79 protein-coding genes, 1 tRNA gene and 2 pseudogenes (1 of these 82 running past the window's edge) are annotated in these 115,343 nt (G+C 45.6%); 48 read left to right on the top strand and 34 right to left on the bottom strand.

Features of this window, described 5'->3' with window-relative positions; all coding sequences use genetic code 11:
- From H8A87_RS13225 to H8A87_RS13125, 21 genes are all read left to right on the top strand, one after another.
- Positions 1 to 429, top strand: partial view of a phage tail sheath family protein gene (locus H8A87_RS13225; protein ID WP_198690416.1) — the 3' end only. It extends 639 nt beyond the left edge of the window; only the last 429 of its 1,068 coding nucleotides appear in the window; the start codon falls outside the window, past its left edge; the stop codon is at positions 427 to 429.
- A gap of 25 nt (positions 430 to 454) precedes the next feature.
- Entirely contained in the window at positions 455 to 1,888 is a 1,434-nt protein-coding gene (locus H8A87_RS13220) for a phage tail sheath family protein (RefSeq protein WP_198690415.1), read from the top strand.
- A gap of 65 nt (positions 1,889 to 1,953) precedes the next feature.
- Positions 1,954 to 3,207 (top strand): phage tail sheath C-terminal domain-containing protein, encoded by a 1,254-nt coding sequence (locus tag H8A87_RS13215; RefSeq protein WP_198690414.1) that lies wholly within the window; start codon positions 1,954 to 1,956, stop codon positions 3,205 to 3,207.
- Between the two features lie 15 nt (positions 3,208 to 3,222).
- On the top strand, positions 3,223 to 3,681 hold the full coding sequence (locus tag H8A87_RS13210; RefSeq protein ID WP_041983025.1) for a phage tail protein: 459 nt from the start codon (positions 3,223 to 3,225) through the stop codon (positions 3,679 to 3,681).
- Positions 3,678 to 3,875, top strand: coding sequence for a DUF5908 family protein (locus H8A87_RS13205; protein WP_198690413.1), 198 nt, complete (start codon positions 3,678 to 3,680; stop codon positions 3,873 to 3,875). Before H8A87_RS13210 ends, H8A87_RS13205 begins: the two co-directional genes overlap by 4 nt.
- The gene (locus tag H8A87_RS13200; RefSeq protein WP_198690412.1) at positions 3,872 to 4,561 is read left to right on the top strand and encodes a CIS tube protein; all 690 of its coding nucleotides are present in this window, start codon (positions 3,872 to 3,874) and stop codon (positions 4,559 to 4,561) included. Before H8A87_RS13205 ends, H8A87_RS13200 begins: the two co-directional genes overlap by 4 nt.
- The gene (locus tag H8A87_RS13195) at positions 4,558 to 6,174 is read left to right on the top strand and encodes a phage baseplate assembly protein V (protein ID WP_198690411.1); all 1,617 of its coding nucleotides are present in this window, start codon (positions 4,558 to 4,560) and stop codon (positions 6,172 to 6,174) included. Before H8A87_RS13200 ends, H8A87_RS13195 begins: the two co-directional genes overlap by 4 nt.
- Before the next feature lie 10 nt (positions 6,175 to 6,184).
- Complete coding sequence (locus H8A87_RS13190; protein WP_198690410.1) at positions 6,185 to 6,607, top strand: GPW/gp25 family protein; 423 nt, start codon at positions 6,185 to 6,187, stop codon at positions 6,605 to 6,607.
- On the top strand, positions 6,604 to 7,029 hold the full coding sequence (locus H8A87_RS13185) for a hypothetical protein (RefSeq protein WP_198690409.1): 426 nt from the start codon (positions 6,604 to 6,606) through the stop codon (positions 7,027 to 7,029). The genes H8A87_RS13190 and H8A87_RS13185 overlap by 4 nt, the downstream gene beginning before the upstream one ends.
- Before the next feature lie 83 nt (positions 7,030 to 7,112).
- Positions 7,113 to 9,305 carry a baseplate J/gp47 family protein gene (locus H8A87_RS13180; RefSeq protein ID WP_198690408.1) on the top strand — a complete coding sequence of 731 codons (2,193 nt, stop codon included), beginning with the start codon at positions 7,113 to 7,115 and terminating at the stop codon, positions 9,303 to 9,305.
- Positions 9,298 to 12,204, top strand: a complete 2,907-nt coding sequence (locus H8A87_RS13175; protein WP_198690407.1) for a hypothetical protein — start codon at positions 9,298 to 9,300, stop codon at positions 12,202 to 12,204. The genes H8A87_RS13180 and H8A87_RS13175 overlap by 8 nt, the downstream gene beginning before the upstream one ends.
- 55 nt (positions 12,205 to 12,259) lie before the next feature.
- Positions 12,260 to 13,528, top strand: coding sequence for a tail fiber protein (locus tag H8A87_RS13170; protein ID WP_198690406.1), 1,269 nt, complete (start codon positions 12,260 to 12,262; stop codon positions 13,526 to 13,528).
- Between the two features lie 70 nt (positions 13,529 to 13,598).
- A complete protein-coding gene (locus H8A87_RS13165; protein ID WP_198690405.1) occupies positions 13,599 to 15,194 on the top strand; it encodes a contractile injection system tape measure protein in 1,596 nt (531 codons plus the stop codon).
- A 36-nt stretch (positions 15,195 to 15,230) separates the two neighbouring features.
- A complete protein-coding gene (locus H8A87_RS13160) occupies positions 15,231 to 17,318 on the top strand; it encodes an ATP-binding protein (RefSeq protein ID WP_198690404.1) in 2,088 nt (695 codons plus the stop codon).
- 83 nt (positions 17,319 to 17,401) lie between these two features.
- Positions 17,402 to 18,277, top strand: coding sequence for a DUF4255 domain-containing protein (locus H8A87_RS13155; protein ID WP_198690403.1), 876 nt, complete (start codon positions 17,402 to 17,404; stop codon positions 18,275 to 18,277).
- A 61-nt stretch (positions 18,278 to 18,338) separates the two neighbouring features.
- Entirely contained in the window at positions 18,339 to 18,908 is a 570-nt protein-coding gene (locus H8A87_RS13150) for a DUF4765 family protein (protein WP_198690402.1), read from the top strand.
- A gap of 88 nt (positions 18,909 to 18,996) precedes the next feature.
- Entirely contained in the window at positions 18,997 to 20,007 is a 1,011-nt protein-coding gene (locus tag H8A87_RS13145) for an Insecticial toxin (protein ID WP_198690401.1), read from the top strand.
- Positions 20,008 to 20,567: 560 nt separating this feature from the next.
- Positions 20,568 to 20,864 carry a helix-turn-helix domain-containing protein gene (locus H8A87_RS13140; protein WP_198690400.1) on the top strand — a complete coding sequence of 99 codons (297 nt, stop codon included), beginning with the start codon at positions 20,568 to 20,570 and terminating at the stop codon, positions 20,862 to 20,864.
- 257 nt (positions 20,865 to 21,121) lie between these two features.
- On the top strand, positions 21,122 to 21,325 hold the full coding sequence (locus H8A87_RS13135; RefSeq protein WP_198690399.1) for a hypothetical protein: 204 nt from the start codon (positions 21,122 to 21,124) through the stop codon (positions 21,323 to 21,325).
- Between the two features lie 36 nt (positions 21,326 to 21,361).
- Complete coding sequence (locus H8A87_RS13130) at positions 21,362 to 22,228, top strand: YwqJ-related putative deaminase (RefSeq protein WP_198690398.1); 867 nt, start codon at positions 21,362 to 21,364, stop codon at positions 22,226 to 22,228.
- A 455-nt stretch (positions 22,229 to 22,683) separates the two neighbouring features.
- A complete protein-coding gene (locus H8A87_RS13125) occupies positions 22,684 to 24,357 on the top strand; it encodes a condensation domain-containing protein (protein WP_198690397.1) in 1,674 nt (557 codons plus the stop codon).
- Between the two features lie 110 nt (positions 24,358 to 24,467).
- On the opposite strand, the gene H8A87_RS13120 is transcribed toward H8A87_RS13125, so the two are convergent.
- The 11 genes from H8A87_RS13120 to hpaR all read right to left on the bottom strand — a co-directional run bounded on the left by H8A87_RS13120 (position 24,468) and on the right by hpaR (position 53,624).
- On the bottom strand, positions 24,468 to 25,235 hold the full coding sequence (locus tag H8A87_RS13120; RefSeq protein ID WP_198690396.1) for an SDR family oxidoreductase: 768 nt from the start codon (positions 25,233 to 25,235) through the stop codon (positions 24,468 to 24,470).
- A 162-nt stretch (positions 25,236 to 25,397) separates the two neighbouring features.
- A complete protein-coding gene (locus H8A87_RS13115) occupies positions 25,398 to 27,146 on the bottom strand; it encodes an ABC transporter ATP-binding protein (RefSeq protein ID WP_198690395.1) in 1,749 nt (582 codons plus the stop codon).
- The gene (locus H8A87_RS13110; RefSeq protein ID WP_198690448.1) at positions 27,139 to 28,836 is read right to left on the bottom strand and encodes an ABC transporter ATP-binding protein; all 1,698 of its coding nucleotides are present in this window, start codon (positions 28,834 to 28,836) and stop codon (positions 27,139 to 27,141) included. The genes H8A87_RS13115 and H8A87_RS13110 overlap by 8 nt, the downstream gene beginning before the upstream one ends.
- Positions 28,837 to 28,925: 89 nt before the next feature.
- Positions 28,926 to 30,194: an MFS transporter gene (locus H8A87_RS13105; protein ID WP_198690394.1), complete on the bottom strand. Its 1,269-nt coding sequence runs from the start codon at positions 30,192 to 30,194 to the stop codon at positions 28,926 to 28,928.
- A gap of 40 nt (positions 30,195 to 30,234) precedes the next feature.
- Positions 30,235 to 30,978, bottom strand: a complete 744-nt coding sequence (locus H8A87_RS13100; protein WP_198690393.1) for a thioesterase II family protein — start codon at positions 30,976 to 30,978, stop codon at positions 30,235 to 30,237.
- Between the two features lie 5 nt (positions 30,979 to 30,983).
- Positions 30,984 to 32,183, bottom strand: a complete 1,200-nt coding sequence (locus H8A87_RS13095; RefSeq protein ID WP_198690392.1) for a Gfo/Idh/MocA family oxidoreductase — start codon at positions 32,181 to 32,183, stop codon at positions 30,984 to 30,986.
- Complete coding sequence (locus H8A87_RS13090) at positions 32,180 to 33,274, bottom strand: saccharopine dehydrogenase NADP-binding domain-containing protein (RefSeq protein ID WP_198690391.1); 1,095 nt, start codon at positions 33,272 to 33,274, stop codon at positions 32,180 to 32,182. Before H8A87_RS13090 ends, H8A87_RS13095 begins: the two co-directional genes overlap by 4 nt.
- The gene (locus tag H8A87_RS13085; RefSeq protein ID WP_198690390.1) at positions 33,271 to 38,730 is read right to left on the bottom strand and encodes a non-ribosomal peptide synthetase; all 5,460 of its coding nucleotides are present in this window, start codon (positions 38,728 to 38,730) and stop codon (positions 33,271 to 33,273) included. Before H8A87_RS13085 ends, H8A87_RS13090 begins: the two co-directional genes overlap by 4 nt.
- Entirely contained in the window at positions 38,727 to 50,129 is an 11,403-nt protein-coding gene (locus H8A87_RS13080; RefSeq protein WP_198690389.1) for a non-ribosomal peptide synthetase, read from the bottom strand. The genes H8A87_RS13085 and H8A87_RS13080 overlap by 4 nt, the downstream gene beginning before the upstream one ends.
- 211 nt (positions 50,130 to 50,340) lie before the next feature.
- Positions 50,341 to 52,407, bottom strand: a complete 2,067-nt coding sequence (locus tag H8A87_RS13075; protein WP_198690388.1) for a TonB-dependent receptor — start codon at positions 52,405 to 52,407, stop codon at positions 50,341 to 50,343.
- 767 nt (positions 52,408 to 53,174) lie between these two features.
- Positions 53,175 to 53,624, bottom strand: coding sequence for a homoprotocatechuate degradation operon regulator HpaR (gene hpaR / locus H8A87_RS13070; protein WP_198690387.1), 450 nt, complete (start codon positions 53,622 to 53,624; stop codon positions 53,175 to 53,177).
- A gap of 407 nt (positions 53,625 to 54,031) precedes the next feature.
- Here hpaR and H8A87_RS13065 point away from each other — a divergent pair, with 407 nt between their 5' ends.
- The 16 genes from H8A87_RS13065 (at position 54,032) to dtpB (ending at position 70,191) form a co-directional block, all read left to right on the top strand.
- The gene (locus H8A87_RS13065; protein WP_198690386.1) at positions 54,032 to 54,664 is read left to right on the top strand and encodes a fumarylacetoacetate hydrolase family protein; all 633 of its coding nucleotides are present in this window, start codon (positions 54,032 to 54,034) and stop codon (positions 54,662 to 54,664) included.
- Complete coding sequence (locus H8A87_RS13060) at positions 54,661 to 55,425, top strand: fumarylacetoacetate hydrolase family protein (RefSeq protein WP_198690385.1); 765 nt, start codon at positions 54,661 to 54,663, stop codon at positions 55,423 to 55,425. Before H8A87_RS13065 ends, H8A87_RS13060 begins: the two co-directional genes overlap by 4 nt.
- On the top strand, positions 55,422 to 56,888 hold the full coding sequence (hpaE, locus tag H8A87_RS13055; RefSeq protein WP_198690384.1) for a 5-carboxymethyl-2-hydroxymuconate semialdehyde dehydrogenase: 1,467 nt from the start codon (positions 55,422 to 55,424) through the stop codon (positions 56,886 to 56,888). Before H8A87_RS13060 ends, hpaE begins: the two co-directional genes overlap by 4 nt.
- Positions 56,889 to 56,939: 51 nt before the next feature.
- Positions 56,940 to 57,812, top strand: a complete 873-nt coding sequence (gene hpaD, locus H8A87_RS13050; RefSeq protein WP_198690383.1) for a 3,4-dihydroxyphenylacetate 2,3-dioxygenase — start codon at positions 56,940 to 56,942, stop codon at positions 57,810 to 57,812.
- An 82-nt stretch (positions 57,813 to 57,894) separates the two neighbouring features.
- Positions 57,895 to 58,284: a 5-carboxymethyl-2-hydroxymuconate Delta-isomerase gene (locus H8A87_RS13045; protein ID WP_198690382.1), complete on the top strand. Its 390-nt coding sequence runs from the start codon at positions 57,895 to 57,897 to the stop codon at positions 58,282 to 58,284.
- A gap of 61 nt (positions 58,285 to 58,345) precedes the next feature.
- On the top strand, positions 58,346 to 59,818 hold the full coding sequence (locus H8A87_RS13040; protein WP_198690381.1) for an NAD-dependent succinate-semialdehyde dehydrogenase: 1,473 nt from the start codon (positions 58,346 to 58,348) through the stop codon (positions 59,816 to 59,818).
- Between the two features lie 6 nt (positions 59,819 to 59,824).
- The gene (gene hpaH, locus H8A87_RS13035) at positions 59,825 to 60,628 is read left to right on the top strand and encodes a 2-oxo-hept-4-ene-1,7-dioate hydratase (RefSeq protein ID WP_198690380.1); all 804 of its coding nucleotides are present in this window, start codon (positions 59,825 to 59,827) and stop codon (positions 60,626 to 60,628) included.
- A gap of 19 nt (positions 60,629 to 60,647) precedes the next feature.
- Positions 60,648 to 61,454, top strand: a complete 807-nt coding sequence (gene hpaI, locus H8A87_RS13030) for a 4-hydroxy-2-oxoheptanedioate aldolase (protein WP_198690379.1) — start codon at positions 60,648 to 60,650, stop codon at positions 61,452 to 61,454.
- A 151-nt stretch (positions 61,455 to 61,605) separates the two neighbouring features.
- Positions 61,606 to 62,988 (top strand): 4-hydroxyphenylacetate permease, encoded by a 1,383-nt coding sequence (hpaX, locus tag H8A87_RS13025; RefSeq protein ID WP_198690378.1) that lies wholly within the window; start codon positions 61,606 to 61,608, stop codon positions 62,986 to 62,988.
- A 24-nt stretch (positions 62,989 to 63,012) separates the two neighbouring features.
- A complete protein-coding gene (hpaA, locus tag H8A87_RS13020; RefSeq protein WP_198690377.1) occupies positions 63,013 to 63,906 on the top strand; it encodes a 4-hydroxyphenylacetate catabolism regulatory protein HpaA in 894 nt (297 codons plus the stop codon).
- A 27-nt stretch (positions 63,907 to 63,933) separates the two neighbouring features.
- Positions 63,934 to 64,491, top strand: a complete 558-nt coding sequence (locus H8A87_RS13015) for a hypothetical protein (RefSeq protein WP_198690376.1) — start codon at positions 63,934 to 63,936, stop codon at positions 64,489 to 64,491.
- Between the two features lie 88 nt (positions 64,492 to 64,579).
- Positions 64,580 to 65,143: a hypothetical protein gene (locus H8A87_RS13010; protein WP_198690375.1), complete on the top strand. Its 564-nt coding sequence runs from the start codon at positions 64,580 to 64,582 to the stop codon at positions 65,141 to 65,143.
- Positions 65,144 to 65,169: 26 nt separating this feature from the next.
- The gene (locus H8A87_RS13005; protein ID WP_198690374.1) at positions 65,170 to 65,745 is read left to right on the top strand and encodes a hypothetical protein; all 576 of its coding nucleotides are present in this window, start codon (positions 65,170 to 65,172) and stop codon (positions 65,743 to 65,745) included.
- Positions 65,746 to 65,995: 250 nt separating this feature from the next.
- Positions 65,996 to 67,558, top strand: coding sequence for a 4-hydroxyphenylacetate 3-monooxygenase, oxygenase component (gene hpaB, locus H8A87_RS13000; protein WP_198690373.1), 1,563 nt, complete (start codon positions 65,996 to 65,998; stop codon positions 67,556 to 67,558).
- A 21-nt stretch (positions 67,559 to 67,579) separates the two neighbouring features.
- Entirely contained in the window at positions 67,580 to 68,098 is a 519-nt protein-coding gene (hpaC, locus tag H8A87_RS12995) for a 4-hydroxyphenylacetate 3-monooxygenase, reductase component (protein ID WP_198690372.1), read from the top strand.
- Positions 68,099 to 68,724: 626 nt separating this feature from the next.
- A complete protein-coding gene (gene dtpB, locus H8A87_RS12990; RefSeq protein ID WP_198690371.1) occupies positions 68,725 to 70,191 on the top strand; it encodes a dipeptide/tripeptide permease DtpB in 1,467 nt (488 codons plus the stop codon).
- A 174-nt stretch (positions 70,192 to 70,365) separates the two neighbouring features.
- Here dtpB and H8A87_RS12985 read toward each other — a convergent pair whose 3' ends face one another.
- Genes H8A87_RS12985 through H8A87_RS12965 form a run of 5 tightly spaced genes read right to left on the bottom strand, consistent with a single transcriptional unit; the run spans position 70,366 to position 74,847 of the window.
- Positions 70,366 to 71,178, bottom strand: a complete 813-nt coding sequence (locus H8A87_RS12985; protein WP_198690370.1) for an inositol monophosphatase family protein — start codon at positions 71,176 to 71,178, stop codon at positions 70,366 to 70,368.
- The gene (locus H8A87_RS12980; protein WP_198690369.1) at positions 71,162 to 71,989 is read right to left on the bottom strand and encodes an EamA family transporter; all 828 of its coding nucleotides are present in this window, start codon (positions 71,987 to 71,989) and stop codon (positions 71,162 to 71,164) included. The genes H8A87_RS12985 and H8A87_RS12980 overlap by 17 nt, the downstream gene beginning before the upstream one ends.
- Positions 71,989 to 72,540 (bottom strand): NUDIX hydrolase, encoded by a 552-nt coding sequence (locus H8A87_RS12975; protein ID WP_198690368.1) that lies wholly within the window; start codon positions 72,538 to 72,540, stop codon positions 71,989 to 71,991. Before H8A87_RS12975 ends, H8A87_RS12980 begins: the two co-directional genes overlap by 1 nt.
- 25 nt (positions 72,541 to 72,565) lie before the next feature.
- On the bottom strand, positions 72,566 to 73,783 hold the full coding sequence (locus H8A87_RS12970; protein ID WP_198690367.1) for an aminotransferase class III-fold pyridoxal phosphate-dependent enzyme: 1,218 nt from the start codon (positions 73,781 to 73,783) through the stop codon (positions 72,566 to 72,568).
- Positions 73,784 to 73,800: 17 nt separating this feature from the next.
- Positions 73,801 to 74,847 carry a TauD/TfdA family dioxygenase gene (locus tag H8A87_RS12965; protein ID WP_198690366.1) on the bottom strand — a complete coding sequence of 349 codons (1,047 nt, stop codon included), beginning with the start codon at positions 74,845 to 74,847 and terminating at the stop codon, positions 73,801 to 73,803.
- A 793-nt stretch (positions 74,848 to 75,640) separates the two neighbouring features.
- On the opposite strand from H8A87_RS12965, the gene H8A87_RS12960 reads away from it, so the two are divergent.
- Positions 75,641 to 75,811 (top strand): hypothetical protein, encoded by a 171-nt coding sequence (locus tag H8A87_RS12960; protein ID WP_198690365.1) that lies wholly within the window; start codon positions 75,641 to 75,643, stop codon positions 75,809 to 75,811.
- Positions 75,812 to 75,892: 81 nt separating this feature from the next.
- On the opposite strand, the gene fbaA is transcribed toward H8A87_RS12960, so the two are convergent.
- The 4 genes from fbaA to tkt all read right to left on the bottom strand — a co-directional run bounded on the left by fbaA (position 75,893) and on the right by tkt (position 81,584).
- On the bottom strand, positions 75,893 to 76,969 hold the full coding sequence (fbaA, locus tag H8A87_RS12955) for a class II fructose-bisphosphate aldolase (RefSeq protein ID WP_198690364.1): 1,077 nt from the start codon (positions 76,967 to 76,969) through the stop codon (positions 75,893 to 75,895).
- Positions 76,970 to 77,041: 72 nt separating this feature from the next.
- Positions 77,042 to 78,208 carry a phosphoglycerate kinase gene (pgk, locus tag H8A87_RS12950; RefSeq protein ID WP_198690363.1) on the bottom strand — a complete coding sequence of 389 codons (1,167 nt, stop codon included), beginning with the start codon at positions 78,206 to 78,208 and terminating at the stop codon, positions 77,042 to 77,044.
- Positions 78,209 to 78,282: 74 nt separating this feature from the next.
- Positions 78,283 to 79,302 carry an erythrose-4-phosphate dehydrogenase gene (epd, locus tag H8A87_RS12945; RefSeq protein ID WP_198690362.1) on the bottom strand — a complete coding sequence of 340 codons (1,020 nt, stop codon included), beginning with the start codon at positions 79,300 to 79,302 and terminating at the stop codon, positions 78,283 to 78,285.
- A gap of 287 nt (positions 79,303 to 79,589) precedes the next feature.
- Positions 79,590 to 81,584 carry a transketolase gene (gene tkt / locus H8A87_RS12940; RefSeq protein WP_198690361.1) on the bottom strand — a complete coding sequence of 665 codons (1,995 nt, stop codon included), beginning with the start codon at positions 81,582 to 81,584 and terminating at the stop codon, positions 79,590 to 79,592.
- Between the two features lie 470 nt (positions 81,585 to 82,054).
- Between tkt and H8A87_RS12935 the strand changes: the two genes are divergently transcribed.
- Positions 82,055 to 82,600, top strand: a complete 546-nt coding sequence (locus tag H8A87_RS12935; RefSeq protein WP_232370234.1) for a GNAT family N-acetyltransferase — start codon at positions 82,055 to 82,057, stop codon at positions 82,598 to 82,600.
- Positions 82,601 to 82,663: 63 nt separating this feature from the next.
- Here the strand turns inward: H8A87_RS12935 and H8A87_RS12930 are convergent.
- Positions 82,664 to 82,740: transfer RNA gene (locus H8A87_RS12930), tRNA-Asp, on the bottom strand.
- 138 nt (positions 82,741 to 82,878) lie between these two features.
- Entirely contained in the window at positions 82,879 to 83,628 is a 750-nt protein-coding gene (gene dnaQ / locus H8A87_RS12925) for a DNA polymerase III subunit epsilon (RefSeq protein WP_198690360.1), read from the bottom strand.
- Between dnaQ and rnhA the strand changes: the two are divergent.
- Positions 83,576 to 84,162 (top strand): annotated as a pseudogene (gene rnhA, locus H8A87_RS12920) (ribonuclease HI). The gene dnaQ and the pseudogene rnhA sit on opposite strands and share 53 nt — an antisense overlap.
- An 8-nt stretch (positions 84,163 to 84,170) precedes the next feature.
- Here the strand turns inward: rnhA and H8A87_RS12915 are convergent.
- Complete coding sequence (locus H8A87_RS12915; protein WP_198690358.1) at positions 84,171 to 84,887, bottom strand: class I SAM-dependent methyltransferase; 717 nt, start codon at positions 84,885 to 84,887, stop codon at positions 84,171 to 84,173.
- A 51-nt stretch (positions 84,888 to 84,938) separates the two neighbouring features.
- On the opposite strand from H8A87_RS12915, the gene gloB reads away from it, so the two are divergent.
- The 3 genes from gloB to H8A87_RS12900 all read left to right on the top strand — a co-directional run bounded on the left by gloB (position 84,939) and on the right by H8A87_RS12900 (position 88,103).
- Positions 84,939 to 85,694: a hydroxyacylglutathione hydrolase gene (gloB, locus tag H8A87_RS12910; protein ID WP_198690357.1), complete on the top strand. Its 756-nt coding sequence runs from the start codon at positions 84,939 to 84,941 to the stop codon at positions 85,692 to 85,694.
- 72 nt (positions 85,695 to 85,766) lie between these two features.
- The gene (mltD, locus tag H8A87_RS12905) at positions 85,767 to 87,098 is read left to right on the top strand and encodes a murein transglycosylase D (RefSeq protein WP_198690356.1); all 1,332 of its coding nucleotides are present in this window, start codon (positions 85,767 to 85,769) and stop codon (positions 87,096 to 87,098) included.
- Positions 87,099 to 87,563: 465 nt separating this feature from the next.
- Entirely contained in the window at positions 87,564 to 88,103 is a 540-nt protein-coding gene (locus tag H8A87_RS12900) for a MepB family protein (RefSeq protein WP_198690355.1), read from the top strand.
- 327 nt (positions 88,104 to 88,430) lie between these two features.
- Here H8A87_RS12900 and H8A87_RS12895 read toward each other — a convergent pair whose 3' ends face one another.
- The 11 genes from H8A87_RS12895 to H8A87_RS12845 form a co-directional block, all read right to left on the bottom strand.
- Positions 88,431 to 88,925: a hypothetical protein gene (locus tag H8A87_RS12895; protein WP_232370233.1), complete on the bottom strand. Its 495-nt coding sequence runs from the start codon at positions 88,923 to 88,925 to the stop codon at positions 88,431 to 88,433.
- Between the two features lie 12 nt (positions 88,926 to 88,937).
- A complete protein-coding gene (locus H8A87_RS12890) occupies positions 88,938 to 89,645 on the bottom strand; it encodes a coiled-coil domain-containing protein (RefSeq protein WP_198690354.1) in 708 nt (235 codons plus the stop codon).
- Between the two features lie 40 nt (positions 89,646 to 89,685).
- Positions 89,686 to 91,245, bottom strand: a complete 1,560-nt coding sequence (locus H8A87_RS12885) for an SUMF1/EgtB/PvdO family nonheme iron enzyme (RefSeq protein WP_332460368.1) — start codon at positions 91,243 to 91,245, stop codon at positions 89,686 to 89,688.
- A complete protein-coding gene (locus H8A87_RS12880) occupies positions 91,235 to 92,506 on the bottom strand; it encodes an ABC transporter permease (RefSeq protein ID WP_332460367.1) in 1,272 nt (423 codons plus the stop codon). Before H8A87_RS12880 ends, H8A87_RS12885 begins: the two co-directional genes overlap by 11 nt.
- A complete protein-coding gene (locus tag H8A87_RS12875; protein ID WP_232370232.1) occupies positions 92,487 to 93,185 on the bottom strand; it encodes an ABC transporter ATP-binding protein in 699 nt (232 codons plus the stop codon). The genes H8A87_RS12880 and H8A87_RS12875 overlap by 20 nt, the downstream gene beginning before the upstream one ends.
- Positions 93,182 to 95,227, bottom strand: a complete 2,046-nt coding sequence (locus H8A87_RS12870; RefSeq protein ID WP_408646918.1) for a vWA domain-containing protein — start codon at positions 95,225 to 95,227, stop codon at positions 93,182 to 93,184. The genes H8A87_RS12875 and H8A87_RS12870 overlap by 4 nt, the downstream gene beginning before the upstream one ends.
- A 46-nt stretch (positions 95,228 to 95,273) precedes the next feature.
- Positions 95,274 to 96,290, bottom strand: a complete 1,017-nt coding sequence (locus tag H8A87_RS12865; RefSeq protein WP_198690352.1) for a hypothetical protein — start codon at positions 96,288 to 96,290, stop codon at positions 95,274 to 95,276.
- 6 nt (positions 96,291 to 96,296) lie between these two features.
- Entirely contained in the window at positions 96,297 to 98,978 is a 2,682-nt protein-coding gene (locus tag H8A87_RS12860) for a putative virulence factor (RefSeq protein WP_198690351.1), read from the bottom strand.
- The gene (locus tag H8A87_RS12855) at positions 98,978 to 102,010 is read right to left on the bottom strand and encodes a virulence factor SrfB (RefSeq protein ID WP_198690350.1); all 3,033 of its coding nucleotides are present in this window, start codon (positions 102,008 to 102,010) and stop codon (positions 98,978 to 98,980) included. Before H8A87_RS12855 ends, H8A87_RS12860 begins: the two co-directional genes overlap by 1 nt.
- Before the next feature lie 4 nt (positions 102,011 to 102,014).
- Positions 102,015 to 103,532 (bottom strand): SrfA family protein, encoded by a 1,518-nt coding sequence (locus H8A87_RS12850; RefSeq protein WP_332460366.1) that lies wholly within the window; start codon positions 103,530 to 103,532, stop codon positions 102,015 to 102,017.
- Between the two features lie 263 nt (positions 103,533 to 103,795).
- Positions 103,796 to 105,211, bottom strand: a complete 1,416-nt coding sequence (locus H8A87_RS12845) for a VWA domain-containing protein (protein ID WP_232370230.1) — start codon at positions 105,209 to 105,211, stop codon at positions 103,796 to 103,798.
- Positions 105,212 to 105,828: 617 nt separating this feature from the next.
- Between H8A87_RS12845 and H8A87_RS12840 the strand changes: the two are divergent.
- The 5 genes and pseudogenes from H8A87_RS12840 to H8A87_RS12820 form a co-directional block, all read left to right on the top strand.
- Positions 105,829 to 106,734, top strand: a pseudogene (locus H8A87_RS12840) (site-specific integrase); the annotation flags it as partial.
- Positions 106,735 to 107,468: 734 nt separating this feature from the next.
- Positions 107,469 to 109,655: a type VI secretion system Vgr family protein gene (gene tssI, locus H8A87_RS12835; RefSeq protein ID WP_198690349.1), complete on the top strand. Its 2,187-nt coding sequence runs from the start codon at positions 107,469 to 107,471 to the stop codon at positions 109,653 to 109,655.
- A 15-nt stretch (positions 109,656 to 109,670) separates the two neighbouring features.
- Positions 109,671 to 110,888, top strand: a complete 1,218-nt coding sequence (locus tag H8A87_RS12830; RefSeq protein WP_198690348.1) for a DUF2169 family type VI secretion system accessory protein — start codon at positions 109,671 to 109,673, stop codon at positions 110,886 to 110,888.
- Positions 110,881 to 111,237, top strand: coding sequence for a DUF4150 domain-containing protein (locus H8A87_RS12825; RefSeq protein ID WP_198690347.1), 357 nt, complete (start codon positions 110,881 to 110,883; stop codon positions 111,235 to 111,237). The genes H8A87_RS12830 and H8A87_RS12825 overlap by 8 nt, the downstream gene beginning before the upstream one ends.
- Positions 111,238 to 111,249: 12 nt before the next feature.
- The coding region (locus H8A87_RS12820) for a DUF6531 domain-containing protein (RefSeq protein ID WP_232370229.1) at positions 111,250 to 115,343 on the top strand (4,094 nt) is incomplete at its 3' end.

Below are 115,343 nucleotides of genomic sequence, written 5' to 3'. Positions count from 1 at the left end.
GGCAAATATAACTCTGGCCGTGCCATCAATATGATTCGAAATTTCAGCAATACCGGTGCCACCGTTTGGGGAGCCAGAACGCTGGAAGATAGTGACAATTGGCGCTATGTCCCTGTGCGTCGCCTGTTTAATACCGTCGAGCGGGATGTTAAGCGCGCCATGAGTTTTGCCATGTTTGAACCGAACAGCCAGCCGACCTGGGAACGCGTCAGGGCGGCAATCAGCAATTATCTTCATAGCCTGTGGCAACAAGGGGGATTGGCAGGTAGCAAAGAAGAAGAGGCCTATTTCGTGCAGATTGGCAAGGGCGTTACGATGACGCCAGAACAGATTAATCAAGGGCAGATGATTGTAAAAGTCGGCCTGGCTGCTGTTCGACCTGCGGAATTTATCATTCTCCAGTTTACGCAAGATGTAGAACAGCGTTAATCACATTGATTGATGAGGAATTATCATGCCAGCTAATCTAAAAGCGCCCGGCGTTTATATTGAAGAAGAGGCTTCCCTTGCGTTGTCTGTCAGCAACAGCGCAACTGCCGTACCTGTTTTTATCGGTAAATTTACCCCGAAAGTAGCGGATTCAACCCAGGTCTGTACCCGTATCAGCAATTGGCTTGAATTTACTTCCGCTTTTTCTCTGGCACCAATGACCGAGATTGCCATTAAATCGGATATTGAGCCTGCTTCCAGCGGTGAAGTAAAAAAAGAAGAAGTTGAAAAAGAAAAAACTGAGAAAAAAGAGACGGAAGCCCAAGAAACGCCCAAAGCCAAAGCTGTTTCTGCCACCGAAGATCCAAAAAAATGGCTCCACAATATTGAGAGAATCAATCAATCTCCAGCCGTAGAAGCTTTGAAGCTCTATTTCCAAAATGGCGGCGGGGCTTGTTATATCTACCTATTAAACGATATTAATGACGATTTGGCTCTGGCTGCCATTCCCGAATTGATTGAACAAAAAGGGGATATTACTCTGCTGGTTTGCCCAGAAGAAAAGCAGGATTATAAAAACAAAATCTACAGTGCAGTCAGCCCTCTGTTGAATAGTGATAACAAAAAAGTGGGCTATTTCCTGATTGCAGATAGCCTTGATGGTGAATCGGTGTCTGGTATGGGAAATAGCACTAAGATCGCCGCCTATTATCCTCAGTTGGAAACAAACCTGAAATTCTCCACCTTGCCCGACGATCAGGACGTTGTTATCAGTGGTTATGAGAATGAATCAGGTAAGGACAAGCTGAAGACTCTGGATAAACTTAGGGAAACAGATCAAGCGCTGGCGCAGGAAATTGATATCAGATTGCAAGAGATACAAAAAGATAGTCTCACCCTTTCACCCAGTGCTGCTATTGCAGGAATTTATTGCCAAACTGATAACCAGCGTGGCGTCTGGAAAGCCCCCGCCAACGTTGCACTCAGCGGAATCAAAGGCCTGACTGATAAAGTCGATGACGAACGGCAAGGCACCATGAATGATAAGGGCATCAATGTTATCCGTTCATTTACCGGCCGTGGCTTGATGGTTTGGGGAGCTCGTACTTATGCCCAGGACGGTGATATCAACTGGCGTTACATTCCCGTCCGTCGTCTGTTCAATTCCGTTGAACGCGATATCCGTCAGGCACTGCGGGCCGTGTTATTTGAAACCAATAATCAACCTACCTGGATGCACGCCAAGGCCGCCGTTGACCAATATCTTTATGCCCTTTGGCAAAAAAATGCCCTGATGGGGGATCGCCCGGAAGAAGCTTACTTTGTCCATATTGGTCAGGATATCACTATGTCTGATGCTGATATCAAACAAGGCAAAATGATCATGCAAGTCGGTCTGGCCGCAGTACGACCGGCTGAATTTATCGTTCTGCAATTTACGCAGGATGTCGCTCAGTAATCTCCATGATTAAACACAGGCGCTGTATTAACAGTGCCTATCTAACCACTTTGGAGGAGATGATGATGGAAAGAATTCAACCGGGCGTGACCTTAACAGAAAGTATCATCACCACGGGTCAGCAAGAGATACCCAGCGCAGTGCCCGTATTTATTGGCTATACCGCCCATAATCCACAGCGACTAAAACGACAGCAAGCAGAAACCGCGGTTCGTATCGACAATCTGGCGGAATATAACCAGCTATTTGGTGACGATCATCTGATGGCGTTGGCCGTCAGGCACTATTTCGATAATGGCGGGCAACGGGCTTTTGTGTTACCGCTGCAAGGCAATATGCCCTCAGCAAACATGACCCAAGCGGAAGCCAACAACCTGATAGCCGCATTAAGCTCTGACGCGGTGAAAGAAGCCATTGGTGGGGAAACACAAATTACCCTGATTTTGGCACCGGATATCGCCCGACTGAATGACAGTGTGATTGATGATCAATACACTTTAGTCAATTTGTGGTCTGAAGGTTGGAAGACTCTGCTGCAACTGAGCCAGATCCGCGCCAATCTTTTTGCACTGCTGGACGCAGCGGATGAGGTTGAACAGGCTCACCAATGTCTGAGGGATTTATCATCAGAATATCGCCAATGGGGAGCCGCCTATTGGCCTCGTCTGGAAACCACTTATCAGGACGTATCCAACCAAGATATATCCAGTAAAAACATATCCGGCAAGAAAGGTATCGTGCTCTCCCCCACCGCCGCTATCGCAGCAATTATCCAGCGCACAGATAGCGAAACCGGCGTGTGGAAAGCGCCGGCCAATATTGCCCTGTCTCAGGTTATCCGGCCGGTTAGATCCTATTTTCAGGGGAGTGTACTGTTTAACACCAATGGTACTTCTCTCAATGTGATCCGCAGTTTCCCCGGCAAAGGCATACGCGTATGGGGATGCCGCACGCTGGAAAACACAAACAACACACCGTGGCGTTACCTGCAAACCCGTCGTCTGGTTTCTTATGTCACCGTACATCTGGCGCAATTGGCCCGTATGTACATCTTTGAACCCAATAACGAACTGACATGGATGAAATGCAAGGGACAAAGTTACAACTGGTTACGGCAATTGTGGTTACAGGGTGGCTTGTACGGCTCACGGGAAGATGAGGCATTTACCGTGCTGTTAGGGGTCAATGAGACGATGACCGAAGAGGATATCCGGGACGGGAAAATGATCATGAAAGTCGCCCTGGCCGTATTGTCTCCCGCTGAATTTATCGAGATCAGTTTGGTCTTTGATACCCAAACGGGAGCGCTTTTGTCTTAAGAAGGAAAGAGCACAATGAACGATTATTACACCCCCGTGGTATCCCACCGTTTTATGGCGAGTTTTATTTTTAATGGCATTCCCGATCCGCTGGATATCCGCTTTCAGCGCATTTCCGGCCTGAGTCGGGAGCTTCAGGTGACCCAGCACAGTCAGGGCGGCGAAAACGCCCGCAATAACTATCTGGCCGAGAAGATCCAACACGGCACATTAACGCTGGAACGCGGCGTGATGACGGTTTCCCCTTTGACCTGGATGTTTGACCGCGTATTGCGCGGAGAAAAAATCGCCTATGCAGATGTGGTGATTATGCTGTTAAACGAAAATTCACTGCCCGTATCCAGTTGGACACTGAGCAATGCCTTACCGGTACGCTGGCAAACCGGTGACTTTGACGCGAACAGCAACGCCATCTTGGTAAATACCCTTGAGCTGCGCTATCAGGATATGTGCTGGCTGGGAGTCAAAGTATGACAGTAGAAATCAGAGAATTAATCATTCAGGCAAAAGTGGTGTCATCAGCACCAATACTACCAACACAAGCGACTGAATCAGATCGGCAAGGCCATTCGTTGATTCAGGAAAGTCTGGATGAAGCAACCTTGATCGAAAAAATTAAACGCGAAGTGCTGGCCGCATTACGCGATGAGGAAGGGTGGCGTCCATGAGTCTGATTGAACGTGGTTTAGCGAAGCTGACCATTAATGCTTATAAAGACAGGGAAGGAAAAATACGGGCAGGCACCGTGCAAGCCATGTATAACCCCGATTCCCTGCAACTGGATTATCAAACGGATTATCAACAATCCCAAGCCATTAATAGCGAGAAACAAAGCAGTATTTATGTACAGGCCAAGCCCGCAGGATTATCCCTTGAGCTGATTTTTGATGCCACGATGCCGGGTAACAAAACCCCCGTTGAAGTTCAGCTAATGCAACTCAAACAACTGTGCAGCGTGGATGCCACCAGTAATGAAACGCGATTCCTGCAAATTAAATGGGGCAAAATGCGTTGGGAAAATCGCGGTTATTTTGCTGGCAGGGCGAAAGGCCTGTCTGTGAATTACACCTTGTTTGATCGTGATGCCACTCCCTTACGGGCGCGGGTCATCCTGACACTGGTGGCGGATGAAAGTCTGGTCTTGCAGGAGACAGAACAAAACCTGAAATCGCCGGCGAAAATCGCCTTACGGGTACAAGATGGCGTATCGCTGGCGCTGATGGCAGCCGGTACGGCATCAACGCTATCCGGCGGCGTCGATTATTTGACACTGGCCTGGCAAAACGGTCTGGATAACCTCAATGGGTTCGTACCGGGTGAAATATTACAGGCCACCAAAGGAGACGCACCATGAGCCATCAACTGAAAATTATTGCAGATGGCAAGGTACTGTCCCTTTTGGCTGTCGTCGATGTGGATACCTATTACCGCGTTAACAGCATCCCTTCGGCAACGCTGAAAATCAGCCTGCCGGACAGGCCACTTTCCTCTTTCAGCCAGACAGATGTACAGGCTGAACTGGCCCATTGTCAGGTAGGAAAAACCCTGCGTCTGGAAGTGACTGATGGCGGCAGAAAATCGGTGCTGTTTAACGGCCTGATTACCCGTAACACGTTGAAGATCAAAAATAAGCAATTATTGCTCACGTTGCTCGTCAAGCATCGCTTGCAACTGATGGTGGATACCCAACATTCACAACTGTTTAAGGACAGCAACGAAAAATCGATCTTAAACACCCTATTGAGTCAGGCTGACATCAAGGCTCACGTTGAACGGATAGCCGCGTTAGATCAAAAACATGAGCAGATGGTGCAATTTCGCTGTTCAGATTGGCGTTTTCTGCTGTGTCGGCTATCGGCAACCGGCGTGTGGTTGCTACCTACGATAGAAGGCGTTCGGCTTGTCCACCCTGAATCTCTGAAATCCAATGCAACCTATACCCTGAAAAGCCGGGGGGATGAGAAAAAAGATATCGTCGTCAAAGATGCAAGCTGGCAGTTTGACAATCATCTTAACCCCGCTTCGCTGGAAGTCAGTGGCTGGGATATCAGTAAACAACAGGAATTGTCAGGCGGCCGCTACGGCAGTGTTGCCGTGGGGAAAGCCGCACTCTCCCCTGACAGGCTGGCATCTTTGAATAAAGAAAGTTGGGACATTCGCTACAGCAGCCCGTTAACCACTCAAGAAAGTGGCTATCTGGCACAGGGACTATTGCTGAATCAACGCATTTCTGGTGTCACAGGCGAATTCCTGCTTAAAGGCGATGGACGTTATCAGTTAGGAGACAACATTCAATTGACGGGATTTGGTTCACAACTGGATGGTACAGCCAGCATTACTGCGGTGCGCCATCGTTTTAACCGGCAAATTGATTGGGAAACCACCTTAAGCATGGGCTTACAACAGGAATATCTGCCAGTGTTACCCGATGCCCCCGAACTGCATATTGCGACGGTCGCGAAGTATCAGCAGGACAAAGCAGCCTTGAACCGCATTCCGATTATTCTGCCGGTGCTGAATCGCCCGAATGAATTTCTGTGGGCAAGACTAGGGAAACCTTACGCCAGCCACGAAAGCGGTTTCTGTTTTTACCCGGAACCCGGTGACGAAGTGATTGTCGGCTTTTTTGAAAATGATCCACGTTATCCGGTGATTCTGGGTGCAATGCACAACCCGAAAAATAAAGCACCTTTAGAACCCACCCAAGATAATCAGGAAAAAGTCTTGGTGGTTAAACAAGGTGAAAACCAACAACAAATTGTCATCAATGGCAAAGAGAAAATAATCCGAATCAATGCGGGAGAAAATCAAATCACGCTCCAGCAGGATAAAGATATTTCTCTGTCAACGAAAAAAGAATTAACACTGAAAGCGCAGACAATGAATGCCCAAATGGATAAATCGCTCAATATGTCTGGCAAAAACAGTGTTGAAATCAAAGGTGCGAAAATTAATCTTACCCAGTGAAAGGTGAACAATGGAAAACCAAATACTGACACAACTCTATGGTCGTGGCTGGGCTTTTCCTCCCGCCTTTTCCCTTGAAAAGGGGGTGGAAATGGCGGAGGGGGCGGAAGATGTGCGCCAGAGTTTGCACGTTCTGTTCAGCACAGAGCCGGGGGAACGCCTGATGCGCGAAAATTATGGCTGCGGATTAAATGATTTTATGTTTGAAAATATCCGCAACGAACTGTTTGCTGAAATTGAATCCCATATCCATGACAGCGTATTGCGTTATGAATCACGGGCGGATATTACGGATATCCAGGTTCGTCAGTCGACAAATAGCAAGAATACCTTGCAAGTGCAGGTGATGTATCGTCTGCGGGGAAGCGATATCAATCAGCAAATTCAGGGAACATTGGCACTGAGTGAAGGTCGGGTGATGGAGGTGGTATGAGTGAGGCTATTGTGACAGACGGAGACATGCTCCAGTTTGATCCCAACTTTGGAAATCGACAGGTGACGGTTCCCAACCCGGGTAAGATCAGCGGTAAAGGACATGCGCAGGTAAACGGCAAGAAAGTCTGCATTCTGGGGGATGAGAAACAGGTCAGGGTTTCTGCAACCTATATCACAGCAACGCATACAACACCGGGAACCGGCACCATTACCATCAGTGCGTTGGATGCCAGCCAGCAAGCTTTTCAATGTACCAGTGGCGCGGCCTTAATTATCAAGGGGCAGAAGTTTACGGCCATGTTTACGCCTGAATCACCAGCCATGAATAATACCGTGAACCCGCCACAACCGGATGTTCCGGCTCCTTCATTCGGCAAAGGCAGTTTTATCACTCAACAAAATTTTGCCACCGTGAATTAAGGCCTTGGCTGAAAAAATCGAAATTAAACAGTGTGAATAATCCTTTATTCACAGAGGAATCTCTGTGCCACACAGGTGATATTATGGAATCAACTGAGTTAAATAATAAATTGTCAGACTTGGTGCCGATGAGCGATTTTAAATTAGATAATCGAGCCAGTTTGCAATTACTCCAATATATTGAAAAGTACGCCCAAGTAATTCCCTTTAATCAGGACGGTAAGCATTGGAATGACTTTTTCTTTATGGCGAATAATACGCCAGAGAAACTGGCCGAATTATATCAAGGGGAAATCGAAGCCAATGGAGAATTATTACCTCATCAGGCTTTTCTATTGGCCGTATTGAGATTATTGGAAACCCCAATATCCTTATTAAATACCTTACCTGCGGCGCATCGTAATCTTTATTATCGGGCGCTTTTGGGGCTGTCCCCCCGTCCGGCGCAATCCGATCAAGTTGCCTTATCGGTGGAACTGAATTCAACCGTGACAGAGCAACTGATCACTAAAGGTACCCTGTTCGAAGCGGGACAAGATGAACAAGGCAATGCCTTGCAATATGCGCTGGATGCCAGTTTGTTGGCGAACCGGGGCTATATCAGTGATTTGTACTGGTTACGGAATAAAGAACAACAGCAATGGATGACCGCTGCTCCCTGGGATTCACAAGCACAGTTATCATTGCCATCTGGCGGGATACGGTTATTCAGTGAAACGGATCAGGATAAATCTGTGCTGGGCGGAGTGTTGATCAGCTCTGCGCAGTTGGCGATGGAGGAAGGAACAAGAAAGATAACTGTTACCTTTGAGAAAGACATGGATAGCCAAAATCTGGTGGCACAAATCAGTAGTGGCAATCAATGGCTGGCCTTAACGTTAACTGCCGGGGGAAATAAAAAAGAAGTCATACTGACGCTTTCAGAAAAAGAACCGGCAATCAGTGCCCCAGAAGATCTGGATAACCTTGTTTTCGCCCAGCCGGTACTCAGGCTACAGAACAAAGACAGCCAAGCACTGCCTGCGGTGACAGAACTCAAAGTGCAAGAAAAAGCCGTAAATAAAGCCTCGTTCGAAACGTATCACCTAACCCCCTTTGGTTATCGCCATGAGATTGAGCCATTGGCAAAAAATCCCGCTTTATATCTTGGTATCACTGACATCGAACCGGGACAAACCCTGTCGCTATATTGGAAATTGAAATCACCGCAGCAACCCGAAAAAGTTTCCTGGTATTACCTGAACCAAAAGAACCAATGGACTGCATTGGATGCGTGGGTCAATGATAAAACCGAACATCTGTATCAAGATGGCACCTGGCAGGTTGTACTGCCCGCTGACGCGTCCAATCAGGCAACAACAATGCCAACGGGACGCTATTGGTTAAAGGCAGTCGTGACCATCCCTACACACGAAGGCTCATGGGGGAAAAACCCTTGGTTATGCGGCCTGATCTATAATGCCCTGACAGCAACATTGGTGAATGCCGATAGCATCAGTCACAGCCATTTCTTAACGCCATTACCGGCAGGCACTATTCAGCGTCCGGTTGAACCCATCATTGTCGTGGCTTCAATCAGCCAGCCTTGGGCGTCATGGAATGGACGTGTACCGGAAACCGACAGCGCTTTTTTTGAACGGGGAGCCCAACACCTGTCCCACCGTAACCGGGCCTTAACCTGGGGCAATATGGCGACACTGTTAAAAGAGCATTATGTCAGCATTTTTGATGTTAAGTACCCCGACAATGATGAACTCACCCGAGTACCGGCATTGAAGGAACAAAAGCTGACAATCATCCCCGCCAACCGATATAACGACAGCGATGATCCTTTGCGTCCGGTGCTAAACCCGGCACGTCTGCAAGGAATGACAGAATGGTTACAGCAAAAAGGCTCTCCCTGGGCTGAGATTAAGATCAACAATCCCCAATATGTTGATGTGAACATTAATTACACGGTGGTTTTTAAGCCGGATGTTAACAACGATTTTGGCTATCGCCAGCTACGACAACAACTCAGTGAGGCGTATATGCCCTGGAGCGTCGATGAGCAGCGACCCGTTATGTTGAATAACAGCATTAACTATTACCAGTTACTGGCGACCATTCAACAGCAGCCGCTGGTTGAGCGGGTCACATGTCTGACGTTGCGCCGGTCGGATGAGGCTAAAGGCAGTGATATCACCACATCGGTGGAAGCCAAAGATAATGAGGTGCTGATTTTAGTCTGGGAAGCAGACAATAAGCTGCAATGCCGAGGAAATAACGATGAATAATCAAGATGCACTGTTTCACAAAGTGAAAGACGATATTCACTTTGATACCTTGCTGGAACAGGCTCATCAGGTGGTTGAGCAACAGGCCGGAAAACAGTGGAGCGATACAGCGGAACACGACCCCGGAGTTACCTTTCTGGAAGGACTCAGCTACGGTGTATCAGATTTGGCTTACCGCCATACCCTTCCCCTGAAAGATTTGCTGACTCCTGTACCAGAAAAACAGGATAAGGATGGAGGGATTTTCCCCGCAGACTTTGGTCCCCATAAAACGCTGACTTGTGGGCCAATCACTACCGATGATTATCGAAAAGCATTACTGGATTTGCATAGCAGTGACTGTGACAAAAAAACTATGGACTGTGAAAGGAAAACTACTCCACAGGATAAAGACGATTTTCTGTTCCGTAACGTGCAATTGGTACGTGAGCCGGAAAAGCAAGGCTATACCTATTGGTATGATGCAACCAAAAGGGAATATAGTTTTGTCAGTCATGAAGGAGCAAAAGAGTTTACACTGCGGGGAAATTACTGGCTCTATCTGGAACCGACCCGTTGTACGCAGGAGAACCTGACAGCAGCTACCCAGCAATTGACAGACTTTTTGACCCAAAACCGCAATATTGGGGAGTCAGTCAGTCAGATTATCTGGTCAAAACCGGTTGATTTCCCGCTATTATTGGATATCGAACTGGATGACGATGTACAGGATATCGCTGGTATTTTTGCTGCCGTCTATAGCACCGCAGAGCAGTATCTGATGCCTGAGGCACAGCGTTACCACACTGAAACGCTGCAAGATGCCGGAATGCGCAATGATGAAATCTTTGAAGGGCCACAATTACAACATGGCTGGATCCCTGAATTGCCGACAGCCCGTGACTATACCAAACGGATCATCCTCAATCTTAGCCGGCTGGTTAATAAACTGCTTGAGATTAAAGGTGTTCAGAGTGTCAATCGCCTTCGGTTGGATGAAGGTTTTGATAAAAACCTGATTGAGTCGGTTGAAGGGGATACCTGGTCGTGGTCAATTAAAGAAGGCTACTATCCTCGCCTGTGGGGCCAAGATCCGATCCATCAATTGGCACAACCTGATGGCCCGCTCAGGATGATCGCCAAAGGCGGGATCAGTGTCACGGTTGATGAACAACAAATTCGGGACAGTTTGCCCAATCCTCTCCTGATTCAGAATAAACCCGTGATATTACCTTACGGTCGGCATCGCAATGTGGATCGTTATTATCCCGTCAGCGATACGCTGCCCGCTTGCTATGAGTTACAACAACCCTTGTCTGAGAGTGAACATGCCCAACGCTTGTTGTCACTTCATCAGTTTATGCTGCCATTTGAACAACTGCTGGCTTGCGGCTGTCAGCAAATTGCCATGCTGCCACAGTTGTTGGCTTTTCAGCGTGAGGGATATGAAGTCTGGGGCGATCAATGGCCGTTTAAACCAGGTTCTGTCAATGATGAAGCCCATCAGGATTACGCTCCGGCATTAAAGGCACTGTTAAAACAGATAGCGCACGATAGCGATCACGAACTGGATATCGTCAATTATCTGCTTGGGTACTTTGGCACCCAGAGGGCACCGCGTACCTTTACCGTCGACATTAATGATTTTCGCGTCGTGCAACAGGGCTATCTGGCTCAACAACCGACATTAACTTATCACCGTGCCAATATTCGTATTGATCAGGTTTCGTCGCTACAAAAACGCATTGCTGCCCGCATGGGGCTAGGCGGGGAGCTATTTAAACCGGAACCTGACCTGAGGCAACTGCCTTTTTATCTGGTGGAGCATCGGGCATTGCTGCCAATCAAGCCCAATAGCCAGTTTGATATAGAGCAGAAGCCGGACTTGGTAACAGAGGAGAAAAAGAGCCAGACTGATCAGCATTATCTGGTGATTAAGCAAGCCGGTATTAATGGCAAGCTGAGACAGGGGCAAGTGATAAATTTAATCCTCTATGAAGGTGAACAGGGCAACATCCAATTTACAGTGCGTGGTCAGATGATAGTCAAAGCCGAGGGGGATCAATTTTGGCTGGACATAGGTAATAGCGCTCAACTGGAATACAATCTGGAACGGGTAATGACCGCCGCCAAAGCAAAAAAACTGTTCTGGCAAAACGGCGTGGTCTGGATGGAAGATATGAACTACCGTCTGGCCTACGATAGAGATCAATCCCTGAATGGCAAACCATTGCCTGACAACCAGCGGTGCCTGACCCGTACAGCGCAAACTCCCTTCCCGTCCCTGATTGCGGTAGGTAATGAAATTACCCTGACCAAACATTTAGGGATAGTCGGTGTCACACAGGAATATCCTGATGACTCAGAAAAATTGTATGCCAAAGTTGTCAGCTTTGATCGCATCAAGGGTACCTTGATTATTGAACGTCAGGATAGTTCGAAATTGACATTCCCTGCTCCGGAAGAAGCATGGCGTTACAATTGGCATTTTTCAGGTGAAGAGTATGAAAAAACCGATCGTTTTTCATTTGTTATCAGCGTGGTGGTAAACAGTGATTTAATTAAAGTTCCCGGTGTTGATCCCTATAAATTAGAAGAGTGGGTAAAAGAAACCATTCTTACCGAATTCCCGGCCCATATTTCCATGATTATTCATTGGATGGATCGGGAAGCGTTTTTAAATTTCGGCACGACTTACCAACGTTGGCAAAATAACGGAGCACCACTGGGTGATTCTGCCTATTCGATTCTGGAAAGCCTGACATTGGGTAAATTGCCTTCCTCTTTAAAAGGAATAGGAACAATGCGAATTGCTACACCGCACCAAAGAGAGGAAGTTGTCGGTAAAAATAACGATCAGTGGAATACCGATAAGATAAACCAGAATGAATTGTTCTATGTTCCTAAAGAGAACGAGTAAGAAAAAATATCTACCAATCACAATTTTAAATTAAATATAGTTTATGGGGTTAACCGTGAAAGAAATTCGTTATTCTGCAAAAAGACAAGTTCAACAAACTTTATCTAATGAAAAAGGTGTTGGGCCTGAAACTGATAAATTAAAAGATAAATTTAAAGACGGCAGTATTCCTTTACAAACTGATTTCGATCAATTAATTGATATTGCAGATGTTGGACGCAAAGCAACTGGACAAGCTCCCAATCAAAATGGCCCGGCAAAAGGAATGCGTTTGGACGAAGATGGGCTTTTACAGTTAAAATTAAATGAGAAATATGACAAGAAAGACTATAGCCCGTTAATGTTGCATGACGAGGTGTTAGTAGTTGATTTAGGTAGTGGTTTGGAAAATAAAATAAATGGTATTTGTGTCGGTCAGGGGGATGGCATTACCGTTAACACGAATAGCATTTCTGCCAAAGCCGCGGCCAATAAAGGGTTGGTTGTTAATACTGATGGTATAGCCCTAAAAGAATTAGGAAATGGAGTACAATTTAATAAGGATGGTGGATTAGAGATTAAATCCACTGACAAAAGCATCGGTGTTGATAGTTCAGGCGTAAAAGTAAGGCTTGGCTGGGGAATTAAGCTTGGAGATGGTCTGGATGTTAAAGTTAAAGAGGCTGGTGGCCTTATCAATGATTCAGCGGGTGTGTATGTTAAGACGGGAAATGGCATCAAAGTAGATAACAGTGGGATCGGCATCGATCCTAACACTGTATTGCCAAAAGGTATGATTATGATGTTTTCAGGCTCGACAATACCACAAGGCTGGGCATTATGTGATGGAGACAATGACACACCAAACTTAATTGATCGATTTATTTTAGGTGGAAAAATCAATGATATAAACTCTAAAAACAGTGCTACATTATCAGGTTCAGGTAGCAATAAGCAGTGTAATAAATATAGTGATAATAAAGTAGTTTCTGTTAATGTTAAAATAAAATTTACTGCATTAACTGTGTCCCAGATGCCTAAACATGAACATTCTGGAGGAATGCCTTATTATAATAGTACAGGGTTTAGAAATGGTTATTATTTAACAGGTGAAGATAGTTATCAGATTGATAACAGATTAGAAAATGGTTATATGTCAAACAATGCCTTCGTTCCAAGATCTTTAATTTCTTATACCCTGAATAACCCATACTATCCTTATACTTCCTCTAGGGGGGAAGGAAAAGGACACTCACATGAGGCTGACGCTAAAGCTAACCCGCATAATCATATAACAGATGTTATCCCACCTTACTATATTTTAGCATTTATTATGAAGTTATAATTTTTTAACAATGGGCGTTAATATTTTTCGCCCATTAACTCCAATGATGGAATGTAAAGCGACTACTATTGTGAAAAAAGATCACAAAATAAATTCCAATAGTGTGATTGGTAAATTATCAATCGTACTTGAAATAGAAAAGTGTTATGGTGATAAAATATTTGAAAAATGCTCTAACTCATTCAAATTAAAATTACGTGATTTGATTAATGGAAAAGTGGAAAAATTAAAAACCAAGAACTATAATTATTTATTGGAAAAATTAATTTTTGATCTTGGAGAGATAAATTTCGAAAATTTTGAGCGAGAATTTATTGGGCGATTAGAAAGGGAGCTAGAAAACAAAACCCATGAACTAAAACAAAACTTAAAAAAGAAAACTGATATCAACTTATCAAATTCAGGAAAAATCAAATCTGTAAGTAAGATCCCACCAATATCTCAATGTAATTTAATCACATCCAATAAGTTAGATTTAGAAAAATCTGCATTAGAGTATATTAATAATTATTTAAAACATGGAATCTGGAAATTACCGATTTCATGGAAACATATAGAAAATGTTGAATTCAGCTCTTGGCTAATAGAAAATATTAGTCTTAAACCACAACAATGGCTACCTATATTAGCCAAACACTGCTTACAACCTGCGGGGCTAAGTCGCTTAATTCAGATCTGTCAGCCAGACGTTCTTAGTATGCTTTGTCAGTTATTTACTAAAACAACAACATCCGAATTTGTTGATTCGCAAGCGCAGGCAATCACAGATACAAAAGTAACACCCAAAAAACTGAGTTTAGCTGCCGAACATTATCTTCAGCATCAAATGAAAACTATAAACGCTACACAGTCGGAGAAAAGAATATTACAAAATCAAGATAACCTGATATCTGTAAAAAATGCCGCAGCAAATAGCAAAAATCCACCAGATATTTTGAGAGCCAATACACGGATTGAAACAACACAGACGTTTTCACAACAGCCTGCGCAAACCTATTCTAAGATAGCTCCCGCACAATGGGATTGTGGCCTGATTAAAAATACTGGAGAACAAAACCCTGCAACTTTACAAAACAGGGAGCAACACAGGAAATTACTGAAATCGGCTTCATCAACGCAAATATCATCCATACAATCGGGTAATAGGATCCAAACTCCATCGGCACAGTCCATTTTACCCATCAGTAATGCCGGTTGCATGATTTTATGGCCATTATTGCCAACATTTTTCCGTACCTTTGATTTATTGGATACAAACCGATTTATCAGCCTTGAAGCGCAAAGAGAGGCCGTCTGTTTACTTGATTGGCTGATTTGGGCCGAAGAGGAAATACCTGCATGGCGGCTGACACTCAATAAAGTGCTCTGTGGCCTCCCCATAAATGACAACGCGCTATGGCGTTCACCAGAACCAGGACAGCGAGCGGCCATCAACCAATGGCTGGAAAAAAACCTTATACAACTTCCGGCCTGGAAAAAAATGGGCGCAAGCGATGTGCGTCACTTATTTCTGCAACGGTCCGGGGAGTTGAGTGAATTGAACGGTGTAACAAACATTCATATCCAACCCGAAGTTTACGATGCACTGATAAGCAAATGGCCGTGGCCAATGAATATAGCGAGTTTTAGCTGGTTGAAACACCCCATCACCATCACGTGGTTATAACCCTCGATTACAATCATTTAGTTTGAGTAATAATTTATGAATACAGCACCTGTTTTCTCTGATTTATTTAAGCAAAATAGTGACCCTGATCTGGCATTTTTATTTAGCCAACTGGAACGTATCGATCTGGTTCTTCAATACCATTTTCATTGCATATCAGGTCAGCGAAGTGACCTCTTTGATGAGTTCCTGCTAAGCGAAGAAGATGTTATAGACAGACTGGATAATCCACAGGGTAAACCTCACTGGCTCAACGATGATTGTCTGGCAATACCGCAAACCGTCACGCCCGTGGCATCCCGATTAACTGACCTGATTACACGTTTTGAACTGACTGATTTTGAAAGAGATGTTTTGCTGCTGGGTTTGCTGCCCCATTTCGATAGCCGCTATTATCAACTGTTTGCGCTGATTCAGGGAGAACAACAATCCCGACTTCCCTCTTTTGCGCTGGCGCTGGAATTATTTTGCCGCTCAATGCCGGAAAAACAGGCACAGCAGGCCAGTTTTCTGCACCGATCCCCCTTGATTGGCTGCCAGCTATTATCTATTGATAGCCGCCAAAAAACATTATCTTGGCTCCAGACATCCTTTATCACTGACAGCGGCGTATATCATTTTTTACTTGGACATCACTATATTACGCCTGCTTTAGAACATTGTGCTGAGTGGATAACGCCCACAGAAATTGGCAGTTATCCCGCAGGCTTAAAACAAGAACTGGGTAACGTATTGTTATCTGATCACGATGATATTCGGCCTATTATTTTGTTACGGGGCATGGCGGGCAGTGCCAGAGCCTATGCGATTGCCAATATGATGGCATCAGAACAGCGGCAAACGCTGTTAGTGGATATGGCTAAACTGGCTGATAACGATGATAATACCCTGTTCTCCCAAATAAAGCCTATTTTGCGGGAGACTCGTATACGTGGTGCCTGTTTATTGTTGCGAAATTTTTGCTTATTTGCAGAACAGAATAAACAGCTACTGGATTCCCTATCAGCCTTATTGAATCAACCTGAATTGAGGGTTATTTGTCTGGTCGAACCCTATTCACCGTTAGTATGGCTGAAAAAGATATCGACATTACTGATCGAAATGCCTGTTTTTACCTCGGTGGAAAAAGCCAGATTATTGACGGCCCGCTTACCCAATAACTGTTCAAATGATATTGATGTCATCGCCTTAAGCCAACGTTACGCGTTTAATCCCGAAACCCTGCCATTGATTTTGCAAGAGGCCCAACTTTACCAACAGCAGCGAGCCCCCTTAGATATCTTGCAGCAATGCGATATCCGCAAGGCTCTCAATTTACGGGCACAGCAAAATTTTGGTCAATTGGCACAGAGAATTACCCCAAAACGTTCATTAAACGATTTATTGGTCTCCGATGAAATTGCCCAGCAGATACAAGAAATATTCACGGCCATTAAGTATCGGGAACAAGTCTTGGCGGGAGGGTTTAAAGATAAGATTGGTTATGGTACCGGTATCAGTGCCCTGTTTTATGGTGATTCCGGCACCGGAAAAACGATGGCGGCAGAAGTGATTGCGAATTACATTGGTGTTGACTTAATTAAAGTGGATTTATCCACCGTCGTGAATAAATATATCGGCGAAACCGAAAAAAACTTATCCCGTATTTTCGATTTGGCCGAGCAGGATGCCGGTGTTTTATTCTTTGATGAAGCGGATGCCCTGTTTGGTAAACGCAGCGAAACCAAAAATGCGCAAGACAGACATGCCAATATTGAAGTCTCTTATTTACTGCAACGGCTGGAAAATTTTCCGGGGCTAGTCATTTTATCCACCAATAACCGCAGCCATTTGGACAGCGCTTTTAATCGACGTTTTACTTTTATTACCCGCTTTACTTACCCGGATGAAGTCATCCGTAAGAAAATGTGGCAGGAAATCTGGCCTGAAAATATAAAAATCGCCCAAGATGTAGATTTCGATAAATTAGCGCAACGAACAAGTGTGACAGGGGCGAATATTCGCAATATTGCTTTACTGTCTTCATTTTTTGCCGCAGAAAATAGTCATAACGAAGTCAGCAATGAAAATATTGAAATGGCATTGGAACGCGAATTAGCCAAAATGGGACGATTAACTTTTTAAAATTCATAGCAATAAAAACACCTAAATATTAAATACACTGATTACTTAATCGTTATCACAATAATAAATTAAGAGGATTCTTTATGTTAAAAACGCAAACCATTATTGATGTCAATAAAGCAATGGAAGAAATGCTGGAAAAATGTCTGTGTAAAAAAATTGCGATTCGTTTTGACTTACCTGAATTGGATACAGTGCAATCTGATGCGATGGTGAGTGTCTTTCTTTATGATATCCATGAAGATTTACAGCTTCGAACAGCAGAATCCAGAGTGTTTAATGCCTCTTCGGGGCGATTATTACCGGGTTGGGTCAACATTAAATGCAATTACCTGATTACCTACTGGGAATCGACCAAACCCGCAACGGATGCCAGCAGCCCTGATAGCCAACACGATAATCAGGCAATAAAAGTCATGTCACAAGTCTTGAACGCCTTAATTAATAACCGCCAATTAACGGGAATTCCCGGTGCCTATACACAGGTTGTACCACCGAAAGAAAGTTTAAACAGCTTAGGGAATTTCTGGCAATCACTGGGGAATCGTCCACGACTCTCTCTGAATTACTCAGTAACAGTACCAATTAGCCTCACCGATGCTGAAGATAATGCAACTCCGGTAAGCACCGTTTCTTCTACCGTGGAACAAACCGCATCACTCAGTCAGGAAACGATTAGCCATGCTTTGCGGGAATTACTGATTACAGAATTAGGTGGTGGAGAAAATATTCGATTAGCACTAAGCAAAGTAGAAATATTCACATCACCAACCAATATAGCTCAAAATAGTCAGACAAAAATGAGTATATCACTGTCTATATCAGGTATTACTCGACAAGAACATCTAACAGAAATTAATAATATTTTTGATCATTGGGTAACCAGCAAGGAAGTTATTACTACTATTGATGGTTGTAGCATCAGTGTTGAAAATATAGATAAAAATAATCTTATTTGAATTTAAATAATTTCTTATCAAAGATAATAAATACCTTCATTAACCACATAAAGGAATCATTATGCCTATATATAAAACCCCAGAAGAAAACCAATGGATAGAAAAAAATACAAAAAAACTTTTAGCGTATAATCAACTAACCAAAGACGATGATGATTACGATTCAGATGAAGATGAAGATGGACCACTGCCAGATGAAATTATTTCCGGACAATTTAAAGTACTGGAATATCAAAAAGTGGCTAGATATATTAAAGAAGCCATCAACCCAGAGGAACCTTTTATTTTATATCGTGGAGTCAGTAGTAAAACACTTTTAAATATGTGTGCCAATCATAGTGCAGGAGGAGAGCCACGCAATGAAAACACGCCCGCTCCCTCAAGAACAGCGGCTCGCCAGCAAGTAGGAAAAGGAGCATATTTGCCGGAGTTCTCGGTAGACAGTAGTGTATTTGATCGTTTCTCAAGAAATAGATATGGCATAGTTGTTAAAATAAAAGCTAAATATTTATCTTTAGGCAGTGAAAGCGAATCTGGTTTTATCGCAAATAAAAATGCACCGATTGAAGTTCTGGAAAAATATGACAGAACCTTTGGAAAAGAAGAAAAATCCTTACCCAATGCATCGTAAATCCCATATCTGTAAAGACTCTATTTATGTTAAATATTCATAAAACCCTCAGATAAAATCTGAGACCATAATTAAGGATATAATAAATATGCCAAGACATTCTGATTACCAGATAAAACCTAAACAGAGAAATCACAATATCCATGAAGCATCTTCATCGTCTCATTTCTCTGATGAAACGATTACACTTCCACATCATTCGTTTAATAGCGATCTTATTCGTCAACAAGTTAAGAGAGAATTTATTTGGCAAGGCCATATGGACGCAATTGAAAAAGCATCCAAAATCGGTAATTTTGCCGTCAGTTTTCGGGCCGCGGGTGCGCCAACACTTAGAGCCTTAAGCAAAGGTGCCGCAGCCAAGGGGCATGATATTCTGGAAAAAACCATCAAACCCGGTTCTATCAACAAAGCTTATCCCAAAGATCAAGCGCCTGATGTGATAAGGAAAGTACAGGCGGCGGGTATTGAAGGCTATGTCGGCCACTGGAATAAAGAGACCGGACAGCTTCAAGGTGTCTATATGAGTCGCGATCACGGGCTATCAGATGGACAGGTCAATGGAAAAATTTATCCCATAGATTTAGACAATCTCGAAACCAGCCTTTCGGCCTTGAAAGAAAAAAAGAACTGGGCCGCACTCCCTTTCACCGGTGACTATGATATGCATGACATGATTAGTTTCACAGGACAACCCCATTCAGTGCCATCCGCTTCATCAGAAGAAAAAAGAATCATCGATCTCATTAATCAATATATCGCCAAATCTGACATAAACCGGCCATTTAACAAGATAGAACATAATGTTATCAGGCATGGGCCTCAGGTAAGCTACCCTGCTTTTGCGATGGATCAAGAAAAAGAAGAGATAAAAAAGCACGGGGGAATTGTTAAAGCCGTTGCTGAACCTGGCGAATTTCCTGTTGCCATTGTCAGCAAAGGCAAATGGACAATTGCCAACAACATTAATGAACTCAATCAGTTTTATAATAGTATTGGTGCAAAAATGAAAGTCAGCTGGAAACCAGATGCAGACAATCCCGGATTCGTTTCCAATTCACAAAAACCGGGCATGGCCAATTTTAACCGGAAAAGATAAAAACAATTTCCGTGTGATCAAAGTCGTATTCAAAACACCGTTTCACACAAAATATTTTACGGACTCATTCAACTATCAGGCTGACCTTCAAAATAAATTGTTAATTTGGACAATGTCAAATGACATCTTTAAGAGACATTGTCCATTTTATTTGAGCATTCTTAATCTTCTATATATTTTATCTTTCATAATTTCCGCTTTTTTGACTAAAAATTGGAATCCATTAGGTATATATCAACATTAATCAGCGATATAAATAAACTCATAGATATTTAAATTAAACTTATAATTAATTATCTAAATTCATTATTCATATTTAACACTTTATTATTATTCCATTAATTTTTATTATTTTAATTACCGTTTTTATTTATGTATTAATTTACACAGACAATTGTTGACAAATGCTAATGTTTATATATGATTATTGCATAATTAATGATTTCACTATGATGAGTTACTACATCAAATCATGCATTTAAAATAAAAAATGTAACAAGCTTATTAATAATTTTATAATGCCAGTGAATAAACCCTATTGCATTTTAAAAGGAGTTCAGGTGTTTATTTCTAAAGAATTAGCAAATTTTATTGTTGTAGCTAAAAATAAATCAATAAATAAGGCAACAAAGGAGCTTTTTATCACACAGTCGCCAATTAGCCGAAGCTTAAAAAAACTGGAGTTCTCATTGGGTGTAAAACTCTTTGTCAGAAAAAGTCAAGGATTAGTCTTAACGGAAGAAGGAGAGTGTCTATACAATAAAGTTTTTTCAATTTATGAGCAGCTGAAGAATATCGAAAATGATTACAAAAGTCATAAATCCCCTTATCATACAATTTATCAAAAAGACATATAATGCTTTAATATATACCCTATAACTTTAAATCCATTAGGTATAGTTTTTAATTAATATTATTATTCTGCTGATACGTTATGGATAAAGAAAATAAAAGTAACTATACAGATGAATGAAGGGTTATCCATTCTGCTGAACTTACTCTCTTTTTACAATCTATAACTTTCATAAAAAACCATTTTTTGATCTAATTTATTATAAAGCAATATAAATTATTTTACCATTCATTATAAAATGAAAAAATAGTAGGAACACACATGCCAAAAGTTTCATTCTTTGATGATAAAGATATTAGTTCAAAGAGCAAATTTCCTTGTAATGTTCATTCAGAAACAGGAGAACATTCGAATAATTTTAATGAATTTTCTAAGAGAAATAAAAATAGTCTTGGTCAACCTACGAGAGGATGCTTAAGTCTTAATCCAGAATCAAGACATATAAAACAGAAAAATCAGCCATAGATACAGATATAAAAGATATATTTTCAGGAGAAAAATATGACATACAGTTATGACAACAAAATGATTTATAGAAAAAAGCAAGAATCGAATACAGCATTGGAAGCTTTGCATCTCGATACACCTGATACAGCGGAAGTTTCTGCTGCCTATCAGCGTCGGTTGTCTGGCGAAATGAAGGGATTCCAGAAGCGAACGAACTCAATGACAAACAAACATTCCCAAAATGTATTAAAAAAATTTGCTGCTCATGCTGGCTACTTAGGTAACGATATCTATCATGATGGGTTTGTTAACTTTAAAGACAACAACCAAAACTTAGCCCCCGGAAAATTGTTCCCCAGTGTGGTGCTGCTACCTCGGAAAACTATTCCAATCAGCACACCAGAAGGGGTAGCTTATGAAAACAAACTTAGCAATAACATATTACGTGCACTTAGCGATAACATGGCAAATGAATATCGGGTAACAAATACTCCGGCCTTTATTAAAGGGTTACGGAATATGTATGAAAAAAATGGGCAAACGCTGCACCCGATGACTCAACGCTTGGTTGAAGAGCATATCGCACATAACAATAACATCCTGCCGACGATGGCTGGCATTGCGGGTCTACATGCCGAAGTACAGGCGTTGAACAAGGTATTTATTAAATCAGATCAGGACGCTGGCGAATCTTCCGATCCCCTCAATCCGGCGCGTTATGCCAAGGCAATGCTTCAATCATCAATTTTCACCAAACGGTTGACCACGGCAAATGCAGGACAAGACTTCCCGGCTTGTCACAACTGTTCGGGTATCATCCAATCACCCGCTAATGTGATTACGGGAACAGTTGACAGTGCAGGCAGCAATTTTTCTGTGCAGCACGCGAAACGCAATCGTTCCCAGTCACTGAGTGAATAAATGATATCCTTTGTGATCCCGGACAATTTTTTGTTTGTACTCATGTGAACGAAGAGCCTGTCCCATTAGGCTCTTAATATTTTATAAATGCTGCATTATTTAAATTAATATTTATTTGCTTTCGATCTACAGGTATCTTTCTCTGAACAAATAGTTTAAGACTGAAATAACCATCCAGATGAATATAATCACTACAAATCAATACACCCCCCAAATCACTCCCCTTCCACCAAACAGAATAGTCAAAGTGTCAGAGTATGAAATGCCATACCCTCATGATATTTAATATCATGAGGGTATTTATTACAAATGTGATTGTTTACATAATTAACTTCATCATTCTAATTGATTGAAATAATTTTGTTTCTATCTAACGAAATTACTGGCTGAATATGCTTTAAAAGCAGACAGAATGCCATATTAAATATAATTTAAAATTACAACGGAGTATCCGTGTGGATAATATTCTAACTTCTCCATTTACTCATTTCTTTTGGAAAGAGTGGTTCCTTGAACCTAATTCATCTAATTATAATATTGTTATCGAGCAAACCATTAAGGGCAATCTGGATGAAGGTAAATTAAAATGGGCTCTACAGGAATTTATCAATCTTTATCCTTTGTTTAAATATCGGATTGAAGAAGAAAATGAAGAGTTATATTGGAAGTTTGGCTCAGATAGCATTAATTTTATGCACCTTCCTGATAATGAAGAACAATTAAATCTGTTTGCCTTGCAGCCATTTGATCTGAAAAAAGGGCCACTGATTCGATTTGGATTGATCAAACAGGCGGAACAACAATTTCAACTATTCATTGTACTGCACCATATCATAGCCGACGGACAGGGCGCAGAAGAGTTCTATCAAAACATATCAGATCTGTACAATCAACGTCCCCTGCGTCATTCCCCCATGACGTTGGAACAAGTGTCAGAAAAATTTGAACAAGATCGCCAGCAATTAAAAGTATTGAGCGAATATAACCCCAAACAGTACTGGAAAAAATGTCTGTCGGATGTGACCACAAGTAATCCATTACCCTATTTGTCTGAACAAGCGATAGGTAAGCCTGAATTGCCTAATGAATTTCGTTTCAACCTATCATTAGAAGATTGGAAGGATCTTACACGCTCCTTGCATCCCTGTAAGCCGTTCCTTGTATTCAAAACGTTGTGGGCTACATTAGTTGCCCAATATACTCAAAACGGTATAGCTCACCTCAACTACCCTATTGCGATAGCGGGCGGTGCATCTCTTTCACTGGGTGCTCAAATCAATGCGATCGTTTTTCCTCTGCGTTTGAATGACACGGACAGTTTTAATTCCCTCTATCAATCTACGTTAAACCATAGCGCATCATTGAAGGCAAAGTCTGACCTACGTTTTTCAAATTTGCCGATCTTTCAGGCTGTCCCTGGCAATCTTGTAAATCAATTGAATGTCAGCATCAATCAGGCTACGTTCAAGGATATCTGTCTGGAGTTAGACGGTTGTGAAGTCAATGACGGGCACCATTTCAATAATGATTTAGCTGTTGCAGAGTGGATACTGGAATATCATCTGGAAAAGGATCATTGGGCTTTCCGCATCCGTTATCAACCCGATCTTTTCCATTCAGAGCAAATTAGGACTTTGGGTGAGCAATTCCAACAATTGTTGGTTAATGCCCTGACCCATCCCGAAACCCCTATCTGGCAGCTTCCTTTCCTAACACCCAGCCAGACGACGACATTATTGAAATATGGTAATCAACAACAATTAGGTGACACGAAATCAGAACAGCACAACAGTCAATCGGCTGATTTGATACGGGAATATTATCTACAAGCAACCGGACAATCACCAACCGCGGCTATACCAGGCGTTCAAGCCTATGTGTTGAATGAACGGTTACAGTTGGTGCCGATGGGGGTAAGTGGTGAACTTTATCTCTCCGGGCCAGAACTGAACAACGGACATTGGGGGCAACCAGCATTAACGACAAAGGGTCTTCTTGCCAATCCGTTTGCTCAACATGCCAATGATCAGTGGCTCTACCGCACTGGCGAGCAAGTACGCTGGCTGCCAAATGGGGAGTTGGAATATTTGAACGCAAAGCTCTTCAAGTCAATGAGAGAAGCGAGTTAAGCTGACTGCCAGTGAAATAATAACGTGATCGCGATGTTCATCAGACATACTGATCACGCCAAATCATTACTGCACCAAGCGGCACAATGACCGCTGATTATTACCACTGATTAGTCAAAATCCTGAAAAGTCGGGCCTTGGAAGTAAACGGCTTTAATGTAGCAACTACGAGGCTGGGTGATAACAAACCGCAGGGTTTCCCACACAGAACGGCCGTTAAGCATTTGCTCTCCCATTTTTTTATGGTCATCCAGCACTTCATCAAATCCATTGATTTGAAAATCAGGTGGATAAAGCCCGGTCACACGAATATTTTCTTTACTTAAGTGATGGGCTAAGTTCTGACTAAAACCACTCATGGCATGTTTGACGGCAAAAAATGCCGGATGAGCGACGGATTCAGTAAATTGAGGAATGCCACAAACTGACACCATTGCGACGATATCGGCACCTTGTGATTGGCGCAGGCTCGGCAATAACGCTTTGGTCAGCAGGATAGAACCTGTTATGCCTGAATTCACGGTGCTAACGATATCGGCATCGCTGTCATTTTCTCCCAAATGCCCTTCCAGCCATTGGGCGGCACTCAAGATCAGGATATCGATAGGCTGCTTGTCTTGCAGTAATTGATTGGCAAAATGACTAACGGATTGAACATCACTCATATCACATAGGTAGCCTCGTGCTACCCCACCTTCGCTGCGAATAATGTCACATGTGGCTTCAGCTCTGGCTGATTGGCGGGCACAGAGATCAACATGTGCGCCTTCACGTGCCAACCAGACTGAGACCGCTTGTCCAAAATCACGGCCTCCGCCTGTGACCACGACTCGCTTACCTTTCAATTTACTCAATCCGTTAACGTCATTGAACACCATGTTGGCTTTCCTTATATCAGTTATACTTTTCAACTTTAAAGTTGGATGAGAAACCGTCGTACTGAATAAACCACCATTCAGGAAAGCCAATCATACTTAAAAATTTTTACTATTTTTATCTTATTGAGCTGACACTTTGACCGTGCTTCAAACGCCATCGCATCACTGATTAATCCCCCAATTCCGGGCCTGCTGCTGCAATTGCCATAATTCATGGTATAAACCCTGCTGACCAATCAGCTCATCATGCGTGCCTTCTTCAGCAATATTGCCCTGATCCATCACCACAATTTTATCGGCATATTGGATAGAAGATAATTTATGCGCAATGACCAGCACGGTTTTATGCTGGATTAAGGATTGCATGGCCAGCTGAATCTCACGCTCGTTTTCAGGATCAAGAGATGCGGTTGCTTCATCTAAAATCACCAATGGCGCATCTTTCAGTAATGCTCTGGCAATGGAGAGACGCTGCAATTCCCCGCCGGAAAGATGAACGCCACCCGCGCCAATATAGGTATCCAATCCTTTGGGTAGTTTATTGAGCAATGGCAGTAGTTGTGCCGAACGACAGGCAGAAAGCAATTGTTCTTCTGTCGCATCCGGGCGGGCAATTTTTAGATTGTTGGCAATGGTGTCATTCAACATGTAATTTTTTTGGAAAACGACACTCAAAAAACGCTGCCAATATTCTGCCTCCATATCGGCAAGATTAATGGGGTTATGTTGATCACCAATCCAGATATTGCCCTGCCTGATATCCCAGAAACGGGCAATCAATGAAGCTAGCGTCGATTTACCTGATCCAGAAGGCCCGACCAATGCCGTAATTTTGTTTGCTTCAATCAACAAATTCAGGTTTTGGAATAAAGCGGGGTTATCGGGATAAGAAAAACTGATACTTTCTAGTTTTATCCGCATGATGGGAATTTCAGGTCGCAAATTTCCCTGTACCAATACGGGCATTTCAAACACTTTTTGGATACGCTCTACGGCTAAACCAAAGTAATTCAGTTCAGCTAAAAACACCGACATATTTAATAGAGGGCGGAAAAAGCGTACAGCGGCAATCAGGAAGACTAAGACTTCGGCAAGAGACAGGGAATGCCCTAACCAACCCCATGTCAGTGCAACCAGCAATACAATAAAGCCACATTCCACCAGCAGATTAAAACTGTAGATCGGCCATACACCCGCTTTTTCTGCGGTTAAGGATTTTTTATAGGTGGTATCCAGCACTTGGCTAAGACGCTGAAATGCGCCACCAACCATTTGGTAGGCTTTGAGTTCCTTTAATCCATCAATATATTCCATCAACCCGTCATTTAAACTAAACAGCCATGACTGCATACGCGTCTGCCAACGACGGGCATAACGGCGGGTGAGAAAGTAAGCGCAGGCGGCTAATGGCAAAGTGGATAACATCGCCAATGCCATACGCCAATCTTTTAACAATAACCCGAAAGCAAAGAAGCAGAGTACGGATACTGTAGCGATCATCGGGGCATAAAGATGGGTAAAGATACGCTCAACCATATCAATGTCTTTCAGCAGCGTATTATTGACACTGCCCATGTCTGAACGGTAGAAAAACCCCATTGGCAGGCGCCGTAAATGTTCTCCCAAGCGTTTTCTCAGTAATGTCCCCGCATTAAAACCAATTAATGACACGTTGAAATAAAGAGTTCGCGCCAAGAAAACCCGTATCAGCATCAGTACGGCACAAGCGGCGGTCAGCATAAATTGATAATGGATATCCGGCTGTGCCGAAAGCATATCCAGAATGATGTGATAGAGAAATGCATAAGGTGCAGAAGCAAAGAAAGCGTCCACAATCGCGACGCAAACCATGCTTTTCAGCCCCTTGAGGGGGATACCGATTAATGCGGTCAATGCCGAGAATTTATTCATGAATCACCGCCTTTGGCCGTGTGATGAAATGCCATTCTTTCGCTGCCTGATGCGCTGACCACATTTTTTGGTACAGGGCGCAATCAGAGAGTAATTGCAGATGAGTGCCTTCCGACACTTTTTTGCCGTCGTCTATAACCACTATCTTATTGACGTGAGTCAGGGTGTTCAGGCGATGGGCAATCACAATAACGGTTTTATCTTTAATTAGCGCAGCAAGTGCTTGCTGAATACGCGATTCATTACGCGCATCGGCGTAAGCGGTCGCTTCATCAAGAATGATCACTGGCGCATTTTTGGCAATCGCTCTGGCGATGGCAATCCGCTGTGCCTGCCCGCCACTCAAGGTTTCAGGTTTTATGACGGTTTGGTATTTTTCTGACAACGGGTCGATAAAATCATCTGCGCAAGCAGCTTTAGCGGCAGCTTTTATCTGCTCTTCCGACAGCGCCTGATTACCCATTCTGATGTTGTTCAAAACGGTATCTTCAAAAATGAACGCGTCCTGGAATACAAATGCCGTTAAAGACATCAGCTGTTCAAGCGGCATAGCATCAATCGGCGTATTTCCCAGCAAAATCTCTCCCGACTGATATTCGTAGAGCCGTGGGATCAACTGTGCTGCGGTAGTTTTTCCCGCACCGGAAGGCCCGATAAGTGCCGTAATTTCGCCCTGTTTGGCGGTAAATGAGAGCTGATTGATGGTCTGCGTCTCAGAACCGGGATGATGAAAACTCACCTGATTAAAACAGATGTCGTAATTATCGTTTTCTACCCACTGCTTGCCTTCTTTCTGCGCAGGAGACGTGGCAAATTCGCGGATATTTTCCACGCCTTTGAGTAATTCGCTGAACATATTGGCAAACTGCAATAAGTTATAAAGCGGCTCCATCAGGCCAATACCCAACAGCATAAAAATAAACAGGATGGATAATGTCACCTGCCCGTCGGCAAATAACCAGACTCCCATCGGCATAATGCACAGGAATCCGACTTCAAGGGAGAGTTTAAACAGCGCCGTCGGTGTGCGGGTGTCTCGTAACCAATCCGTGACCAGTTGATGATGTTCATTGACAGCGGAGGTGTAGCGTTGGTGCGAATTGACGGTCATGTTAAAGGCTTTGACCAACGGCATACTTTTAACGAAATCCACAATGCTGGTATGCAGATCGGCAACAACACAGTGATAAGCCGCAATGCGCTGATTGAATCCCTTGAATATCCAACACTGCATGGCAATCGCCACGGGTAACGGGATCAAGGCCATCAGTGCCAAGCGCCAGTCAAAGAAAAACAACAGAATGGCTACTGCCACGGGAGTGATCAGCGCAGCGGCCATATCGGGCAGATGGTGGGCAACAAATGTTTCGATCCGGCCAATGTCATCTGAAATGATTTTCTTGAGTTTCGCGCTGGTATGTTGATGGCAAGTGCTTAAAGGTAGCTGACCAACACGTTCTATGACCTGCTTTCGCAAATCAAACAGCAATTGGAAAGCGGCCTGATGAGACAGCAATCCCGATGCCAGCTGTAGCAATATTTTTCCTACCAGCGCCAACGCCGCCATAATCACCATCCACCAAACATGCTTGGCGGCAATCTCTGGCTGATTGAGAAAATCAGCAATCAATTGATAAACGATCACATAAGGCACTAATGCCAGCAGCGAATAACAGACAGCCAGAAACATAGAAACAGCCAGCCGTTTGTGCTGACTGCTGACCAGTTTCATCAACCATCTGAATGCGGTTTGCGGCCCTTCAGGTTGCTTACCTGCCATTATTCGCTCTCCGTGACATCGCAGGTTTCATTAAACCCTCGGTAAGAACGGCGGCTCTGCCGGAAGCAGACGATTGTCAGTAACACCACGACAAAACCAATGACGGCGGCCAGAGTGAATGCGTGAGTGAAACCCAAGTACTGTGCAGACAAACCGGTCAATATCATTGCCATGCTGCTGCCAAGAACTTCGCAACACTGTAGCAGGGTGAAATCGGTGCCCGGCTGGACGATGCTTTGGTCTTTTTCACCTTCACTCCAACGCATGAACCAGGAGAAAATGGAGACACAGCAAAGGTTAAAAAAGAAGCCTTCCAGAATAAAAAACAGGAATACCGGAGCCGGATTGTTGGTCGAAGCCATCAGTGATAATGCCATCCCCAGCCAGCAACAGACGCTCCCTGTCAGGCCAAATACCGTTAATTGAGGGCTGGAAAACCACTTATGCAAAAGGCCTGACGATACGGCGCCTGCAATATAGCTGATAATCAGCACTCCGCCGGATAATAAAGCGATCAGTTCCAGACTGACGCCCATATCAACCAGCAAGGGGGAAACCAATGCCACGCCCATCGTGCTGGTGAATTTGAAACACAAGGCCATGATCACAATCGGCAACCAGCCTTTGCGACGGAAGAGTTTCCATAATGACGCATTGCCTGATTTAACCGACAGTTTATTGTGTTGCTTAAATTCTTCTTGATGACACATAAACGGCAGGTGGCAAATAAGCTGGATAAGCAGGAATGACAGCACAGCCATTTTCCACCCTGCCACACTGAAGATATACAGGTTAAGCACGCCGCCCAGCAACATCCCCAGACTGAACCCTGCGACCTGACTCACATTCACGTTGACATGCCGGCTGCCGGCAAATACCCGAACGGCCAACGCATCCACCGCTACATCCTGACTGGCGTAACAAAGGTTAATCAGGGTGATTAAAGCCAGTAAACCGATGATTTGAGCATCTGGGGATAAAAACCAAAGCATAGAGGCCAAAAACAGAGAAATTATCTTAATTAGCTGAATCCAGCCGACGTTTGCCGGCAATGAGCGAAATCCCCACGGTTTATGGTTTTCGATAAAGGAAGCCCATAAGAATTTAAACGCCCACGGCAGCATACTTAGCCCCACCAGCCCAATAAACTGCATGTCAGCGCCCTGCGCCCGCAAGATGCCGGGCAAGGCAAAAATCGCAAATCCCAAAGGCGCGCCCTGCCCGCAATACAGACCAAATAAACTGGCAATTTTTCCTTGATACTTCATAGTGATGTTCTTCTCTTATACTTATACGTTTATAACTTACTTATACATTTATAACTGGCTGATTTTCAGCCAAACATTGATTGAGAAAATCAAATACTGATCCCCTCTGGTGATTGAGGTAAAAGTGCCCACCAGAAAACACGTTCAACACAAATGTTCCGTTGGAGGTTTGGCTCCATTGCTGCATATCACTGACAGACACTTCACTGTCGGCCTCTCCGATACAGGCAACCACGGGACAATTCAGGCGTAGATCACAGCGGCGTTGATAGGTTTCTATCGCGGCGAAGTCAGCGCGAAAAATCGGCAACAACAACGATTTCAGCTCAGGCTGCCGATAATCCATCTCCGCACCTTGCAGCGAAATAATTTTGTTCAGCAGTTTTTCTTCACTCTGACGATAAAAATCGGTGCCGGTATTTTTATGAGGCGGCAATCGCCCTGAGACATAAAGCGCGGTGATGCCTTTCCCTTGTTGCTGCATCCGCAGGGCGACTTCAAAGGCCAGAGCCGCGCCCATGCTATGACCGAAAAATATTGTTGGGCGGGCAGGCAGGAATGCACAGGCCGCCGCAATCTGATCGGCCATTTGGTGGAGATCGTGCAGCAAAAGCTCCTGAATACGAGAACCATGCCCCGGAAGTTGAACAGCATAGACGGCGGTATCATCAGCAATGCCGTTTTTCCACGGCATGAAATATTCTGCGGTTCCGCCGGCATGGTGAAAACAGACCATCTGTTGATGGGTGCCCGATTTAATCAATCTGAAAATACGGTCGTTCATTCGTCTTACTCCTCGCTCTCACTTTTCCATTTGCTTTTCCATTTAGATAAAAAAACATCGATCTCAGGTATCGCCATAATGGGATCAGCAAGAGAGACGCTTTCAGGATTGCCCACATGTTCCATCAGCGATTTCCACGCATTGGTCAGCGATAGCAGATATTGCGCATCCGCAGGTGTTGGGGTTTGGCACTGGTCAGCAAATTGGCGCAGAGCATGACGCACCGCCGATGGCCAATGATGGTTCAATACCTCTTGCAAATTATCTGTACGAGGATTATCTGCACGAGGATCGTCTGCACAAGAATAGCCGTCATGGGAATGACCTTCATGGTTTGAGACAGTTTGGCTCAGGGGTGGCAAAAAATAGTCAGGTGCCAACTCTGGCGCAATCAATTCACGACACCCCGACTCTGTTTTCACTCTGGGGATATGAAAACAGTTATTCCACAAAACTGGCCCGTGTGTATTCGCCAGCAATAAATTGCCGCTAGGCAGCCCGACACAGATGCGGTGCATAATATGAAAATGGTTATCCGGATCGGCAGGATCTAGCTGGTTTTGTAAATTCAGCGTTAAAGGAACGCCCGCAATCACGCCCCGTAATTGCGTGTAAGGCGGTTTGTGATTTATCAGACCAAGCAATCGATCATCATGGCTCTCTGGCAGGCTGAAACCACAGGGCGTAAAGCGGCCGAAGACGCGACCAAGAATATCCAGCAAGCCGCAGATAACCTGAACGCCGCATGTGGCTTCAATAAACAGTGCTTGCTGGGTTTGCAGCGCTTCCCGCAGATAGTCGATAAATTGACGAACAGCCGGGACATGGGGGTAATGCGTATTCACCTGATAACTACAACCCTGCTGACGAGCCAATTTTAAGCATTCGGCGACGTCACGCAGGTAAACGGGATGCTCCTGCAAAACTGAGATGCCCCGTTGTAAGAGTGCTCTGGCAATTTCGCTGCCTTTTCCACCGACAATAGCAGAACGAATCACGACACAAGCGATATCAATATCATCCGGCAGTTCATCTACGTGGTGATAAAGTGGCACACCATAATCCTGCGCCAATTGTTGTGAGCGTTCGCTGCCCTGAGCCAGAATCCCCGCCAGCTCGAATCCGGTAAACGGTTGTTTGAAAGCGGACAGATAAATCTGCCCAAACAGCGTGCCACAGACGATGACTTTTAATGGATTATTCATATTTCCCCCTCCTGGAAGAGGACGATTTCATCATCAGGCAAAATATCTGAGCTGAAACTGCTGAACAGGGATAATTCATCTAATTGCGTTAGCAATGTTCTGATATTGATGATATCCGGTAGCCAGTACAGCCCGGTCATTGGCTGTTTCAGTAACTGATGAGCCACCAATGCTGCAATACTGCCTGTCAGTTGATAACTGTTATTAAAGCGGATTTGCAACCTAAGCTGTGTCGATTTACCCGCCAATAAGCCATGTGCTTCCATCAGCAGGTGTTGCTGCTCCCCTTCTTGTTCTACCAGCCGCTGGCTCAAGGTGATCAAGCGTTGAATGGCATTGTTCTGCTCCGCTGGGGATTGATCCGCTGACGCTGCCAGTAACAGACTTCTGTCCGCCAGCAAGTTGTAAGCAGCTAAATGAGAAAGAGACAGTTTTTGTGCGACTCTTTCCTGTTCGAAGCTGAAATAAGGCAGTGCATCAAACGCTCTTTCCGCTGTGGAGATAGGTGGATTCTTTTCGATCCCCGCCCTGATGAATTGGCCGCCAGACAAAATATATCCCGTTTTGCCCTGCTGCCGCTCCGGTTGCTGGCTGACGAGGAAATCTTGTGCCGATGTGGCGGTAAATGCTTCGATACCGCCAGTATAGAGGCGGATTTTCGTGACTGGCTGCAAATACGCCGCAGCATATAGAGGCAGCATTGCTGCCAGCCCCGGAACAAAGCCCGCCCCCAAGACACAGGCAGAACGGCAATGATCTTGAGATGTACTGATCTGTTGTAAGATTTTTTTCTCCACGGCAGGATCACCAGCCACATCAACATAATGAACTGCGGTGCTGAATGCGGTTTCGGCAATCCGATCTTCAATCAGGGAAGATGGCCCTGCGGTGTTGAGTACTAAATCAACCTGCTGGCAGCAGCGGGCTAATGCTGTTCGGTCAAACAAATCAAGCTGATAATAATTTTGATATTCAGGGCGCGCGCTGCGCCCCGCTATCATGACTTGATAGCCCAATTGGGAAAGTACGCCCACAGCGGCACGACCGACAGCACCGAGCCCGCCAATCACCAGTACGGATTTCCTTTTCATTCTGCCTCCTTTATTTTGCCTTGTTTGCCCTGTTCAATATGCTGTACCAGAGGCGGGATATTGCTGGCCTTCATGCAATTGAAATGATCGCCGTTCAGATTGAGATAGGTAACATCACCAATGCAGTAGGTCTGCCAGAAGGTTTTCATGTCCTGCTGCAATGACGGTAACAGGTAAGTGTTTCCCTGCTGACAGGCAAAGGTCATGTCTCCAGCATAATATTCAGGCTGGTAGCCGCAAACGCCCCGAATACTATGGCGGAACACTTCACACATCTGTTTCCATTGAGTTTGGCTGACGTCAGACGCTGTGGCATTTTTTCCTCCGATGGCCGCCAATAACTGCGACAGGCGCTGGTCGTCAGATCGTTGCTGAACCTGAGCATAAGCTGTCGCCAGTTCGTGCAATCCGTTGGCGCTGGCACGCTGGAACACGGCATCATGGGTAATGACGTCTGGCTTCTCCGCTAAGATTTCCTCATAAATCGCGTCAAGTTCGCTTTTATCCAATGGCCACGGGCTTTCAATGCCCAACGCCCAGACAACCGACATATCAATCATCAGGCTATCTTCTATGCGATAGGGGATCTGATAACTACTGACAATTGTCACTGATTTGACCGGAGTCAGACTTTCCATGGCCTGTCTGGCAATTTCAAAGGTCAACAATCCCCCCATGCAATAACCGACAAGATGGCATTGCGGCCATATCGCCTGAATTTCCTTTAAGTAATTGGCGGCCAGTTGCGGGATCAAGTTATCCGCAGGAATGGATAAAAATGTCTCGATATTCCCAATGCTCAAGCCATACACTGGGCCAGAGAGTTTCTCCACTAATGGCAGATAAGGTAAAACAGTACCGCTGCCTTCATGGAGGATAATCACTGGCTCTCCATCGCCTTCTTTCAGGCAGTCAATACGGGTACAGGCGCGATTTTGGGTTTCTTGCTGTTCTGATTGGCTGCGCAGGTAAGCCGCCAATGCCCTGACGGTCGGCTGTTGCAATACTTGCCTTAAGCTGCCCTCCCACGGAACCTGATCAGCCCCCAGCGTTTCCCGGATTCGGTTGATCCATTGGGTAATGAGCAGAGAATCACCGCCGCTGGTGAAGAAATCATCGTCAATGCCCATTGCCGCGTTGCCAATCACCTCACGGCACAGCGTGAGTAATGTCATCTCCAGCGGGTCATCAGTCTGCGGTGATGATATCTCCGCCTTGTTATTCACTTGATCCGGCAAGACGGGCAGCCGTTTGCGATCCCATTTTCCATTGGCAGAAATAGGTAAGGCATCGAGGATCGCCAGTCTGGCGGGAACCATATAGTCAGGCAATTGCTCCCGCAGACTGTCCAACAGTGACTGAGACTCACAATGCTGGCGGCATGAATTAAATTGAGCCAACATAAAACTTTGCCCCATCTGGTATAACGCATCATCAACAGGGGGATATGCCCAGACGATTTCACCCCCTACATCGTGCAGTGCATTCAGCCAATTTTGCTGCGGCATAAAGGGTGAATCCAATTCCAGACGTTCATCGGCAAAGTGAGTTAAGCCGTGCTTAAATTCCATAGATGTCATCAGCTGATAGTTATCGCGGGTCGCTTCAATGATCAACATCCAGCCACCGGGCGCCAGAAGCTGGCGCAGATGATCCAATCCATTGCGGGCAACAATCGCGTTATGCAGCACGTTGGAAGAAATGATCAGATCGAACTGCCCACAATCCAACCCCTGTTCGATAGGTGACAGGTTGAAGTCAAAAAGCTGATAGTGAATAAAATCAAATTGCTGATAACGTTTCTTGGCTTCATTCAGGAAGAAGGTTGAAACATCTGTAAAAGTATATTCGACATTCCATCCGGCTAAATGCGGGATCAGCACATTGCTGGTTCCTCCCACACCCGCGCCGATCTCCAGCACTTTCAGGCAACGGTTCTGCTGCTGGTTCACTTCAATCGCTTTTTTCTCTGCCGTACTGAGCAGTAAGCGGTTCATGAATTTGCTGATCAGATTGTTTTGATAAGCATGGGTAGCGACATCAAGGCTGCCATCAGGGAATAATAAGTTGAGAGGATCTTCTTTTCCCTGTAGCAATTCTGGTAAGCATTGGCTGCTGCGTTCCAGATAAGTCAGTAAACCGCGATCATTATCCAGTTGCATCATTAGCTGTACACATTGCTGCCAACAATCATCAATCTCGTGATCAGAAACAGGTTGGATTAACTGGTAATGATGCCCATCTTGTTTCAAATATTGATGCTGTACCAACGCACGCAGCCAACGTCTGGTCAGTTGGCGGTTGACTTCCGCAATATTGCCTTGTTGCATAATCTCATCGAGGGTTACGGATTGGTGCAGAGGCAGGGTCTGCATTTCTGACAATGCTTTCACCATCTGCATTAACGCCACTTGATCCAATACTGAGAACAACTTTTCAATCAGCTCCCTATCCAGCGATGCAGCGACTTGTTCAGCCATTTCTCTGATTTCAGTCACCGTCTGCTGACAGTAATGGGAATATTGCTGGCTTTCAGGAGATAGCGGCGACAACTTGGCTGGCTCCACATAAGCATGCAGTTCCGCATGATGTTTATCGCCGGATTTAATGACAGCGGCCTGAGCAACTTGCGGATGCTTCAACAGTAAGGCTTCAATTTCGCCGGTTTCCACCCGATAACCCCGGATTTTGACCTGATGGTCGATTCTGCCCAAAAATTCGATAACGCCATCACGGGTATAGCGGCCAAGATCCCCAGTGCGATACCAACGCTCGCCGTGAGTGTCGGTCAAGAAGTGACGTTCTGTTTTTTCCTCATCCTGCCAATATCCCAGCGCCACACCATAGCCGCCGATCCACAATTCACCCGCCACCCAATCAGGGCAATCTGCGCCCAGTGGATCAACCACTCTAAATTGTTGGTTGGTCAGTGGAATGCCATAAGGAATGCTAGTTTGATACTCTTCCTGCGGATCAACCCGCCAACAGTTAGACCAGATCGCCGCTTCTGTCGCGCCCCCCAGACTAAGCTGGGTCGCATTCGGCAACACCTGCGCCATGACTTTCGGCAGACTGACCGGCAGCCAGTCGCCGGACAATAAGGTATAGCGCAAAGAAGGCTGGATCAGGGTTTCGGCTGACAGATATTCGGTCAGCATTTTCATTTGCGCGGGTACAGAGTTCCACAGGGTGATTTGATGCTGTGCCACTAACTGCGACCATTTGGCGGGATTCTGGAGATCTTCTTCCGCAGGCAAGATCAGCGTCCCACCCGCACCCAGCACGCCAAACAGATCAAAAACGGATAAATCAAAACTCAGACGCGCCAGAGCCAACATGCGATCACTGGCGTTCAACGCGATCCGCTGCTGGAGATCGCAAATTGTGTTGCAGGCCGCCTCATGGCTGATCATCACGCCTTTCGGCTGGCCTGTACTGCCTGAGGTGTAGATGATATAGGCCAGATCTTGCGGAGCCGCACCGGAAGATGCAAAGTTGGTTTGCTCAGGATAGGACTCTGTTTGATGGAGATTCAGGACAACAAAACCTGCCTCCGTCAGTGGATTTTTCTGCTCTTCTGCTCCGGCAATGATGACGGTATTGATCGCCGCATCGGATAGAATTTGGAGAATTCGCGGCCACGGCTGGCGGGCATCCACTGGCACATAAGCGCTACCTGCCAGCAAGATCGCCAGCGCCGCCACAACCTGCTGATGGCCTTTTTCCATCAAAATGGCATGACGCTGTTGGCTCCCCAGTTTTTTCGCCAGTTTCTGCGCTTGATCCACCAGTTCAGCGTATGTGATCGTCCCCTGTGCATCGATCACAGCAATGGCTGATGGCGTTTGTTCCGCTTGGAGTAAAATGTTGCTATGCAGTAAGTCTGGTTCAATCCGTTTCAGGGTTGCATTGACCTGCTGGCGAACCTGCTGCTGTGCTTGCGGCAACGGTAAAGTGAGAGGTTGCTGCCAGACGGCTTTATCGGTGATGACCTGCATGACGGTATCAACCAATGCGGCAAACATGGTTTCAATCATGTCGGCAGGGAAAATTCCCGCCAACACATCCCAGTTAATACGCAGCCCTGACTGAAATTCCATCACCTGACAGTCAATCCAGACCTGCGGTGTCTGGCTGATACCGTAGCTGAATTCAATCTCCATTTGGGAGGCAATCATCGCTTCCTGCGCCTGCGTTTTTCCCTCACCGACTAAGGCGCTGGTAAAGACAATCGGCATTTTCGACTGCTCTTTGCCCCGCTGGCGTACCCATTCCCGAATCACTTCGATACCAGAAAATGCGTTATGTTCCAGATCTTGCCAAAGCTGGGTTTGGATCTGTTCGACACGTTGACGCAGCAAGCAGGAGTCGCGCAAATCCACTTCCAGCAAACTGACCGAAGTAAAATCGCCCACTAATTTCGCTATTTCAGGGTGCGCATCAGGACGGTTCATTACCGTCAGGTTCAAGCTGAAATGGCGGCTTTCAGACCATTTGGCGATCACTTCACTGAACAATGTCAGAAGCAGACCAGAGGGAGAAATGCCCTGTGACTGGCAAATCTGCTGTAATTCCTGCCATTGCTGTGGGGAAAGCTGGCAATCGTGGCGAATGAATTGTGGCGTCCCCTGCCAGCCCGTGCGCAGAACTGGCAATTGTGGGCAGGCGGGAAGATCCGCAATGCGGTTCATCCAGTACTGACGTGACTGCGCATAATCGCGCCCATGTTTTTGCTGGCGCTGATATTGAATAACGTCGCGGAAGCTGATTTCTAACGCGGCTTGATCTATCGCCTGCCCGCTGTAACCATTCAATAACTCAGCCAGTAAGATCTGGACACTCAGGAAGTCAGCAATCAGTAGGTCGATACTGAAATGCAGGCACGCTTTACCATTAGCCTGACTGACTTTTAAATCAAACATCGGCCAGTTATCCGTTTGATATACCCGGTGCGACATGGTTTCGCGCAAGGATTCGGCCGATTGAGAGGACTGTTCAATGGCGAAGTGCTCGACAAAAGGCAGGATCATCTGCTCCCCATTGGGCATCACCACGGCTCTTAACATGCCATGACGGGCGATAATCTGGTTCCAGATTCGCTCTAATTTATCGGCATCCCAATGGGGAGATAAAATTTCAAAATAACCATGACAACCAACGCCACCATATTCAAACAAACTCTGGCGACCGACAAAATAGGCGGCCTGTACATCGCTCAATGGGAAAGGTTCATTCTGCTTGTCTTTTTGGATCAACAACTCACGCTGATGTTGCCAGTTTTTCAATAACTCAATGAGCTGAGGTTTCAGTGCCTTTAGCTGTGCAATGGTTTCTGGCGTCATGACGCCTTCCGGCGCCCTGAATTTCAATGTTTCCCCCTCCAGCCAGAAACGGGCCTGTTTATTTTCAAGACTAAAAAGCAATTCGGTGGCTTGATGCTGTATTTCCTGATTCATAGTGAACCTTCCTCAAATTGAATATCTGTTTCATCCATGAACATGGATTCAATGGCCTGAGCGATGTGTGAAATAGTCTGTAAGCTAAATATCTTCCACAATGGCAGTTCAATGCCGTGGTTGCGGCGCAGTGCCGACGTTAAACGGGTAGCGATAAAGGAATCGCCACCAATGGCAAAGAAATTGTCATGCAGATTGATATGCGGAATGTTTAACAGTGATTTGAGTTGATCGCACAGAAGCAACTCGGTCTCAGTTGATGGACGCATGGTTTCAATGGCACGGGCATAAGGATGCAGTAAGGTTTCGAGTGCCTGGCGATCCCGCTTGCCGTTATCGGTCAAAGGCCAGCGCTGACAATGGCCTACGCGAGTCGGTATTGAATATTCTGGAAGTTTTTGGCGCAATATTGCCATGATGCCATCCCAATCCGGCTCATCATGGGAGATCACAACAGCAGACAGCACTGGGCGAGCTTGTTTATCTGAATATTGTTTGTCTGAATATTGTTTATCTGCATATTGCTTGCTGACAAACACCAGAGCGTCTTGAATCTCAGGACACGCTTGCAGAACATGCTGAATTTCTTCCAGCTCCAAACGATAACCAGAAATTTTGACTTGCTGATCTTTGCGTCCCAAAAATTCGATGATGGAGCCAGAACGATAGCGGCCTGTATCGCCTGTGCGATACCAACGCTGACCGTTATGGCTGACAAACTGACCCGCTGTCCGTTCTTCATCACCAAAATAGCCCAGCGCAACGCCTTGCCCACCGATCCAAAGTTCTCCCGTGACCCAATCAGGGCAATCTTCATTGGTTTCATTGACGATGCGATAGGTCTGATTCGGCAAAGGCACACCATAAGGAACAGAACGCCAGTCCACTAAGGGTTCCTGCATTGGCTCCTGTTTCAAGCAGTCATGAGTTAAGCTTTCATTAACTACACCGTTAACGGCCTCATTAACTACACCATCCTTAACTACACCATCCTTAACGACATGGTAGTTAGACCATATAGCGGCTTCCGTCGCCCCGCCCATCGCAACACACAAAGCGTCAGGGGCGAATGTTTTCAGTCGTTGCGGCAATGTGACAGCAACCCAGTCGCCGGATAACATCACTAAACGTAAACTGCCCAGTGCGCACCCCTGTTTGCCATTTTCATTGACTATATTGTCATTGACTGTATTTTCATTGACGACATCTTCATTCACCAACAGTGCCATTTCGAGCAAGGCAGGCACGCTGTTCCAGACAGTCACCCGATGTTTGTTGATCAGGGTTAGCCAAGCAGCGGCGTCTTTCTCCTGCTGCTCTGCCACGATGACTAATGCTCCGCCCACTGAAAGCAATCCGAAAATATCCCAAACAGAAAGATCAAAATACAGTGCCGACAGAGCTATTCCCCTATCCGCTTCATTCAAGCGATGCTGACGATTGACCGCTTCAATGGTATTCACTGCCGCACCGTGGCTGATAGCAACGCCTTTGGGGGTTCCTGTACTGCCGGAAGTGAAAATGATGTAGGCCAGGCAGTCAGATGCCACCGCTAACGGTTCAGGACGCGATGTAGTATCAGGCTCTCCCTGTACGGACAAAACCGTGACGTTTTCCGGCCATGTCAGTTCATGATGGCTGATGACATAAGCGATTTTTGCCTGCTCTATGACCTGTTCCCTGCGGTATAGCGGCCACTGACTTGAGAGCGGTACGTAGGCGGCGCCCAGCCATTGCACAGCCAGTAGTGCAATAATCTGTTCATGACTGCGGGGCAATGCGATGCCGACAAGATCTCCCTCTCTGATGCCCTGCTCAATCAGATACTGCGCCAATTTTCTGACAGCTTGTTCCAGTTGCTGATAGCTGATTACGGTATCCCCATCCACCAGCGCCGTTTGTTGGGCAAATTTTTGCATCGCTGTTGCCACACGGCAATGCAACGGTGCAAATTCAAATTGCACACTGGTCTCATTCACCTGCTGACGACTGATTTGTTGAGTCTCAGGCAAAGGCACAGTCAGAGGAACATGCCAGTTTTCCGCATCCGCCAAGTCTTCCAGCAATTGGCAATATGCACTGAACATGTGATCAATCATCTGGGCGGGGAATAACGCTTCCACGACATCCCAGTTGAAATGCAGTTCGCCTTGTCGTTCAAGTACCTGATGATCAATCCAGACCTGTGGTGTCTGCGATATTCCCCAGAGTGGCTCAGGAAAATCAGTGTCAGGGTAATCCGTCACCTGTGCTCCCAAAGCACTGGTAAAGACCACCGGCATGGTGATATCCGTGGTTCCGCGCTGGCGGTTCAGTTCTCTGATCACCCATACAGCAGAGACGTCTGAATGTTCCAGATCCTGCCAGAGCTGCTGTTGTGTCCGCTGGACACGCTCAAACCAGCTTTCACCCTGATACTGGTGACAGGCGAGCAATAAGAGGGAGGTGAAATCCCCCATGATATGGTTAATATCAGGATGACAAGGCTGGCGATCAAACAGGGTCACATTAATTGTCAGCGCCGCAGATTCAGACCATTTTGCCAATACCTGTGCATAGCAGGTCAGCAACAGGCAGGATGGCGTGATTTGGTAACTCCGCGCTTTTGCGACCAGTTTTTGCCAACGATCAGCCGGCAAAACTGATTTCCAGCGTTTGAACTTCGGCGCACCCAGCGATTTAGGATCACAAATCAGTGGTAAACGTGGCGCATCAGGCAATTGCTCCAATCTTTGGTGCCAATAGCTTTCTGAATCATGTTTTGCATTCAGCTTGTTCTTTGGTTTCAGATGATCCGCAGTCAAATAATCGCGGAAGCCAATACCAACCGAAGGTAACTCAACCTGAGCTTTGGCATTGAAAACCGCCAGCTCAGTGAAAAAGATCTGCATACTGAGGCCATCCAGTACCAGATTATCCAACCCAAGGCAGAAACGGCTTCTGCCATCATCGGACTGAATCAATGTGGCGTGGAACAATGGCCACTGTGTTGGTTCCAGCACACGGTGTGACAGGGTTTCCCGCTGGGTGGCAGTGACTTGTTCCCACTCATCGGCACGGCAGTAAATCACCTTGAGTGACGATGAAGGCTGTTGTTCCAGCACTCGCTGGCAACCCTGTTCATCAAAAACGATCCGCAGCGCATCATGGCGGGCAATCAGCAGTGAAAGCGCATTCTCCAATCTGACCGCATTGAATCCCTCATTATGTTCATATTCATTGTAATAATGTGTTGCAACACCGCCGAGGTTGAATCCTGCCTGACGCCCCATCAAATAAGCACGCTGAACATCCGTCGGCTCAAATGGCGTATAGCGCAGTTCTGGCTGGTGAATCAATTGCGCTGACGGCAAGGTCTGTGCGCTGAATGTGATGGTTTGGGCGAACTCACGCAATACGGGCTGAGAGAAGATCTGCGCCAATGTGACGTTAACGACGCCTTCTTTTTCCAACTGCGCGACGATACGGGTCGCATGTAAGCTATCCCCACCCAACAGGAAGAAATTGCTGTCAGCTTGTGGCGCAACCCCCAATATCTGCTGCCAGACTCGCGCAACACACAGCTCACGTTCATCGGATAAAGTGACGTTCTCCACCGATTCAGCCAGCATCTGTCCAGACAACCCCTCAAGCCTTGCGACGGCCGCTTGCGCTATGAGTGCCTGACGGTCTATTTTGCCATTGGCCGTTAGCGGAAGCTGAGTTAATGAAGTGATCTGTGCCGGCAACATATAGGCGGGCAAATACTGCCGCAGGTGCTGCATCACGGTTTCACGATGAATCACCTTCCTGGCCTGTCTGCACTGGCAGATAAACAAGGCGGAATGAGGTTGAACCGCTTTCGTGGCATGGATAACCAATCCGGCATCGCTCAATGTTTTCTGCCAATCCTGCTGATTGAGCAGCGGAGAAAATGCGCCTTTGCGCTGATCAGTGAACCCATTCTGATCCTGTAACAATAATACAGTCAGCAATGCCAACGGACTCAGCGCCAAACTTTCGTAAGCATAAATCAGGGAGTCCGTGCCACAGAATGATTTAAGGGCGGCGATCCCCTGCCCAATATCGCTAAACCGATGCAGGGCATTGTTACTAATCACGATATCAGCAGAACCTGTTTTTTGATCCGGTGCGGAGATGACTTCAACCGTATGTTGATAACCCGCTAATCGGTACTCGGCCAGTTTTCTCAGCGAGCCGGCCGATTCCATCAGGCAATAATGAACACATTCCACTTTCAGATGGCTGAGGAGGTAACTGGCCAGTATGCCGCTGCGCCCATTTAATTCAGCCACCCGAACCGGACGCTGCAATCGGTCAGACAGGTGTTCAATCTGGTGACAAAGCGCCTCTGCCATTGCCCGCGTATCCGGTGAATAGGCGACTAAGTTTTCCGGTGAAATTACCGGATCATCCAGCAATAGCAGCGGATTTTCTTTGCCCGTCAATACACCAGCCAACCACGCTGACTTCGGTTTAATGGCATGGTAGATCGATAATAAGCGTGGATCGTGGATATCCAGAGAGCGTTTTTGCCAACGCGCCGTGGCTCTGAAGCCCTCAGCATGGCATTCCAGCATTTCCTGTTCTACCAGCCACGCTAACCAAGTACCAAACAGGGGTTGCCATTGCGCTGCAATGCCCGCTTTTGCCAGTAACGCATCACTTGATTGGTAGTCAGCCAGATCAAGAGCAAAAACATTGTTCAGGATCTGGTAAAGAAGATGGCTTGTGACAGCCTGTTCAGCATCACTCTGATCAATGGCGGCAATCTCATCAGGCAGTTCGCTTATTACCGCATCGGCTGGCGCGGTTAATTCGCTGGAACCGTGCTGTTCTTTGCCTTCAATAAATAATTGAATATGTTTTTGCGGCTTATCTATAAGCTGTTTATCTACAAGCTGTTTATCTATAAGCTGTTTATCTATAAGCTGTTTATCTATAAACAACGCTACTGCATGTTTGACATCGCTAAGACGTTCAGCAACCGCTTCAATTTCACCTAATTCAATTCGATAACCGTGCAGTTTTATCTGTTTGTCCTGACGCCCCAGAAATTCAAGGCAGCCATCCGTCCAGAAGCGACCAAAATCGCCTGTCCGGTAAAAGCGTTCTCCTGCTTGCATCACAAACTGAGTGGCGGTTTTGTCCGGATCAGCGTAATAGCCCAATGCCACGCCTTGTCCGCCAATCCATAGCTCGCCTGTTACCCAGTCTGGGCAATCCCGACCTTTGCTATCCACAACGCGATAATATTGATGCGCCAATGGATAACCGTAAGGAATTGAATTCCAATGTGGCGGAATTTCTGAAACATCAAGGGCATTCGACCATATTGCGGCTTCTGTCGCGCCTCCCAGCACCGTGAAGTTTGCCTGGCTGCCCAACGCCCGCAAGCGAGGTAACAAATCCAGCCCGACCCAATCGCCAGAAAGCAAAATTTGGTTCAGTGAAGCCGGCAGCCCGCGCGGTTCCTGCTCTGCCGCCACCAGCAGCATTTCAAACAGTGCCGGAACACTATTCCAATGAGTGACCTGATTATCATGTAGCAGATCAAGCCACTGTTTTGCCTCTTTTTCCTGCCCCGCATTCGGTAACACAAGGGTTCCCCCCAAAGAGAGTGAACCGAAAATATCATAGACGGATAGGTCAAAATTCAGCGCCGATAACGCGAAAATGGTGATGGGCGAGTTTTTGTTGTTTCCATAGCGGCGGTTAATATCATCAACTGTATTGGCGGCAGCTTGATGTGAAATCACGACCCCTTTTGGTACGCCAGTCGAGCCAGAAGTGAAAATGATATAGGCCGCATCGGCAGGATGACCGAAGACAACCTGCTCAATCGGTAGCTGGTTGTGGATTATTGCGGCCATATTCAGCCAGCCATAATCCGTTTGTCCGGCCTGTACATCACGCTCTTGATGACCAATAACTAAACAAACATCCGATTGGTTAATAATCTGCTGCAACCGCTGTGGTTGAATGGCAATATCCAGCGGAACATATACCGCACCTACTGCATGGCAGGCCAGTACAGCAATAACTTGTTCAATACCTTTCGGCAAGAGCAAGCCAATAGGGTCGCCATACTGGATTTGCTGTTCCCTTAAACGCCAGGCCAGTTCGAGCACTCGCTCACTTATCTCTTGATAAGTCCACGCCTTGCCTTGGCTGACGACTGCAATATTCGCAGGTGTTTTCTCTGACCAGTGCCAGAACGGCTGGTGTAAAAGCCGGGGGGCGAACGGCGGGAGCTGCTCACTCTGATGCGGGGCTCTGCGCAGTGCTAATATTGACGGTTCAACATAAGCAGTAACCGATGAATTAAATACGGTTTCATCTTGCACAATCGCCGTAATCAATCGGGTCATAAAACTGAACATCTGATCGACCATCCCCGCAGGGAACAAGTCGTCAACGCTATCCCAGCTGATCAATAGCGCCTGATGATGTTCCATTACCTGACAATCAATCCATACCTGCGGCGTTTGGGAAACAAGGTAGTTGAGGGTTCCCAACGTGTTCTCGTTCAGCAAATCCCGACCAAGGTTACTGGTGAATACCACAGGCATCGTCACCTGCTCTCCCCGCTGCTGCGACCAGTCACGCAAGACCTGTACCGCACTGTAATCCGCATGATCAAGATCGCTCATGAATTGCTGATTCAATCGGCGGGCATGTGTCAGAATGCTGTCACCTTGCTGCATCTTACAGCCCAGTAATAGCAAGGAAGTAAAATCGGCGACCAATTTCGGTAACTCAGGATGAGAGCCACGTCGGTTAAATATGGTCAAATTGAGTGAAAAATCAGGCTCTTTCGCCCAGCCCCTGATGGTTTCAGCAAAGCAAGTCGCCAATAACATCGAAGGCGTGACACCATGACGACGGGCAATATTTTTCAACTGATCCCAGCGCCCGGCATCCAATCGCCAGTCACGATGATGGAATTTCTGTTCCTGCAATTCGGCTGGCTGCACCGCCAGCGGAAGCTGAGGAGCCAAAGGCATTCCTTGTACGATACGCTGCTGCCAATAAATGGCATGTTCGGCGTTGTTTAACGCCTTATTATTTAATTTTTCATTATTTAACTTCTCATTATTTAACTTCTGTTCCAATAAGTACTGCGGGAAGCTGTAATTGAGCGCAGGCAACGTCAATTCCGGCTGACGGATAAATGCGCTCAGTTCGTCCAGCAGGATTTGAAGGCTCATAGCATCGGCTATCACCATATCTATATTGATATGTAAGCGCGTGCCTTGATCACTGTGGCTGGCTATTAACTGGAAGCCGCTTTCTTCGCTGAGATCCGCCATTCGATGCGATAGCAAGTTTCTCAAGTTCATACTCTCGGCAACGCAGGATTCATGCGATAAATGCAACCAGTGATAGCTAGTGACGGCCACTGGCTGATAGTCGCAAATCACCGCCAAGCCCTGCGCATCAATGCGCATCCGCAACAGATCATGACGCTGGAATAGTTTGTTGACTGCCTGATTGATATCAGCATCCGGCAAAGAAGCGCAATCCAGTTCGATATAGACCTGACAGGCTACCTTGCCCAGAACCTGCCCTTTTTGCCTGCCCTGCCAGTAAGCCTGCTGAATGGATGTGAGTGCGAATGGTTCGCCATTCCATTGGCAGGACGGTGAGGCAGATTCTGCGAGCTTTTCATGGCTAAACTGTTTTTCATGAATCGCCGTCAAACTCTGCCAATATTTCCGCCATGCTGATAAGGTTGTTTTTTCGAATAGTTTCGCCAGTGTCAGAGAGACGTTCTGTTTTTTACATTCATCCACCAAATCCAACATCTGCAATGAATCCAGCCCTAAGTTCAGCAAATCGTCATCATCAGATAATGTGCTTACGTCAATGGACAACGCCTCTGCCACCCAAGAAAGAACGAAATCAAAATTCAAGCAATGGCTTACTGCCAATGCCTGTTGATTTTCTGATTGGTTTTCTGATTGGTGATCCGCACCGATTAGCAATGCCTCTGGCCAGTAGCTTTGCCGATTAAAGGAATATAAAGGCATCGGCGATCTGCGGCTGACGGAGTCTTCCGGCTTCCTCAACACGACTCCAGCCATCGTTCCGGTAAAGCTGAAGGCATTCACCGCCACCCGATTGATTTCACAGGCAACGGTTTCACGTTCAAAACGATAATGATGGAAACAATCTGCAATCAATGGGTTACATTGAGTAAATGTTGGATGACCAAATACTTTCTGCTGCTGGATCTGCGCTACTGCCCGCACTACAGCGCACAAGCCAGCAGCGGCTTCCAAATGACCAGTCTGGCTTTTACTCGCCCCTAAATGCAGTGGCATTTTTCTCTGGCCATACACCGCATGAATGGCGCTGATTTCAATCGGATCGCCTAAAGCTGTACCTGTACCGTGAGTTTCCAGTAACGAGATATCATCTGGTGTTAAAGCAGCTTCGGTTAATAACCGCGCCATCATGGCTGATTGAGATTTGGGGTTCGGGGCAGTCAGGCTACTGCTTTCACCATCTTGTGCCACAACACTGCCTTCAATGACAGCCAGCACAGGATCGCCATCAGCCAATGCCTGTCGGTAAGGTTTCAGCAAACATAAGACAGCGCCTTCCCCCCTGACATAACCGTCGGCTTCATGGCTGAACGTGGCGCAACGGCCATGCGGTGATAGCATGCCTGCATTGATCAAAGCCTGTTCAATCTGCGGGGAGAGTAAGAGATTGATACCTCCCACGACAGCAGCCGAACACTGCTTTTGTTGCAGTGCATTGATTGCGCTATTCAGTGCGACAAGGGAGGAGGAACAAGCAGTGTCGATAGTTAATGCCGGGCCTGTTGTTCCATAAAATTTCGCCAGCCGACCGGAAGTCGCACTGGTGTTGATCCCTGTCACCAGATAACTTTTGGCGTAATCAGGGTTATTTTGCTGTAACAGAAGCGCACCATATTCACTGCCACTCTGCCCAATATAAAACCCGATATCCCGCTGTTTTACGTTTTTTTCCGGCAGCCAACCGGCCTGCTCAAACAGATGCCAGCTCAATTCCAATAAGATACGCTGCTGAGGGTCAAGCAACAGAGCTTCTCTCGCAGGAATGTTGAAGAAATTCGCATCAAATTTATCAATATCGTTAATCGCCCCGATGGGTTGGGCAAAACGCCGATAACGGCTCTGCTCATGGCGAACCGCTGACTGCCCTGCTGCCAGCCATTCGCCATAGTGCTGCCAATGCTCATCGGTTTGTCCGGGTAAGCGGCAACTGATGGCAACGATGGCAATTTCCCGGTCTACTCTGTCTGATTCAGCCAAATCCCTATTTTGCTGGTCTGGGCAAATATTTTGCTCAATATAAGCGGTTAATTTTGCCAGCGTTGGATAAGCAAATAAGTCTGTCACCCGTAATTTGCAGTTCAGATGCTGGTTTATTTCTTGGCAGAATTTGACCGCCAACAGGCTGGTTAGCCCTGTATCACTAAAACCACGGCTAGGATCAAAAGAATCCGTACCCAATAAGCGACAAATAGCCATCTGTAGCCAATCAGCAGGTGATGCGGATTTAATTGCTGGTTTTTTCTCTTCAATGACGCCGGTTTCTTTGGAACCATTCTCAGCAGAATAGTCCCCAGAAGAATCCCTCCCAGAAGAATATAGGAATGCCGTATTAAGTTGCTGTGTCAGATGTTGCGATAACATGTAGCGACGACGGATTTTACCGCTCGAGGTTTTGCACAATTTCCCTCTCGGCAACAGAACGACTTTTGCCACGACCAGTTGAAAATGCTGTGCGATTTCCGCCACGATGGATTTAGCCATTGCCGTTAATTCATGGTGCTTAAGATGGCGGTAAATTTCCGCCATGATGATCAATTCACCATTGTCAAAATCCTGGCAAGCACAGATCCCTCCCGTTTTTACACCATGACAGGCGCGTTCAACCGTATTTTCAATGTCATTGGGCATATAGTTTTGGCCACCCACAATAATGACATCTTTTAAGCGGCCACAAACAAATAGCTCCCCTTGGAGCAGGAACGCCAAATCTCCGGTTCTCAGGTAATGATGACCTGAATGATCCCCTGTCGGCGTATTTGCCAGCATATTGTTAAAAGCAGCTTCCGTCAGCGCCGGATTCTGCCAATAGCCACCCGCTTTTGATGCACCATTGACCCATATTTCGCCGACTTGCCCTTCTGGCAATAACATATGGGTTTCAGGATCCACAATGTGTAATTGCCACTGCCTTACTGTTTGGCCTGAACTCATTAATTCCCGACCAGCAGGATCGGGAATGGCTTGCCCCTTTGCCAACGCCTTGGCATTAAAGCATCGGCTGACATAATTCAGGTCAATTGGTTTATGGCTAATCAATAAAGTGGCTTCCGCCATGCCATAAGCGGGAGTAAAACTTTGTGGATTAAATCCCGTGACAGAGAATCTGGCTGAAAAGCGGTTCATCGTTTCTGCCCGAATCGGCTCGGCGGCATTCATGGCCATTTTCACAGACGAGAGATCCAGTTGAGCCAGCAATTCATCTGCAATCATTGAAGTACAGAGTTCCCAAGCAAAATCGGGAGCTGCCACCGAATTGGCCTGATAATCATGGATTATTTTCAACCAGCGGAAAGGTTCGGCGACCAAATGTACAGGTGGCATGAAATTACAGCATCCACCTGATAGTAAAGGTAATAACAGACCGCAAAACATACCTAAATCGTGGTAGAAAGGTAGCCAGTTAGCTGTAATGATTTTCGGCTGGCAGTGCTGGTGTAACTCAAGCAATATTTCATGCTGCGCACGCATATTGTCATCATAATTACAGACAGCTTTCGGTTTAGCGGTAGAACCAGAGGAATATTGTAGATAAACGGGGTTATCACTCGGGTAATACAGAGCGTTATATTGTTCTTCGGTTGGAAAGACAGCGTCAGAATCAACAAAATCGGCAATCAATTTATCGACCAAAATGATCTGACGACCTTTATTCCAACCTCGTTCGACAATTTCATCAACAAAATTGCTCAGTGTCAGAATAAATTCAGGCTGGCTATCTTCTATAATATGTTCAATAGCTTCGCTACTACGATTAATACGTAAATGACTTGCTAAATGTACGGGAATAGCAGATACACCACGAATAATACAGGCAACCAGACTGATAACAAATGAGGAATCACCGGGCATTAATAGTAATGCCGGAGAAATATTTTCCGTTTTTAATGATAATTGGCTGGCTAATTTACATCCAAGCGATAATAAACTCCGATAAGAATAAAATTCGGTTTGATTAGTATTGTTTTTATTTTGAATACAATAGCGTAATGCAATATCTTCTTGTGTCAGTCTCGCTTGTTGAAATAGAGTATTTCTCACCCATCGATTAGAATTTTTAGTACTATCCATGACTATTACCTGCAATTACAAATCATCAATTTGCATTGAATCAGTACCTTATAAATTCACATAAAGTACACTCAGGACATAGCTCTCGTGCTTCACAAAATAAGTAGCTGTTATTTCAATAACAGCCCTTTTAAATTAATTGTACCCTTCATGTTTCAAGTTGCAGCCAATAAAGCTGCAACTTGAAAGTTATTGATTGGGTATAGATATATTATTGGAATTTAATATTTAGATTTACGCCAAAATTAATTGCTTCTCCGGCACGCGCATACCATTTTCCATCCTCCATCTGGAATGCACGGGTAATATATTTCTGATTAAGGGCATTTTTAACCCAAAATTTCACTGCATAATCCCCGGTTTCATACCCTGCACCAAGATCCAGTAAACCATAGGCAGCTTGTTTTTTGCTATTGGCATTATCGAAATAAGTACTTCCTTTCACATTGTAATCGGCACGGACAAAGTAGCCATTGAGGAAGTTATAATCGATGCCAACACCATAGGTGTAATCGGGTGAGTTTGCAGGACGGTTATTTTTGTAATTCACCGATGCATACTTACCTGCCGTGGTTTTGATTTCTGTTGGGAAATCTTTGAAGCTAGCATTGGTATAACCTGCATTGACAGACGCTGTTAAGTTACGTGAAATACGCCACGCCAATTCTGATTCAAGCCCTCGGCTGACAGACTTACCACTGTTGATGGTATAGGACAGTGGATAATAAGCGACTTCAACCTGTTGATCTTTCAAATCAATCCAGAAGAATGAGGTATTCCAGCGCACACGCTTATCAAACCATTCAGATTTAAAGCCAGTTTCATAGTTGGTGGTATATTCTGCACCATAAGAACGGCTGGATTTTGGCCCCAACGTATTAAAACCACCACTCTTGTAACCGCGCGAAATACTGGCATAGGTCATAACATTGTCTGTCATGTAATAGTTAAGACCCATTTTAGGCAGCCAAGTATCAAATGACAGGCGGTTATCGTCTCGGGTTTCTCCCCCGCTATTCAGTTTAAAGTCGATATTTTTCTTTTCATAGTCATAGCGCAGACCAGCGACTAACTCCACATTATCCAGCAGGTAATAACTGGTATTACCGAATAGTGCGTAGTTATCTGTTTTTATATCTGACGCTCTCTCCTGAACGAAAGATTGAGGAATAAAACGATAATCGATATTGTTTTTATCTTTCTGATGGAATGTATAAGCACCGACTAACCAGTTAAATGATCCCTCATTTTTTGAATTTAAACGAAATTCCTGCGATAAATAGTTCGTTTTCCTCTTCATCCGCAGTTCGCTGATGCTGTCTTTAGTGAAATCCAAGTCTTGATTATCAATTTTCTTTTCATCGGTATAAGCACTGATGGAGGTAAAATCAATATCATCCCAGGCATAGATAGCTTTCACCTGACCTTTATAAGAGTCAACATTTACTTTACCGATATAGTTGGAATTAATGGACTTGCGCCCTTTTTTGATATTATCCAATTCAGTAAAGGAAGTATTACCATTACGGCGGTTTTGCATATCAAAAGTCGTAATGACATCCCAGTTAGAGTCGCCCGGCTGCCAACGCAGTTTTAACCTGCCATTGAAATCATGGATATTATCGATGTTTTTCTTACCATCATAATCACGTTTAAAGTAGCCATCGCTATACAGGTATTTCAATGCGGCACGATACGCCCAATCTTCGCTCTGATTGATGCTGCCACCCAAAACGGCATTTGCCTGTGTACGGTTATAATTCCCGTAGGACAGACCAAAGTTATATTCAGGTGAGAAGTCTGGATCTTTCGTGGTGATACTAACCACACCCGCTTCGGTATTGCGACCATATAACGTTGCCTGCGGGCCTCTTAACACTTCGATTTTATCAATGTCAAGTAGCTCAGTATCGTAAGTATTTGTATTTACCCCATCAATGAAAAAACCAACAGACTGTTCCCCTTCCATACCAGGGGTAATGCCTCTCATTGAGAAAAAGCCAGCATCAGATGGATTGCCCGCTTTTACCATATAGAAATTGGGAATACGCTGTATTGATTCAGAAATATTTTCAATGTTTTGTCGTTCAATATCAAAATCAGTCAACACACTCATACTGATGGGTGTTTTTTGCTGTTCTGTCTTGATTTTTTGAGCCGTGACTGTAATGGTATCTAATTCAATTTTATCATTTTTCCCACTGGTTTCAGCGAATGAACTAAATGGAATAGAGGTTAAAACCACTAAACTGACAGTACTTCGGTTAAATATCATCATTCATCTCCATGAAGGTTAAAAACGCTTATCTAACATAATGTTAGTCATACCCAAAAATTAGAAATATATTGGGTATAGATGATATTTACTCACTTTATATCAATAAAATATTGTGATAATTAATTATTTACTATCCAGTCAACATTTAATAACGAAACCAATATCTAATAACAATAAAATACTTCAATAATTGATGATATATATTTTTGGTTATCTAAAAACCACCGAATTAAAACACAAATGATTCTCATTCACAAGAGGTATGTTAACAAAATTAAATCCCATTTATTATTAAAGGGTATATACCACTACTTATTAAGTGGTATTTTTCTGTGGATAAATAACAAGCAACTATTTGTTTACGCCGTTAATTAGAAAAACACTAATAGATATATTTGATAGTCAATCTCCAAGCCTACCCATTCTATTGGTTTAAACAGAAAATAACCGGCCTGGTTTTTATAAATTCAATAAATCAATTCGATGATTCCACACTCAATATAAGCATTATTTTTATGGGATTTTACCGGGTTATTGTTTATTTATTAGCTCATATGGCAGTAAACAATTACGGATAACAATCTAGATACTTTAATTTTTCTACTAAAAATGATCTTTTTATTTAGACTATTCCACCCTCAAATCTTGGGCCAAAATAGAAAAACCGCCGCAATATACTGCATCAATATCCTTATGCAATTCATTACGGCGGTCTTTATACTATTATTGCTAAATCAATTAATTAACACATTAATAAAGTCTTCAACCTACAGCTCGCATTCTTCATCTGAATCTTCTTGAGAATGGTTTCCTATAGCAATAAATTCATCCAGCAACCCTAAAAATTGAGTCAATTTTTCTGGAGAAAAGGCGTCCTCAATCGCCTGATAGCCCTCTTCAACCAGCCCTTTTGCCTGCTCGTAAAGCTCTTGACCTGCCGGCGTCAAAGAAACATACAGCTTACGCTGATCATTCATAGGTTTTAGGCGAAAGATAAGCCCATCACGCTCCATCCGCGTCAAAATGCCCGTCAGACTCGGGCGCAGAATACAGGTGAGACAAGCCAGATCATGAAAATCAATAGAACGGCTGCTCGCAAGCACGCGAATAATACGCCATTGTTGCTCAGTTAAATTATAGCTCTTCAAGATGGGACGAAAAAAACCCATCGCGGTTTCTCTCGCTTGAAGTAATGCAATTGTCAGGGATTCATGCATAAGTAAAAGTGACTCTTTAGTTAATCGCTAGTTATTCTCTATAAGTTTAACGCGCACGCTACTTATTATAGACAACATAAACATCAAAATAGACAACACAAACATCAAAAAGACTAACACGCTCATAATTATCGACAAAGGGAAAAGACTTCAACATTAACAAATAAATAAAATTATCCCGCCAAAAAAAGTTAACAAAAAGTTAATTTCAATCCCATATGACCCTGACAAAAAATATAACAGGTTGATCTTTATGTTGTGCTAATAATCACAAATAAGACCTTGTTACATAGATCACAATTAAAATTAACAATCGAATTAACATATTGAAGATTGCCATCATATGTATTATTAATATATTAATAAACAACCTTCCAATACGTCGTTCAGGTTTCAAGGAGTTGTCAATGAAAGGCACTGTTTTTGCCGTCGCCCTCAACCATAGTAGCCAGATCAATTTCTGGCATGAGACGTTTCACGAAGCACCTTATAAAGTCCCCCCCAAAACTCCAATTTGGTTTATCAAACCCCGCAATACCGTGATTGACTCAGGCGATGCGATCCCCTATCCCATCGGGGAAACGGTACAAAGCGGCGCAACTCTGGCACTGTTGATTGGCAAAACTGCACGCAAAGTTTCTATTCAGGATGCCAATCAGCATATTGCTGGCTACGCATTGGCAAATGAAATCAGCCTGCCAGAAACATCTTTTTACCGCCCCGCCATTAAAGCAAAATGTCGGGATGGTTTTTGTCCGATAGGTCAAATGATTAAGGTAAAAACGGTGGAATCACTCGATATCGTGACTGAGATCAATGGTCAGGAAGTTGATCGCTGGTCTACCCAAGATCTTGTCCGTTCAGCGTCTGAACTTCTGTCGGCATTAAGTGAGTTCGCCACGTTGAAAGAAGGCGATGTCATCCTGCTGGGAACGCCCCACCAGCGCGTCACTCTCCGTCCTGCCGATCACATCACGGTCAAGGCCGAAGGTTTCCCTAACTTGGAAAACACGGTTGTACTGGCGGGAGGTCAGGCATGAAACACGCCCAAATTCATTATCAGGGCCAAGACCTGAATGTCACCGTTGACAAATGGGAAAATATTATCCTGCCTGATGGGAGCACGGTAAGCAGTGAAGATGTTTTGTGGCTTCCCCCCGCCAACGGAACCCTGTTCGCATTGGGGCTAAATTATGCCGACCACGCAACAGAGCTGGAGTTTAAACCACCGGAAGAGCCGCTGGTATTTATTAAGGCAGCCAATAGCTTAACGGGACACTGTCAGGTTTCTGTCCGCCCTGACAATGTGGAATACATGCACTATGAAGCGGAATTGGTTGTCGTGATTGGCAAACTTGCCCACAAAGTTTCCAGAGAAAATGCCATGGATTACGTTGCGGGCTATACCGTTTGTAATGATTACGCCATCCGGGATTATCTGGAGAATTACTATCGCCCCAATCTGCGCGTCAAAAGCCGCGATACGCTCACCCCGATTGGCCCGTGGATTGTGGATAAAAGTCAGATTACCGATCCCCATAATCTGAGCTTGAGAACCTGGGTGAATGGTGAGTTACGTCAACAAGGCACGACAGCCGATTTGATCTTCGACATTCCTTTTTTGATTGCCTATCTCAGCGATTTCATGACATTACAGCCGGGCGACATGATCGCCACCGGAACGCCAAAAGGGCTGTCCGATGTTGTTCCCGGTGATGAGGTCATTGTGGAAGTTGAAGGGATTGGGCGTCTGGTGAATCACATTGTCAGCCAGCAAGAATATGAGGAGAGTTTGTCATGACCACGATTAATCATTGGATCAACGGCAAGAACGTTGGCAGCAAAACCTATTTTGACACTCTCAACCCCGCAACGGGTGAAGTACTAGCGGAAGTTGCGTCGGGAGGACAGGAAGAGATTGATCAGGCTGTTGCTGCCGCCAAAGAGGCTTTTCCCAAGTGGGCAAGTACCCCGATGAAAGAGCGTGCTCACTTGATGCGCCGTTTGGGTGAATTAATCGACCAAAATGTTCCCGCTATTTCTGCGATGGAAACCCAGGATACCGGTCTGCCCATCCACCAGACGCAAAATGTGTTGATCCCACGGGCTTCCCAGAATTTCAATTTCTTTGCTGAAACTTGCCAGCAGATGAACGGACGCACCTATCCCGTTGATGACAAGATGCTCAATTATACGCTGATCCAGCCTGTCGGTGTTTGTGCGCTGATCTCCCCGTGGAACGTGCCTTTCATGACAGCAACGTGGAAAGTCGCGCCTTGTCTCGCACTGGGAAATACTGCCGTTTTGAAGATGTCCGAACTTTCTCCGCTGACGGCCAACCGTCTGGGAGAGCTGGCACTGGAAGCCGGTATTCCGGCAGGCGTGCTGAATGTGGTACAAGGCTACGGCCGCACCGCAGGCGATGCGCTGGTGAAACATCATGATGTGCGTGCCATTTCTTTCACCGGCGGGACGGCAACCGGTCGCCTGATCATGCAGAATGCCGGGCTGAAAAAATATTCCATGGAGTTGGGTGGAAAATCCCCCGTCCTGATCTTTGAAGATGCAGATATTGAACGCGCTCTGGATGCCACCCTGTTCACCATTTTCTCCCTCAATGGCGAGCGCTGTACGGCAGGTTCCCGTATTTTCATCCAGGAAAGCATCTATCCCGAATTTGTCAAACACTTTGCCGAACGCGCCAATCGGCTGCGTGTCGGTGATCCCCAAGATCCCAATACGCAAGTCGGCAGCCTGATCAGCCAGCAACATTGGGAAAAAGTCTCCAACTATATTCGTTTGGGGATCGAAGAAGGCGCGACACTGCTAGCGGGAGGCCCCGATAAACCAGCCGATTTACCTACTCATCTGAAAAATGGCCATTTCCTGCGTCCTACCGTACTGGCCGATGTAGATAACCGGATGCGCGTGGCACAGGAAGAAATCTTCGGCCCTGTTGCTTGCTTGCTACCGTTCAAGAGCGAAGAGGATGGGCTACGCATGGCTAATGATGTGGAGTATGGCCTGGCATCCTATATCTGGACACAAGATGTAAGCAAAGTTTTGCGTCTGGCACGTGGTATTGAGGCAGGGATGGTGTTCGTCAATTCCCAAAATGTTCGCGACCTGCGTCAGCCATTTGGCGGCATAAAAGCCTCCGGTATAGGGCGTGAAGGCGGGGAATACAGTTTTGAAGTCTTTGCCGAAGTGAAGAACGTCTGTATTTCAATGGGAGAGCATCCTATTCCTCGTTGGGGCATTTGATCAATCTCAGCGTTAACCACGGTTCGCCATCCTGATATCAAGTGAGGATTTATGGGAAAGTTAGCGTTAGCAGCAAAAATTACACACGTACCTTCTATGTACTTGTCCGAATTGCCGGGCAAGCATCACGGTTGCCGACAAAGTGCAATCGACGGACACAAAGAGATCAGCCGCCGTTGCCGTGAAATGGGTGTCGATACGATTATCGTGTTCGATACTCACTGGCTGGTTAACAGCGCCTATCATATTAACTGTGCCGACCATTTCTCCGGCATCTATACCAGTAATGAACTGCCGCATTTTATCCGCGATATGACCTATGAATATGACGGTAATTCTGAGCTGGGCCGGATGATTGCGGAAGAGGCTCGCCAGATGGGGGTTCGTGCGCAATCACACGAGATCCCAAGCTTGACGCTGGAATATGGCACGCTGGTGCCGATGCGCTATATGAACAGTGATAGCCATTTCAAAGTGATTTCAATTTCTGCCTTTTGTACTGTCCATGCTTTTGAAGACAGCCGTAAACTGGGAGAAGCGGTTTTACAGGCGATTGAGAAATATGATGGTACGGTTGCGGTGCTGGCAAGCGGCTCTCTGTCACACAGTTTCATTGAGGATCAACGCGCCGAAGAAGGCATGAACAGTTATACCCGTGAGTTTGATGAGCAGATGGATCGCCGCGTTGTGCAGCTTTGGAAAGAAGGCCAGTTCAAGGAATTCTGCAAGATGCTGCCGGAATATGCGCAATATTGCCGTGGTGAAGGCAACATGCACGATACCGTGATGCTGCTTGGCCTGCTCGGTTGGGATAGTTATGACGGCAAGGTGGAGTTTTTGACGGAGTTGTTCGCAAGTTCAGGGACAGGGCAGGTTAACGCTGTTTTCCCATTACCGGACTATATTACCGAACTACGCTGTTAATGAGCGATTAATGAAAGGGCTGTCGCTAACAGCAGTCGATAAGACCCAAGTCTATAAAACCGAGGCCTGATAGGAGAAAACCGTGCCACATTTTTACGCTGAATGTACTGAAAATATCCGTGAAGAAGCCAAGTTGCCGGAATTGTTTGCCAAAGTGAATCAAGCGCTGGCAGATACGGGCGTTTTCCCTCTGGGCGGTATCCGCAGCCGTGCCATTTGGTTGGATACATGGCAAATGGCGGATGGTAAACAAGATTATGCGTTCGTTCACATGACGCTGAAAATTGGTGCCGGACGCAGCCTCGAAGATCGGCAAAAAGTCGGAGAAATGTTGTTTACCTTAATCAAAGCGCATTTTGCCAACTTGGTGGCACAGCGCTATCTTGGCCTTTCTTTCACGATGGAAGAACTCGATCCCGTGCTGAATTATAAATCCAATAATGTTCATAACCTGTTTAACGCAAAAGAGTAACGACTATAGATGGCATAATTGGGAACACTAAAGTCTATTTTTATTAAGTAAAGAGGAAACCATGACAAGTCATCTGAATACATCATTGCTACGCCAACAGGCTTATATCAACGGTCAATGGGTTGATGCGGAAAATAAAAAGACCTTTGAAGTGACCAACCCCGCCAATGGTGGAGTGATTGCCAATGTCAGTGATATGGGCGCCGCAGAAACACAATGTGCCATTGAAGCCGCCCAGAATGCGCTTCCTGCCTGGCGGGCGCAGACTGCCAAGCAACGCAGCCAAAAGCTCAAGCAATGGTTCCATCTGATGATGGAAAACCAAACCACCCTGGCCGAAATATTGAGTGCGGAACAGGGCAAATCCCACGCAGAGGCAATGGGAGAAATTGCTTACGGTGCCAGTTTTATCGAATGGTTTGCTGAAGAGGGTAAACGCATTTATGGCGAAACGATCCCTTCTCCAATGCCGGGTCGCCGCCTTGCCACCATCAAACAACCGATTGGTGTTGTTGCCGCGATTACACCGTGGAATTTCCCCAATGCGATGATCACCCGTAAAGTTGGCCCAGCATTGGCTGCGGGTTGTACGGTGGTGCTGAAACCTGCGGCTGAAACCCCGTTCTCTGCGCTGGCACTGGCAGTATTGGCAGAACAGGCAGGCATTCCGGCGGGCGTCCTGAATATCGTAACGGGGATGGATGCCAAAGCAATTGGTGAAGTGCTGACTTCAAGCCCTATCGTGCGCAAGCTCTCGTTTACCGGTTCTACTCGTGTTGGCAAGTTATTGATGGCACAAAGCGCCGATACCGTAAAAAAACTCTCCCTCGAATTAGGGGGCAATGCGCCCTTTATCGTGTTTGATGATGCTGACCTTGATGCTGCCGTAGAAGGAGCGATGGGGGCGAAGTTCCGTAACAGCGGACAAACTTGTGTCTGTGCCAATCGCATACTGGTACAGGAAGGCATTTACGACGCTTTCGCAGAACGTCTGACGCAAGCAGTAAAACAACTTCAAGTCGGCCCGGCCAGTGACAGAACATCACAACAAGGGCCGCTGATTAATCAAGCCGCAGTGGATAAAGTACAGGCACATATCAGCGAAGCTGTTTCCAAAGGAGCACGTATTCTGGCAGGTGGCAAATCCCACGCACTGGGTGGCCTGTTCTTTGAGCCAACGGTACTGGCTGATGTCACGGAATCCATGCAAGTCGCCCACGAAGAAACATTCGGCCCACTGGCACCACTGTTCAAGTTCCGTGATGAAAACGAAGCCATTCGCATCGCCAATAATACGGAATTTGGTTTGGCCGCTTATTTCTATTCCCGCGACATTGGCCGGATTTACCGCGTGGCGGAAGCGCTGGAGAGCGGCATGGTGGGCATCAATGAGGGTTTGATCTCCAACGAAATCGCCCCATTTGGCGGTATCAAACAATCGGGACTGGGACGTGAGGGGTCACGTTACGGTATCGAAGATTATCTGGAAGTGAAATACCTCTGTTTCGGAGGCTTAGAAGCTAAAGGAGCTTAATACCCTATGCTACAGCAAGAAGTCGTATCACAGGTTGCACGCCGTTTACATCAGGCAGAAAGAAACTGTGAGCAGATCCGCCAAATCTCACTGGATTTTCCAGAGATGACGATTGAGGACGCTTACGCCATTCAGCGCGAATGGGTAGATATGAAAATCACGGAAGGCCGGGTTCTCAAGGGACATAAGATCGGCCTGACATCTAAGGCCATGCAAGCCAGTTCACAGATTGATGAACCGGATTATGGTGCTCTGCTGGATGATATGTTTTTTCAAGACGGCGGTGACATTCCTTGCAAACGCTTTATAGTACCGCGCCTTGAGGTCGAGCTGGCCTTCGTGCTGGCAAAACCACTGCGTGGCCCAAACTGTACACTGTTTGATGTTTATAACGCGACAGATTACGTCATTCCGGCGCTGGAACTGATCGATGCTCGCTGTCACAACATCGATCCTGACACTCAGCGCCCGCGTAAGGTGTTCGATACGATTTCTGACAATGCCGCCAATGGCGGTGTCATTATGGGCGGTCGCCCGATCAAGCCAGATGAACTGGATCTGCGCTGGGTCAGTGCCCTGCTCTATCGCAATGGTGTGATTGAAGAATCCGGCGTGGCGGCAGCAGTTCTCAATCACCCGGCCAATGGTGTGGCGTGGCTTGCCAATAAACTGGCACCACATGGCGTTCAACTTGAAGCGGGTCAGATCATTCTGTCTGGCTCCTTCACCCGACCTGTCCCTGCACGTAAAGGTGATACCTTTCATGTAGATTATGGTGTATTGGGCTCAATCAGCTGCCACTTTGTTTAAAGTCTCCTAAGGTGAAACTATGGATCAACTAACGAATAGATTTAAACAAGTCCTAAAAGCAGGGCAGCCACAAATCGGATTATGGCTTGGGTTATGCAGTGGCTACAGCGCGGAAATTCTGGCAGGAACGGGGTTTGATTGGCTGTTGATTGACGGCGAACATGCCCCCAACGATATTTCGACTATTCTTGCCCAGTTACAGGGCATTGCCCCCTATCCAAGCCAACCTGTCGTTCGCCCAGCATGGAATGATCCGGTGATGATCAAACAATTGTTGGATATTGGTGTTCAAACATTGTTGCTCCCGATGATACAAAATGCGGAACAAGCGCATCAAGCTGTTCGAGCCACCCGTTATCCACCCTCAGGCATTCGCGGCGTGGGCAGTGCGCTGGCGCGAGCCTCTCGCTGGAATCGCATCCCTGATTATCTGTCCCGGGCCAATGACGAAATGTGTGTGTTGGTACAAGTAGAAACTCGCGAAGCCTTGCAAAATCTGCCAGAAATAGCGGCTGTCGAAGGTGTCGATGGTGTATTTATCGGCCCTGCGGATCTCAGTGCGGATATGGGGCACATGGGTAATCCGCAGCATCCTGAAGTTAAGGCAGCAATTGAACAAGCCATTGTTCAAATCAAGGCTTCGGGCAAGGCGGCTGGCATTTTGATGACCCATGTTGATGTGGCTCAACATTACCTTGATCTGGGTGCCCTGTTTGTTGCCGTGGGCGTTGATACAACGTTACTGACAGAAGCTGCCAACGCTCTGGCTGCGAGTTTCGGTAAAATTCGGGAGGAACAACGCATACCATCATCCAACGTTTATTAAATTCTCATTACTGGCAACACTACGGCCCATTATCCTACACGGCAGATGGTCATCGCGACATCTGCCATTGCAGTTGAATTTCCTAAAAACAGTTTTCTAAGAACAGGTTGCTAAAAACAGTTTGCTAAAAACAATAAAAAAGGAAACGACAATGAGCATTCCACCTGACACCATACCAAAATCAGACAGTCCACCAGAATCAAACAGTCCGGCTTCCCAACATAAAAAACTCACCGCTCAACAACAAAATGTCATCAATAAATTATTTCGGCGTCTGATCCTTTTTCTCTTTGTCCTGTTCGTGTTCTCTTTTCTGGATCGCATCAATATTGGTTTTGCTGGTTTGACGATGGGAAAAGATCTCGGCTTAACGTCCACGATGTTTGGGCTGGCGGCCACGCTGTTTTACGCCACTTATGTGATCTTCGGCATTCCCAGCAATGTGATGCTGGGTATTGTGGGCGCCCGCCGCTGGATTGCCACCATTATGGTGTTATGGGGGATCGCCTCTACCGCGACGATGTTTGCCACTGGTCCTACGAGCTTATATATCCTGCGTATGCTGGTGGGCATTGCAGAAGCAGGCTTTTTGCCGGGTATTTTGGTCTACCTGACGTATTGGTTTCCGGCCTATTATCGCGCCCGCGCCAACGCACTGTTTATGGTTGCCATGCCCGTGACGATGGCATTTGGTTCGCTGGCTTCTGGCTATATTCTGGAAATGGATGGCATCTGGAATCTGCGTGGCTGGCAGTGGTTATTTTTGCTGGAAGGCTTCCCTTCTGTTTTGCTCGGTTTTGTTGTCTGGTTCTATCTGGATGATTCTCCAGAAAAAGCCAAGTGGCTGACCCGTGAAGATAAGCAATGCCTTCAAGAGATGATAGAAAACGATAAGCTTTCGCTGGTACAACCCAATACGCATGCTCTACAAAAAACCAGCTTATGGCGCGAAGTTTTCACCCCGATTGTGTTGATGTATACCTTCGCTTATTTCTGCCTGACCAATACCCTGAGCGCCATTAATATCTGGACACCACAGATTATGCAGAGTTTCAATCAGAGCAGCAGCCACGTAGTCATCGGCATTCTGACTGCTATTCCGCAATTCTGCACAATCTTGGGCATGATTTACTGGAGCCGCCGCTCAGACCGCCTGCAAGAACGTAAAATGCACACCGCCCTGCCCTTCCTGTTTGCAGCGGCGGGCTGGGTTCTGACTTCACTGACCGATAACAGCATGGTGCAATTGCTGGGGATCATCATGGCTTCCACCGGATCGTTTACTGCTATGGCGGTCTTCTGGACTACGCCGGATCAATCCATCAGCTTGCGCGCCCGCGCCGTTGGGATTGCAGTGATCAACGCAACAGGAAATGTAGGATCGGCAGTCAGCCCGCTGCTGATCGGCTGGCTGAAAGATCAAACCGGCAGTTTCAACGCAGGACTCTATTTTGTCGCGGGATTGTTGCTCATCGGTGCATTAATGGTGTTGATAATCCCAATGAAGCATTCAAGACCACGAATAACATCATAAATGACGAGAAGAAAGGAAAAATCGATGTCTGCATCCAATATGACCAAACCCATTATTGCCAATATCGATATTAGCAAAGATTATGATGAAACACAGGGTTCGGATGATGTTCACTATCAAACTTTTGGTCGTCTGGCCGCATTCTTTGGTCGTGATATGCAGGCGCATCGCCATGACAGTTTTTTCCAACTGCATTATCTGGTGACTGGACGGATTGAACTGCAACTGGATGCTCAGCGTTATTCTGTTCAGGCACCGTTGTTTATCCTGACACCACCTTCCGTTCCCCATGCTTTTTTCACCCAAGAAGATACTGACGGCCATGTACTGACGATCCGTCAAGAATTGATAACTCCACTACTCAGCTCACTTTATCCTACTCATCGGGAATTGGTTGATATTCCTGCTCTCTGTCTTTCTGTGGCGGATAAACCCGATGAGTTAGAGACATTCAATCACTATTGGGCATTGATTAAGCGTGAATCAGTCAATCAATTTGCGGGTCGTGAGCAATCACTGGCATTTCTGGCCCAGTCCTTGTTTACTTTTTTATTGCGTAGCATTCTCCTTGACGATCATCGTTCTGGTGGGGTGAGAGGGGAATTGAAGCTGTTCCAGCGCTTTAACCAATTGGTTGATCAATATTTTCACCAACATCTTGCCGTACCGGATTATGCGGAAAAATTAGGGATTACAGAATCGCGCCTGAAAGATATGTGCCGGCGGTTTGCCAATCGCCCACCAAAGAGGTTAATATTTGATCGGCAATTGCGGGAAGCAAAACGCCTGCTGCTGTTCAGTGATAGCCCCGTGTTTGAAATCGCCTATCAGCTCGGATTTAAAGACCCTGCTTACTTTGCCCGGTTTTTTAATCGATTAGTGGGATGTTCACCGAGTGTTTGGCGAGAAAATAATTAATTATCATTATCATAGGAGAATATAGATATGACATTAGCCAGAAATATTTTTTTGGCAAGAAAAGCCATTAATTATGTGAATAAGGAAATAGGGGTATTGTCTCTGAATACAATAAACGTTGACTCATATGCAGATATTCTAACTTTGGAAGATTATCAACGTGCAATGCTGAATATGCGTCAAATTATCAATGATACTGTAGAAAGGAGGGAATTCCATCATTTTGAGAATACAGGAGAATTATCAAACAACAATATGTTATATAAAATAATTGCTCGCAGTGCCTATGCATCTAAATTTCATCTTGGTAATTGTTCAGAAAAAGCCGCCATTGCATTCTCTCGTTTAAAATTTTTAGGGGCAAGACCTCTTGATATTTTCTTATTAATTGACGAGCATCAAGCAAGAAATAATCATTCATTTGTCGTTCTAGGCAGAACGAATGGTATTCCACAGCAACCTAGTACATGGAATCATGAAGCTACGATTTGTGATGCCTGGGGTGATCAAGCTTACCCAAGTTATCTTTATGATAACCATATCTCATTTGCAGGAACATTAACCTTACTCTATCGATACAGCTAATATTCATACCAGAATTACATCAAAATAGAGAAAACAGAAAACAGAAATTCATCGATCTTTGCGAACGTAATTATAGGAAAATATAGATATGACATTAGCCAGAAATATCTTTTTAGCAAGAAGATCAATTAATTATGTGAATATAAAAGTGGGCATTATCTCTCCTAACAAATTTAATCCCGTAACAAGAGGTAATGTACATAACAGAATACAATTTGATAATGAGTTAGCATATATCCGCAGGGTTGTTTATAGTAAATTATATTTAACTTTAAGCGATAGTTTAAACAGAACAGGTTGTTTAGCCAATAACAAGCAATTTTTTAATTATTTCTCAAAAATTACTAGTGCTTACGCTACAGAGAGAAAAGTTGGTAATTGTGGAGAATTATCGTGTATTGCACTTGCTCATTTAAAATTACTAGGCGCAAAGCCTCTTGATTTTTTTGCGATAGATATGAATAATCAAAGGCAAGAAAAACATGCTTTTATCGTTATTGGTAGAACAACAGGAAATCCCATTCAACCCGCCACCTGGAATCGTGAAGCTGTCATTTGTGATCCTTGGTGCCATAAAGCCTACTCAGTACAGAACTATAGTGCTAATGTTCCTTTCCAAGGAGATTTACTTTTAGAGTATCGCTATGAATAATTTTTAGAAATAAGAGAGAAATAATTATGGCATCGCTTCCCTATAATCTGTTTTTAGCAAGAAGAGCTATAAACTATGTAAATATTTCAGTTGGTGTTATCTCACCGAATCAATTGCCAAGGCAATCAATTGGACAACAAAATAATATGCGTAGAGCCAATAGTGAATTGGATACCATACGAAAATCAATTCAAGAAAATCTAAGAGCCGTTGTTGGTAATACACACTCCAAACTCTATTATAGAAAGATGATTCTTCTAACCAGCGCAAATGCTACGGAATCTAAGCTAGGGAATTGTGGGGAAAAAGCAATAATCGCATTTTCTCATCTTAAGATGCTGGGAGTAAAGCCTCTTGATCTGTTTGATATCGATATTGATGACAGAGGAAGACAAGGCCATACCATTGTTGTAATTGGCCGAGTCGCCGGAAATGAAACAGAACCCAGTACATGGAATCATGAGTCTGTGGTTTGTGATCCTTGGAGTAATCAGGTTTATCCAAGCAGCGCTTATGGCAGAAAAACCCCATTCATAGGCGAATTAATCTTACGCTATCGTTATGGGGAAAACATATCTAGAAATAATTGCACTATGTTATAGAAAATAAAGATATAGAAAATAAAGTTATAGAAAATAAAGATATCATAATAATAAAAACAGACAGTTGATCACATTTATACAATAAAGCTCCTGACTTTACCGAAAAGTACCCGAAAACCTTCTAATTATCTCTTCAATAAAATCCCCTTAGTGCTTCAATCAATCAAGACAAAGAAACATTAAATTAACATTTAATCCCCATATAAATAACAAGGTCAAATAGGGGGATTATGTCAATGATGAGGTAGCCATGAAACTAGAAGATTTGCGTGCCGACCATAAACGCCCCTTTACCAGCAAAGAGTATCTGAATTCACTTCAGGATGGCCGGGAAATTTATATCTACGGTGAGCGAGTAAAGGACGTCACAACACATCCAGCTTTTCGTAATGCGGCTGCCTCTATTGGTCAGTTATATGATGCCCTGCATTCTCCAGAAACCCACGATACTCTCTGCTGGAATACTGATACCGGCAATGGAGGCTACACACATAAATTCTTCCGCTTTGCCACCAGCTCAGATGATATTCGCCAACAACGCGATGCCATTGCTGAATGGTCACGCCAGAATTACGGTTGGATGGGACGATCGCCAGATTATAAGGCCGCGTTCTGCTGTTCATTAGGCGCTTATCCTGAGTATTACGGGCAATTCGCCGATAATGCCCGTCTCTGGTATAAACGTATTCAGGAAAGTTGCATTTACTTCAATCATGCGATTGTTAACCCGCCGATTGATCGCCATAAGCCGGCAGATCAGGTTAAAGATGTTTTTATCCAGATAGAAAAAGAGACGGATGCCGGGATTATCGTTAGTGGTGCCAAAGTTGTGGCAACCAATTCAGCGCTGACTCACTATAATTTTATCGGTTTTGGCTCTGCGCAGGTGATGGGCGATAATCCCGACTTTGCCCTGATGTTTGTTGCACCAATGGATGCCGATGGCGTGAAATTAATCTCTCGCGCCTCTTATGAATTAGTGGCTGGTGCAACCGGCTCTCCTTTCGATTATCCTCTTTCCAGTCGGTTTGATGAAAATGACGCCATTCTGGTCATGGATAAGGTATTAATCCCGTGGGAAAACGTGTTAATTTATCGCGATTTTGATCGCGCCCGTAATTGGGCGGTACAAAGCGGTTTTGCACGTCTGTTCCCCATGCAGGCCTGTGTGCGTCTTGCGGTGAAGCTGGATTTCATCACGGGGCTGCTGCAAAAGAGTCTTGAATGCACTGGTGTGGTGGATTTCCGCGGTGTTCAGGCCGATCTGGGCGAAGTCGTCGCATGGCGCAATCTGTTCTGGTCACTGACCGATGCCATGTGGGCAGAAGCCAAACAGTGGGAAAATGGCGCTTATCTGCCGGATACCCAAGCGATTCAGACTTATCGCGTGATGGCGCCCATGGCTTATACAAAAATCAAAAATATCATTGAAAGCAATGTCACCAGCGGCTTGATTTATTTGCCATCCAGTGTGCGTGATATGAATAATCCTGAGATCAATAAGTATCTTGAGAAATATGTTCGTGGCTCTAATGGCATTGACCATGTAGAACGAATTAAAATTTTGAAATTAATGTGGGATGCCATTGGCAGTGAATTCGGCGGTCGCCATGAATTATATGAAATCAATTATGCTGGTAGTCAGGATGAAATTCGCCTGCAATGTCTGCGTCATGCCCATGGCTCCGGCAATATGAAGAAAATGACGGAATTAGTGGATCGCTGTCTCTCTGATTATGATTTGGATGGCTGGACCCGACCCCATTTACACAATAACCGTGATATTAACCTGTTAGATAAGCTGCTGAAGTAAATCAGCAGCAGGAGGCCTATTATGTCTGTAGAAAATGAACATCGCCTGCGTTTCAGAGATGCGATGGCAAGCCTTTCCGCTGCGGTGAATATCATCACCACGGATGGCCCTGCCGGACGCTGCGGTATGACTGCAACGGCGGTGTGCTCTGTGACAGATACGCCTCCAACCCTGATGGTATGTATTAATCGCAATAGCGCCATGAATCCGGTATTTCAGGAAAATGGTCATCTGTGTGTCAATATCCTGAATCATGAACAGGAGTTGATGGCACGTCATTTTGCAGGAATGACCGATGTCAGCATGGAAGAGCGCTTCAATTGGGATATTTGGCAAACCGGCATGCAAGGGCAGCCCCTGCTGAAAGGGACGCTCGCCAATTTGGAAGGTCATATTGAGCAAGTACAGGAAATAGGTACTCACTATGTTTATCTAGTCGAAATAAAACAGATCATTGTTCGCGAAGAAGGTCATGGGCTGATTTACTTTAAGCGTGATTTTCATCCGGTGATGGATAAAAGCATGGCAACTATTGCTTAAAATAAACGCATATTTAAATAAAAATATGCTCAATACAGCTTCCTAAACATAGCCTCCTGATATGAAGGTTCTTTATCAAAGAGCCTTCATCTCCAAATTCTCATTAATATCTCTTTTCAATTGAATAGTTAAATAACTTTTCGTAATAGTGCTACATTCAGATGATGAAGATCCCTTACTCCCCGCGCAGCGAGGAGTAAGGAAGTGAATAACAATTTGAGAGTTATATTTATAATAAAAATTTAATATATAGATTTCAATAATTCCATTGTATATCCACGTTTATTTTTCCTATCACTTTTCAACCAACAATAACAAACAACAAGCGTAATAGGACAAATGGCAATCAATTTGATTTATTTACGAGCACGCAACCCTCACATTAATAATTTTTGACATTCATTTAGTGAATATTCTGCCAAATATGGTATTACTTTTCCTCATTAGTGTGATCAACCGTTGAGAAGATAACATACTAGTATATTAACCTCCCTAGCTTCACGATCACCTTGAATAAACAAACAAAATCACAACCTATGCGATACATCATGTTGCAATAATGCTAACAACAGTATAATTATCTGGATGTATTGCCATCGAAATATAGCTATATAGAGGCATTCATTATGAGTAAAACCGCTCCAGTCGGTTTATGGGATCAACCAAAACCCTTTTTCATGATCTTTTTTGTGGAACTGTGGGAACGATTTGGTTACTACGGCGTTCAGGGCATTCTTGCCGTTTACTTCGTCCAACAACTTGGATTTTCTGAAGAACAATCTTTTATTACCTTCGGCGCGTTTACCGCATTGGTCTATGGCCTGATTTCTGTTGGGGGCTATGTTGGTGATCACATACTCGGGACTAAACGAACCCTCGTTTTGGGCGCGATTATCATGGCAATCGGCTATTTCATGATTGGCCTGTCTATCATGAAGCCAGAACTGATTTTTTATGCACTGGGTACTGTTGCTGTCGGTAATGGTCTTTTCAAGGCCAACCCTGCCAGCCTGCTGGCTAAATGTTATGAACCACAAGATCCCCGTCTGGATGGCGCATTCACGCTGTTTTATATGTCCATCAATATCGGTTCTCTGGTATCCCTCTCTCTCGCCCCTGTGATTGCTGAAAAATATGGCTATACCACCACTTACAATATCTGTGGTATCGGCCTGATCATCGCCCTGCTGGTGTATTTCGCCTGCCGCCGCATAGTCCATAACGTCGGTTCGGTGCCAGATCATCACCCACTTAAACCGCTCAACCTGCTGGCCGTTCTGGTGGGTAGTGTAGCCATGATTGGCATCTGTGCATGGCTATTGCACAACATCAAGATTGCCAATATCGCCTTGTTCGCCATTACTACCATCGTAGTGCTGATTTTCTTCTGGCAAGCGTTCAAACAAAATAAAGCAAGCCGCAATAAAATGTTTGTGGCTTTTATTCTGATGCTTCAGGCGGTTGTGTTCTTCATCCTGTATAACCAGATGCCAACTTCCCTCAACTTCTTCGCCATCAACAACGTTCATCACCAGATCCTTGGTTTTAATGTCAACCCCATCAGTTTCCAAGCACTAAACCCACTCTGGATAATCATCGTCAGTCCAATACTGGCCGTGGTGTACACCAAGCTAGGTGCCAAAGGCAAAGATTTCTCCATGCCGGCAAAATTCACCTTCGGCATGTTCCTGTGCTCTCTGGGCTTCCTGACAGCAGCCGCTTCAGGTTTGTTTGCTGATGCTCAAGGCATTACTTCCCCGTGGTTTATCGTGCTGGTGTATCTGTTCCAAAGCGTGGGAGAATTGATGATTAGCGCCTTAGGTCTGGCAATGGTGGCTGCATTTGTTCCCAGCTACCTGACTGGCTTTATTCTGGGAATGTGGTTCTTGTCACAAGCTGTGGCATCGATGTTGGCGAGTCATGTGGCAGCATTGACTGCCACACCAGCAGGCGTGACTGATCCCTTGCAAACCCTGCCAATTTATACGAGTGTGTTTAGTAAAATCGGCGTCGCCACGCTGATTGTTGCCGTGGTTATGGCCTGTATGGTGCCGTGGCTGAACCGCATTATGAAAGAGGACGTGAAGGCTTAATTAGCCTGATTCTGATTAATTAAAAAGTTTCTCCGCTCATTGGTCATTCAGATCACGGGCGGAAATCTTTTCTAAAACAGGCGGATTCGACCAATAAGTGCAATTTTTCAGATAGTTAAGCAGCCCGTTTGAATAGAGAATGTCCATAAAATGAACATTCATCTTATTTGGCTCTCAACTTTTTAATTTTTCGATGACAGAATGCGCCAATTCCGGAGAATTTGCTGATAATAAGCAACTGCTTTGAATCAAATTGTCTGTATTACCGTATAGATCCATCACTGTCATCCCCGCCTCTTTCAGACAAACTATCAAAGCTGCACTATCCCATGGTTTCATAATCGTATCTATCGCTAAATCAACCTTACCTCGGGCTACACTTAAATGCTGAATACAGTCGCCCGAAAACTTGAATGACTTAGCAATCTTTATTATTTCAATGAGCTTCCAAGGGGTAGCGCCATTCTCCAGCCACGTTGACGTTCCATGTATGCCAGATGCAGTAATAGTGGCTGCACCTATAGATTTAGATGACTCGGTATTGAGCAACTTTACATCATTGTAGCTATCTGTGTAAAAACACCCCTCTCCTTTGGCTGCATACATCAGTTGATTTAAACCAGGAATTGCAACCGTTCCTAATATCGGCTCATTATTTTCAATCAGAGCAATTAAAGAGCCATATACAGGAATATCCAGTTTAAACCATGAGGTTCCATCTATCGGATCTATTAACCAAAAACGCTCAACTCCGTCAAAACCTTCTGGACTCAACTCTTCTCCATAAACGGGAATGTTTGGAGTAAGCTGCATCAAAGAGTCTCGAATATACTCCTCCGCTAAAACGTCAATATTACTAATAACGCTATGATCCAATTTTTCACTGAACTGTGCATCTGATTTGTTTTTTTCAATCACATTAGAAGCTGATATTGCTACATTTCTAACTAGTGGTAATAGTGCTGCTAAATTAAGTTCGCTGTTCATGTTCCACCTTTGACCTGTTCAAAAATATGTTTAAACAAAGCACACAAATCAGTGATGCATAGATGAACATCCTTCCATTAGAAAGTGTTTGATTAAATAACATTATTGCTAAAATGCTACCGGTTATCGGAGATACGAATTGGTACAAAGAAATGTATCTAAATTCAACCAATTTACTACCTGTAATAAACAGCACAAGTGGCAGGCATGTCAAAACGCCCAGAATAGGGAGCAATAGCACTTGAGTTGAGCTAACCTCTAAATTTACTTCAAATAAAAGGAATAAGAATGCCAGCGGCATCATTAAGAATGTCTCATTCTTCAAAGCTGATAGCGGTTCAAACCCCTTTTTTCGATGCCAAAGAGCATATAGCGTAAAAGCCGTCGCGATCAACAAGCCTGAGATAGGTAGAACCTCATTCATCATTGCATCGATAGCTATGATAGATACAGCTACGATAGCACAGGCTTTTACAAGGAAAGTCGTTTTACTCTTGTTGGTGATGCTATCCACAATCAGAAATAAAACTGGCATTATCAAATAGGCATAACTTGCCTCTAAAACGAAACCATTCTGCACTGTAATAGCATAAATCCCCCAGTTCGCAGAAAGAAACAGGGCTGATGGAATATATGACAATAGCTTCTTCTTAGTGATTGTCTCTCTTTTTGTAAAAATAGAGAGAACTATCCATGTTGTAATTATCTGCATAGATAACATAAATAGAGGAGAAACATTAGTAAAAAAATAGAAGTATAAAGGCAGTCCACCCCATATTAGATTTGCTACCAACAATTTTAAATGTGGCATTAAGCAGCGCTCTTAAACAGTAAATTCGTCTTACTCACCATTCGTAAAATTGCGGCATCATCAGTAATTCCGCTTACTTCAGATACAGGAACCCATGAAAGCTGCAATGATTCAGGAGAGCAAACAATTTCAGCCTCTTTAGGTGCAACGAAACACATAGAAATATCATAATGAGGGTGCTCTGGCATTGAACTGTTTTCGGGAATTGGGTGCACATCAACATCGATTATGAAAGCATCTGCTTTAGACAAACCAACAATACCACTCTCCTCAGTAGCCTCACGAACACATGCGTCTAAAAAAGTGCGGTCAGTTGACTCAATATGTCCACCCAGTTGGAACCACTTTCCTAATTTCGCATGCTTAGTCAATAAAACTTTGCTCTTGTCATGCGATAAAATCCAAGCTGACGCTGTGAAATGACCGACAATATTTTTACTATCAAATGGCTGACTGATGTCAAGCAGAGTCATCATTTCATCAATGTGCAGTAATTCAATTGCATGCTCAGTAGAATAGTTAGCTAATAGTTTTTTTATTTCTTGTTTCATTATGTTACCCATATTATTTTTTATATTAAAGCGCGCTTTTCCACTGTGTGACGGAATCGAAAATTAATTGACCCATTTTATCTTTATTTACACTCTGATGCGCCAAACTAATAAATGAATTATGACCAAGCATAATTAACAGCCCATGATCTACCAACTGCATTTTAAGTGAATTTCGCACACTGAAATCATTAACAATTTCATCTGAAAACATAATATCAAAAAGAGAACCACTAAATAATGATTTAGCTTCTAGTAGATGGTTAACACCAGCTTGCAAAAAAGCATCATTTATTGTGTTTACAAGAGTATATCCTGTTGAAGAGATTATACTATATCCATCTTTCTTAGACATAATATCAGCAACAGCAATAACTGCTGCCGCAGAAAGTGTTTCTTTTGTATGAGTTCCACCGATACGTGATTCTTTATAAATATCAATGCCTTCTGGCTTTCCCATTAATATAGAAATTGGCAAACCATTACCAATGGCTTTACCCATCACAATATAATCACTGTCAATATTATAGTTAGATAAAAAACCACCTGCATTAGTTCTACCCGCAGTTTTTGTTTCGTCCAACAAAATTTTGATCCCATAGGCTTTACAAAGTGAGATCGCTTTTTCTAATACGTTAATTTCGCAGAATGCTAATTGGTATACATCAATTGCAAAGATAGCAATCTCATTACCATTAGCTTTAAGTGTATCCTCAAGTGAATCTATTGAAAAATCGATCCAGTTCAATACTTTTTCTTCACCTTCAACACCGCGCATACCGTTTAGGTATCTCAGTTCAGTTCTCTTTTCACTGCCAATTCGCTCATGCCAGCTCGGAGATTTATATAACTGAGAATCATGCCATCCAAGAAAACCACAACGAAGAATCTTAGTTCTCTTAGTGTCGAGCATTGCACAGCGAAATGCTCCCGTAACAGCTTCTGAACTCGTTTTAAAAATTGATACTACCTTATGAGCCGGGTATATAGTTTCGAAAACTTCAGCCACTTGTGAATGAATGGCACCAAATCCAGGAAATGAAAGCCCTTTATTAAGCGCAGCCGTGAGTACATCATTGAATGTTCTATCAGCATGACCCAAAATCACCGGGCCAATACCTAAGATAAAATCCATGTACTCTTTTGAATTTTGATCATAAATATTATGGCCAACACCTGATGTAAAAAGAATCGGATTACCATTTAGGTCAAAATAACGATCACTTCCAACTAATGGGGACATTTACTTTTCCTTTATTATTAAACAATTGCAACATGGTCAATTTGTGGATTTCTATTTAGCTTGCGCCATGCGTCTTGACTAAACCCATACATACGTAGCAGCCATCGATCAGTTCCGTCATACTTTGCCGCGTGCGTAAGAGATTCTCTTCCATGAAGAGTAATCCTATTGTTAACGATGAAAATATCACCAGGCTCTAAAACAACCTTATCTGTGAATTTAGGGTTATTAAGGTGTTTCTCTAGCTCTGACAATGCGTTAGATGCTCTATCTGTTAATCCCACTAATTTGGAAGAACTATATCTCATACACAGCTTACCGTTGATCTCAGATATAACGCTGATATTCTCTAAATCGAAGTTGTAGTCGAAACTAGATTGGCTTTTTGCTGAATATTCAGGCTTACAAAGTTGTTGGATTACCGAGTACGGTAGGTGATCTAACATATCAGATAAATACCAAGTCGTTGTACCCGCTCCGTCAGGATTTCTAAGGCAACACAATCCAAAAATTTCAGGTGAAATAAGATTATTACCTATATTTTGAGGGAGCATTTCTGCCCATTGACCATTAACAACCTCAGTATGGGGACTTAGCTGCTTCGTTGAGCGCAATTGTGAGGCTTCCGAATTTTTAGCAGGCATTACCATGTGGGCCAACCTACCCGACATCTCGCCCTCATAGCTGGCAACTTTGTGACCAGTGATTGATATCACAGCGAGCAAAGAGGATGCTGGTGCCCTCCACAAACTTGTATCTGGCGGGCAATCATTTGTCGGGGTTGGTGGTATATTTTTTGTCGAAAAACAATTTTTAAAAACTAGATAATTGTATTTTTCCTTTTCTCTAAACCAGGATATTTCGCTAAATAACTCTTTGTTTTTTGAAAGAAAACCTTTCATTTTGTCTTCAGCAAGACTGGTGACAATGTAGGGTTTCAACTCTTGACAATATAAATCGCTTACATTTTGCATCTGCAAAAATTCAGCACTGTCAAACTCAATAATAAGCCCATGACCATTTTCACTCACATAGCTACAAACTTTTAATTCAGCTAGACTCATAATCTTCCACTATATAAATAAGTTATATTTTTATGCATGAATTTGTACAAATCCACATTATAAATACTATTTATTGGATATTAACAAATCGATTGAATTGACAAATTTTTGCAGAATTCACAGGAATCGATTTATATTGTTAAGTCAAGGAGAAATTATTTTAAATTTTGTCAGTTCCATTTTAAAATAATTTAAATCCATAAAAAGTAATATATAAACACAGATATAAATATCTATGCACACTAATAAAACATTATAAGTCAGGCTAAAATTCAGAAACAGTTAATTTACAGTAATGTGTTAATAAACTCACAAAACGCACCATAAAAATTAACTTATATACCCACTCAACTTGAAAAAGCAGATTCCAATATTTGAAAGTTGTCGTTAATCCGGCCAGTGAACCTGCCCGCTTTTTCTCAAAGAACGACGGCAAAAAGTAACTACTAAACAGAGAGCCATGTTACAAACTTTGAACGATATTATCCTGCATATTCGCTATACCATTCTTGATCAGCGAACTCCACGCTCTTCTGACGACCACTTTTAATCAATACAGCCCCCCGCACAGTGGGCTCATCAAGCAACATGATTCACGATCCAAAGAGGAAATGTTCAATGAGCAGTTTTAACCCTACGCTTTATGACAAAACACCGATGGTAAATGTTCTTGATAACCGAAGTCTCAATATTCGGGAGATTGGTTAGAGAATTGAGGGGATTAGAAGAGATTCAGAAGATTGGTATAGCTCAAAACTAAGGCGCTGAAAAACTTTTCCCCAAAATGCAAACAATGAAAGATTTGAAAGGCAGTTGGATGAGCACACATGCGCTCTTCAAAAAAGAAAGGGAAAAAACGGCTCAGATTACCACTCAACTTGGACAAGGTGCTGCATTAGATATCTTTAATGCAAATGTTATTGGTTACAGGAAGACAAATAAACAATCAACTTCACCGACCTGATTTAAACCGTAGATTAGATTGCACTCCATAACGGAGTGCAATCTAAAAACCTACTACTATCTATACTAGTAATTATTTCAATTACAGCACATCAACCGCATTCAATTCTTTAAACGCCTGCTCCAGACGAACGATCATGGAAGTTTGAGCAGCACGCAGCCAAACGCGTGGATCGTAGAATTTTTTGTTAGGTTTGTCTGCGCCTTCTGGGTTACCCAGCTGGCCTTGCAGGTAGCCTTCGTTCTTTTTGTAGTAGTTCAGAATACCTTCCCAAGTTGCCCACTGGGTATCGGTGTCGATATTCATTTTCACTACGCCGTAGCTGACTGCTTCCTGAATCTCTTCTGCGGTAGAACCGGAGCCACCGTGGAAGACGAAATCCAAACTGTTGTGTGGCAGGTTAAATTTCTCAGAAACGTAGTCCTGTGAGTTACGCAGAATTTTTGGTGTCAGTTTAACGTTGCCTGGTTTGTATACACCATGAACGTTACCGAAAGAAGCTGCGATGGTGAAACGTGGGCTGATCGCATTCAGTTTTTCATGCGCGTAAGCCACGTCTTCTGGCTGAGTGTACAGGGAAGAACTGTCCAGATGGCTGTTATCAACGCCGTCTTCTTCACCACCAGTACAACCCAGTTCGATTTCCAGCGTCATGTCGATTTTTGCCATGCGTGCCAGATATTGGCTGCAAATCTCGATATTTTCTTCCAGTGATTCTTCTGACAGATCGATCATGTGGGAAGAGAACAGTGGCTTGCCGGTCTGCGCATAGTGTTTTTCACCCGCGTCCAGCAGGCCATCGATCCATGGCAGCAGTTTACGTGCGCAGTGGTCAGTATGCAGGATCACAGGTACGCCGTAATGTTCTGCCATCTGGTGAACGTGGTGAGCGCCAGAAATAGAACCCAGAATCGCTGTCTGCTGGCCTTCTGCTTTCAGACCCTTACCTGCCACGAAAGACGCACCGCCGTTGGAAAACTGGATAATGACCGGAGCACGTACTTTTGCCGCCGTTTCCAACACTGCGTTGATGGAATCAGTACCAACGCAGTTAACCGCAGGCAACGCGAAGTTGTTTTCTTTAGCGATGGCAAAGACTTTTTGAACATCATCACCAGTGATGACACCCGGTTTTACGAAATCAAAAATTTTAGACATGTTACGTGGTCCTGTATTGACATTGAACAGGCAGTCCATGCTGCCCGTTATCACAACTTATTATCCTAGGTACTAGTTACTGTTAGCACGTTCTTCCAACATCACAACGGCTGGCAGTTTTTTGCCTTCAACGAACTCAAGGAAAGCACCGCCGCCAGTAGAGATGTAAGAGATCTTGTCAGCAATTCCGAACAGGTCGATTGCCGCCAAAGTGTCACCGCCACCTGCGATAGAGAATGCATCACTCTCAGCAATCGCTCGGGCGACAATTTCAGTTCCTTTACGGAAATTAGGGAATTCGAAGACACCCACAGGGCCATTCCACAGAATGGTTTTAGCCTCTTTCAGAATTTCAGCCAGACGTTCAGCAGAAGCATCGCCTAAATCAAGGATCTGCTCTTCGTCTTTAATTTCGCTGGTAGATTTCAGAGTCGCTTCCGCAGTTTCAGAGAATTCAGTCGCAACACGAACATCGTTAGGAACTGGGATATCACAAGTTTCCAGTAGTTTTTTCGCTTCTGGGATCAGATCATCTTCGTACAGGGAACGACCAACGTTATGCCCTTCTGCGGCAACGAAAGTATTGGCAATACCACCACCTACGATAAGCTGATCGGCAATTTTGGACAATGAATCAAGAACCGTCAGTTTGGTTGAGACTTTAGAACCACCCACAATCGCCACCATTGGGCGAGCTGGGTTACGCAGTGCTTTCCCCAAGGCTTCCAATTCACCAGACAACAACGGGCCAGCACAAGCGATCGGCGCAAATTTCGCAACGCCGTGAGTTGACGCTTGAGCACGGTGGGCTGTACCAAAGGCATCCATTACATACACATCACACAATGCTGCATATTGCTTCGATAACGTTTCATCGTCTTTTTTCTCACCTTTGTTGAAGCGAACGTTTTCCAGAACAACTAATTCGCCTTCCACCACTTCAACACCATCCAGATAATTTTTTTCCAGACGAACAGAAGAAGAAAGTTTTTCTTTCAGGTAATCAACGACAGGTTGCAGTGAAAACTCTTCGTTGTACTCTCCCTCAGTCGGGCGTCCCAGGTGAGAAGTAACCATGACTTTGGCTCCCTGATTCAACGCAGCCTCAATCGTCGGCAAGGACGCACGGATACGTGCATCAGAGGTAACTTGGCCATCTTTTACAGGCACATTCAAATCAGCACGGATCAGTACGCGTTTACCCGCCAGATCTAAATCAGTCATCTTAATTACAGACATGGTGAATCCTCTCATTGATTCTCTATAAAATTACTCAATCTTCGGCTGTGTGCCGTTTGTGACACAGCAAATGATTATTTGAAACCGGTTGCGGCCATTGCCAGCGTCGTATCAATCATGCGATTGGCAAAGCCCCACTCATTATCACACCACACGAGGGTTTTGATCAGGTGATGTCCGCTGACCCTCGTTTGTGTACCGTCCACAATGGCACTGTGGGGATCGTGGTTAAAATCCGTTGAAACCAACGGCAAATCAGTATAATCCACTATACCATGAAACTCTCTGACCGCTGATTCTTGCAGAAGCTGGTTCACATCCGCAACGCTTACTGCGGCGCGGACTGTCACGCTCAAGTCAATCGCTGTCACGTTGATGGTGGGCACTCGCACAGAAATTGCCTCAAACCGATCACTAAATTTGGGGAAAACTCGTGAGATCCCCGCAGCCAGTTTTGTATCGACAGGAATGATGGATTGGCTGGCCGCTCGGGTTCGACGTAAGTCACGGTGATAAGCATCAATCACTGGCTGATCATTCATGGATGCGTGGATGGTTGTCACCGTACCAGATTCAATATTGAACGCATCATCCAACACTTTAATGATCGGAATGATGCAGTTTGTTGTACAGGATGCATTGGAAACAATGCAATCTTCCGCAACCAATAAATGGTGATTGACACCATATACCACGGTTGCATCCAGATTATTTCCTCCCGGATGAGAAAACAAAACTTTTTTGGCACCGCTGGCGATATGAGATTCTCCATCCGCCCGCTCACCATACTTACCCGTACAGTCAAGCACGATATCAATGCCCAATTCTTTCCACGGCAGGGATGAGATATCTGATTGATGAAACAGACGAACGCTGTCATCTCCTACTTGCAATAAATCATTATTCAGACGTACATCCCATGCAAAACGCCCATGACTGGAATCGTATTTCAATAAGTGTGCGATGCCTTCCGCATCCGCCAGCTCATTGATAGCGATCACTGAAATTTCAGCCCGACGCCCGGATTCGTAAAGAGCACGCAAGACACTGCGCCCTATTCTCCCAAAACCGTTAATCGCTACCTTGATTGTCATGTTACTCCCTGAATTTCTCTGTGGTCATGCAACCGCTTAGGATAACTGAGCAACCGATGCTTGTACGGATGATTCATCACAAAATTAACCAGATTGTGACAGACAAAACATTTTACACACGGATTCAGGCACTTGACTGAAACGGTTCAGCTACTATAAAAGCAGATTACGAGAAAAAAAGCATGATGGCAAGCGCCATTAATCACATCGTGAGGCAAAGTTGAATAAAAAAAGAGCGCATTCGCTCAGAAATTGATGCAAATGCGCTTAGAAGGATTTTTTGCTGATTATTTCAGCAGAGATGTCGCTTTGGCAACGACGTTTTCAACAGTGAAACCAAACTCTTTGAACAGAGCATCAGCAGGCGCAGATTCACCGAAGGTAGTCATACCGACGATAGCACCATTAATACCGACGTATTTGAACCAGTAATCAGCAATACCCGCTTCCACCGCAACACGAGCAGAAACCGCCGCTGGCAGTACTGCTTCACGGTATGCGGCGTCTTGCTTGTCGAAAGCATCGGTAGATGGCATGGAAACCACACGAACCTGACGGCCTTCTGCGCTCAGTTGTTCAGCCGCCTGCACGGTCAGTTCAACTTCAGAGCCAGTCGAAATTAGGATCAGTTCAGGCTGACCTGCACAATCTTTCAGAATGTAAGCGCCTTTCTCGATATTCGCCAATTGTTCAGCAGTACGATCCTGCTGTGCCAGATTTTGACGGGAGAAAATCAGAGAAGTAGGGCCATCTTTACGCTCAATCGCATATTTCCACGCGACCGCAGATTCAACTTGGTCACATGGGCGCCATGTGCTCATGTTTGGTGTTACCCGCAGGCTAGCAATCTGCTCAACTGGCTGATGGGTCGGGCCATCTTCACCCAGACCAATAGAGTCATGGGTATATACGAAGATGTTGCGAATCTTCATCAGTGCCGCCATGCGTACTGCGTTACGAGCATATTCCACGAACATCAGGAATGTCGCGCCATAAGGCACAAAGCCGCCATGCAGAGCGATACCATTCATGATGGCAGACATACCGAATTCACGTACACCGTAGTGAATGTAATTACCGTCCTGAACTTCGTTCAGTGGCTTGGAACCAGACCACATAGTCAGGTTACTTGGTGCCAAGTCAGCGGAACCACCCATAAATTCTGGCAGGACTTTACCGAAGGCTTCCAGTGCATTTTGTGATGCCTTACGGCTAGCAATGGAAGCAGGGTTCTGTTGCAGGTTTTCAATGAATGCTTTGGATACAGCTTCCCAGTTCGCTGGCAGTTCACCACGGGTACGACGGGTAAATTCTGCTGCCAGTTCTGGATGGGCTTTTGCATAACCCGCAAATTTTTCATCCCACGCGCTTTCTTTAGTTTTGCCCGCTTCTTGCGCGTTCCAGCCAGCATAAATGTCCTGAGGAACTTCAAACGCAGGATGTTCCCAGCCCAGCGCCTTGCGGGTCGCTTCAATTTCAGCGTCACCCAGTGGAGCGCCGTGACATTCTTCTTTGCCTGCTTTGTTTGGTGCGCCAAAACCGATGATGGTTTTACACATCAACAGAGATGGTTTACCTGTCTCTTTGCGTGCTGTTTCAATCGCTGCCGCAATCGCTGTTGAGTCATGGCCATCTACGCCACGGATAACATGCCAGCCATAGGCTTCAAAACGTGCGGCGGTGTCATCAGTGAACCAGCCTTCTACTTCACCATCAATGGAAATACCATTGTCATCATAGAAAGCAATCAGTTTGCCCAGTTTCAAAGTACCGGCCAAAGAGCAAACTTCATGGGAGATCCCTTCCATCATGCAGCCGTCACCCATGAACACATAAGTGTAGTGATCGACGATATCATGATTTGGGCGGTTAAACTGCGCTGCCAGTGTACGCTCTGCAATCGCAAAACCTACTGCATTGGCGATACCCTGTCCCAATGGGCCAGTGGTGGTTTCTACGCCTGAAGTATAGCCATATTCTGGATGGCCTGGAGTTTTGGAATGCAGTTGACGGAAATTTTTCAAATCGTCAATGGAAACATCATAACCCGTCAGGTGCAACAGGCTGTAAATCAGCATGGAGCCGTGGCCGTTGGATAACACGAAGCGGTCACGATCAGCCCAGTTAGGGTTAGAAGGGTTATGATTCAGATAGTCGCGCCACAGCACCTCGGCAATGTCAGCCATTCCCATTGGGGCGCCAGGATGCCCTGATTTTGCTTTCTGCACAGCATCCATGCTCAAGAAGCGGATAGCATTAGCAAGGGTTTTACGAGTGGTCATTCTTTACTCCAAGTCGGATAAAAGTGTTAGTGAACTAAGAACTAATTTTCGCAGTGCAGCATACAAACCGCAATCATTAATGCCAGATAGGAAAAACTATATTAATTTTCCTTTGGCAACAATTCTTTGATTTACTCCGTTGTTTTCACGCATTCTCAGGCCAATGCACACAACTGAAAGTAAACTTGCGCAACTAGGGAATAATTTTCTACCGTGATTTGCGCAATAGGATAGAAAGTCACGTATTAGACACGATACTCAATAGATTGATCAAGGCCAAAGAGCAGGTTTTTCTGCCAAGTTAGGTTCATGATATAAAAGTAATAATAACTTCTAACTCGAAGCAATTACTGATTCAGAGAACGATAAATTTCATAATTCTCATCATCAAAACAAATAAGATTAACTTGCAATATATTTTGGTTTCTTGTACGACATTTAATCACCATTGACTCCAAACGCAATAATAAATGACAAATTTCAACCCTGCATCGGATTCAATATCCGTTCCAGCCATCATGCTATTGGATTCCATCAATACAAAACGAAATGAGTTTATTAACTTATTCCATGATTGCGTCGAAAGTGATGCTTCTGTCGGCTTTATTGCACCGCTGGGAGCAAACGAAGCGGAACAATATTGGCAAGATGTCGAAACAGACCTGGCATCAGGTCATCGCCTGCTGTTGGTTGCACTGGAGAATGGAAATATCGTGGGTTCAGTGCAACTTTCCCTTTGCAAGAAAAAGAATGGATTGCACCGCGCCGATGTGGAAAAACTGATGGTACACACCAACTACCGCCAGCGCGGGATTGGTAGGATGTTGATGGATGAACTAGAACATCTGGCAAAACGGCATCAACGCAATTTGCTGGTATTGGATACACGCACCAATGATCCTGCTTCAGCGCTGTATCGAAAATGTGGTTTTATTGAAGTTGGGCAAATCCCGAATTTTGCCATTAATTCCAATGGCGAATTTTCAGGAACAACATATTTCTATAAGTTAATTTGAAATTTTTGGTCATTAGCAGATAAAGAAAAAGCCCCGAGTCAAAAACTCAGGGCTTATAAATTCTGGCGGTGCGGACGGGACTCGAACCCGCGACCCCCGGCGTGACAGGCCGGTATTCTAACCAACTGAACTACCGCACCGCATGGTGTTCTGGTTGAGAACGGGTTGGATGATACGGGCCCCAATACAATCCGTCAATCGCTTTTTATAACAAAACGGTGCGTTTGAATAGTTTTTCGCCTCAATAACAAATTTACCTCATCTTGCTACTGCTTTTGTCAATGTAACTGTTCAGGTTTTGAACGCCAAAGACAGCTTCCTCCTTTCTTTTCCACTAGATCCAAGCGGGATTCATGCTGGATTAATTCTTCATCGGAAGCATAGACAACTTTCAGTCCATCCTGGGGTCGGGTAACTTTCTGGATTTCTGCCAGCAGCGTACTGCCTGAAACTTCCCCTTCCATCGAAAAAGCCAACGATGTCTGGCCGCCAGTCATCGCCAGATAGACATCCGCCAAAATCTCGGAATCGAGCAATGCGCCATGGAGAGTACGTTTTGAGTTATCGATATGATAACGGTCGCATAACGCATCAAGGTTATTCCGCTTGCCGGGGAAAAGTTTCCTTGCCAACGTCAGGCTGTCTGTAATGGTACAAAAATCAGCCGTTGGTGGAATATCACGGTTCAGCTTACCGAACTCATAATCCATGAAGCCGATATCGAACGTTGCGTTATGGATAATCAGTTCAGCCCCGCGAATAAACTCAATGAATTCATCGGCAATATCAGCAAATTTCAGTTTATCCTGCAAAAATTCATCACTGATACCGTGAATTTCAAACGCTTCCGGATCAACCAACCGTTCCGGTTTTATATAAATATGAAAATGACGCCCCGTAAGACGACGATTGATGACTTCCACAGCACCAATTTCAATGATGTTGTGCCCCTCATAGTGAACACCTAACTTGTTCATACCGGTTGTTTCGGTATCGAGGACTATTTGGCGGGTAATTGCAGTGCTCATAGTGTTTTTTTGTGTCAGACTTAGAGTTTTGATTAAAGATGATATAGGAAGAGTCTACCAAAGATGAACAAACAGGTAGAAATTTTCACCGATGGTTCTTGCCTCGGCAATCCCGGCCCCGGTGGATATGGCGTTTTACTCCGTTACCAGCAACGCGAAAAAAACCTGAGCGGAGGCTATTTTCGCACGACCAATAACCGCATGGAGTTAATGGCCGCTATTGTCGGGCTGGAAACACTCAAATGCCCCTGCACCGTGATCCTGACAACTGACAGCCAATATGTCCGTCAAGGGATTACCCAGTGGATCCACAACTGGAAAAAACGCGGTTGGAAAAAAGCGGATAAATCCCCCGTCATCAATGTCGATCTCTGGCAGAGACTCGATCAAGCTATCTTACGCCATGAGATTGACTGGCGCTGGGTTAAAGGCCATGCCGGACATCGGGAAAACGAGCTATGTGATGAACTGGCTCGTGCGGCCGCTAACAGCCCTACTCAAGCTGATAGCGGCTATATTGAAAGTGAAAATTAACCTGTTAATTAATCGCGTCGGTGAAAATTTTTCATCGCTCCCAACGCATTACTAAACTTCGGTTTTAATGACCTTGCCCGCATGGGATTTAATGACAAAGGTATTGTCCGCTTGCGGGCAATAATCACATTCAGACAACCAAATATTGATGTAGTAGAGTTATAAAAATTATCCCCACTCTGCCACGGTAAAACATGGAAATTAGCATGATGAATAACTTCATAATTCAGAAGGCGGAGCCAATCCAATTGACGAAACATGGAAAACATTTGGGCTCTACAAGGTTGTTGATGATATATAGGTGAAATCACTTTCCTTAAACCTAATAGACTTATCGGATTAAAACCGCTGAGAATCAACCAACCGTCATCAATCATGATCCTGTCCACTTCTCTCAATAACCAATGAGGATCAACGCTATAACTCAACATATGCGCCAACAGGCAAGCATCAACAGATTTAGCCGCAAAAGGGAGGTAATGAGGATCAGTTATCACATCCATATTTTCCCCTTGTAATCCTATGTTGACTTGATGGCTGACCAAACAGGAACGGCTGTCAATTTCTGTACTTAAATTACCGACTTTCAATAAATGGAAACCAAAAATTTTCGGCCACCACGGTTCCAATTGACGTTCCAGAGCAACGCGGTAATATTCTCCCCATGGTAACTCAGCCCAAAAAGCAGGGGGGGTTATTTGCTTGATTGAACGTGCTGATCGCATGTCATCTTCCTTTCAATCTACTATAAATCTACTACGAAAATGAGGCATATAATGGAGCTTATCAGGATACCTGCCCTTTCAGATAACTACATTTGGTTACTTTGTGATGAAGACAAACATTGTGTCATTATCGACCCCTCTGAATCACAGCCAGTCATTGACATTTTAGCAGCAAATCAACTTGTTCCTGCGGCGATCCTCCTGACACACCATCACTATGATCATGTTGGCGGTGTTCCTGACCTGCTCAGGAAGCATCCCGAATTACCAGTATATGGCCCCGAAGAGACTCAAAGCAAAGGAGCAACCCATATTGTCCATGAACATGACATCATTGAAGTGGGGCGTTTTTCTTTCCGTATCATGGAATTACCAGGTCATACACTTGGCCACATTTCGTTCTATCAAGCTCCCTATCTATTTTGTGGAGATACTCTATTTTCTGGCGGTTGTGGGAGGTTATTTGAAGGTACAGCCGAACAGATGTTTTCTTCTCTTGAAAAAATTTCATCGCTACCTGATGACACGTTGATCTGCTGTGCACACGAATATACGGCGGCAAATATGGTATTTGCAAAGACAGTATTACCTGATAATCAAACTATTCACGGTTATCATCAAAAAATCATTAAGCTACGTGAAAATAATCAGGCAACTGTCCCAACAACTTTACAAACAGAGAAAAAAGTTAATGTTTTCTTAAATTGTCACAATATTGATTTACAAAAAAATATCGGTATCAAACCTAATTCAATACCACTTTCTTCTGTTTTTCAGCAATTAAGGGCTTATAAAGATCAATTTTGATTTTGTTGGGTTGTCTTCTGCGTCATAGGCCAGTATGATCGCTCACCTTTTAGACAAACATCAAAAGAGAACATGAAGACAAAAGCGATCTTATTCGCCTCTGTTCTGCTTGCCGGGTGTCAATCGAGTCTGCAATCAAAGGCTCCTACCTCGCAGCATACACAGAAGATGTCTTCAACGAATCAGAAAACAGACGGTATTGCAGAGCCAGAAGATTCTGCAAACTGGAAGGTAAGTCCGACAGCCCAACAAGATTTGTGGGGACATATCCGTGATGAGTTGAAGATGGACATTCCTGACAACAACAGGGTGAGCGAGCAACAAAACTACTACCTGAAACACAAGAGCTATCTCCAAAATGTGACGTTACGGGCAGAGCCGTACATCTATTGGATAGTTGAGCAGCTTGATAAACGACAAATGCCAATGGAACTGGTACTGCTGCCCATAGTGGAGAGTGCTTTTAATCCTCATGCCACTTCTTATGCTAAAGCGGCTGGTTTATGGCAAATTATCCCAAGTACAGGCCGCCATTATGGTCTGACGCAGGATAAATGGTACGACGCCCGTCGTGATGTTGCGGCATCAACGACTGTCGCACTGGATATGTTTGAACGCCTGAACAAGCGGTTTAATGGAGATTGGTTATTAACCGTCGCCGCTTACAACAGCGGTGAAGGTCGGGTGATGCGTGCGATCAGAGACAATGAAGCAAAGGGAAAACCGACAGATTTCTGGTCATTGTCACTGCCACGGGAAACAATGCACTACGTTCCCAAGATATTGGCGCTAAGTAACATCATTCGCCACAACGAAAAATTTAGTTTCAAACTACCAAAACCTAACAACCAGCAAGCACTGGCTAAAGTTGAAGTAGGGCAACAAATCATGTTGTCACAAGCGGCTGAATTATCTGGATTATCGTTGACATCAATCAGGGCATATAACCCAGGTTATAAACAAGGCATGACTTCCCCTCATGGGCCGCATTACATCATGTTGCCAAGAAAGAACGCTGGTCAGTTTAAAACTTCATTAACTGATAAAGACGTCTTGAAGGATATCCGTCTGTCTGTTACACACAATACCCGCAATCTACAGAAACAAGGCCAATATGCAGTTCGTTCTGGGGATACGCTGTCAGCGATTGCGAAGCGCTTCAATACTACTCACCGCGAATTACAGAGATTGAATAGCTTGAAAACCGCTGATCGGCTCAAAATCGGGCAGGTACTGAAAATCGATAACAGTGGCCCTGTCACCTATCATGTACGCAAAGGTGATTCGTTTTTCAGTATCGCTAAATACCACGGTGTAAATATTAATGATCTGATGAGTTGGAATAAAAGCATCAAAATCAAAGATATGAAACCGGGCATGGCTCTGACGCTCTACCTTAACTAAGTGAGTTTATCCCAGCTAGTATGTGGCTCCCTGTTCTTTTGAATGGGGAGTTATTTTATTGATAATGATGTGAAGTTATAACCTTATTATACAATATACTCAGATGGAGAGTTTCATATATGGCTTGGGAAAAAGTTTATATTGCTATGTAATTCTTCTGATTCTATATATACAGCCGCTGATGCCGCCAGACGGCGTTATCGGGTCCGCCCTTCAAGATGTTATGCCTTTAGATGGTCTCATACATTACTGAACTATAAAATGCCTGATAGTTATCGAGTGCGTATTGTTGAAGGAAATACACGCGTTGTTCTTCCTAATAGCCGGAGATATAATGATTTCACTGGTGTAAATTTTGTTGATTTTGATGATGACTGATTTTTTATATTTTCTGGTACTGATGTAATATCATAATTAAAGTATGATTATCCTATCAATTTTTCGGTATCAAGAAAGAGGTATAAATTGGCATCATTAAAATCAAATACAGATAATTTATCTAATACCTTTACCGAAATAAAAGAATATCTCCTACTCCCCTCTGGACACCAACTAGATGCCACTCCCTATCGCGAACCAGAAAGCCGTGATTACAGTGCCATGCGATTTCAACTGAACGGTAAATCGATCGTTTTTCGTCAAGCTAAAACGACTCCCAATAAATTGGGCCAATTTGTCACTCTCTGGAAAAGGCCTACACCAGATTCAGAAATAATGCCGTTTGAACAAAATGATAAAATTGACTTCTGTTTAATAGCCGCCTTTTCAGAGAATAACAAAGGGATTTTTCTGTTTGACTCACCGACCTTGATGACAAAAGGAATTTTTTCAACTCAATCTAAAGAAGGTAAAAGAGCTTTTCGAGTCTACCCAACATGGGTATCTCCCACTTCAAAACAAGCCATCCAGACACAAAAATGGCAATCTTTGTACTTTATAAATTTCGATAATCAGAAAAATGCCATCAAGGAATTTAATAAAATTATAAAACTTGGATTCGCCTAATATTTTCTTCATTTTAAAAAAACAAAATTTCACAGGATAAAGAGATAATTGGTGCTGCACATTTATCCTTCCCTGATATCGGGCATATTCGCAAAGATGAACAAGAGTATTTTGGTTACCTTACTCAATATCCGGCGTATTCTCCGTGATGCAGCCACGGGCGCGGTATTGCTTCCATGCTCCCTACACCAGTATCACTGCATATTTTAAACACCGCGAATCTGCCACGTTAGTTTGAAAAAGATAACTCAGCCCATTCATTGTGATCTCATCAATCTGCAAGAAATGGACTGAGTGTAAAGTCAATCTAATAATCGTTCCTCGTTATTATGACAACAGGCTGTCTTGAAGTTCACTAAGCTGGTTCTGCAACTGCTGTAACTCCAGCTGTTTTTGCATTTCAGACTGTGATGGCTGGTTTTGCGCATCACGCAGGCGTTTTTCCAATTCAGCGATCTGTTTTTCCATTTTCGCTTTGCCCGCTGCTTTGGTTTTCAATTGACTCAATAGGCCATTTAGCGATTTCTGCAATGCGGCCTGAGAGCGCTTTTTACTTTCCAAACTCACCTTACCCGCTTTTTTCTCACGCTCAATCGCTCCATAAACAGCGTTGAACTCTTTGTTCAATGCTTGTTCGTGTTGTAGTTCTTTTTCTTTTTCCACAACACGCTGATCCCAATTGCCTGAGTAATTGCAGTTAAATTTCGCAATGATACTCATATCACCCAGTGTCGGATCACAATCTTTTGCGTTTGTCACACAGCCTGTCAGTGCCATACTGGCGGCTAACATGACTAAACCACGCATCATTAATCCACGCATAAGAACTCCTTATCAGCTAACTTTAATTGCGGTACGTTGTTCATAAAGGCTGTCGAGCTCTTGTTGTAACGTGCCAATGTTTTTGCGCATCTGAACGATTTGTTTATCCAGATCTTTAGTGCGAACTTTGTTGCTTGCCATCATAGAAGAAACTTCCTCCCACTGCTTTTCATGCCCCTGCATTTCTTTGATGGTATTGCGCAGATAGGCAATATTGGCATCAAGACCTTTCAGTTCTTTTTGCATTTGGTCTTTTTTCACCGCCTTCGCGGCGATATCTTTCTTGATCTTCGCCAGAGTACGTTTATCCGCCGCAATAACCTCTTTGGCGGCGGCCGTTACGTTCTGAATACGCTGGTTTTCTACTTTAACATCGTTAATTGAAGCTGCCAGGAGCTGTTCTTTAGTAGCATATTTTTTACGCTGGCTATCCAAATAAGCATTAGCTCCCACTCCGACACCACAACCCAAAACAGCAGCGGCAGCAATACATATTGCTTGATGGTCACCATTAACAAGCATACAAGCCAGAGCCCCTGCCGCCGCACCTGCTGCACACGCTTGCCAGCCCGATTTGTTAAAAAATTCAACGTCCTTATTCTGAGTCAAACGAGAATCCACTCCCCCCGTCTGTGCTGAAGGGCCTTGCGGGTTTTGACAAGCAACCAGCAAAAAAATCATGCAGAAAGAAATCATAGAGCGAATAGATTTCAGTACCATTTCTTAATATCCTTTTTTCAATAAAAGTCATTCATTGTTATTAATTATTTTTCTTACATGCATCCAACCAACTGTCTCTGGCGACTTTCCCGTTTTTCCAATACCCCTGAAGATTGTCCCAGTAAGTATTGAGATAACGGTTCAGATTCGTTTTTCCACGTGCCGACATCTGCTGCTGGACAACACGAATTTGTGGCGCGATAAGCTCCACATTATAAGTTATGCCCATATCCACCAAGGTATCGGCATAATAATTAACAATAAAATTGAGCGTTTTTTTATGCTGATCGAGCTGTGTTTGACGACGGGAGCAATTTGCATCCAGCTCACTGCCTGCCTTACAGGTTTTCTCATACAAACCTGTCAACCGATCATAAAACTCACCATCATCCTTTAATTTGGTGCATAAGAACGCCCCAAGTTGCAGAGAAGTGCGTATCGCCTGATCGCGCTGTTCATCACGCAGTTGTGCATTCGCCCGTAGGTCAGCACGCAATCGTTCCAACTGTTTCTTCACTGCCGTATCCTGCACCTGAGCTGAAATATTACTCAAGTTATCAATGGAGTCAGCCGCTTTTTTCTCTTTGGCCTGCGCATTATCTGTGCCTAATGCTTTCCACTCTTTAGCAATCTCTTTGATGCGATCGCGTGAAGTCAATGTCGGAGAAACCAGTACTAAACGGAAGCCAATGATTTTATTTTTATTATCACTCTGCCCGGAATAATAAGGTTCTTCGCCACGTAGAGAGCTACGTATATCGCTTTGCGGCGTCAGGAAATTTCCTCCCCTAACGATATAGCCGCCCGCTTTACCATGCTGACGATCCAATTTATTTAAGCGGAAAGGTTCAAACATCATTTCGGACGCGTTACCCAGCATATCGTGCAGCCCCAACGGATTCGGTTTAAGCAATCCAGTAAGCTGAAGTTTTCCATTGGAAGATTGAGAACCCGCGAACCAAGCGTAACTGGTCAGCCCTTCTGGCATCGGGAAACGCTGGTCGCGAAATTCTGCCGTGGAAACCGCTAAACCACCACGAGCAGCAAATTCCCATTCAGTTTCCGTTGGCAGACGCAAGAAACCGGATTTACCATCTTCAATTGGCAACGCTTTAGGCTGATTCTTCAGCAACCAAAGATTATATTGATTTGCCAGATTCATCGCATCCACCCAGCCAATATTTACTTTGGGCAAACGCAGTTTCATATTTGGTGTTGAACAGTTACCCGTAAGCGCTTGGTATTGCAAATCCGTCAACTCGTACTTCGCCATCAGGAAGTAACGCCCCTTGCCGGTTTTACCTTCCGCGAAACTCCCCGCAATATGTTCAGCTCGCGCTTGCTCCAAATAACCCCACTCGTCATTGCCTTCCACACCCAGAGTAATGCTGTAATCCTGCAATGGCTGGCTAAGGGGAACGGAGACTTTACGAAACGCCATCGCACCGCCACAAGGCATAGGCAATATCACATCATCCGCCAGTGGCTTGGGGTTGTAGTATTTCTCTTCCCAATTTGTATTGGCAGCATTGGCAGAAAGTGAAAACGTTCCAAGCAAGAGCCCTGACAATGCCATACTCACACAATAATTAAATCTCACGTAAACTCTCCGCAGGTTCAATTTTCAACGCACGTAAGGCTCCCACCGCAGCAACGCCGAGCGCTACGGCTAAAACAGTCAATAATGCCACAATCAGATGCAAGGGTTCCAAATGACAAACAAATGCCGTTTCAGGTAATGAAGCCCCCAACGCACTGTTAAATAACTGGCTGGCAAAAAAATAGAGCAACAAACCCACGCCCCAAGCGCTACCCGTGAGGAACAAAGCCTGAATCAAGATAAACAGCACAACAGCTTCACGGCGGAAGCCCAATAACCTGAGCACTGCCATATCTTTTCTTTTGCGGTCGATATTTGCCATAAAAGCGCCCACCAGCGATGCGATACAACCGATGGCAGATATCCAGGCGATAACGGTAAAAATCAGGCCAAGTACATGATCAATGGCGCGTACAGATTCAATCTGTGCCTGTTGGGTTACAGTTTCAATATTTTGCTGCTGTAACCAGTCCGCTAGAGCCTCGACGGTATCTATGTTGCTGGCATATAACCGCGCTTTTGCAAAAGAGGTGCGTTCACGAGCAGGCTTTCCGTCATGTGCATTGACATTATGTTCATTGACATTATGTGTATTAAATAGTGCCACCTGATAACCATCACGGTAATCTTCCATGGCAACTAAAAGAGGCAGGGTGACGAAAGCGGCAGGGCGGGAGAATTTTGCTCCGTCAATGACATCAATGACGGTCAATGTATGTTGTGCACGTTCGTTCAGCCCATCCCGTTTACGGGCAATCACTAAACGCAGGTTATCCCCAACTTTCACCTGTAAACGTTCTGCTGCATTGGCACTGAGCACCACCTGCTGGGCATTTTGTGGGATCCGAGCGTTAATCAATAAAGGATCATGTAAGGCAGTAGGGATAACTTCAGCATTACTGACAAAATGCTGGTTATTTCTTACCAGATCGGCCTGAGTATTCAAAGAACGCGTCAATGGGATGACAAAACTAACATCGGGGCGCTCCGCAAGCTGCATCAACCAAGTATGATCATAGTTACCGTTGCCCAGCATGCGAACTTCCCGCGTGCGTGGATCATCTAACAGCGTATGGCGAAGCTGGTGAACGATGCCATTTTTCAGGCCAAACAATAGTAAAAGGGGAGTGATTACTGCAATCAACGAAAAGATGATGCAGAGCGCGACCTTGCGATCGTAAACCAAATCCGCCAGCGCCATTCGAGGCAAAAGCCAGCGAGACGGCCGTGCAACGGCACCATTAACCGATTGTGAAGACACTTTGTTTTCCATCCACTTTCGCAGCATAACGTTTCAGACCAAAATCCGTGACCCGCTGCCAATCGTGACTCACAATAATAGCCACTAAACTGAGTGAGTTTACCATCTCAACTATTAGGCTAAAAAGCATCTCTGCATTGTGAGGATCCAGGGCTGCTGTCGGCTCGTCCGCCAATAACAGTTGGGGCTGATGGGCAATGGCACGGGCAAAGGCTACACGCTGACGCTCCCCAATCGAAAGTTGAGAAGGCATTTTCTTCATTAATCCCTCAATTTTCAGGCGTGAAATGGCGGTATCCAACCACGCGGATCCAGCCACCAGCCCTGCTATCTTACGAGGCAATTGAATATTTTGTTCCACTGAGAGCCAAGGGAGCAATCCGCCATGTTGCAAAACAAAGCCAAGATCTTTCGCCCGTACTTCAGCAAGTTGACGTTCCTCCCCTGTCAGAATCGGCGTGGCAATATCACGGGGCGGCGTCCCCAATTGATAGCACGCCAAATGATCGGGTTGCAATATTCCCCCGATCATTTCCAGTAAAGTGCTTTTACCACAACCACTAGGCCCCGTTAATGCTGCCACCTCCCCCACATCAAGCGACAGCGATGGCAAGCTGACGGTAAGCCCTTGTTCTGCCTGCCCACGCTGTATCTGCATCGACTCAATGTGCAGCATCATGGGAGATTTTCCAGTGGCACAGGATAGACGTTATCGCGTGGATCGCTATCCGGTGCCAATGAAATCCAGCGGTCTACATCTTCGTTATAACGCTGGTAATAATTGAGTTTGATATTCAGACGTCGGATAAAACGTTCCTGCTCCAATCCATCCCAGCTTTTCCACGTTTCTTCATCTAAGCTCAACACTTCGCTCAGATAAGGCAAGCCTTCGATATATTCACCAAGCAGCCCCATTTCACCAAGTTTGGTAGCCTGCTTGTTTTTCGCCTGTTTCGGATCATTCCCCATGGTCGCCGCCAGAGAACGCAAGCTGGCAAACATATCATCCGGCGAAATTAAACCTTCATTAGCCGCATTCACGATCTTTTTCATGACTTCACTCAGATCGCTTAATTCGCTCTTGGTCAGCAACACCTTGACTTCTGTAGCTGGAATATTCTGGTTCACCAAATCACGGTCACTGATCCAAGATTTAAATACGGGTGGCGCTTGGGTTCCCTGTTTGTCGCCGAGATACGCCAACCGCATAGCGTGCCCCAACAAGGCAGCATCACGTAGCAAAGGCTCCTGCGGTGACGGCTCTTTTCCCCCCGCATCTTTTTTTCCCGCATAGGAAGAATAAGATTCGTCAGCACCCAGTGCGCTACCAACCGTTTCTTTTCCGCTCCACGCCATTTTAATCTGTCCAGTAATGGCGTTGGCAAGACTATCAACTATCGCACCGAAGCTATTCACATCACCAGAATTAATCGGGTAGTACAGCGGCTTATGCAGGAAAGAGTTAAGCGTCAATTCACGATACTGACTCTCTGCGGAAGCATGGTTTTTGCGCCCTGCCGGCGTTTTTAGATGGAGTGTATAGAGTGCTACACCGCGATAGGTGGCTTCCAAACGTACCTGTGTGGCATCCAACTGAGTGGTAGATAATTTATCATCCCCTTCCAGTGCACCTGCATCGGTCACGAGGATCACATAACGCGCACCAAATTTTGTCCAGTCCACTTTATCCAGCGCCGTCATAACACCAGCATAAGCATCTTCATTTACTTTACTACTGGAAACCTTGGCTTGCTTGAGATCGCGAACTTTTGCCAGAAAATCTTTCCCATCTTTAACCGTATTGGGATCAACATACATTTTGCTGTCATATTCCAAACCGGGAACCGCTGTAACGTTTGAGCGATAAGCGACAAGGCCAAATTTCACCTGACCGAGTAAATTCTCTTTTTCAATGCGCTGATAAATTTTCTCAATCGCCTGCTTAGTACGATCAATATAAGGCCCCATAGAAATGGTGGAATCAATCACAAATACCACCGATGCCGAGAACCCTTTCATCATGTTTTTCTCTTTATCGGAAGAAGTGCTTTTAGCGGAAGAAATGCTTTTAGTGGAAGAAGTATTTTTGGCAGAAAACGTGTTGGCGTCCTTATTTTGTCCCGATTTAGCAACTTTACTGGCTTCACTCACGGACGCAACATTGAGTACCCGTACCTGATAGCCAGTGTCAGTAAAAATATCATCGGAATCCAACACGGGCAGCAGATAAAAATTCTTGTGCTGATCAATCATGTAATCTGGTTCACGTGCCAGTACAGAAGGTACGGTCTTGCCCGTTTTCAGCTCACCCAATAATGGCTGCAATTGCGTTGCCGGATTTGGACTGTTCAGGATCTTTTCCACATCCGTTTTGGCGCGGAAAAACAGCATCGGGTTGCGACCAGAAGGGTTGGTAAACGCCAAAGTCAGCTGCATTTTCCAATCTACGGTACAGTTAGCTTTCATCCAGCCACGAGGATGACCATGGCTATCAGGGCCAACCCGTAACCATTCTTCGTTACCTTGCTGCTGGCGTTGATAGACGTAAAAACGACTAAAGGCAGGTTGTTCCTTGCCTTTTTCACCGACCTTTGCCGATAGTTCGCAACCGGGATAAGTCAGCACACGCTGGTAGAGCATGTGTTTCCCTTCCTGTAACAGCGGTTTTTGTGCTGCCGCCTCAGCCGATACCATCAACGCCAGGGCAGGAAAACCCGCCATCAGCCAGTTAAGATATTTCATCATGCTATTCCTATGCCTCAGATCCCTATTTTTTCAGTTCCGCTAAACGAGTTTTAGCTTCACTGTTCTGTGGATCTTGATTAATCAGGATTTCGTACCAATAAATGGCCGTTTGAGCATCCGCAACAAAGCACCCTTTCTTCGTGACTGTTTTCGGATCGTATTCTTGGGCGTAATGCAAAGCGATTTTTGTATCACCAGACTGTGCCTTATAGGCATAAAGACGCTGGGCAATATCGCACTGTTTTGCCTCTTTGGCCTGATTAATTACCTCCAGCACTTGTTGACCAGAAGGCTGACTGCGTAAGCAACTTTTAACAAAATCCAGTCCGCTGCCTTTAGTCATATTTTCACGGGCACAAGGTGCTGTTTCCGATGCACTGACTATCATCGGTTCCGGTTTATCCTGCGGTTTCAACCACCACAACAGCACGCCAGCAACGACCGCAATCAACAGCACAACCAAGGCGATCAACATACCTTTGTTCGATTTTTTTGCTGATGCTGATGGCACAGGTGATGGAAAAGCAATCCGCTCATGAATCGGCAATGGTTGTGGCTCTGGTTCCGGTAATATTGATGGCTCCAGGGTTTCAACAGGGGGTATTTCTTCAGGAAGCACTGTAGGTTCCTGAGCAGGAGGAACATTATCACGAAGCTCACGTTCTTTATCTGTAGGTGCATGACCCCCTTTTGCCAGAGAACTCAGTACACCATCGGCAATTTTCAGCACGCCCATATCGCGCTGATCATCGTTGTCCTTCGCTGTGACGCGGTATGCCACCTGACGCTCCGCCAACAAGGCATCGACCAGTGCAGGGCCAATTCGCGCTTCCACCGCGCCATCGACTTCCTGCAAATCCGGCAGCACTAACCATACTTCATTACTGACCCATTGCCCCTGTTCATCTAAAAAACAACGATCCTGATTGCGCTGGACTGATACCCTGACGCCTTCAGTAGCCCCCTGCCAATCTTCAATGCGCAGCACGGCATATCCCGGTTCAACCGGTTCATAAGGTCTCAGCTCTGGTTTAATCACAACTCGTTACTCCGACGACAATTGAATACGATGAATAATGGTGCCCAGCCGCTCGTTTTGCGCGGCGGTAATTTCACGCCCAGCAGAATGACCGGCATTTTCTTTAATCATTTCGCCTAAACCGATCAACCAGTCAAAGATAAACATGGCGCTATAGTTCAGCGTTTCGTTTGTCAGCCGATACAGCCGTTCATCTCCTTTCCACAACGCCGGATCTTTCCTGTCTGGACGGGCAAAAATAGGCTGTCCTTTGTTAAAGCGGCTCGCCGGACGTTTTTCACTCGGTATGTTCTGATAGCCCAACCAAGTGATAAAATCATTCATAAGGTGCATCACACGGGAAACCTGACGTTCCATCATTTTTTCCCGCCGCACACCTGCTTGTTCCGTGTTTTCCAGCACCTTCATCAAATCCCCTTCAACGTTCATTCGTTGGATAACCGTGATTAATTCATCCACCAACATTTCAACAATGGAACGGGGAAGCCCGATAAAGTTCGCCATATTCGGCTGTTCTGGCACGGTTCGCAGATAATTGATCCACAGCTTGATCACGCGATGAGCAAATTCTTGCTCGTGGCTGTGAACGGATACTGTTTCATCTGGTGTATCACTGAACAAATCAAAATCACTGCCAATACCAAAGGAAGCTACCGATTCATCTGCCTTGTTATCATCAGTTGGCCACTCTACTTCGGCTTCCTGCATATAAAGCTCTTGCAGAGCCTTACGCTGGGGAACCAGACTCACCAACAGCTCCCCCAACATTCCGGCTCGGTTTTGCAGTGCCTTAAGGATATCGTCAGAAATCTGCTTCTTTTTCCCGACTTCTTCAGCCCCAGCCGACTGATACCACGCGTGTAAATTTCCTTCTACCAGCTCATGACGGGTTTCATCTAACTGTTCTGCTATACGAGCCAGCTTAATGTCACGTTGTGAAACGTTCCCCAGATAATCTGCCAAGCGGCGCATACCGCCATCGTCGAGTTGAAGCATCGCATCCCATGCCTCCTCAGGTGAGGCAATGTGACGCTGAATCGCTGCATCTTCAAGGAAGGTTTTTTTCATCAAAGCCAGTTTAAGCGCGGTTTGTTGATTGAACTCCACCTCACTATCCGCTTGCATCATGATAAATGGTGTGGCCTGGCGCGGTTTACGTACCAAAAAAGTATTGTTAAAAGCACTGCCGGGTTGCCATTCCTGCATCCACGGGAAGTGCCCGAAACGTTCAGTCATGGTGATTTTGACCATGCCGCCCTGCCCCCAGACTTCGCGCAGCATGTCTTCTGATTTGTTCAGCTCTTGCGTAATCCTTAAATCCAGTTTGGTGATCGCCCAAACTAAACCCGATGGGCGGCGAGCACGAGTGGCGGCATCAGCGCCTTGGGTATAACGAATCCATTCATCCAGCACGCTCCCCACATCTTTCACGTTGGATTGTTCATTCGAAGGTGTGCAAACCACCAGAACATTCATCTCTTGGTTGAGTGTGTAACGTTCAAACAAATAGGCCACTTTGCCACGCAAAATTAATTGCGCCAGCGGGTTACTGTCCTCACTTTCGGCCGCGTTTTGGAAATAATTCAGTGATTCCACTCCGAGACGGCCACGATAGCCGGGAAAATCCAGCAAATCGACATCTTCAAACAGCCTTTCCCGCGTAGAAGAGAGCAGCGGTACATGTAGCTCGACGGTCAATGCGGTGAGTTCCGCCAAAGAGAGAGATACGGGGGCAGACAACCCCTTTTCCAGCTCAGGACAAACTTCCACCAGCACATCGTTGCTCTTGTTCAGACGTTCCAGCATATCGACGTTCATAATGCTGTTGGTCTGTACCAATCGGCCGTTCTGTTCAGTCACCAGAACACTGAGTGGGGCTCTGACTACGCCAGCACCGCCCAAACGCTGCAACGTATGAGCAAAACGTCGATAGACATCGCTGAATTCACGGATATTGCCCCATAACTCGCCAAATAACTGAGCACGATCATCAATTGATAGCCAAGGTGCCAGTTCTACCGCCATTGGCCAGTATTGCAGCGCCATTTTGCTTTGACTTTTTTCCGCATGGCGAACCAAATAATCCCACAGCGCAACTACAGCATCTTCTGTCATCCCCGGCACTTTGCGCGACTGACGTTGCCCGTTCAGCGAGGCAAGCAGGGCATTGATGCGTTTTTCGTCATAACGCCAATCAATTTTTTCCTGATTGAAGTCATGAATAAACGCGTTAGCAAGGATTTTGGCAATTTCCGCTTCATTAAACAGTTGTAATTCAATCGGCCAATCAGGATTGGATTGGCTGGCATGGCGACTAAAACGAGTAACAAGACCCGTTGCCTCTTTACCCCCGCCGGGTGGGTTAATATGTTCGATAAAATCAAGCTGATGATGACCCATTTGGGTTTCCAACCGCCCATTTTTCCCCGCAGCCAGCGAGGAAATAAGATAGGATTTTCCGGCTTGGGACAAACCGAAAAAACCAATGGTCATAGGACGTGTGGCAGCGGTCGCCAATCGTTGAGCGGTATTTCGGCTACGGCGCAGTTTCAGTTTTAACCGATCTGCTTCCGTGTTCAGACGCGGCGCGTTACCACGCGCATCCTCAATCCACTCAATCGCTTGACCTGCGCCTTCGGCCACGCTACACCATGCTTGCTTTAATTGTTCGGGAGTCAGGTTATTCATTAGATTTTGATGCTCCCACTGTCGAGCCAATAATGGGTTTCACCCAGACCACTTCCAATCAGGGTATTAAGTTTAAAGCTAACATCGTTAGGGCGAGGATTTTGCGCAGATTCGACAATTTCCATATCACTGATGCGGAATTTTTCTGGGCTGCCGTTGGTTTCGGCTTCTTGTCCTCGACCTTCTTTCACTTCCAATTTCAAGCGCAATACCGCATCACCGGCTAATGCCGCGGCTAAACGAGCCCCCGGAATTTTCAGGGTATACAATGGCGTCGCTGGCCAGCGTTCATTATCTAGCTGACGGAAACCAAGACGCATTTCCCCACGCGATTCAAAATATTGTTCGCGATCCAGTTGGAACCCTGATGTATCTAGATCGATATCCCGATAGAATACGTTGCTGTCTTTCAGCAGATTGTTACTGTCGAGCATGCCGAAATAACGAATTGTCGAATAGGGCTTGAAATTGGCAGTACGGAAGTAGAAATTGCTCAACCGTGATTTCTCCGCCAACAGGCACAACATCGCCCCGACCGCCGCAGTCGATTTGGGGTCTTCTATCAAACCTTTCTTATTGAATGGATACCACCCCCCCGTTTCATAGCCATGCAGTGGGAGAATACGTGCAGGCGGTACAGGCTGTAACTGACGAATCAACGCCTGAATGCCCGGTAGACGGGAAGGACGCCCAGTTAACAGCAATATGTCGCAGTTATAGTGCCAAAGGACTTCACTCAATGCGCGCAGGCTTTGGCAGATATTGATGCGGTTATTGCGGGCATCAATAAACTCTTTATGCAGTTTCATCAAACTAATGTTCAATGGCACATTGAGAATAGAAAATGTGTTCTCTATCCCTTCTATCCCTGTCGGCAAGTTACGTTTAACTTCATCATCCACGTATTCACGTACTTTATCCGTCGGTGGATGAGGAAGCAGATCATTGAACGCGGTGCTAATTACCTGATCACCCGTTTCTGGATTGAATTTTTCATAATGGTGCAATATGGCAAGCGCCACCGGAGCAAATATTTGCAACGTCAATTGCTGACGCAGCACTTGTTTACCTGCCTCCAGTGCTTCACTGCCAAATAGCCGTGACATAAGCACTTCAGCATCTAAATCTTGATAACCGATATTCAATAATGCAGCCTTGAATGCAGGCTGTAAGTAAAGCTGGATCACATCCAACAGAATATCATCGCCGGCAACTTTAAAACCTTCGCGGAATAGCTGCGTTGGAACAATACGCACATTGCTGCCACTACCGTCATCCAAGGTATAACGGGTGATGACCAGATCGGTCGTACCGCCACCAATATCGATAGACGCGATTTTTAATGTGCGTTCATCGCCAGTTTCCAGCTTGTTATCAGGGCGCACAGTGGCAGCGAAGAACTCTTCACTACGGCCACCAAAATAGTTTTGTGTCTCGTTATAGAGGTAAACTAACTGGCCGCAAGTGGCTTCATCCCATTTCACATGCACTTCTGGCAAAGCACGTTTGCGCTCGATGTTTTTATCTTCCCGGCCACTCTCATCAATCCCCTGATCCAGATCTTCCCAACCCAATGCTTTCCACACCAGCCTGATGGCTTGCATCATCGATTGTTGGAAAATCGCACGCTCAGGTTTTGGCATAGCAGGTGGCACGGTAAGAATGATATTTTTTAACTGACGAGGTGTGCTGGCATGGGTCATTTTCAAGCGTTGGGCTGGGCTGTTAATCTGCATTAACGCCTGCGCCAACACTTCTGACAACATCATGGTCATTAAGGAACTACGGCTGTAATTCGGCGTAAACACGGGCATACGCTCAGAAGGTTTTAGGGCATAAAGCGCTTCACCTTTGTCGTTGATCATATAGGTCATCGGTGCCGCTGTTGCCTGTGGCTCACGATCTGATTTCACAAAGGCGCGACTAAACCGCCAGCCGGGGGAATAAGGCGCTTCATCCCATAAGTAGCGCTTCGGACTGGAAAGCCCGGTTGAACCTTCCGTCCCCAGACGTTGTGACGCCATGCGGAAGGCTTCTTCACCCAAGCGACCAATGGTAGGCCAAGTAAAGGCATCACTACGCCCACTTTTCGCGGAAAAATCCTGCTTACCGAATTCGGCCTGGGCAAACTCCAAACGGCTATCAAAAGGCTCTGTGTAAACATACTGAGGTTCACTCAGATCGCGTAGCTGCAACTGATAATGATGGGATAAACCTTGGTTATCATCGTTATGTTCTTCAATCAGAATCCCGCAACTGCGTGAATTACCAACATCCAATACCAGATCGACGTCAATGATCGGATTATCCTTCAATCTGACATCATTAAGCTGGATTTCAGGAACCTTCAACAAGGCATTCAGCACATTCACCAAATTGAGATAATGCGCCTGATGTTCCTTTTGACTCAAACTTTTGTCGGTATCTTCATGGTAATGACGCCATAATCCGGTAGCTCGTTCGGTATAGGTTTCCCGCAACCAGTCATCCATCCATTTCAGCAATAGAAAATCCCCCATTTCATGGTGGTTCCCTGCTAGCGCAAAACCGACTCCAGAGCGTACATCGTCATCACCCGGTGCCAAATATTGCGTGTTTTTTCTGTCAGGGAAGACTTTGGTATCAAAGGCCAGTGTCACACGCCAAGTATTTCCCTGCTCATCCGGTGTATCCAGTGCGTGAAACTTCACTCGTGACCAGTTGGTCGGCCCTTGTGCAAAACTCCCCGGTGAATTCAAACGGAAGAATGGCAGTGGCAGCCAAATATCGTTATAAAGCTCAAGGGATTTTTCCAGTGCCAGTGAGTAATCTGATTCTACTGAAAACGCAGAAGAACCCGGCGGTGAAGGCACCAGGAAGTTGTTATCCCGCTCGTTGTATACCAAGCGGATCACCGGATTATCTTCTCCGGCCAGTAGATACTCACCGTACACTTTGTGTTTGGGTAACGCGAAAGCAAAATCCAGAAACTGAATGCCACTGTCACGGATCAGTGTGACTTTTTCTTTGAAGTCAGTAATAGTTGCCAGCATGCGGTTAATTTTCCTCTCGCTTCATCGACATAGGAAATAAAGTTTTTTCGTCATAGCGCCCTTTGCATTCCGCTACGTCCTGTTTGCCTGGTCGGCAAATAACATCAGGCATAGTGTAAGTCGAACCATCAGTACACTTCGCTTCACCACTGTTATCCAGTTGTAGCATTCCCGAACTCATGGCAGCCTTGACCAAGGCCTGGCAACGAATACCATCTCCACGTACCATTTCAATCTGTCCTTTGCCGTCCTGAATCTGATAAGTCAGACTCAGTGGCTTACCAGTACGGCTATCCTGAATTCCGGCTCCTGCATGCCAGTAGCCATTAAGAAAATCAATAGCGCCCTGTTGCACCGCTGCGGCAGGGATCTTTAGATCTCCAGAAGAAGGTACGGTAGCCAATACCGGTGGTATATTAACCGCAGGTTGGGAAGGCGTTGAGGAACTATTGGTTGAGGAACTATTGGATAGAGCATCCGTAACTGGCGGTGTCGGTTTGCTCGAATTCATTGCTTCGGCGGTACTTGCTTCCGACGAAGCGTTTTTTGCCAATGACGTAGCATCAGTCTCCATTTCCTGCTCAAGAAATGAATTCAACTGTGTTGTGCCATCCGTCTTTGTGTTATCTGTCTTTGTGCTATCCGTCTTGCCACTTGTAGCACCATGAAGCGGAACCATTCCATTAGCGGATTCTTTTCCATTAACTGATGTCAGTTCATGAATGAATACAGTTTCATTAACAGACGGTTTTCCGTTAACAGGAAGCAAGGAATGATGATCACTGACAGACAATGCTTCATTCTGATGTGAAGGCGCAGAGTGAGTAGACGATGTTAGGCCCCAAATATAAATGTCGGGGACACAGCCACGTAATAACAACAACGCAAACAAAATCAACAATAGAGGCAATAACAGCCATAACCAACGGGGTAATCGCCGACGTTGTGTTCGCTCAGGTGTTGGCGCTGGAGAAGAGATTGATGCTACTGAGGCGGCAGGTTCGGATGGCACAACTGAAGCAATAGGGGGTGTGACAGGACGCGAGGATCGTAAACAATCAAGAGGATTCGGGCGAGCCTGCTGCTTCGCACTCACAAATCCCCAAAAAGTCACTACGGGCTTGCCATCGACCAAATAAACGTGATCCTGATCAGGAAACTGAACAGTTTTACTCAGTAAAGCGCCAAACAGGCGCATTTCATGTGCCTTTTGGTTAATCATTTGTGCACTGAGCTGTTCGATTGCAGCTTGGTTTGCCTCCAGTTGTCGCAATGCGGACTGTCGCTCATCATGCGTTGCCGCTGACCAAGGAACGACATTGCCGGAAAACCCCGCATACCAATCGATACGATCACCCTGCTCGTTGACCTGTGGAATAGCCAGTGAATCAGCGACCTCAGAGAGCTGGCGCAGGCGTAAGGTTTCTCGCAATTGTAGTGCTGAAAGATGAACGGCCTGGCCATTCTCTCCCATGGGCAGATAACTTTCGAGTTTATCACCACGTAAAAAAGTTTCTTTCACGATAAGCCGTTCCTTGCTATCAGAAAATACGATATTGATGTATTTATTTCGCTTAACCGGGAGAAGGAAAGCAAAATATTCCCCTCCCAAAAGATAATACGATGGAATGATCTACTCCGCATATTGAACGGGACATGATTCCTGAGACGGCATTGTAGCTATTACGGAATACGCAGTAAAACCCTTGTGCTCTTATTACTCTCTTACACCTCCAAAGAACAGAGGTTAATATAATAAAATCATCCATCTATTGTTTTTTATTTTCACCTATCACAATTTTCAGGTATATATTCCTGTATCGCTTGATTTATTACTTGATTAAACTGGCTAGCATTATTAGCAGTAAACACCTTTCCACCTGTCTGCTCGGCAATGCAATTTCCCGCTCCCGTATTCATGATATCCACAACATTGACCTGTAACCGAGGCTTCCTGCTTTTCAGCGCATTAGCCACAGCACAAGGATCACCGCCACAAGTTTCATCGCCATCAGAAATTAACAAAATAATTGCATCACGATTCACGCCATCCACCAAAGCGCCGGCTTTTTCTAATGCCAATGCCAGTGGCGTTTTTCCATCTGGCACAATTCGGTCAATCGTCCGTTTTAACGCCAGACGCTGCCCAGATGTAAATGACGATGAAGTTGAAACACGCTTACAATCAGATGCTGCCACAAGACTAATCGCCATATCAGAAGGCAGTTTATCAATGACTCTTTTAGCCGATTGTTTTGCCACAGTGATACGCCTTGGTTCTCTCTCGACATTTTGGAACGATAGCCTTTGTAACCAGAGCTGTAATTCTTGCGGTGTAACATCTATACCGAGGAACATTGATTCTGAAGCATCAAACACCAACACAACCTCAGGCGCTTGATTTTGATTGCGTTGAGCTGGACAGAGTTTCCTCACATCCGCCGGAGCCGATTTTACTGTTATTGCAGATTCCACCTTTGGCTTTATCTTCTCAGGTTTTACCTCTGGCGCGATAACCGCAGATTCTTCCGTTGGCTCTAAAACGACAGGCTCTGCTATTGATTCAGCAACAGTTTCAACGACAGGTTGCGGTATCGGTTGTATTTTCACGGGAAGATTAGCTTGCTTCACCAGAGAAACTTTCGTCGGTAAACAACCCCGCAGTAACCACAGCAATAGCAGCACGAACAATAACAACAGCAGCCACCACATCCAGCGAAACTTTCGTTTCTGTACTGGCAGAGAGGAATTAGGAAGGTTCGTGTTACCCGTTACAATATTTTTCGGTGCAGGTGAAGTAGCTTGCCCCCAGAGGATAATTGGTTGGTTATCGATACTCCAAATATGTTCCTCAGCAGGAAAATGGCTAATTTTCTCCAACAACGTAAGAAGTTCTGTATTGACGCCCCCTTTTTCACTCAATTGCTCACGCAAGCGAGCAATAACCGCAAGTTGACGAGTAATTTTCGCATGAATTTTTTCGCGCTCAGAGACTGATAACTGGGAAAAAAGCAGGGGCTGGCCTTGCAAATCACTATACCATTCAATGGCACCATCACTGCTTTTGATTGGTTTAGCAAATAATGCAGAAAAATTTACTGGTAGGTGTTGGGCCAATGCTGACTGTAATAAATCATAGTGACGCAGTGCATATTCGTTCTGATCACATTCATTTGCCATGCTACGCGTTATTCTTATCATGCTTGTTACCCACTTTTAGAGCTGTAATTCCTTTTTATGACCCCAAAGACACTATTTATGTTCTCAAAGACACTATGTATTTTTTTAGTCTAAAAATGTCAAGAAGAAGGGTAAAAATGGCGAACTATGACCAATGTAATTATTATCTTTGTCATAAATAACCACATAATAAGGAAGTTTTTTACCAAAAAAAATACAAACCAAACATATTAGTTAGCGCTGGATAATAATATCTAGCTGATCCAGTATGCTTTCCAAAGCCTTAACCCGTGTGGCTATTGGCGCTCACACGCCCCACCTTGCCGAAAATTACATAGAAGCAAGATCCAGCAATACACTCTATTTACGTTGGGTTGGCGTGGAAACACCGATAAGGATAGCCAGCGAAAGCAATCAAGCTGGTCGCCAAACTATTTGTTGGAGAACCAGCTTGCCTAGGAGTGAACCTAAATTAGGATTCGGATGCGGATTCTAATGCGGATGCTGAATAAAGGAAAGCAGCCCAATCGCTATACTGACAAACAAACACAGCAGCAGCTTTTGATGATAATGGGGTTGTTAACTTCTGAACTTTTACCCTGATCTCTACAGCAGAGTTTAACGAGGTTCCAACATAAGTTACTGACCAAAAACGCCGAGGAAAGCGAGCATACGACAAAACCGAATACAGGCTAAATCAAGTATTGGATAGTCAGCATATTGATAGAAACTCGCCAGCAAAAAACATTACTCCAGACCATATTAAAAGGGTACTGGCGGAATTCATATCACGGGGTGCTGTCGCTGGCTCAAATAAAGTTCGCTCCAATCTTTATGCTGTATTTAATTTTGGTCTATTTGCTGACAATGACCCAGCCAAGCTGAACGAGAAAGTTATCTATGGGCTAGATCGAAACCCTGTGACTGTCGTTCCGCGACAAGAAGATGCAGATAGGGCACTGGATAGATTTCTATCGTGGGATGAAATGAAAGCAATTCTGGAATTGTTCCAAGTTTATCGGACAATATTTCCAATCAATCCAGATTACGGCCGATTACTGTTACTCTGTATTTTTACCGCTGGGCAGCGCCCTTGGGAAATTATGACCAATACAAGAGATAACTGGGATAAAAAGAATAATACGCTAACAGTGCCACCCCATATATCAAAAAATAGTGATTACCATGTGATCCCATTATGTGAGTCCGCCACAAAAATATTAGAGCAGCAAGCTAAACAATATCCTGACTCTGAATTCCTATTTCCCGGCAATACCAAAGAAGGTCATCTGTTAACCGCTGAATATGGCAAGCAATTACGCAAGTTCTGTGACCACTATGACTTCGAGAAGTTTACACCAAGAGATATCCGACGAACGTTCAAAACATTAGCGGGAGATATGGGAGTAAGCTCCGAAATGAGAGACAGAGTGCAGAACCACAAAAGGCCCGGCGTCTCATCCAAGCACTATGACCGTTACGACTACCTGAAAGAAAAACGGGAAATTATAACGCAATGGGAAAGTAAATTACTATCACTATAGGGCAGAAAACTGCCCTTTGAAATCCAGACAATTGTCTAACAAAGTTGAGTTGTGCTGGATTGACTTAATTCGTATATTGCTAAATATGCCAAATATTAATTTATCTGTTTCCATTTAGGATTTAGTTCATCGCAATATTTACTTTCATTTGAATGAATGGCTGGCATTTATATATTCAATGCAAATACATCATTCATTGTTACGCTTTTTTCATTAAAAAAAAGACAGAAAATAAAAAACCAATTTCTAAAAACAGTTTTTTTGTGATCAAGTTCATGAAATTAAAATGATCATGATTTTGTCAAAACCGTTACCTATTTTTTTGTTTTTACCTCATAATGTTACGAAAAAAACACCTTTTATGGATAAAGATTAAGTGGTTCGATACACTAATCACATACGTTATCTCAGAATATTATTTTTCAACCGCAATTATTTTAACTTTTTACGCTGTTATTGTCGAAGGCCGTTTTTTATTTCACTTGATTTAATTTGGTCTTTACTCCTTCGTTATTTATTATTGCCCCCATTTTATTCACCACGGATCCGCCGAGATATTCGGACAACAGAGTCCCTTCAAATTATCGGAAAACAACGTATTGCGTCCTTAATTAACAAATTTGTCGGAGACAATGTGAGTTAGATTTAAATCTTGTACCCGAATGTTATGGCCTGCGTTGTTATCAGGTGGGATGCCTATTACATAACATTCCATCATCTCAGGGAGACACACCATGTCAATAAAGAAGCACATCGATAAATTGAAGAAAGGACAAGCCCTTGTTCAGCAGGGACAAGGAGCTGTTCAGAAAGCAAAACAGGTTGCTGGCAAATTGGGCGGCGGCATGTCAGGGACGGCAGGCTTAATTCCGGGCGGGGGTTATGCCGGCGGGATAGGCGGCAGTTCAGGCAGCAGCATGTCAGGTACAGCGGGCTTAATCCCGGGTGGCGGTTTTACCGGTGGAAAGGGGCTGGCAGAACGCTCAGCCGGGGGACAGAATGCCGCCACCAAAGCGCTGGAAAAAGTCGGCCAGATGCTGATGGGCGGGAGTGACCCGAGTGGCCTGCAATTTACCCTGACCGCAGGCGCCTTACTGCCACAAACGTTTGTGGTGACCGATTTTACCCTGAACGAAAGTTTTTCCCAGCCGTTCAGCCTGAGCGTGGGACTGGCGAGTGCCGATCCGGCTATCGACTTTCCGGCGGTATTGGATCGCACCGCCACACTGACCATTCTGCAAAACGGTCTCGAACAACGCAGTATCACGGGGATCGTTTCCCGCTTTGAACAGGGTAACACCGGGTTGCACCAGACCACCTACCAGATGACTATCCGGCCTGACCTGTGGCGCACGACCCTGAGACAGAACTCGCGCATTTTCCAGCAGCAGGATATCGCCACCATCACCACCACCCTCCTGAAAGAACACAACATCCGCGATGTGACCTTCAGCCTGCGCCATCCTCATCCGGCGCGCGAATTCTGCGTGCAGTATCAGGAAAGTGACTTTGCCTTCCTGCAACGGCTGACGGCGGAAGAGGGCATTTTCTACTTCTTCGAATGCAGTAACGGGCGCAACACGCTGGTATTCGCCGACGACTGCGGTTCAGTGCCGCCGGGCATACGCCTGCCCTATCAGCCGGGTGAGGGCAGTACGCTGGGTGAACCGGCTGTCAACAGCCTGACCAGCAGCGCACAAGTGCGACCGGCTCAGGTACAGCTTAAGGATTACACCTTCAAGAACCCGGCGTGGCCAGCGGAATTTCACCAGCAGATACGGGACGAAAATCTGCAACAACTGTACTACGAGCACTACGACTACCCCGGCCGCTTCAAGGATGAGGCGCATGGCAAGGATTTTACCCGCTACCGGCTGGAGGCACTGCGCAGCGACGCGGTGACCGGACAGGGCAGCGGCAATGCAATAGCGCTACAGCCAGGCAGACTGTTCATCCTCGATAACCATCCACGGGCAGACCTGAACCAGTCATGGCAGACCGTTTCCACCAGCCACAGCGGCAGCCAGCCGGGTGCCCTTGAGACGACAACCGGCGACAGCGGCACCACGCTGCACAGCCACTTCTACTTTATCCGCCAGAACCAGAACTGGCGTCCGGCACCACTGCCCAAACCGGTGATGGATGGCCCACAAATCGCTAAGGTAGTCGGCCCGGCCGGCGAAGAAATCTTCTGTGACCAGTACGGGCGCGTGCGTCTGCAATTCCCGTGGGATCGCTACGGTAAATCCAACGACCAGAGTTCCTGCTGGATACGGGTCAGCCAGCCGTGGGCGGGTCAGGGCTGGGGGATGCTCGCTATCCCGCGCATCGGACAGGAAGTGGTGGTGGATTTCCTGCACGGCGACCCGGATCAGCCGATAGTGACCGGGCGGACTTACCATGCCAGCAACATCCCGCCGGGTGCCCTGCCGGGCAGCAAAACCCAGATGGCGTTCCGTTCCAAAACCCACAAGGGACAGGGCTACAACGAACTGCTGTTTGAGGATGCCAAGGGCAGCGAACGGCTGTCACTGCACGCGCAGAAAGACATGTACACCAAGGTGCTCAACAACCGCGATACCCATGTAATCGCCAACCACAGCGAAACCGTGGAGAAAAACCAGACCATCACGGTCAATGAGAACAAAGAGGAAACGGTCACGCTCAACAGCACGGAAACAGTCAAGGAGGTGCGCAAACTGATCACCGGCAAGAACTACATTATCGAGGTCGGTGCGCACAAGGCAGAGACCATCACCAATACCCTGTCCATCACGACCGGCGATGTGATTGAGCTGAAATGTGGCGCAAGCGTCCTGCGCATGGACAGCAGCGGCAAAATCACTATTAAGGGCAGTGAGTTCAAATTTGAGGCCAGTGGTCCGGTGCAAATCACCGGTAAAGATATCGACCTGAACTAGCAAGGACGGATTGAGATGGAATTTCGTAACCTGACCCCCTTTGCGGTGATGAACTATTCAATGCTGGATGTTGAGGATGTGGAGCATCACGTCGCGGTCATGAAAATCGGCTATCAGCTCCTGCCTGCCGGACAGGGGGAATACAGCGCTGAATTATTGCCCGCACCGCCCCTGTGTTTACAGGATGAATACCGTGGGCAGATGAATGTTTCACAGGTGTTGCAGGAAAGTGACCTTGCCCCGTTTAAACCGCGCTGTGACGTCATTGTCAACGGCACGGCTTATGCGCCGGATTGTCGGCCTCGTACCGAATTCCCCGTGCAATTACGCGTACAGAGCAAGCTGGGCCAGCTCCTGCTCGATAAAACCCTGACCGTGACCGGTGAACGGGAATTTATCCATGATGCTGACGGCCACTGGCAACTGACTGACCCGAAACCTTTCTCAACGCTGCCGCTGGATTACCGCTACGCCTTTGGGGGCGAATGCAAAATTCTGGCCGATGATAAAGCAGGTGCTCAGCTTAAGGAAAGTGATCGGCTGACACCGGAACAGCGCCAGCAACACCCGGACGGAGAAAAAGCACCGATTGCTCACGCCATCTGTGAAAGCAATCCTCTCGGTAGCGGGTTTACCACGCCGTGGTATGCGCAGGCCAAACAACTCACCCGCTACCCGGCACCGCGCATTACCCGGCCGGATGCCCCCTTCACCGCGCAGCATTTTGCGAAGCAACTGGATGGAACATTATCTGCCGATACCCCAGCCTGCCAGCCACAAGGCTTGGGCTTTATCGGCCGTCCGTGGCTGCCGCGCCGTCAACTTGCCGGCACTTACGATGCCGACTGGCTGGCACATCGTCATCCCTATCTGCCGAAAGATTTTGACTTCGGCTACTGGAACGGTGCACCGGCTGACCAGCAGATCGACTGGCCGGAAACCGATATTTCCATCACTTTGAGCGGCATGACACCCAACGGTGAGCTGCATGTCACCCTGCCGGGACACCGTCCGTTTATTCTGCTGCGGATGCAGAACGGCATTCTGCTTCCTGTTCCAATGCGTACAGACACGTTAATTATCGACAGCGAAGCAAGGACACTGCATATGACTTGCCGACTGAGTTTCAAAGCCTCCCTGCCCGTGCGGGTCGCTGAAGCCCGGTTTGAAATCAACCCGGATGCACCACTGCTCAAACTCGCCCCACTGGAAGAGGAGAAAAAGGATGGCTGATAACTACATCGCCCGAACCGCTGGCGAATGGCTGATAATCGGTATTCTGCCGGACGTGTGCAAAACCCCGATGGGCCCATCAACGCCGCCAATCCCGTATCCGGTCATAGCGAAATTGGCGGACAGTTCGGCGCCGGAAAAAACCGTGCGTGCCAATGGCAAGCCAGTGGTGGTGTTTGCCCGCAGTTTTGTACCCACCACAATCGGTGACCAGCCCGGTGTAGCGAATGGCGTCAAAAGCGGCACGGTCAGCGGTAAATGCCATCCACAGGAGCATACCAAGACGGTGCGGGCCGGCAACAAACTGGTGCTGCGTCACGGGGATAAATTTTGGATGAATGGAGCATAAGGAAGAATCGCAATGGGAGAAACGATTAACATTACCGGTGGCCGTGATGAAAAAGTATTTTGTGAAGCTTATAATATCCGGACCTTGGCTGAGGCGGAAGTGATCCAAAAACACATACCCGCCCTCATCCAACAAGAAACTATGGGTAATCGCTGGCTCACTACCGAGGATATTGAACGTATTACAGAAGCTGAGGGCTGGCTTGCTGTCAAGGTCATTGATAAATTCAAAAGCGGGGAATTTCCGTTAGAGGAATGGAAACATATTCCCCCTAAACCGAATGAGCCTTTACCTACTAAAGCCCGCAACGACAGCCCTACCGGGACGGGGAACACCCCCGGAATAATTACCGTTCAGGACGCCCCGGCACAAGTGCCAGCAGCAAAAGCCAATGAGATTGTAAACGCAGAAACCCCCGCGGAAAAAGGTATGTGGGATAAAACCGTTGACTGGTTTAAGGAAACCGGCGATGGCTTAAACAAATGGGCTGATGAGAGTAAACACAATCTGAAGGCCGCCTGGGATAATCCAGGGGAAGCGGCTATCGGAGCCGGAAAAGCGCTCTGGAATACCGTTCCTGAAATGGCGGAATTGGTAGGCAAGGGAATGGTGATTGCCGCAACAACCCCCGCTGTGACAGCCGAAAAGGTATTGGAATATACGGGTATTGCGCCTAAAGGCATTGGCGCTGCTGCATTTCAGCAAAAAACCGTGGCGATGGTCAATAATGACGCCATTAAAATGGAAATGAAAAGCGATGCAGAAAAAGGGGGGGCCCTCGCTTTCGATATCGGTAGTATCGCTATGGGAGGGGCAGGAATAGTTAAAGGAGCCGCAAAAGGTGCCGCAAAAACAACAGCCAAAACTGAAAGCAAGGTGTTGAGTGAAGAAGCCAAAGCTGCCGAAGCAGCGGGGGGCAAAATCAAAAATCAACCGCCGGAAACCGCCAACTCCACATCCAGCAAACCCCAAAATACTAAAGAAGACCCCGTTGACAACCAGTCCAGCAACAAAGAAGGGCAAAATAGCAACAAAACCACCCCAGAAGGTGATCCCGTCGATATGGCTACCGGTGATTTCCTGCAAGTCTGGCCGGTCATTGCCATCCCCGGATTATTGCCGATCACCCTGACCCGGACCTATCGCTCCACAGCTAAGTACAACGGCCTGTTTGGCCCCAAATGGGCTGATGACTGGTCGCGGCAACTACTACTCGCTGATGACAAAGTGAATTTCACGGATGCCGACGGCGTGATCTACGATTTCAGCACGCCGGAAAATCAGGTGATCGCCCGTAACCAGCATATTCCTTATTGCGTGCTGACGGGAGAGTTACTCGGTGAATTGAAACTTACCGATCGCCAATCCCAGTTGACTTACCATTTCAATCACACTGTCGGCAATATCCGCAAACTGTCCGCCATCACCGATCGCCGTCAGAACACAATTCAGTTTGTCTACAATAAACAGTCGCAACTGATTGAAGTCACGCGCACCGATGGTTTCCGGTTGGTGTTGGGCTATCAGGATCAGCAGCTTCGAACTGTAGATTACCTTGAACAGAAAAAACAACAGCAGTTGGTGACTTGCCAATATGATCCACAGGGATATTTGAGTGAATGCGAGGCGTTCCAGCATAACCACCTGTGGCATGAATATGATACACAGGGGCGGATGATCCGCTGGCACGATACCGACCAGACCGATTTAAGCCTGACTTATGATGAACAAGGACGCGTACTCAGCACAACGTCTCCCAGCGGTTACTGGTGTGACCGTTTCCACTACGATGACAACGCCCGCATCACCACCTATCGGGACGGTGAAGGCGGTGAAACCCAATACCATTACGATCACAATGGGTTGGTTGTCCGTGAAGTCGATCCATTAGGGCGGATCACCCGCCGCCAGTGGCGTTATAGCCAAATTATCTGGGAAGCCGATCCGGCAGGCGGGATAAACACTTTCGATTACAACCCTGACGGTGCACTGACCGAAGTGAAACTGCCGACGGGTGACACCTTTGCTTACGGTTATGATGAACACGGGCAGCTCATCGAAAGTGTCCTGCCGACTGGCGAGCGTTGGCAATTTCACTATGATGAGCAGGGCAACCTGACAGGACTGACTAATCCGTTGGGGCACCAAGAAGAATACCAGTACGGTCTCCACGGTGAATTACGCCAGCGCTTGCTGCCGGATGGACGCCAGTGGCACTATGCCTATGACGAGAAACAACGGCTGGCCGCAGTGATGACACCGGATGGCAACACTACCGGCCTGCAACTGGATGTATTGGGGCGTTTGCGCCAATTTACCGATGCGCTAAAACAGCAGACGCACTACCGCTATAGCGATGACCATGCCAGCCTTAATGGCAGCCTGACTGAAGTTGAATTGCCGGATGGTGTTACCCAGCAACTGAAATATGACAGTGAACGGCGCGTGGTGGCTGCCACCGATGGCGAAGGCCGTACTACTCGCTACACTTACGGCGCTTTTGACCTGCTCAATCAGGTTACCCGACCGGATGGCACCACCCTGCACTTTGGCTATGACCGGCTCACCCGGCTGAATTCAGTCACCGCCTCCACGGGGGAAATCTACCGCTATGAGCGGGATGCCGCCGGCCAGATTATCCGCGAAACCGATTTTACCGGACGAACGCTGACCTATCAGTACGATAAACTGGGGCGCCGCACACTGACTCAATACCCTGATGGTCAGCAACTTCGCTGGTACTATTCCACTGCGGGATTGTTGATCAAACAGGAAAGCTGGCAGCCGGCAGAAAACCAACGGGTGCTTAAAGCCACCACCACTTACGAATACAACAAACGGTATCAATTGGTGAAAGCCACCAATGCCGATGCCATCATCGAGTATGAGTATGACAAAACCACCGGCCTGCCGACTGGTGAGCGTATCAACGGACGGGAAATTACCCGTGAATGGGATAACCTGACCGGGCATCCTGTTAGTGAAAGTGTGGATGGCAATACCCTGCACTTCGGTTATAACCTGTCGGGGAGTCTGAATCACTTTCAGCTCAACCAGCATGCGCCACTGACCTTCCGGCATGATGCTTTGGGACGGGAAACGGTACGCGAAAGTGCCAACGGGTTTATCCTTGCCAGCCGCTACACCGCGACCGGATTGCTGGCGCATCAGTCGGCGGGACAGGCGACTCAATTTTTCAGGGAAACGCTGGCACAAAATGACCCGCATTTTCCGCCGCAGGCCTCTGCGGTCAACCGGAGCTGGCAATATGACCGTGCCCATAATGTGCGGGTGATTGACGACAGCCGCTGGGGGCAAACCCGCTACCGTTACAATACCAACGACCAGATTCTGCATACTCTGTTTGAGGGTACGCGTCCGCATGAAGAGCAATTTCGCTACGATGCCAACGGCAACCTGAGTCAACACTTGCCGACGGATGCACAGGGGGCGATGGCACAAATCAGCCAACGCCAGAAAGCCGGGCGCGTCGTGCAGCAAGGCGATATCCGCTATCGCTATGATGACAATGGGCGTTTGGTGGAAAAAACCGAACAGCGTGACGGGTTCCGCCCGCAAACCTGGCGCTACCGCTGGGACACCCAAAACCAGCTTACCCACTGCGAGACCCCGGATGGCTCACGCTGGCAGTATCGCTACGATGCTTTTGGGCGACGAGTCCGTAAGCTGAAAGTGCACGATGGTAAACTGGCCGCCGCTAATTTACAGTTGTGGCTGGCTGGCAAACCGGATTTAGCGCCGAGATCCGATGCTATTATGGGACAGGATTACCTGTGGAGCGGCGACCAGCTTATTGAGGAAACTCCAATTTACGGCGATGGTACGCCGGTGGAAGATCAGCGTGTCCGCTGGCTCTACGAACCAGGTGCCCTCACGCCATCAGCCCGCTTTGAAAAAGGCAAGCTACACTATATTATCAGTGACCATCAGGGTACGCCGCGAGAGATGTTATCCGAAGAAGGGGTACTGGTTTGGGCGCAGCGGCTGACAACATGGGGGAAAGCGGAAAAATCTCAGGTTATTGCGTCTAATAATCCGGATTTCCATGTGGGCTGTAACTTCAGGTTCTGCGGGCAATATGAGGA

Source organism: Xenorhabdus lircayensis (genome assembly GCF_016306625.1).
Classification (GTDB): Bacteria; Pseudomonadota; Gammaproteobacteria; order Enterobacterales; family Enterobacteriaceae; genus Xenorhabdus; species Xenorhabdus lircayensis.
This window is presented reverse-complemented; position numbering and strand designations above follow the sequence as displayed.

Bases quoted from the DNA above. Each gene is read 5' to 3' on its own strand.
- H8A87_RS13085 (WP_198690390.1), bottom strand. From the start codon at position 38,730: ATGAATCAGGAAATACAGCATCAAGCCACCGAATTGCTTTTTAGTCTT.
- pgk (WP_198690363.1), bottom strand. From the start codon at position 78,208: ATGTCTGTAATTAAGATGACTGATTTAGATCTGGCGGGTAAACGCGTA.
- H8A87_RS13175 (WP_198690407.1), top strand. From the start codon at position 9,298: ATGAATAATCAAGATGCACTGTTTCACAAAGTGAAAGACGATATTCAC.
- hpaA (WP_198690377.1), top strand. From the start codon at position 63,013: ATGTCTGCATCCAATATGACCAAACCCATTATTGCCAATATCGATATT.
- H8A87_RS12825 (WP_198690347.1), top strand. From the start codon at position 110,881: ATGGCTGATAACTACATCGCCCGAACCGCTGGCGAATGGCTGATAATC.
- H8A87_RS13155 (WP_198690403.1), top strand. From the start codon at position 17,402: ATGTTAAAAACGCAAACCATTATTGATGTCAATAAAGCAATGGAAGAA.
- H8A87_RS13130 (WP_198690398.1), top strand. From the start codon at position 21,362: ATGACATACAGTTATGACAACAAAATGATTTATAGAAAAAAGCAAGAA.
- hpaC (WP_198690372.1), top strand. From the start codon at position 67,580: ATGTCTGTAGAAAATGAACATCGCCTGCGTTTCAGAGATGCGATGGCA.
- H8A87_RS13040 (WP_198690381.1), top strand. From the start codon at position 58,346: ATGACAAGTCATCTGAATACATCATTGCTACGCCAACAGGCTTATATC.
- H8A87_RS13195 (WP_198690411.1), top strand. From the start codon at position 4,558: ATGAGCCATCAACTGAAAATTATTGCAGATGGCAAGGTACTGTCCCTT.
- H8A87_RS13100 (WP_198690393.1), bottom strand. From the start codon at position 30,978: ATGAACGACCGTATTTTCAGATTGATTAAATCGGGCACCCATCAACAG.
- H8A87_RS12855 (WP_198690350.1), bottom strand. From the start codon at position 102,010: ATGCTGGCAACTATTACTGACTTCAAAGAAAAAGTCACACTGATCCGT.
- hpaE (WP_198690384.1), top strand. From the start codon at position 55,422: ATGACCACGATTAATCATTGGATCAACGGCAAGAACGTTGGCAGCAAA.
- H8A87_RS12830 (WP_198690348.1), top strand. From the start codon at position 109,671: ATGGAATTTCGTAACCTGACCCCCTTTGCGGTGATGAACTATTCAATG.
- hpaH (WP_198690380.1), top strand. From the start codon at position 59,825: ATGCTACAGCAAGAAGTCGTATCACAGGTTGCACGCCGTTTACATCAG.
- H8A87_RS13135 (WP_198690399.1), top strand. From the start codon at position 21,122: ATGCCAAAAGTTTCATTCTTTGATGATAAAGATATTAGTTCAAAGAGC.
- H8A87_RS13060 (WP_198690385.1), top strand. From the start codon at position 54,661: ATGAAACACGCCCAAATTCATTATCAGGGCCAAGACCTGAATGTCACC.
- dnaQ (WP_198690360.1), bottom strand. From the start codon at position 83,628: ATGAGCACTGCAATTACCCGCCAAATAGTCCTCGATACCGAAACAACC.
- H8A87_RS12870 (WP_408646918.1), bottom strand. From the start codon at position 95,227: ATGGCGGGTTTTCCTGCCCTGGCGTTGATGGTATCGGCTGAGGCGGCA.
- H8A87_RS12980 (WP_198690369.1), bottom strand. From the start codon at position 71,989: ATGCCACATTTAAAATTGTTGGTAGCAAATCTAATATGGGGTGGACTG.
- hpaB (WP_198690373.1), top strand. From the start codon at position 65,996: ATGAAACTAGAAGATTTGCGTGCCGACCATAAACGCCCCTTTACCAGC.
- H8A87_RS13190 (WP_198690410.1), top strand. From the start codon at position 6,185: ATGGAAAACCAAATACTGACACAACTCTATGGTCGTGGCTGGGCTTTT.
- H8A87_RS13115 (WP_198690395.1), bottom strand. From the start codon at position 27,146: ATGAATAAATTCTCGGCATTGACCGCATTAATCGGTATCCCCCTCAAG.
- H8A87_RS13220 (WP_198690415.1), top strand. From the start codon at position 455: ATGCCAGCTAATCTAAAAGCGCCCGGCGTTTATATTGAAGAAGAGGCT.
- H8A87_RS12935 (WP_232370234.1), top strand. From the start codon at position 82,055: ATGACAAATTTCAACCCTGCATCGGATTCAATATCCGTTCCAGCCATC.
- H8A87_RS13215 (WP_198690414.1), top strand. From the start codon at position 1,954: ATGGAAAGAATTCAACCGGGCGTGACCTTAACAGAAAGTATCATCACC.
- dtpB (WP_198690371.1), top strand. From the start codon at position 68,725: ATGAGTAAAACCGCTCCAGTCGGTTTATGGGATCAACCAAAACCCTTT.
- H8A87_RS13075 (WP_198690388.1), bottom strand. From the start codon at position 52,407: ATGATGATATTTAACCGAAGTACTGTCAGTTTAGTGGTTTTAACCTCT.
- H8A87_RS13065 (WP_198690386.1), top strand. From the start codon at position 54,032: ATGAAAGGCACTGTTTTTGCCGTCGCCCTCAACCATAGTAGCCAGATC.
- H8A87_RS13185 (WP_198690409.1), top strand. From the start codon at position 6,604: ATGAGTGAGGCTATTGTGACAGACGGAGACATGCTCCAGTTTGATCCC.
- H8A87_RS12975 (WP_198690368.1), bottom strand. From the start codon at position 72,540: ATGAAACAAGAAATAAAAAAACTATTAGCTAACTATTCTACTGAGCAT.
- H8A87_RS13210 (WP_041983025.1), top strand. From the start codon at position 3,223: ATGAACGATTATTACACCCCCGTGGTATCCCACCGTTTTATGGCGAGT.
- H8A87_RS13095 (WP_198690392.1), bottom strand. From the start codon at position 32,183: ATGAATAATCCATTAAAAGTCATCGTCTGTGGCACGCTGTTTGGGCAG.
- H8A87_RS13015 (WP_198690376.1), top strand. From the start codon at position 63,934: ATGACATTAGCCAGAAATATTTTTTTGGCAAGAAAAGCCATTAATTAT.
- H8A87_RS13200 (WP_198690412.1), top strand. From the start codon at position 3,872: ATGAGTCTGATTGAACGTGGTTTAGCGAAGCTGACCATTAATGCTTAT.
- tkt (WP_198690361.1), bottom strand. From the start codon at position 81,584: ATGACCACTCGTAAAACCCTTGCTAATGCTATCCGCTTCTTGAGCATG.
- hpaR (WP_198690387.1), bottom strand. From the start codon at position 53,624: ATGCATGAATCCCTGACAATTGCATTACTTCAAGCGAGAGAAACCGCG.
- gloB (WP_198690357.1), top strand. From the start codon at position 84,939: ATGGAGCTTATCAGGATACCTGCCCTTTCAGATAACTACATTTGGTTA.
- H8A87_RS13090 (WP_198690391.1), bottom strand. From the start codon at position 33,274: ATGAAAAGGAAATCCGTACTGGTGATTGGCGGGCTCGGTGCTGTCGGT.
- H8A87_RS12875 (WP_232370232.1), bottom strand. From the start codon at position 93,185: ATGATGCTGCACATTGAGTCGATGCAGATACAGCGTGGGCAGGCAGAA.
- H8A87_RS12860 (WP_198690351.1), bottom strand. From the start codon at position 98,978: ATGAATAACCTGACTCCCGAACAATTAAAGCAAGCATGGTGTAGCGTG.
- H8A87_RS13105 (WP_198690394.1), bottom strand. From the start codon at position 30,194: ATGAAGTATCAAGGAAAAATTGCCAGTTTATTTGGTCTGTATTGCGGG.
- H8A87_RS13150 (WP_198690402.1), top strand. From the start codon at position 18,339: ATGCCTATATATAAAACCCCAGAAGAAAACCAATGGATAGAAAAAAAT.
- epd (WP_198690362.1), bottom strand. From the start codon at position 79,302: ATGACAATCAAGGTAGCGATTAACGGTTTTGGGAGAATAGGGCGCAGT.
- hpaI (WP_198690379.1), top strand. From the start codon at position 60,648: ATGGATCAACTAACGAATAGATTTAAACAAGTCCTAAAAGCAGGGCAG.
- H8A87_RS12970 (WP_198690367.1), bottom strand. From the start codon at position 73,783: ATGTCCCCATTAGTTGGAAGTGATCGTTATTTTGACCTAAATGGTAAT.
- H8A87_RS13120 (WP_198690396.1), bottom strand. From the start codon at position 25,235: ATGGTGTTCAATGACGTTAACGGATTGAGTAAATTGAAAGGTAAGCGA.
- H8A87_RS13080 (WP_198690389.1), bottom strand. From the start codon at position 50,129: ATGGATAGTACTAAAAATTCTAATCGATGGGTGAGAAATACTCTATTT.
- hpaD (WP_198690383.1), top strand. From the start codon at position 56,940: ATGGGAAAGTTAGCGTTAGCAGCAAAAATTACACACGTACCTTCTATG.
- H8A87_RS12915 (WP_198690358.1), bottom strand. From the start codon at position 84,887: ATGCGATCAGCACGTTCAATCAAGCAAATAACCCCCCCTGCTTTTTGG.
- H8A87_RS12960 (WP_198690365.1), top strand. From the start codon at position 75,641: ATGAAAGATTTGAAAGGCAGTTGGATGAGCACACATGCGCTCTTCAAA.
- tssI (WP_198690349.1), top strand. From the start codon at position 107,469: ATGTCAATAAAGAAGCACATCGATAAATTGAAGAAAGGACAAGCCCTT.
- H8A87_RS13180 (WP_198690408.1), top strand. From the start codon at position 7,113: ATGGAATCAACTGAGTTAAATAATAAATTGTCAGACTTGGTGCCGATG.
- H8A87_RS13010 (WP_198690375.1), top strand. From the start codon at position 64,580: ATGACATTAGCCAGAAATATCTTTTTAGCAAGAAGATCAATTAATTAT.
- H8A87_RS12965 (WP_198690366.1), bottom strand. From the start codon at position 74,847: ATGAGTCTAGCTGAATTAAAAGTTTGTAGCTATGTGAGTGAAAATGGT.
- H8A87_RS13110 (WP_198690448.1), bottom strand. From the start codon at position 28,836: ATGTTTCTGGCTGTCTGTTATTCGCTGCTGGCATTAGTGCCTTATGTG.
- H8A87_RS12985 (WP_198690370.1), bottom strand. From the start codon at position 71,178: ATGAACAGCGAACTTAATTTAGCAGCACTATTACCACTAGTTAGAAAT.
- H8A87_RS12895 (WP_232370233.1), bottom strand. From the start codon at position 88,925: ATGCGTGGATTAATGATGCGTGGTTTAGTCATGTTAGCCGCCAGTATG.
- H8A87_RS13145 (WP_198690401.1), top strand. From the start codon at position 18,997: ATGCCAAGACATTCTGATTACCAGATAAAACCTAAACAGAGAAATCAC.
- H8A87_RS13160 (WP_198690404.1), top strand. From the start codon at position 15,231: ATGAATACAGCACCTGTTTTCTCTGATTTATTTAAGCAAAATAGTGAC.
- H8A87_RS12890 (WP_198690354.1), bottom strand. From the start codon at position 89,645: ATGGTACTGAAATCTATTCGCTCTATGATTTCTTTCTGCATGATTTTT.
- H8A87_RS13005 (WP_198690374.1), top strand. From the start codon at position 65,170: ATGGCATCGCTTCCCTATAATCTGTTTTTAGCAAGAAGAGCTATAAAC.
- fbaA (WP_198690364.1), bottom strand. From the start codon at position 76,969: ATGTCTAAAATTTTTGATTTCGTAAAACCGGGTGTCATCACTGGTGAT.
- H8A87_RS12845 (WP_232370230.1), bottom strand. From the start codon at position 105,211: ATGATAAGAATAACGCGTAGCATGGCAAATGAATGTGATCAGAACGAA.
- hpaX (WP_198690378.1), top strand. From the start codon at position 61,606: ATGAGCATTCCACCTGACACCATACCAAAATCAGACAGTCCACCAGAA.
- H8A87_RS13205 (WP_198690413.1), top strand. From the start codon at position 3,678: ATGACAGTAGAAATCAGAGAATTAATCATTCAGGCAAAAGTGGTGTCA.
- mltD (WP_198690356.1), top strand. From the start codon at position 85,767: ATGAAGACAAAAGCGATCTTATTCGCCTCTGTTCTGCTTGCCGGGTGT.